The 114,388-nt window shown below is 64.9% G+C and carries 98 protein-coding genes and 1 tRNA gene (2 of these 99 running past the window's edge); 47 read left to right on the plus strand and 52 right to left on the minus strand.

Features of this window, described 5'->3' with window-relative positions; genetic code table 11:
• The 3 genes from HU735_RS04745 to HU735_RS04755 all read left to right on the plus strand — a co-directional run.
• Positions 1-94, plus strand: the final stretch of a protein-coding gene (locus HU735_RS04745) for a hypothetical protein (protein WP_028688440.1). It extends 137 nt beyond the left edge of the window; the window shows 94 of its 231 coding nt (coding positions 138-231); the start codon falls outside the window, past its left edge; it ends in the stop codon at positions 92-94.
• Positions 91-393: a cell division protein ZapA gene (locus HU735_RS04750; RefSeq protein ID WP_028688439.1), complete on the plus strand. Its 303-nt coding sequence runs from the start codon at positions 91-93 to the stop codon at positions 391-393. Before HU735_RS04745 ends, HU735_RS04750 begins: the two co-directional genes overlap by 4 nt.
• 135 nt (positions 394-528) lie before the next feature.
• Positions 529-2,466, plus strand: a complete 1,938-nt coding sequence (locus HU735_RS04755) for a methyl-accepting chemotaxis protein (protein WP_186712617.1) — start codon at positions 529-531, stop codon at positions 2,464-2,466.
• Positions 2,467-2,544: 78 nt separating this feature from the next.
• Here HU735_RS04755 and HU735_RS04760 read toward each other — a convergent pair whose 3' ends face one another.
• On the minus strand, positions 2,545-3,585 hold the full coding sequence (locus HU735_RS04760; RefSeq protein WP_186712618.1) for a low specificity L-threonine aldolase: 1,041 nt from the start codon (positions 3,583-3,585) through the stop codon (positions 2,545-2,547).
• 296 nt (positions 3,586-3,881) lie between these two features.
• Between HU735_RS04760 and HU735_RS04765 the strand changes: the two genes are divergently transcribed.
• From HU735_RS04765 to fdhA, 7 genes are all read left to right on the plus strand, one after another.
• Positions 3,882-5,135: a serine hydroxymethyltransferase gene (locus HU735_RS04765; RefSeq protein WP_186712619.1), complete on the plus strand. Its 1,254-nt coding sequence runs from the start codon at positions 3,882-3,884 to the stop codon at positions 5,133-5,135.
• 15 nt (positions 5,136-5,150) lie between these two features.
• The gene (locus tag HU735_RS04770; protein WP_110735299.1) at positions 5,151-6,401 is read left to right on the plus strand and encodes a sarcosine oxidase subunit beta family protein; all 1,251 of its coding nucleotides are present in this window, start codon (positions 5,151-5,153) and stop codon (positions 6,399-6,401) included.
• A 16-nt stretch (positions 6,402-6,417) separates the two neighbouring features.
• Positions 6,418-6,753 carry a sarcosine oxidase subunit delta gene (locus HU735_RS04775; RefSeq protein ID WP_028688435.1) on the plus strand — a complete coding sequence of 112 codons (336 nt, stop codon included), beginning with the start codon at positions 6,418-6,420 and terminating at the stop codon, positions 6,751-6,753.
• Entirely contained in the window at positions 6,750-9,767 is a 3,018-nt protein-coding gene (locus HU735_RS04780; protein WP_186712620.1) for a sarcosine oxidase subunit alpha, read from the plus strand. The genes HU735_RS04775 and HU735_RS04780 overlap by 4 nt, the downstream gene beginning before the upstream one ends.
• Before the next feature lie 135 nt (positions 9,768-9,902).
• The gene (soxG, locus tag HU735_RS04785; RefSeq protein WP_186712621.1) at positions 9,903-10,535 is read left to right on the plus strand and encodes a sarcosine oxidase subunit gamma family protein; all 633 of its coding nucleotides are present in this window, start codon (positions 9,903-9,905) and stop codon (positions 10,533-10,535) included.
• A gap of 12 nt (positions 10,536-10,547) precedes the next feature.
• Positions 10,548-11,405, plus strand: a complete 858-nt coding sequence (gene purU, locus HU735_RS04790; RefSeq protein WP_186712622.1) for a formyltetrahydrofolate deformylase — start codon at positions 10,548-10,550, stop codon at positions 11,403-11,405.
• Between the two features lie 240 nt (positions 11,406-11,645).
• On the plus strand, positions 11,646-12,845 hold the full coding sequence (fdhA, locus tag HU735_RS04795) for a formaldehyde dehydrogenase, glutathione-independent (RefSeq protein ID WP_186712623.1): 1,200 nt from the start codon (positions 11,646-11,648) through the stop codon (positions 12,843-12,845).
• A 47-nt stretch (positions 12,846-12,892) separates the two neighbouring features.
• Here the strand turns inward: fdhA and HU735_RS04800 are convergent, their stop codons facing one another.
• Positions 12,893-13,735 carry an RHS repeat-associated core domain-containing protein gene (locus HU735_RS04800; RefSeq protein ID WP_186712624.1) on the minus strand — a complete coding sequence of 281 codons (843 nt, stop codon included), beginning with the start codon at positions 13,733-13,735 and terminating at the stop codon, positions 12,893-12,895.
• Between the two features lie 401 nt (positions 13,736-14,136).
• Between HU735_RS04800 and HU735_RS04805 the strand changes: the two genes are divergently transcribed.
• Positions 14,137-14,415, plus strand: a complete 279-nt coding sequence (locus HU735_RS04805; RefSeq protein WP_062572570.1) for a hypothetical protein — start codon at positions 14,137-14,139, stop codon at positions 14,413-14,415.
• A gap of 174 nt (positions 14,416-14,589) precedes the next feature.
• A complete protein-coding gene (locus tag HU735_RS04810) occupies positions 14,590-15,162 on the plus strand; it encodes a DUF2780 domain-containing protein (RefSeq protein WP_186712625.1) in 573 nt (190 codons plus the stop codon).
• A gap of 152 nt (positions 15,163-15,314) precedes the next feature.
• Here HU735_RS04810 and HU735_RS04815 read toward each other — a convergent pair whose 3' ends face one another.
• A complete protein-coding gene (locus tag HU735_RS04815) occupies positions 15,315-16,202 on the minus strand; it encodes an acyltransferase (RefSeq protein ID WP_186712626.1) in 888 nt (295 codons plus the stop codon).
• A 183-nt stretch (positions 16,203-16,385) separates the two neighbouring features.
• Between HU735_RS04815 and HU735_RS04820 the strand changes: the two genes are divergently transcribed.
• From HU735_RS04820 to creD, 4 genes are all read left to right on the plus strand, one after another.
• Positions 16,386-16,886, plus strand: coding sequence for a RimK/LysX family protein (locus HU735_RS04820; protein ID WP_186712627.1), 501 nt, complete (start codon positions 16,386-16,388; stop codon positions 16,884-16,886).
• Between the two features lie 103 nt (positions 16,887-16,989).
• On the plus strand, positions 16,990-17,670 hold the full coding sequence (gene creB / locus HU735_RS04825; protein WP_186712628.1) for a two-component system response regulator CreB: 681 nt from the start codon (positions 16,990-16,992) through the stop codon (positions 17,668-17,670).
• Positions 17,670-19,103 carry a two-component system sensor histidine kinase CreC gene (gene creC, locus HU735_RS04830; RefSeq protein WP_186712629.1) on the plus strand — a complete coding sequence of 478 codons (1,434 nt, stop codon included), beginning with the start codon at positions 17,670-17,672 and terminating at the stop codon, positions 19,101-19,103. Before creB ends, creC begins: the two co-directional genes overlap by 1 nt.
• A gap of 206 nt (positions 19,104-19,309) precedes the next feature.
• Positions 19,310-20,638: a cell envelope integrity protein CreD gene (gene creD, locus HU735_RS04835; protein WP_186712630.1), complete on the plus strand. Its 1,329-nt coding sequence runs from the start codon at positions 19,310-19,312 to the stop codon at positions 20,636-20,638.
• Between the two features lie 190 nt (positions 20,639-20,828).
• On the opposite strand, the gene HU735_RS04840 is transcribed toward creD, so the two are convergent.
• From HU735_RS04840 to aceE, 5 genes are all read right to left on the minus strand, one after another.
• Positions 20,829-21,443: a glutathione S-transferase gene (locus tag HU735_RS04840; RefSeq protein WP_186712631.1), complete on the minus strand. Its 615-nt coding sequence runs from the start codon at positions 21,441-21,443 to the stop codon at positions 20,829-20,831.
• A 3-nt stretch (positions 21,444-21,446) separates the two neighbouring features.
• Positions 21,447-22,115: a peptide-methionine (S)-S-oxide reductase MsrA gene (msrA, locus tag HU735_RS04845; protein ID WP_050703454.1), complete on the minus strand. Its 669-nt coding sequence runs from the start codon at positions 22,113-22,115 to the stop codon at positions 21,447-21,449.
• A gap of 118 nt (positions 22,116-22,233) precedes the next feature.
• Positions 22,234-24,927 (minus strand): GGDEF and EAL domain-containing protein, encoded by a 2,694-nt coding sequence (locus HU735_RS04850; protein WP_186712632.1) that lies wholly within the window; start codon positions 24,925-24,927, stop codon positions 22,234-22,236.
• A 314-nt stretch (positions 24,928-25,241) separates the two neighbouring features.
• Positions 25,242-26,879 carry a dihydrolipoyllysine-residue acetyltransferase gene (gene aceF, locus HU735_RS04855; protein ID WP_186712633.1) on the minus strand — a complete coding sequence of 546 codons (1,638 nt, stop codon included), beginning with the start codon at positions 26,877-26,879 and terminating at the stop codon, positions 25,242-25,244.
• Between the two features lie 13 nt (positions 26,880-26,892).
• Positions 26,893-29,538 (minus strand): pyruvate dehydrogenase (acetyl-transferring), homodimeric type, encoded by a 2,646-nt coding sequence (aceE, locus tag HU735_RS04860; protein ID WP_186712634.1) that lies wholly within the window; start codon positions 29,536-29,538, stop codon positions 26,893-26,895.
• 383 nt (positions 29,539-29,921) lie between these two features.
• On the opposite strand from aceE, the gene glnE reads away from it, so the two are divergent.
• From glnE to HU735_RS04900, 8 genes are all read left to right on the plus strand, one after another.
• Positions 29,922-32,855, plus strand: a complete 2,934-nt coding sequence (glnE, locus tag HU735_RS04865; RefSeq protein ID WP_186712635.1) for a bifunctional [glutamate--ammonia ligase]-adenylyl-L-tyrosine phosphorylase/[glutamate--ammonia-ligase] adenylyltransferase — start codon at positions 29,922-29,924, stop codon at positions 32,853-32,855.
• 225 nt (positions 32,856-33,080) lie between these two features.
• On the plus strand, positions 33,081-34,130 hold the full coding sequence (waaF, locus tag HU735_RS04870; protein WP_186712636.1) for a lipopolysaccharide heptosyltransferase II: 1,050 nt from the start codon (positions 33,081-33,083) through the stop codon (positions 34,128-34,130).
• Positions 34,131-35,189 carry a lipopolysaccharide heptosyltransferase I gene (gene waaC / locus HU735_RS04875; protein WP_186712637.1) on the plus strand — a complete coding sequence of 353 codons (1,059 nt, stop codon included), beginning with the start codon at positions 34,131-34,133 and terminating at the stop codon, positions 35,187-35,189. It begins immediately after the preceding gene.
• Positions 35,189-36,313, plus strand: coding sequence for a glycosyltransferase family 4 protein (locus HU735_RS04880; RefSeq protein ID WP_050703460.1), 1,125 nt, complete (start codon positions 35,189-35,191; stop codon positions 36,311-36,313). Before waaC ends, HU735_RS04880 begins: the two co-directional genes overlap by 1 nt.
• Positions 36,310-37,116 (plus strand): lipopolysaccharide core heptose(I) kinase RfaP, encoded by an 807-nt coding sequence (rfaP, locus tag HU735_RS04885; RefSeq protein WP_186712638.1) that lies wholly within the window; start codon positions 36,310-36,312, stop codon positions 37,114-37,116. Before HU735_RS04880 ends, rfaP begins: the two co-directional genes overlap by 4 nt.
• Entirely contained in the window at positions 37,116-37,850 is a 735-nt protein-coding gene (locus HU735_RS04890) for a lipopolysaccharide kinase InaA family protein (RefSeq protein WP_186712639.1), read from the plus strand. Before rfaP ends, HU735_RS04890 begins: the two co-directional genes overlap by 1 nt.
• Entirely contained in the window at positions 37,847-38,599 is a 753-nt protein-coding gene (locus HU735_RS04895; protein ID WP_186712640.1) for a lipopolysaccharide kinase InaA family protein, read from the plus strand. The genes HU735_RS04890 and HU735_RS04895 overlap by 4 nt, the downstream gene beginning before the upstream one ends.
• Positions 38,599-40,041: a lipopolysaccharide kinase InaA family protein gene (locus HU735_RS04900; protein WP_186712641.1), complete on the plus strand. Its 1,443-nt coding sequence runs from the start codon at positions 38,599-38,601 to the stop codon at positions 40,039-40,041. The genes HU735_RS04895 and HU735_RS04900 overlap by 1 nt, the downstream gene beginning before the upstream one ends.
• A 132-nt stretch (positions 40,042-40,173) precedes the next feature.
• Here HU735_RS04900 and HU735_RS04905 read toward each other — a convergent pair whose 3' ends face one another.
• The 7 genes from HU735_RS04905 to HU735_RS04935 all read right to left on the minus strand — a co-directional run bounded on the left by HU735_RS04905 (position 40,174) and on the right by HU735_RS04935 (position 48,498).
• Positions 40,174-40,350, minus strand: coding sequence for a hypothetical protein (locus HU735_RS04905; RefSeq protein ID WP_186712642.1), 177 nt, complete (start codon positions 40,348-40,350; stop codon positions 40,174-40,176).
• Complete coding sequence (locus HU735_RS04910) at positions 40,347-41,459, minus strand: PepSY-associated TM helix domain-containing protein (RefSeq protein WP_186712643.1); 1,113 nt, start codon at positions 41,457-41,459, stop codon at positions 40,347-40,349. Before HU735_RS04910 ends, HU735_RS04905 begins: the two co-directional genes overlap by 4 nt.
• A 101-nt stretch (positions 41,460-41,560) precedes the next feature.
• The gene (locus HU735_RS04915) at positions 41,561-43,993 is read right to left on the minus strand and encodes a TonB-dependent siderophore receptor (protein WP_186712644.1); all 2,433 of its coding nucleotides are present in this window, start codon (positions 43,991-43,993) and stop codon (positions 41,561-41,563) included.
• 169 nt (positions 43,994-44,162) lie between these two features.
• Positions 44,163-45,107 (minus strand): FecR family protein, encoded by a 945-nt coding sequence (locus HU735_RS04920; RefSeq protein ID WP_186712645.1) that lies wholly within the window; start codon positions 45,105-45,107, stop codon positions 44,163-44,165.
• The gene (locus tag HU735_RS04925) at positions 45,104-45,622 is read right to left on the minus strand and encodes an RNA polymerase sigma factor (RefSeq protein WP_186712646.1); all 519 of its coding nucleotides are present in this window, start codon (positions 45,620-45,622) and stop codon (positions 45,104-45,106) included. Before HU735_RS04925 ends, HU735_RS04920 begins: the two co-directional genes overlap by 4 nt.
• 231 nt (positions 45,623-45,853) lie before the next feature.
• Positions 45,854-46,564, minus strand: coding sequence for an exonuclease domain-containing protein (locus tag HU735_RS04930; protein WP_186712647.1), 711 nt, complete (start codon positions 46,562-46,564; stop codon positions 45,854-45,856).
• Positions 46,561-48,498 carry a DUF294 nucleotidyltransferase-like domain-containing protein gene (locus HU735_RS04935; RefSeq protein ID WP_186712648.1) on the minus strand — a complete coding sequence of 646 codons (1,938 nt, stop codon included), beginning with the start codon at positions 48,496-48,498 and terminating at the stop codon, positions 46,561-46,563. The genes HU735_RS04930 and HU735_RS04935 overlap by 4 nt, the downstream gene beginning before the upstream one ends.
• A 225-nt stretch (positions 48,499-48,723) precedes the next feature.
• On the opposite strand from HU735_RS04935, the gene HU735_RS04940 reads away from it, so the two are divergent.
• On the plus strand, positions 48,724-49,173 hold the full coding sequence (locus tag HU735_RS04940) for a response regulator (protein ID WP_050703471.1): 450 nt from the start codon (positions 48,724-48,726) through the stop codon (positions 49,171-49,173).
• Between the two features lie 84 nt (positions 49,174-49,257).
• Here HU735_RS04940 and HU735_RS04945 read toward each other — a convergent pair whose 3' ends face one another.
• On the minus strand, positions 49,258-51,435 hold the full coding sequence (locus tag HU735_RS04945) for a malate synthase G (protein ID WP_186712649.1): 2,178 nt from the start codon (positions 51,433-51,435) through the stop codon (positions 49,258-49,260).
• A 460-nt stretch (positions 51,436-51,895) separates the two neighbouring features.
• On the opposite strand from HU735_RS04945, the gene HU735_RS04950 reads away from it, so the two are divergent.
• On the plus strand, positions 51,896-52,414 hold the full coding sequence (locus tag HU735_RS04950; protein ID WP_050703473.1) for an ACT domain-containing protein: 519 nt from the start codon (positions 51,896-51,898) through the stop codon (positions 52,412-52,414).
• A 248-nt stretch (positions 52,415-52,662) separates the two neighbouring features.
• On the opposite strand, the gene rarD is transcribed toward HU735_RS04950, so the two are convergent.
• The 4 genes from rarD to HU735_RS04970 all read right to left on the minus strand — a co-directional run bounded on the left by rarD (position 52,663) and on the right by HU735_RS04970 (position 56,239).
• Positions 52,663-53,550 carry an EamA family transporter RarD gene (rarD, locus tag HU735_RS04955; protein WP_186712650.1) on the minus strand — a complete coding sequence of 296 codons (888 nt, stop codon included), beginning with the start codon at positions 53,548-53,550 and terminating at the stop codon, positions 52,663-52,665.
• A 64-nt stretch (positions 53,551-53,614) separates the two neighbouring features.
• Positions 53,615-54,589 carry a serine/threonine protein kinase gene (locus HU735_RS04960; protein WP_186712651.1) on the minus strand — a complete coding sequence of 325 codons (975 nt, stop codon included), beginning with the start codon at positions 54,587-54,589 and terminating at the stop codon, positions 53,615-53,617.
• 90 nt (positions 54,590-54,679) lie between these two features.
• Positions 54,680-55,444, minus strand: a complete 765-nt coding sequence (locus HU735_RS04965; protein ID WP_186712652.1) for a TOBE domain-containing protein — start codon at positions 55,442-55,444, stop codon at positions 54,680-54,682.
• 57 nt (positions 55,445-55,501) lie between these two features.
• On the minus strand, positions 55,502-56,239 hold the full coding sequence (locus tag HU735_RS04970; RefSeq protein WP_186712653.1) for a ComF family protein: 738 nt from the start codon (positions 56,237-56,239) through the stop codon (positions 55,502-55,504).
• A gap of 90 nt (positions 56,240-56,329) precedes the next feature.
• Here HU735_RS04970 and bioB point away from each other — a divergent pair, with 90 nt between their 5' ends.
• The 9 genes from bioB (at position 56,330) to HU735_RS05015 (ending at position 66,693) form a co-directional block, all read left to right on the plus strand.
• Positions 56,330-57,388, plus strand: coding sequence for a biotin synthase BioB (gene bioB, locus HU735_RS04975; RefSeq protein WP_050703478.1), 1,059 nt, complete (start codon positions 56,330-56,332; stop codon positions 57,386-57,388).
• Between the two features lie 2 nt (positions 57,389-57,390).
• Positions 57,391-58,563: an 8-amino-7-oxononanoate synthase gene (gene bioF, locus HU735_RS04980; RefSeq protein WP_186712654.1), complete on the plus strand. Its 1,173-nt coding sequence runs from the start codon at positions 57,391-57,393 to the stop codon at positions 58,561-58,563.
• Complete coding sequence (locus HU735_RS04985; protein WP_186712655.1) at positions 58,556-59,287, plus strand: alpha/beta fold hydrolase; 732 nt, start codon at positions 58,556-58,558, stop codon at positions 59,285-59,287. Before bioF ends, HU735_RS04985 begins: the two co-directional genes overlap by 8 nt.
• Entirely contained in the window at positions 59,280-60,104 is an 825-nt protein-coding gene (bioC, locus tag HU735_RS04990; protein WP_186712656.1) for a malonyl-ACP O-methyltransferase BioC, read from the plus strand. Before HU735_RS04985 ends, bioC begins: the two co-directional genes overlap by 8 nt.
• A 1-nt stretch (position 60,105) precedes the next feature.
• Positions 60,106-60,786 carry a dethiobiotin synthase gene (bioD, locus tag HU735_RS04995; RefSeq protein WP_186712657.1) on the plus strand — a complete coding sequence of 227 codons (681 nt, stop codon included), beginning with the start codon at positions 60,106-60,108 and terminating at the stop codon, positions 60,784-60,786.
• Between the two features lie 109 nt (positions 60,787-60,895).
• Entirely contained in the window at positions 60,896-61,192 is a 297-nt protein-coding gene (locus tag HU735_RS05000) for a hypothetical protein (RefSeq protein ID WP_050703481.1), read from the plus strand.
• Positions 61,193-61,442: 250 nt separating this feature from the next.
• Positions 61,443-63,248, plus strand: a complete 1,806-nt coding sequence (locus tag HU735_RS05005; RefSeq protein ID WP_186712658.1) for a phenylacyl-CoA dehydrogenase — start codon at positions 61,443-61,445, stop codon at positions 63,246-63,248.
• Positions 63,249-63,495: 247 nt separating this feature from the next.
• On the plus strand, positions 63,496-64,779 hold the full coding sequence (locus tag HU735_RS05010; protein ID WP_186712659.1) for a GGDEF domain-containing protein: 1,284 nt from the start codon (positions 63,496-63,498) through the stop codon (positions 64,777-64,779).
• Positions 64,780-64,914: 135 nt separating this feature from the next.
• Positions 64,915-66,693, plus strand: a complete 1,779-nt coding sequence (locus tag HU735_RS05015; RefSeq protein ID WP_186712660.1) for an acyl-CoA dehydrogenase C-terminal domain-containing protein — start codon at positions 64,915-64,917, stop codon at positions 66,691-66,693.
• Between the two features lie 385 nt (positions 66,694-67,078).
• On the opposite strand, the gene HU735_RS05020 is transcribed toward HU735_RS05015, so the two are convergent.
• Entirely contained in the window at positions 67,079-68,002 is a 924-nt protein-coding gene (locus HU735_RS05020; protein ID WP_186712661.1) for a LysR family transcriptional regulator, read from the minus strand.
• Between the two features lie 208 nt (positions 68,003-68,210).
• Here HU735_RS05020 and HU735_RS05025 point away from each other — a divergent pair, with 208 nt between their 5' ends.
• Both HU735_RS05025 and HU735_RS05030 read left to right on the plus strand, forming a co-directional pair.
• Entirely contained in the window at positions 68,211-69,488 is a 1,278-nt protein-coding gene (locus HU735_RS05025; RefSeq protein WP_186712662.1) for an aminotransferase class III-fold pyridoxal phosphate-dependent enzyme, read from the plus strand.
• A gap of 157 nt (positions 69,489-69,645) precedes the next feature.
• Positions 69,646-69,804, plus strand: coding sequence for a YqaE/Pmp3 family membrane protein (locus HU735_RS05030; RefSeq protein ID WP_009681539.1), 159 nt, complete (start codon positions 69,646-69,648; stop codon positions 69,802-69,804).
• Positions 69,805-69,945: 141 nt separating this feature from the next.
• Here HU735_RS05030 and HU735_RS05035 read toward each other — a convergent pair whose 3' ends face one another.
• The 9 genes from HU735_RS05035 to HU735_RS05075 all read right to left on the minus strand — a co-directional run bounded on the left by HU735_RS05035 (position 69,946) and on the right by HU735_RS05075 (position 79,990).
• Positions 69,946-71,757, minus strand: a complete 1,812-nt coding sequence (locus tag HU735_RS05035) for a S9 family peptidase (protein ID WP_186712663.1) — start codon at positions 71,755-71,757, stop codon at positions 69,946-69,948.
• On the minus strand, positions 71,738-72,886 hold the full coding sequence (gene pqqE, locus HU735_RS05040) for a pyrroloquinoline quinone biosynthesis protein PqqE (RefSeq protein ID WP_186712664.1): 1,149 nt from the start codon (positions 72,884-72,886) through the stop codon (positions 71,738-71,740). The genes HU735_RS05035 and pqqE overlap by 20 nt, the downstream gene beginning before the upstream one ends.
• Positions 72,858-73,133, minus strand: coding sequence for a pyrroloquinoline quinone biosynthesis peptide chaperone PqqD (gene pqqD / locus HU735_RS05045; protein WP_186712665.1), 276 nt, complete (start codon positions 73,131-73,133; stop codon positions 72,858-72,860). Before pqqD ends, pqqE begins: the two co-directional genes overlap by 29 nt.
• Positions 73,130-73,867 (minus strand): pyrroloquinoline-quinone synthase PqqC, encoded by a 738-nt coding sequence (gene pqqC, locus HU735_RS05050; RefSeq protein ID WP_186712709.1) that lies wholly within the window; start codon positions 73,865-73,867, stop codon positions 73,130-73,132. The genes pqqD and pqqC overlap by 4 nt, the downstream gene beginning before the upstream one ends.
• A gap of 27 nt (positions 73,868-73,894) precedes the next feature.
• Positions 73,895-74,806 carry a pyrroloquinoline quinone biosynthesis protein PqqB gene (gene pqqB / locus HU735_RS05055; RefSeq protein WP_186712666.1) on the minus strand — a complete coding sequence of 304 codons (912 nt, stop codon included), beginning with the start codon at positions 74,804-74,806 and terminating at the stop codon, positions 73,895-73,897.
• A gap of 91 nt (positions 74,807-74,897) precedes the next feature.
• Entirely contained in the window at positions 74,898-74,969 is a 72-nt protein-coding gene (pqqA, locus tag HU735_RS05060; RefSeq protein ID WP_003243383.1) for a pyrroloquinoline quinone precursor peptide PqqA, read from the minus strand.
• A 171-nt stretch (positions 74,970-75,140) separates the two neighbouring features.
• Positions 75,141-77,456: a pyrroloquinoline quinone biosynthesis protein PqqF gene (gene pqqF / locus HU735_RS05065; RefSeq protein ID WP_186712667.1), complete on the minus strand. Its 2,316-nt coding sequence runs from the start codon at positions 77,454-77,456 to the stop codon at positions 75,141-75,143.
• Positions 77,457-77,508: 52 nt separating this feature from the next.
• On the minus strand, positions 77,509-78,291 hold the full coding sequence (locus tag HU735_RS05070) for a carbon-nitrogen hydrolase family protein (protein WP_186712668.1): 783 nt from the start codon (positions 78,289-78,291) through the stop codon (positions 77,509-77,511).
• Positions 78,292-78,307: 16 nt separating this feature from the next.
• The gene (locus HU735_RS05075) at positions 78,308-79,990 is read right to left on the minus strand and encodes an NAD(P)/FAD-dependent oxidoreductase (RefSeq protein WP_186712669.1); all 1,683 of its coding nucleotides are present in this window, start codon (positions 79,988-79,990) and stop codon (positions 78,308-78,310) included.
• Positions 79,991-80,594: 604 nt separating this feature from the next.
• Here HU735_RS05075 and HU735_RS05080 point away from each other — a divergent pair.
• Positions 80,595-80,885 (plus strand): hypothetical protein, encoded by a 291-nt coding sequence (locus HU735_RS05080; RefSeq protein WP_186712670.1) that lies wholly within the window; start codon positions 80,595-80,597, stop codon positions 80,883-80,885.
• 16 nt (positions 80,886-80,901) lie between these two features.
• On the opposite strand, the gene HU735_RS05085 is transcribed toward HU735_RS05080, so the two are convergent.
• Positions 80,902-81,363 carry an Lrp/AsnC family transcriptional regulator gene (locus tag HU735_RS05085; protein ID WP_088852407.1) on the minus strand — a complete coding sequence of 154 codons (462 nt, stop codon included), beginning with the start codon at positions 81,361-81,363 and terminating at the stop codon, positions 80,902-80,904.
• 156 nt (positions 81,364-81,519) lie between these two features.
• Here HU735_RS05085 and HU735_RS05090 point away from each other — a divergent pair, with 156 nt between their 5' ends.
• Positions 81,520-82,215, plus strand: a complete 696-nt coding sequence (locus HU735_RS05090) for a CatB-related O-acetyltransferase (RefSeq protein ID WP_186712671.1) — start codon at positions 81,520-81,522, stop codon at positions 82,213-82,215.
• Between the two features lie 54 nt (positions 82,216-82,269).
• Here the strand turns inward: HU735_RS05090 and HU735_RS05095 are convergent, their stop codons facing one another.
• From HU735_RS05095 to HU735_RS05105, 3 genes are all read right to left on the minus strand, one after another.
• The gene (locus HU735_RS05095) at positions 82,270-82,641 is read right to left on the minus strand and encodes a hypothetical protein (RefSeq protein ID WP_046857393.1); all 372 of its coding nucleotides are present in this window, start codon (positions 82,639-82,641) and stop codon (positions 82,270-82,272) included.
• Positions 82,642-82,771: 130 nt separating this feature from the next.
• Complete coding sequence (locus HU735_RS05100) at positions 82,772-83,098, minus strand: helix-turn-helix transcriptional regulator (RefSeq protein WP_186712672.1); 327 nt, start codon at positions 83,096-83,098, stop codon at positions 82,772-82,774.
• Positions 83,082-83,336 carry a type II toxin-antitoxin system RelE/ParE family toxin gene (locus HU735_RS05105; protein ID WP_186712673.1) on the minus strand — a complete coding sequence of 85 codons (255 nt, stop codon included), beginning with the start codon at positions 83,334-83,336 and terminating at the stop codon, positions 83,082-83,084. Before HU735_RS05105 ends, HU735_RS05100 begins: the two co-directional genes overlap by 17 nt.
• Before the next feature lie 525 nt (positions 83,337-83,861).
• On the opposite strand from HU735_RS05105, the gene HU735_RS05110 reads away from it, so the two are divergent.
• Positions 83,862-84,998, plus strand: a complete 1,137-nt coding sequence (locus tag HU735_RS05110) for an RNA ligase RtcB family protein (RefSeq protein ID WP_062575415.1) — start codon at positions 83,862-83,864, stop codon at positions 84,996-84,998.
• The gene (gene prfH, locus HU735_RS05115; RefSeq protein ID WP_186712674.1) at positions 84,998-85,618 is read left to right on the plus strand and encodes a peptide chain release factor H; all 621 of its coding nucleotides are present in this window, start codon (positions 84,998-85,000) and stop codon (positions 85,616-85,618) included. The genes HU735_RS05110 and prfH overlap by 1 nt, the downstream gene beginning before the upstream one ends.
• Before the next feature lie 80 nt (positions 85,619-85,698).
• On the opposite strand, the gene HU735_RS05120 is transcribed toward prfH, so the two are convergent.
• From HU735_RS05120 to rpsU, 5 genes are all read right to left on the minus strand, one after another.
• A tRNA-Ile gene (locus HU735_RS05120) sits at positions 85,699-85,775 on the minus strand.
• Between the two features lie 17 nt (positions 85,776-85,792).
• Entirely contained in the window at positions 85,793-89,536 is a 3,744-nt protein-coding gene (locus HU735_RS05125) for an EAL domain-containing protein (protein WP_186712675.1), read from the minus strand.
• 120 nt (positions 89,537-89,656) lie between these two features.
• Complete coding sequence (gene rpoD / locus HU735_RS05130; protein ID WP_186712676.1) at positions 89,657-91,507, minus strand: RNA polymerase sigma factor RpoD; 1,851 nt, start codon at positions 91,505-91,507, stop codon at positions 89,657-89,659.
• Between the two features lie 67 nt (positions 91,508-91,574).
• Positions 91,575-93,563: a DNA primase gene (gene dnaG, locus HU735_RS05135; protein ID WP_186712677.1), complete on the minus strand. Its 1,989-nt coding sequence runs from the start codon at positions 93,561-93,563 to the stop codon at positions 91,575-91,577.
• A 281-nt stretch (positions 93,564-93,844) separates the two neighbouring features.
• The gene (rpsU, locus tag HU735_RS05140; RefSeq protein ID WP_003255575.1) at positions 93,845-94,060 is read right to left on the minus strand and encodes a 30S ribosomal protein S21; all 216 of its coding nucleotides are present in this window, start codon (positions 94,058-94,060) and stop codon (positions 93,845-93,847) included.
• Between the two features lie 205 nt (positions 94,061-94,265).
• On the opposite strand from rpsU, the gene tsaD reads away from it, so the two are divergent.
• Positions 94,266-95,291: a tRNA (adenosine(37)-N6)-threonylcarbamoyltransferase complex transferase subunit TsaD gene (gene tsaD, locus HU735_RS05145; RefSeq protein ID WP_186712678.1), complete on the plus strand. Its 1,026-nt coding sequence runs from the start codon at positions 94,266-94,268 to the stop codon at positions 95,289-95,291.
• 24 nt (positions 95,292-95,315) lie between these two features.
• On the opposite strand, the gene plsY is transcribed toward tsaD, so the two are convergent.
• Complete coding sequence (gene plsY / locus HU735_RS05150; RefSeq protein WP_050703505.1) at positions 95,316-95,885, minus strand: glycerol-3-phosphate 1-O-acyltransferase PlsY; 570 nt, start codon at positions 95,883-95,885, stop codon at positions 95,316-95,318.
• 74 nt (positions 95,886-95,959) lie between these two features.
• Here plsY and folB point away from each other — a divergent pair, with 74 nt between their 5' ends.
• Entirely contained in the window at positions 95,960-96,316 is a 357-nt protein-coding gene (gene folB, locus HU735_RS05155) for a dihydroneopterin aldolase (RefSeq protein ID WP_050703506.1), read from the plus strand.
• On the plus strand, positions 96,307-96,816 hold the full coding sequence (folK, locus tag HU735_RS05160) for a 2-amino-4-hydroxy-6-hydroxymethyldihydropteridine diphosphokinase (RefSeq protein WP_186712679.1): 510 nt from the start codon (positions 96,307-96,309) through the stop codon (positions 96,814-96,816). The genes folB and folK overlap by 10 nt, the downstream gene beginning before the upstream one ends.
• A 109-nt stretch (positions 96,817-96,925) precedes the next feature.
• Here the strand turns inward: folK and HU735_RS05165 are convergent, their stop codons facing one another.
• The 11 genes from HU735_RS05165 to HU735_RS05215 all read right to left on the minus strand — a co-directional run bounded on the left by HU735_RS05165 (position 96,926) and on the right by HU735_RS05215 (position 110,832).
• The gene (locus tag HU735_RS05165) at positions 96,926-98,023 is read right to left on the minus strand and encodes a multifunctional CCA tRNA nucleotidyl transferase/2'3'-cyclic phosphodiesterase/2'nucleotidase/phosphatase (protein WP_186712680.1); all 1,098 of its coding nucleotides are present in this window, start codon (positions 98,021-98,023) and stop codon (positions 96,926-96,928) included.
• Between the two features lie 57 nt (positions 98,024-98,080).
• Positions 98,081-99,649, minus strand: a complete 1,569-nt coding sequence (locus HU735_RS05170; RefSeq protein ID WP_186712681.1) for a SpoVR family protein — start codon at positions 99,647-99,649, stop codon at positions 98,081-98,083.
• Positions 99,646-100,917 carry a YeaH/YhbH family protein gene (locus HU735_RS05175; RefSeq protein ID WP_050703510.1) on the minus strand — a complete coding sequence of 424 codons (1,272 nt, stop codon included), beginning with the start codon at positions 100,915-100,917 and terminating at the stop codon, positions 99,646-99,648. The genes HU735_RS05170 and HU735_RS05175 overlap by 4 nt, the downstream gene beginning before the upstream one ends.
• 119 nt (positions 100,918-101,036) lie before the next feature.
• The gene (locus HU735_RS05180; RefSeq protein WP_050703511.1) at positions 101,037-102,959 is read right to left on the minus strand and encodes a PrkA family serine protein kinase; all 1,923 of its coding nucleotides are present in this window, start codon (positions 102,957-102,959) and stop codon (positions 101,037-101,039) included.
• A 282-nt stretch (positions 102,960-103,241) separates the two neighbouring features.
• Entirely contained in the window at positions 103,242-103,571 is a 330-nt protein-coding gene (glpE, locus tag HU735_RS05185) for a thiosulfate sulfurtransferase GlpE (protein ID WP_186712682.1), read from the minus strand.
• A 13-nt stretch (positions 103,572-103,584) separates the two neighbouring features.
• Positions 103,585-104,442, minus strand: a complete 858-nt coding sequence (locus HU735_RS05190) for a symmetrical bis(5'-nucleosyl)-tetraphosphatase (RefSeq protein ID WP_186712683.1) — start codon at positions 104,440-104,442, stop codon at positions 103,585-103,587.
• On the minus strand, positions 104,442-104,822 hold the full coding sequence (apaG, locus tag HU735_RS05195; RefSeq protein ID WP_186712684.1) for a Co2+/Mg2+ efflux protein ApaG: 381 nt from the start codon (positions 104,820-104,822) through the stop codon (positions 104,442-104,444). Before apaG ends, HU735_RS05190 begins: the two co-directional genes overlap by 1 nt.
• A gap of 116 nt (positions 104,823-104,938) precedes the next feature.
• The gene (gene rsmA / locus HU735_RS05200; protein ID WP_186712685.1) at positions 104,939-105,739 is read right to left on the minus strand and encodes a 16S rRNA (adenine(1518)-N(6)/adenine(1519)-N(6))-dimethyltransferase RsmA; all 801 of its coding nucleotides are present in this window, start codon (positions 105,737-105,739) and stop codon (positions 104,939-104,941) included.
• Positions 105,736-106,725 (minus strand): 4-hydroxythreonine-4-phosphate dehydrogenase PdxA, encoded by a 990-nt coding sequence (gene pdxA / locus HU735_RS05205; protein ID WP_186712686.1) that lies wholly within the window; start codon positions 106,723-106,725, stop codon positions 105,736-105,738. Before pdxA ends, rsmA begins: the two co-directional genes overlap by 4 nt.
• Complete coding sequence (locus HU735_RS05210) at positions 106,722-108,041, minus strand: peptidylprolyl isomerase (protein WP_186712687.1); 1,320 nt, start codon at positions 108,039-108,041, stop codon at positions 106,722-106,724. Before HU735_RS05210 ends, pdxA begins: the two co-directional genes overlap by 4 nt.
• Complete coding sequence (locus HU735_RS05215; RefSeq protein ID WP_186712688.1) at positions 108,022-110,832, minus strand: LPS-assembly protein LptD; 2,811 nt, start codon at positions 110,830-110,832, stop codon at positions 108,022-108,024. Before HU735_RS05215 ends, HU735_RS05210 begins: the two co-directional genes overlap by 20 nt.
• Before the next feature lie 132 nt (positions 110,833-110,964).
• Here HU735_RS05215 and HU735_RS05220 point away from each other — a divergent pair, with 132 nt between their 5' ends.
• The 3 genes from HU735_RS05220 to HU735_RS05230 are packed head-to-tail and all read left to right on the plus strand — an operon-like array spanning position 110,965 to position 113,418.
• Positions 110,965-111,984, plus strand: a complete 1,020-nt coding sequence (locus HU735_RS05220) for a phosphotransferase (protein WP_186712689.1) — start codon at positions 110,965-110,967, stop codon at positions 111,982-111,984.
• Positions 111,981-112,652 (plus strand): N-acetylmuramate alpha-1-phosphate uridylyltransferase MurU, encoded by a 672-nt coding sequence (murU, locus tag HU735_RS05225; protein WP_186712690.1) that lies wholly within the window; start codon positions 111,981-111,983, stop codon positions 112,650-112,652. The genes HU735_RS05220 and murU overlap by 4 nt, the downstream gene beginning before the upstream one ends.
• A 1-nt stretch (position 112,653) precedes the next feature.
• A complete protein-coding gene (locus HU735_RS05230; protein WP_186712710.1) occupies positions 112,654-113,418 on the plus strand; it encodes a TerB family tellurite resistance protein in 765 nt (254 codons plus the stop codon).
• A gap of 63 nt (positions 113,419-113,481) precedes the next feature.
• Here the strand turns inward: HU735_RS05230 and HU735_RS05235 are convergent, their stop codons facing one another.
• Positions 113,482-114,388 carry the 3' portion of an alpha/beta hydrolase family protein gene (locus tag HU735_RS05235; protein WP_186712691.1) on the minus strand. Its footprint extends 92 nt past the window's final position, so 907 of the gene's 999 nt are visible here — the last part of the coding sequence; its start codon lies off the right edge, out of view — the gene reads right to left on this strand; its stop codon occupies positions 113,482-113,484.

Raw genomic sequence — 114,388 nt, forward strand, 5'->3', positions numbered from 1 at the left:
GTCGCTGATGGAGCAGGAAGAGAAGCACGGCGCCACCGCCGCCCGCATCCAGGCCCTGGTCGAGCGCGCCAGCGCAGGTGTCGTGAACGCATGAGACTGCAAGCGCAGCCGGTCAATGTCGTGTCGATCCTGGGCAACGACTATTCGCTCAAGGCGCCCGAAGGCCAGGAAGAAACCCTCTCCCAGGCCGTGCGCATGCTCAACGTCGCGCTGGCCGAAACCAAGCGCAACTACCCGACCCTGATCGGTGACAAGCTGCTGGTGCTGGCCGCCCTGAACCTGTGCTCCAAGCAGATCGAACTGCAGCGCGAACACGACCGCACCCTCGAGCGCACCCAGGCGCAGATCGACGCCACGGTCGATGCCATCAGCAAGGCTGTCTCCGACGTCTGACTGACGCCATCGCGCGGCGATTGGGAGCAGGCTTGCCCCGCGACGAGGGCGACCGTTGTGTCGCGGATCACTGGAACAACTGGATACTTAAGTGTATACACTTCCCGAAAAACAATAATTATCGGGGAGTGGAACATGCGCATCTGGCGGCGGAGTATCCAGTGGCAACTGATCGCAAGCATGGGCGCCGCCCTGTTGGCGAGCATCCTGGTGGTGGTGGCGATCTACACGATGGCGCTCAACCGCCTGACCGAGCGCTACCTGGTGGACACGGCGTTGCCGGCCAGCGTCGAGGCCATTCGCAACGATATCGAGCGCATGCTCGGCCAGCCGCTGGTGGCGGCGGCGGACATTGCCGGCAACACCCTCCTGCGTGACTGGCTGGCCGCCGGTGAATCTCCAGCCGAGCTGCCCCGCTTCATCGAATACCTGGACGCGGCCAAGCAGCGTAACCACGCCTTCACCACCCTGTTCGCCTCGACCGTTACCGGCCACTACTACAACGAGAAGGGCCTGGACCGCACCCTCAGCCGCGCCAATCCCAAGGACAAGTGGTTCTACGGCTACATCGACAGCGGTGCCGAGCGCCTGATCAACATCGATATCGACGGCTCCACCGGCGAGCTGGCGCTGTTCATCGACTACCGGGTCGAGAAGGACGGCCAGCTGGTCGGCGTGGCCGGCATGGGCCTGCGCATGACCGAGCTGTCGAAGCTGATCCACGACTTCAGTTTCGGCGAGCACGGCAAAGTGTTCCTGGTGCGCAATGACGGCCTGATCCAAGTCCACCCCGACCAGCAGTTCAGTGGTAAGCGCCAACTTGCCGAGCAGTTGGACGTCGAGGCGGCCAAGACCGTGCTAGTGGGCGGTGAAGGCCTGCGCAGCAGCCGTTTCCAGCGTGATGGCGAGGACTACCTGGCCCTAGGCCTGCCCCTGCGAGACCTGAACTGGACCCTGGTGGCTGAGGTGCCGGAGGCTGAGATCTACGCCCAGGCCCGCCAGGCCATCTGGCAGACCTGCCTGATCGGCGGCGGTGTGGCGCTGCTGTCGTTATTGCTGGTGGTGCTGTTGGCGCGTGGGCTGGTACGCCCCATTCGCCAGGTCACCGCCGCATTGGTGCAGATCGGCGGGGGGGCGGGGGATCTCAGTCATCGCCTGGACGATTCGCGCCAGGACGAACTGGGCGACCTGGCCCGTGGCTTCAACCGTTTCCTCGACAGCCAGCGCGGCCTGATCGGCGAAGTGCTGCGCACCACCGAGCGCCTGCACCTGTCGGTGGAGCAGGTGACCCAGGTGGTGGACAACACCGCCGAGCGCTCGGGCCGTCAGCAGGAGATGACCGAGATGGTCGCCACCGCCGTGCACGAGATGGGCCTGACCGTGCAGGACATCGCCCAGAACGCGGGCACCGCCGCCCATGCCTCGCAGTCGGCGCGCGACGAGGCGCTGCAGGCGCGGGAGGTGGTGCGCCGCTCCATCCACAACATCGAAGGCATGTCCGGGGAGATCGGTCGCGCCGCCGAGGCGGTGACGCAGCTGGCCGACGAGGTTGCCTCGATCGATGAAGTGCTGGCGGTGATCCGCAGTATTTCCGAGCAGACCAACCTGCTGGCGCTCAACGCCGCCATCGAAGCGGCGCGGGCCGGCGAGATGGGCCGGGGCTTCGCCGTGGTGGCCGATGAGGTACGGACCCTGGCGCGGCGGACCCAGGTGTCCACCGACGAGGTGCAGCAGATGATCCACCGTCTCAAGCAGGGTGCGGGCACCGCCGTGGCGTCGATGCAGGCGGGGCAGCAGGCGACCGGTAACGGGGTCGAGTCGAGCCAGCGTACAGGGGCTTCGCTGGGGGCGATCACCGATCAGGTCGAGCGCATCAGCGGCATGAACGAGCAGGTGGCCACGGCGACCGAGGAGCAATCGGCGGTGACCGAGGAGATCAACCGGACGGTGCAGGGGATTTCCGATCTGGCGCGGCAGACAGCCAGCGAAGTGCAGGGGTGTCGCGACGAATGCCAGGCGTTGCGTGGGCTGGCCGATGACCTGGCGCGGCAGATGGGTGGGTTCCGCCTCTAGCTGATCGCGGGGCAAGCCCGCTCCCACAAGAGGCTTGGAATGCTCGTGGGAGCGGGCTTGCCCCGCGATGACGATATATCAGGCAGCAAAGATGGCGCGGATATCCGCCGCCAGCTCACGCACCCGGGCTTCCTGGGTATCCCACGAACACATGAACCGCGCCCCACCGCTGCCAATGAAGGTGTAGAAACGCCACCCCTTGTTGCGCAGTACTTCCAGCGCATGCTCCGGCATCTGCAGGAACACCCCGTTGGCCTCCACCGGGAACATCCGCTCGACTTCCGGCAGATCGCTCACCAGCGACGCCAGCAATTGCGCGCAGTGGTTGGCATGCTTGCCGTGGCGCATCCACGCACCGTCTTCGAGCAGACCAACCCAAGGCGCCGACAGGAAACGCATCTTCGACGCCAATTGCCCGGCCTGCTTGCAGCGGTAGTCGAAGTCCTCGGCCAGGTCGCGGTTGAAGAACAGGATCGCCTCACCGACCGCCATGCCGTTCTTGGTGCCGCCAAAGCACAGCACATCAACCCCGGCCTTCCAGGTCAGCTCGGCCGGCGAGCAGCCGAGGAACGCGCAGGCATTGGTGAACCGTGCGCCATCCATGTGCAGGTTCAGGCCCAGATCCTTGCAGGTGGCGCTGATCGCCTTGAGCTCGTCGGGGCGATACACCGTGCCCACCTCGGTGGCCTGGGTGATGGTCACCACGCGCGGCTTGGGGTAGTGGATGTCCTGGCGCTTGAGCGCCACTTCGCGGATCGACTCAGGCGTCAGCTTGCCGTTGACGCTGGCGGCGGTCAGCAGCTTGGAGCCGTTGGAGAAGAACTCCGGCGCGCCGCATTCGTCGGTCTCGACGTGGGCGGTCTCGGAGCAGATCACGCTGTGGTAGCTCTGGCACAGCGAGGCCAGGGCCAAGGAGTTGGCGGCGGTGCCGTTGAAGGCGAAGAACACCTCGCAGTCGGTCTCGAACAGCTTGCGGAAGTATTCCGAGGCGCGTTCGGTCCACTGGTCGTCGCCGTAGGCGCGCTCGTGGCCCTGGTTGGCCTTTTCCATCGCGGCCCAGGCTTCGGGGCAGATGCCGGAGTAGTTGTCGCTGGCGAATTGTTGGTTGTTGTCTGTCATGACGTCTGTCCTTTTGTACGACGCAGGAACGCACTCTAAACCATCGTTTTGGCGGTTGCCTATACAGGCTGTTTGAACTGGATGCGGTCTCGTGGGAGCGGGCTTGCCCCGGGATGAGGCCATCGCGGGTCAAGCCCGCTCCCACGCTACCTTCCACTGCGACCTGAGCAATGTCGTAAACGCGCCATTGCAAGGCGCGCGCAGGCATCTGTGCCCCGGTGCCCGGTCATACCATCGCTGCAAAGGGTGGGAAAACCCTCACCAGACAAGAAACGATCGCTGCCGGGAGATACACGATGTTCAGCAAGCAAGACCAGATCCAGGGTTATGACGACGCACTGCTGGCGGCGATGAATGCCGAGGAGCAGCGCCAGGAAGATCACATCGAGCTGATCGCCTCGGAGAACTACACCAGCAAGCGCGTGATGCAGGCCCAGGGCAGCGGCCTGACCAACAAGTACGCCGAAGGCTACCCGGGCAAGCGCTACTACGGCGGCTGCGAGCATGTGGACAAGGTCGAGGCGCTGGCCATCGAGCGCGCCAAGCAGCTGTTCGGCGCCGACTACGCCAACGTCCAGCCGCACTCCGGCTCCTCGGCCAACGGCGCCGTGTACCTCGCCCTGCTGCAGGCTGGCGATACCATCCTGGGCATGAGCCTGGCCCACGGCGGCCACCTGACCCACGGCGCCAAGGTGTCGTCCTCGGGCAAGCTGTACAACGCCGTGCAGTACGGCATCGACACCAACACCGGCCTGATCGACTACGACGAAGTCGAGCGCCTGGCTGTCGAGCACAAGCCGAAGATGATCGTCGCCGGCTTCTCGGCCTACTCGAAGACCCTCGATTTTCCACGTTTCCGCCAGATCGCCGACAAAGTCGGCGCGCTGCTGTTCGTCGACATGGCCCACGTCGCCGGCCTGGTCGCCGCCGGCCTGTACCCGAACCCGATCCCCTTTGCCGACGTGGTCACCACCACCACCCACAAGACCCTGCGCGGTCCGCGTGGCGGCCTGATCCTGGCCAAGAGCAACGAAGAGATCGAGAAGAAGCTCAACGCCGCCGTGTTCCCCGGCGCCCAGGGCGGCCCGCTGATGCACGTGATCGCCGCCAAGGCGGTGTGCTTCAAGGAAGCGTTGGAGCCTGGCTTCAAGGCCTACCAGAAGCAAGTCATCGAAAACGCCCAGGCCATGGCCCAGGTGTTCGTCGACCGCGGCTACGACGTGGTCTCCGGCGGCACCGACAACCACCTGTTCCTGGTCAGCCTGATCCGCCAGGGCCTGACCGGCAAGGACGCCGACGCCGCCCTCGGTCGCGCCCATATCACCGTCAACAAGAACGCCGTGCCCAACGACCCGCAGTCGCCGTTCGTCACCTCGGGCCTGCGCATCGGCACCCCGGCCGTCACAACCCGCGGCTTCAAGGTCGCCCAGTGCGTGGCGCTGGCCGGCTGGATCTGCGATGTGCTGGACAACCTGGGCGACGCCGATGTCGAGGCCGATGTGGCCAAGAACGTCGCCGCGCTGTGCGCCGACTTCCCGGTCTACCGCTGAGTGGAGCAGAACACCATGCAACGTTACTCGGGCTTCGGCCTCTTCAAGCACTCCCTCAGCCACCACGAGAACTGGCAGCGCATGTGGCGCACGCCGACGCCGAAGAAGGTCTACGACGTGGTTATCGTCGGCGGTGGCGGCCATGGCCTGGCCACGGCCTACTATCTGGCCAAGGAGCACGGCATCACCAACGTGGCGGTGGTCGAGAAGGGCTACCTGGGCGGCGGCAACACCGCCCGCAACACCACCATCGTGCGTTCCAACTACCTGTGGGACGAGTCGGCGCATCTGTATGAACACGCCATGAAACTGTGGGAGGGGCTGTCCCAGGACATCAACTACAACGTGATGTTCTCCCAGCGCGGCGTCTACAACCTGTGCCATACCCTGCAGGACATCCGCGACTCCGAGCGCCGGGTCAACGCCAACCGCCTCAACGGCGTCGACGGCGAGCTGATCCGCACCGAGCAGGTCGCGGCCGAGATCCCGTACCTGGACTGCTCGAAGAACACCCGCTACCCGATCCTCGGCGCCACCGTGCAGCGCCGTGGCGGCGTGGCCCGTCACGACGCCGTGGCCTGGGGCTTTGCCCGTGCCGCCGACGCCCTGGGCGTGGACCTGATCCAGCAGACCGAGGTGATTGGCTTCCGTAAAGAGAATGGCGCCGTGATCGGCGTTGAAACCAACAAGGGCTTCATCGGCGCCAAGCGCGTCGGCGTGGTCACCGCCGGCAACTCCGGCCACATGGCCAAGTTGGCGGGCTTCCGCCTGCCGCTGGAATCGCACCCGTTGCAGGCACTGGTATCGGAGCCGATCAAACCGATCATCGACAGCGTGATCATGTCCAACGCGGTGCATGGCTACATCAGCCAGTCCGACAAGGGCGACCTGGTGATCGGTGCCGGTATCGACGGTTGGGTCGGCTACGGCCAGCGCGGCTCCTACCCGGTCATCGAGCACACCCTGCAGGCGATCGTCGAGATGTTCCCGATCCTCTCCCGCGTGCGCATGAACCGCCAGTGGGGCGGCATCGTCGACACCACGCCGGATGCCTGCCCGATCATTTCCAAGACCCCGGTGAAGAACATGTTCTTCAACTGCGGCTGGGGCACCGGCGGCTTCAAGGCCACCCCGGGCTCGGGCAACGTGTTCGCCGCGAGCCTGGCCAAGGGCGAGATGCACCCGCTGGCCGCGCCTTTCTCCATCGACCGTTTCTACAACGGCGCGCTGATCGACGAACACGGCGCCGCTGCCGTCGCCCACTGACCCGGAGACAACCGTCATGTTGCAAATCTTCTGTCCCCACTGCGGCGAGCTGCGCTCCGAGGAAGAATTCCACGCATCAGGCCAGGCGCACATCGCCCGCCCGCTGGACCCGAACGCCTGCTCCGACGAGGAGTGGGGCACCTACATGTTCTTCCGTGACAACCCGCGCGGCATCCACCATGAGCTGTGGGACCACGTCGCCGGCTGTCGCCAGTACTTCAACGTCACCCGCGACACCGTGACCTACGAGATCCTGGAAACCTACAAGATCGGCGAGAAGCCTCAGGTCACCGCCGCCTCGAAACAGAGCACCGCGCCAGCGACCGCCAAGGGCCAAGGGGAAAAAGTATGAGCCAGACCTATCGCCTCGCCAGCGGCGGCCGTATCGACCGCAGCAAGGTGCTGAACTTCAGCTTCAACGGCAAGACCTACCAGGGCTATGCCGGTGACACCCTGGCCGCCGCGCTGCTGGCCAACGGCGTCGACATCGTCGGGCGCAGCTTCAAGTACTCGCGTCCCCGCGGGATCATCGCCGCCGGCACCGAAGAGCCGAACGCGATCCTGCAGATCGGTTCCAGCGAAGCCACCCAGATCCCCAACGTGCGCGCCACCCAGCAGGCCCTGTATGCAGGCCTGGTGGCCACCAGCACCAACGGCTGGCCGAACGTCAACAACGACATGATGGGCATCATCGGCAAGGTCGGCGGCAACATGATGCCGCCCGGGTTCTACTACAAGACCTTCATGTACCCCAAGTCGTTCTGGATGACCTACGAGAAGTACATCCGCAAGGCGGCGGGCCTCGGCCGTGCGCCGCTGCAGAACGACCCGGACAGCTACGACTACATGAACCAGCACTGCGACGTGCTGATCGTCGGCGCCGGCCCTGCCGGCCTGGCCGCCGCGCTGGCTGCTGCCCGTAGCGGTGCTCGGGTGATCCTGGCCGATGAGCAGGAAGAGTTCGGCGGCACCTTGCTCGACAGCCGCGAAACCCTCGATGGCAAACCGGCCGCCGATTGGGTCAACGCCGTCGTCGCCGAGCTGGAGTCGTTGCCGGAAGTCACCTTGCTGCCACGCAGCACCGTCAACGGCTATCACGACCACAACTTCCTGACCATCCACGAGCGCCTCACCGACCACCTCGGCGACCGTGCGCCCATCGGCCAGGTACGCCAACGCGTGCACCGTGTACGGGCCAATCGTGTGGTGCTGGCTGCCGGCGCCCACGAGCGTCCGCTGGTGTATGGCAACAACGACCTGCCGGGCAACATGTTGGCTGGCGCGGTCTCGACTTATGTGCGCCGTTACGGCGTGGCTCCGGGCCGCAAGCTGGTGCTGTCGACCAACAATGACCACGCCTACCGTTGCGCGCTGGACTGGCACGATGCCGGCCTGCAAGTGGTCGCCATCGCTGATGCCCGCCACAACCCGCGTGGCTCGCTGGTCGAAGAGGCCCGCGCCAAAGGTATCCGTATTCTCACCTCCAGCGCCGTGATCGAGGCCAAGGGCAGCAAACAGGTCACCGGCGCCCGCGTGGCCGCCATTGATGTGCAGGCGCACAAGGTCACCAGCCCTGGCGAAACCCTCGAGTGCGACCTGATCGCCACCTCCGGCGGCTACAGCCCGGTGGTCCATCTGGCCTCGCACCTGGGCGGTCGCCCGCTCTGGCGTGAAGATATCCTCGGCTTCGTGCCGGGCGATGCGCCGCAGAAGCGCGTGTGCGTCGGTGGCGTGAATGGCGTCTACGCCCTGGGCGATGTGATCGCCGACGGCTTTGAAGGCGGCGTACGTGCCGCCACCGAGGCCGGCTTCAAGGCCAGCGCCGGCACCTTGCCGAAAACCCTGGCACGCAAGGAAGAGGCCACCGTGGCGCTGTTCCAGGTGCCCCACGACAAGGGCACCGCCCGTGCGCCGAAGCAGTTCGTCGACCAGCAGAACGACGTCACCGCCGCCGCCATCGAGCTGGCCACCCGCGAAGGCTTCGAGTCGGTCGAACACGTCAAGCGCTACACCGCCCTGGGCTTCGGCACCGACCAGGGCAAGCTGGGCAACATCAACGGCCTGGCCATCGCCGCCCGTTCGCTCGGAATAGGCATCCCGGAAATGGGCACCACCATGTTCCGCCCCAACTACACGCCGGTGACCTTCGGCGCGGTGGCTGGCCGCCACTGCGGCCACCTGTTCGAGCCGGTGCGCTTCACCGCCCTGCATGCCTGGCACATCAAGAACGGCGCCGAGTTCGAGGACGTCGGCCAGTGGAAGCGCCCGTGGTACTTCCCCAAGCCCGGCGAAGATATCCACACCGCCGTGGCCCGCGAGTGCAAGGCCGTGCGTGACAGCGTCGGCCTGCTGGACGCCTCGACCCTGGGCAAGATCGATATCCAGGGCGCGGACGCCCGCGAGTTCCTCAACCGCATCTACACCAATGCCTGGACCAAGCTCGACGTGGGCAAGGCCCGCTACGGCCTGATGTGCAAGGAAGACGGCATGGTCTTCGACGACGGCGTGACCGCCTGCGTCGGCGACAACCACTTCATCATGACCACCACCACCGGCGGCGCCGCCCGCGTGCTGCAGTGGCTGGAGCTGTACCACCAGACCGAATGGCCGGAGATGAAGGTGTACTTCACCTCGGTCACCGACCACTGGGCGACCATGACCCTGTCCGGCCCCAACAGCCGCAAGCTGCTGGCCGAGGTCAGCGACATCGACCTGGACAAGGAAGGCTTCCCGTTCATGAGCTGGAAGGAAGGCCTGGTCGGCGGCGTGCCGGCGCGGGTGTTCCGTATCTCGTTCACCGGCGAGCTGTCGTACGAGATCAACGTCCAGGCCAACTACGCCATGGGCGTGCTGGAGCAGATCGTCGAGGCGGGCAAGAAGTACAACCTGACCCCGTACGGCACCGAGACCATGCACGTACTGCGCGCCGAGAAGGGCTTCATCATCGTCGGCCAGGACACCGACGGCTCGATGACCCCGGACGACCTCAACATGAGCTGGTGCGTGGGCCGCAACAAGCCGTTCTCGTGGATCGGCCTGCGTGGCATGAACCGCGAGGACACCGTGCGCGAGAACCGCAAGCAGCTGGTGGGCCTCAAGCCTGTGGACCCGAACGTGTGGCTGCCGGAAGGCGCCCAGCTGGTGTTCGATCCGAAACAGCCGATCCCGATGGACATGGTCGGCCACGTCACCTCCAGCTACGCGGCCAACTCCCTGGGCTATTCGTTCGCCATGGGTGTGGTCAAGGGCGGTCTCAAGCGCCTGGGCGAGCGGGTGTATTCGCCCCAGGCCGACGGCAGCGTGATCGAGGCCGAGATCGTGTCTTCGGTGTTCTTCGATCCGAAGGGCGAGCGGCAGAACGTTTGATATCAGGATGACGCGATCTTTGTGGGAGCGGGCTGGCCCCGCGATGCGATGGTGGCCTTGATGCCGCTATCGCGGGGCAAGCCCGCTCCCACGAGGTCAGTGGTTCCTCGCACAAGAATTCAAGGCAGGTAAGAAATGAGCGCTATCAACGTCTTCCAGCAAAACCCCGGCGCCGACGCCAAGGCCCAGTCGCCGCTACACCACGCCGACCTGGCCAGCCTGGTCGGCAAGGGCCGCAAGAACGCAGGCGTAACCCTGCGCGAGAAGAAACTCCTCGGCCACCTCACTATCCGTGGCAATGGCCATGATCAGGCCTTCGCCGGCGGCGTGCACAAGGCCCTGGGCCTGGAGTTGCCGGTGGCCCTCACCGTGGTCGCCAACAACGAGATGTCGCTGCAATGGGTGGGCCCGGACGAGTGGCTGCTGATCGTCCCCGGCGGCCAGGAGTTCGCCGTCGAGCAGAAGCTGCGCGATGCCCTCGACGGCCAGCACATCCAGGTGGTCAACGTCAGCGGCGGGCAGACCCTGCTTGAACTGCGCGGCCCTAACGTGCGCGACGTGCTGATGAAATCCACCAGCTATGATGTACACCCGAACAACTTCCCGGTGGGCAAGGCCGTCGGCACCGTGTTCGCCAAGTCGCAGCTGGTGATCCGCCGCACCGCCGAGGACACCTGGGAGCTGGTGATCCGCCGCAGCTTCTCCGACTACTGGTGGCTGTGGCTGCAGGACGCGTCGGCCGAATACGGCCTGGCCATCGAAGCGTAAGGAGCATTACCCATGAGTCGGGCACCGGACACCTGGATTCTCACTGCCGACTGCCCGAGCATGCTCGGCACGGTCGATGTGGTGACGCGTCATCTCTACGAGCAGCGCTGCTACGTCACCGAGCACCATTCCTTCGATGACCGGCTGTCGGGGCGGTTCTTCATTCGCGTGGAGTTCCGCGTCCCGGATGGCTTCGACGAGGATGCCTTCCGTGCGGGGCTGGCCGAGCGCAGCGAGGCGTTCGGCATGGCCTTCGAGCTGGTCGCGCCGAATCACCGCCCCAAGGTGGTGATCATGGTGTCCAAGGCCGATCATTGCCTGAACGATCTGCTGTACCGCCAGCGCATCGGCCAGCTGGCTATGGACGTGGTCGCGGTGGTGTCCAACCATCCTGACCTCGAGCCCTTGGCGCACTGGCACAAGATTCCCTACTACCACTTCGCCCTCGACCCTAACGACAAGCCGGCGCAGGAGCGCAAGGTGCTGCAGGTGATCGAGGAAAGCGGCGCCGAACTGGTCATTCTTGCCCGTTACATGCAGGTGCTGTCGCCGGAGCTGTGCCGGCGGCTGGATGGCTGGGCGATCAACATCCACCACTCGCTGCTGCCCGGGTTCAAGGGCGCCAAGCCGTATCACCAGGCCTACAACAAGGGCGTGAAGATGGTTGGCGCCACGGCGCACTACATCAACAACGACCTGGACGAAGGGCCGATCATCGCCCAGGGCGTGGAGGTGGTGGACCATGCGCACTATCCCGAGGATTTGATCGCCAAGGGGCGCGATATCGAGTGCCTGACTCTGGCGCGGGCTGTCGGTTATCACATCGAAAGAAGGGTGTTTTTGAACGCCAATCGTACTGTTGTTCTCTGAGCCGATGCCATCGCGGGGCAAGCCCGCTCCCACGTATACAGCGTGGGAGCGGGCTTGCCCCGCGATGCTTCTTTACGACAGATAGTGCGCCGCAAACAGGCATCCCCCTGTCGCATCCAGTCACCGCCCCACCGCCCATCCAGCCCACAATCCCCTTCATTCCAGTAACACAGGCCGCCCACGGAAAGGCGGCGCTTTCCACCACCGCTGCATAAATACAAATCAAGCGAGGTAAGAAGCATGTCTGGTAACCGTGGAGTGGTGTATCTCGGCGCGGGCAAGGTCGAGGTGCAGAAGATCGACTACCCCAAGATGCAGGACCCGCGCGGCAAGAAGATCGAGCACGGCGTCATCCTCAAGGTGGTCTCCACCAACATCTGCGGCTCCGACCAGCACATGGTCCGCGGCCGTACCACCGCACAGGTCGGCCTGGTCCTGGGTCACGAAATCACCGGTGAAATCGTCGAAATGGGCCGTGACGTCGAACGCCTGAAAATCGGCGATCTGGTGTCGGTACCCTTCAACGTCGCCTGCGGCCGCTGCCGCTCGTGCAAAGAGATGCACACCGGCGTCTGCCTCACCGTCAACCCGGCCCGTGCCGGTGGCGCCTACGGCTATGTCGACATGGGTGACTGGACCGGCGGCCAGGCCGAGTATGTGCTGGTGCCCTACGCAGACTTCAACCTGCTGAAACTGCCCGACCGCGACAAGGCCATGGAGAAGATCCGCGACCTGACCTGTCTGTCCGACATCCTCCCCACTGGTTACCATGGCGCCGTCACCGCCGGCGTTGGCCCGGGCAGCACCGTCTACGTCGCGGGTGCCGGCCCGGTCGGCCTGGCTGCCGCCGCGTCCGCCCGCCTGCTGGGTGCTGCTTGTGTGATCGTCGGCGACCTCAACCCGGCCCGGCTGGCTCACGCCAAGTCGCAAGGTTTCGAAGTGGTCGACCTGTCCAAGGACACCCCGCTGCACGAGCAGATCATCGATATCCTCGGCGAGCCGGAAGTGGACTGCGCCGTCGATGCCGTCGGCTTCGAGGCCCGTGGCCATGGCCATGAAGGCGCCAAGCACGAGGCCCCGGCCACCGTGCTCAACTCGCTGATGCAGGTGACCCGCGTGGCCGGCAAGATCGGTATTCCGGGCCTGTATGTGACCGAAGACCCAGGCGCGGTGGATGCCGCCGCCAAGATCGGTGCCCTGAGCATCCGCTTCGGCCTGGGCTGGGCCAAGTCCCACAGCTTCCACACCGGGCAGACCCCGACCATGAAGTACAACCGCCAACTGATGCAGGCGATCATGTGGGACCGCATTAATATCGCTGAGGTGGTGGGGGTGCAGGTGATTAGTTTGGACCAAGCACCGGAGGGGTATGGGGAGTTTGATGCTGGGGTGCCGAAGAAGTTTGTGATTGATCCGCATAAAATGTTTAGTATTGCATGATCAAGCAAAACCAAGCCCTCGGTTTAAGAGGGCTTGGCTTTAGCTATTTAGTCATACTCTTTCCATTTGTTTGATCGGTTCTCACCCAAAAGATTTCCTAGTTTAGATCTCTCAGTTTCTCTTGTTTCTTTGACTGTCTGAACGGGAAGGGAGTTGGGTGTGACGCTTGTTTTTATACTGCTTAGTACTAGGTTGAAGGTTGCTTTAAGTGTTTTGTCAACTGCCGCATCCAGCTGGCTGTTTTCGTCATTAGAATATTTTTCAATTTTATTTTTAGTTGTTATTGTCTCTGAGTCAAGCATTGTAAAAACGCCCCACTGTTCGCGCATGCGGCTTGGTGAAATACCACCGTTCGTATTTATACTGGAGATGTGGTAGTTCGTGTTTTGGTTGTAAGGCTCATTGGTAAGTCCGATGGAAAGACTATCGTTTTGTTTTGAAGTCAGATCTTCTAGCTTATTTTTGTAGTGGTTGTACCGTTTGTTTTTGTAAGATTCTTTATATGATTTGATCCGGAGTATTCTGCGTGCTATGAAGTTTTCTCCAATATGTCCAGTGTCGTCCTTCATGTTGATTGGGTTGTTAAAGCAATAGCAGTAGCTGTTAAGGCCGCCTTCGTCGAATGGGCTTAGATTGTCGGGTGAATGAAAGCGCATTAAAGTAGGGCTGAAAGGGCGATGATATCCGGTACCAAGTAAGTACATGTCGGCGTGATAGCGAATATAGCCGTTGAAACCTGATGCAGGAGAAGCGTTAGCGAAGGGATAGTACCCATATGGTGTATAGACAATAGCATTGCTTTTGGAGGCGGTTTGGTGGCGCTGGATGGAACCTAAAGTATCTGTTGTCAGTAACATATTAATTTGAGTAGGTGTGCGTGCCTGTGACATGGGGACTCCATTTTTTAGCTTGTTTCTACCTTACTCTGAGGGGCGGATTAAGAGTCCGCAACTGATAGAAATGCTAGGTCTCTGGAGTGTTCCTACGTATTTGTAGGTCATTTCCTGCTTACCTCATGAAATCACGAGAAATATCCTTCGTGTTCAGTCGATATGTGTCTGATTGTTCGGGGAAGCCTTGCCCACTAGGCTCTTCTCGTCGCTGTCGGTTCAGCGATCGGGTGTGGAAACCCGGATATGCATTCTGGAACGTGTCGTCATGGCAGCTGTGCGCGGGAGGCTTTGTGCCTACCGGGTTTTCCTGAATGCATCCGGGTTTCCACCCCGTGTACAGCTGCCACCCTTTTGTGTGGAAACGAATGGTGCAGCATCACTGCATTCAGGTGACTGCCATGAAAAAGATCGTCCCCGACCCACCCCACCAATTCGCCTTACCCCCCGACAAATCCCTCGCCCGCGCCATCCACGACGGTGTCGTGCCCATGGAGTACGTGCTGGCCAACGTCTCCCACTACCTGATGTTCGCCTTCAGCGACAGCCACCGGGCCCTGGACCGCATCGAGGACGAGGAGACGCGGCAATTGCTCAAGCTTGGGCTGCGGGCCATGCAGATCGCCTGGGGGCAGGCGGATGCGCTGGCCAGTGCGGTGGAAAACAGAGCTGGCCAGTAAATGTCCATCGCGGGGCAAGCCCGCTCCCACGAATGACCCAGCGCCGCGTGGGAGCGGGCTTGCCCCGCGATATGGCCCTTGCAATGAACACCGATGGCCGGCCCGGAACAAACCCCCTGCACTCCAGTCCAACCCCTCGTTTCCCGGCCATTCCGGCCGACGAGGTCCCTCCCGATGAAAGCATTCACCCTGGCAACCCTGATGACCCTGGCCGCAAGCCCGGTGTTCGCCTTCAACCTCAGCGACGCGGCCAATGCCGTCTCGGCCATGCAGAACCAGAATCAACAGGGCCAGGTGCAGGCGCCGGCCGGCCAGGCCAACCTGCTCAACACCTTGGGCAGCGAGTTGAAGATCACCCCCGAACAGGCCATCGGCGGCGCCGGGGCAATGCTGGGGCTGGCGCGCAACAACCTCAGCGGTGACGACTATGGGCAACTGACCAAGGCTGTGCCGGGGCTGGACCTGCTGTCCGGCACCAATGCGCTGGGTGGTTTGAGCGGGTTGGGGCAGTTGCTCGGCAATGACAAGAACAGCTCTGCACTGAGCAATGCGCTGGGCGGCGAGGTCCAGAACCGCAACGACCTGGATACTGCCTTCAAGGCGCTGGGCATGGATACCGGGATGATCGGGCAGTTCGCGCCGTTGATCCTGCAGTACCTGGGGCAGCAGGGGATTGCCGGGTCGTTGTTGCAGAATCTGGGGAGTTTGTGGAATAGCCCTGCGCCGTTGAGCCAGCCATCGGTCTGAGCGCCAGACGCGGGCAGGGTAGGAGCGGCCTTGTGCCGCGAAAGGGCTGCGTAGCAGCCCCGGGATTGATGCATCAACGCTGAAACCCTGCGGCCCTTTCGCGGCACAAGGCCGCTCCTACAAGGGACCGCGAAATGCTGTAGGCGCGGGCTTCAGCGCATCTCGGCGCGCAACTGCTCGATCCGCTGGTCCTTCTCCAGCCACAGCTGGTTCACCCAGGCCTGCACGGTCTGGCGGAAGGCCGGGTCGTTCTCGTAGTCGCCCTCGCTCAGCGCCGGGTCCAGTTCGCGCACGCGGATGTCGATGATCACCCGGCTAATGCTGCCATTGAGCAGGTCCCAGAACCCCGGCGCCTTGTCGCCCGGATAGACGATGGTCACATCGAGCAGCGCATCCAGCTGCTCGCCCAGCGCCGCCAGGACGAAGGCCACGCCGCCGGCCTTGGGCTTGAGCAGGTGGCGGTAGGGCGACTGCTGCTGTTGGCGCTTGGCCTCGGTGAAACGGGTGCCTTCGAGGTAGTTGACCACGGTCACCGGCTGGCGCTTGAACAGCTCGCAGGCGGCCTTGGTGATCTCCAGGTCCTTGCCCTTGAGTTCGGGGTGCTTGTCGAGGAAGGCCTTGCTGTAGCGCTTCATGAACGGGTAATCCAGGCCCCACCAGGCCAGGCCCAGCAGCGGTACCCAGATCAGCTCCTTCTTGAGGAAGAACTTGAAGAACGGCACGCGGCGGTTGAGGCTCTCGATCAGCGCCGGGATATCGACCCAGGTCTGGTGGTTGCTCACGCACAGGTACGAGGTGTCTTGGCGCAGGGTGTCGACACCACGGATATCCCACTGGGTGGGGATGCACAGGGCAAAGATGGCCTTGTCGACTTCCGACCAGGTCTCGGCGATCCACATCACCGCGGCCGACGCGTAGTCGCGGCCACGGCCGGGCAGTACCAGCTTGAGCAGGGCGAAGACCAGCAACGGGCCGATCATCACCAGGGTGTTGAGCAGCAGCAGGGTAAGGGTGAGGGTGCCGGTCAGCAGGCGACGCATAAGGAGACTCTTGTTGGTGTGAGGTAAACGGTGGCTAATGATAAGCAGGGCAGTGGCCTACGCCAAACGTCGTACGTCCATTAACTGGGACAAATGTTTCACATTGTGTTGTTTACCCTGTTGCAACGAACCTATCCTGCCTGCGCAGTCTAAGCACTGACCCCTCTCAAGGAAGCCTGCCCCGTGAAACCCCTGCTTGCCCTGCTGTCCCTTCTGGCGCTGCCGGTGATGGCCGCCGAGCCCACCCTGTACGGTCGCTACGAGAACATCGCCCTGCCGGAGATCGGTGAAACCCTCAAGGCCAAGATGGACACCGGTGCCTACACCGCGTCGCTGTCGGCCAAGGATATCGAGCTGTTCACCCGCGATGGCGAGGACTGGGTGCGTTTTCGCCTGGCCACCAGGGATGCCGACGGCAAGGTCTACGAACACAAGCTGGCGCGCATCAGCAAGATCAAGAACCGAGCCGACGAGGAAGAAGAAGGCGAAGCCCCCGAGCTGTCACGCCGCCCGGTGGTCGACCTGGAGCTGTGCCTGGGCGACGTGAAGCGTACCGTGGAGGTCAACCTGGTCGACCGCAGCAGCTTCAACTACCCGCTGCTGGTGGGCGCCAAGGCCCTGCGCGAGTTCAAGGCGGCGGTGAACCCGGCGAAGAAGTTCACGGCGGGCAAGCCGGACTGCTGATTTCGCATTGGGGGCGCTTCGCGCCCCTTTCGCGGCACAAGGATTGCGCTGGCTGGCGGACTTGCTTCACAGTCCAGCCTTTGCCCCAGCAAGGCCGGACGCCATGCCCCACATCCTCATCGTCGAAGACGAATCCGCCATCGCCGACACCCTGGTCTACGCGCTGCAGGCCGACGGCCACAGCACCGAGTGGGTGACCCTCGGCAGCGCCGCCGTCGAGCAGCAGCGCCTGCGTCCGGCCGACCTGGTGATCCTTGACATCGGCCTGCCCGACATCAGTGGCTTCGAGACCTGCCGCCAGCTGCGCCGCTTCAGCGAGGTGCCGGTGATGTTCCTCAGCGCCCGCGACGCCGAGATCGACCGGGTGCTGGGCCTGGAGATCGGCGCCGACGACTACGTGGTCAAGCCCTTCAGCCCCCGTGAGGTGGCGGCGCGGGTACGGGCCATCCTCAAGCGCATGGCGCCCAGGTCGGACGCGACCAGCGAAAGCACGCCATTCCAGCTCGACACCCTGGCCATGCGCATCAGCTACCGTGGCCAGGCGCTGACGCTGACCCGCCACGAGTTCCGCCTGCTGCAGAGCCTGCTCGAGCAACCGCGCCGGGTATTCAGCCGCGAACAGCTGCTCGACGGCTTGGGCGTGGCCTCGGACGTCGGCTACGAGCGCACCATCGACAGCCATATCAAGAGCCTGCGCGCCAAGCTGCGCCAGGTCGCCCCCGACGCCGAGGCGATCCAGACCCACCGCGGCCTGGGCTACAGCTACAGCCCGGAACACGCCTGATGCGCTTGGGGATTCGCATTTTCCTGGTGTACTTCCTGTTCGTCGGCCTGGCGGGCTACTTCCTGCTCAACACGGTGCGCGAGCAGATCCGCCCGGTGGTGCGGCAGTCATCGGAAGAAACCCTGGTGGACACCGCCAACCTGCTAGCCGAGATCCTGCACGACGATGTGAAGAACGGTACCCTGACCCAGAGCCGCCTGTCGCAGGTGCTCGCCTCCTATGGCGAGCGGCGCCCCAGCGCGCAGATCTGGGGGCTGGCGAAGAACCAGGTCAGCCACCGCATTTACGTGACCGACGCCAAGGGCATCGTCCTGCTCGACTCCAGCGGCCAGGACCTGGGCAAGGACTACTCGCGCTGGAACGATGTCTACCTGACCCTGCGCGGCCAGTACGGCGCCCGCTCGACCCGCAGCGACCCGGACGACGAAAGCACCTCGGTCATGCATGTGGCAGCGCCGATCCTCGACCAGGGCCAGATCATCGGTGTGGTCACGGTGGCCAAGCCCAACAGCTCGTTGCAGCCCTACATCGACCGCTCCGAGCGGCGCCTGCTCACCCTTGGGTTGGGGTTGATCGTGCTGGGGCTGCTGGTCGGCGCGGCATTGTCGTGGTGGCTGACCCGCTCGCTGCGCCGGCTCACCCACTACGCCCAGGCAGTCAGCGAGGGCGAGCGCGCCGCGCTGCCGCACTACAAGGGCGGCGAGCTGTTGCAACTGGCCACGGCGGTGGAGCGCATGCGCACCCAGCTGGAGGGCAAGGCCTATGTCGAGCGCTATGTGCATACGCTCACCCATGAGCTCAAGAGCCCGTTGGCGGCGATCCGCGGCGCCTCGGAGCTGCTGCAGGGCGACATGCCGCAAGAGCAGCGGGCGCGCTTCGCCGGCAATATCGAGCGTGAGAGCGAGCGCCTGCAGCAGATGATCGAGCGGCTGCTCAACCTCGCGCGGGTCGAACAGATGCAGGCACTGGAAGATGAACAGCAGGTGGCGGTGGCGGCGCTGATCGACGAGCTGCTGCTGGCTCATGGCGCGCGGATCGACGGCGCCGGGTTGCAGGTGCGCCAGCGCATTCCGCCGGGCGTCAGGTTGCTGTGCGATCCGTTCCTGATGCGCCAGGCGTTGGCCAACCTGCTGGACAACGCGCTGGATTTCACCCCCGAGCGAGGCGCGCTGGCCTTCGAGCTGGAGCGTGATGGCGAGCGGGTGGCGCTGAGCCTGTTCAACCAGGGGCAGGCAATTCCCGAGTACGCCCTGGGGCGGGTCAGCGAACGGTTCTATTCGTTGCCGAGGCCCGGGACCGGACGCAAGAGCACCGGGCTGGGGCTGAACTTCGTGGCTGAGGTGATGCAACTGCATGGTGGGGCGCTGGCGGTGGACAACGTCGAGGGTGGGGTGCGGGTGAGGTTATGGCTGCCTGCGCGTCGACTCAGCTGAGAGGCAGGTACCCTGTGGGAGCGGGCTTGCCCCGCGATAAGGCCAGCCCAGGCAACATCACTGCCTGATCGGGCCTTATCGCGGGGCAAGCCCGCTCCCACGGTGTGTGGCCATCCAAGCAATCTCCACACAATCTCCACATTCCCTCCCCAAGGGCTCCACGCGGCGGGCAGACACTGCCCACATCGCAAACGGAGCCCAACCCCATGAACAAGACCCTAGGTTTCAAGCTTGGCCTGATCGCCGTGCTGATCCTGCTGTTGCTGATTCCCCTGCTGATGATCGGCGGCCTGATCGACGAGCGCCAGCAACTACGCAATAACGTGCTGGGCGAGATCGCCGCGAGCTCCAGCTTCGACCAGCTGGTCAGCGGTCCGGTGCTGGTGGTGCCCTATCGCAAGTTCGACCGGCGCTGGATCGACAAGGACGGCACGAGCGTCCAGGAGACCACCACGATGCACGGCAACCTCTACTTCCTGCCGGAAACCTTCGCGATGGATGTGGGCGTCGATACCGAGCTGCGCGCCCGCGGCATCTACCAGGCGCGGTTGTTCCATGCCAAAAGCCAGATCAGCGGTCGCTTCAAGCTGCCCGAGCGCTGGGGTATCGAGAAGGACTACGACGACTACCGCTTTGACAAGCCGTTCCTGATGGTCGGCATCAGCGATATTCGCGGCATCGAGAACAGTCTGGAGCTTACCCTGGATGACCAGCGCCTGCCGTTCGAGGCCGGCAGCGGCGTCGACTGGTTGCCTGGCGGCGTGCATGTGGCCCTGCCGCAATTGAGCGAGCAGAAGGCCCGCGAGTTCGACTACGCCTTCGACCTGGCCCTGCTGGGCACCGGCCAGCTGGCGGTACTGCCGGTCGGCCGCAGCACCACGGTGGACATGCGCGCCAACTGGCCTCACCCGAGCTTCGTCGGCAGCTACCTGCCCAGCCGCCGTGCCATCGATGAAAAGGGCTTCAGCGCCCACTGGCAGACCTCGTTCTTCGCCACCAACCTGGAAGAATCCATGCGCCTTTGCGCGACCGTCGGCAAGTGTGGCGACTTCAACGAGCGTGCTTTTGGCGTCAGCTTCGTCGACCCGGTGGACCAGTATCTCAAGAGCGAACGGGCGATCAAGTATGCGCTGCTGTTCATCGCCCTGACCTTTGCCGGCTTCTTCCTGTTCGAGGTACTGAAGAACCTCAGCGTGCACCCGGTGCAGTACATCCTGGTGGGCGTGGCCCTGGCGTTCTTCTACTTGCTGTTGCTGTCGCTGTCCGAGCACTTGGGGTTTGGCCTGGCCTATGGGCTGTCGGCGTCAGGGTGCGTGCTGCTGATTGGCTTTTACCTGGTTCATGTGCTGCGCAGCCTGGGGCGTGGGATTGGCTTTGCGGCGGGGCTGGCGGCGTTGTACGCGATGCTCTACGGGCTGCTCAGCGCCGAGGACTATGCGCTGCTGATGGGCTCGCTGCTGTGCTTTGGCCTGCTGGGCGTGTTCATGGTGCTGACCCGGCGGCTGGACTGGTCGCGGGTGGGGAAGGGGGTATGAGGGAGGATAGAGAGATCGGGCGGTGGTTGGCCGTGAGGATTGGTCTGTTGTTTCCTGTGGTACCGCGGTGAACTCCGGGGCTGCTGTGCAGCCCTTTCGCGACGCAAGGCCGCTCCTACAGACGATCGCGTAATCCTGTAGGAGCGGCCTTGTGCCGCGAAACGAGGGCGCAGCCCTCGCCGGCGGCGTCTCAGGCTACCGGAGCGGTAGCCACCATCGACGGCCGCTGGCTCACCTCGGCATACCACGCCGCCAGCCCCGGATACTGCCCACGCCAATCGAACTCAGGCTGGCGCAGGTCCAGATACCCCAACGCACAGGCCACCCCGATCGCGGCGATATCGAACCCCGAGGCGATCTCAGCCAGGTGCTCGCGCTCCAGGCTCGCGAGGCTGCGGCGGATCTTATCGCCTTGTGCCTGCACCCAACCGTCCCACTGTTTGTCCGCCGGGCGCAGGAAGGTCTCGTAGCGGGTGGCCACCGCCGCGTCCATGATCGCGTCGGCCTGGGAGGCCAGGGTCAAACGCCGCCAGCGTACCGAGCCCTCGCGGGGGATCAGCGGCAGGCCGACGTGCTGGCTGTCGAGGTACTCGCAGATCACCCGGCTGTCGTGCAGCACGCTGCCGTCGTCCAGGCGCAGGGCCGGGATCTTGCCGATCGGGTTGCCCTGGTTGAGCTGCGCGTCGCCGTTCACCGGGCTGATGTTCACCCCCTGCACGGTGACGCGGCCCAGCTGGCCGGTCTCGTGCAGCACGATCATCACCTTGCGCACGAACGGCGACAGCGGCGAATGGAACAGGATCATGGCTCAGTTGCCCTGCAGGCTGGGTGGCAGGCACACGCCGGTACCGCCGATGCCGCAGTAGCCTTGCGGGTTCTTGGCCAGGTACTGCTGGTGGTAGGCCTCGGCGAAGTACACGGTCGGCGCCTGGGCGATCTCGGTGGTGATCTCGCCGAAGCCGGCCTTGCCCAGCTCGGCCTGGAAGGCGGCCTTGCTCGCGTTGGCTTCATCCAGCTGCTGCGGCGAGGTGCAGTAGATCGCCGAGCGGTACTGGGTACCGACATCGTTGCCCTGGCGCATGCCCTGGGTCGGGTTGTGCAGCTCCCAGAACATCGCCAGCAGCTCGCGGTAGCTGACCCGGTTCTTGTCGAACACCACCAGCACCACTTCGGTGTGGCCGGTCAGGCCCGAGCAGACTTCCTCGTAGGTGGGGTTGGGGGTGAAGCCGCCGGCGTAGCCGACCACGGTGCTGACCACGCCTTCGCGCTGCCAGAAACGGCGCTCGGCGCCCCAGAAGCAGCCCAGGCCGAAGATGGCGAAGTCGATGTCGCCTTCGAAGAACGGGCCGAGCAGCGGCGTGCCTTCGAACACGTAGTGGAACTCGGGCAGGGTCATCGGGGTTTCGCGGCCAGGCAGGGCCTGTTCCGCGGTGGGCAGGACGTTTTTGTTCACCAGGATTTCCGAACGCAGGGTCATGGCCGTTCCTCTGTGTTTTTCAGTGGGATAGGTGTTGGACCCATCGCGGGGCAAGTCGCATCGGCGCACCGCGATGGGGACCGAATGGCTTCTATAGTGCCCGAGCTTTACGCCGCTGTCAGTCCACCGGACCACGGGGATAGCGGCGCAGTTTCTCGTTCAGCTCGCGCCCCGGAATCGGCCGGTCGAACAGGTAGCCCTGGCCGACGTCGCAGCGGTGCCGGCGCAGGAACGCCAGCTGCTCGGGGGTCTCGATGCCTTCGGCGACCACCTTGAGCTTGAGGTTGTGGGCCATGGCCACCACCGCCGAGGTGATCTCCATGTCGTCCTGGTTGTCGGGGATCTCGTTGATGAAACTGCGGTCGATCTTGATGATGTCGATCGGGAACTTCTTCAGGTAGCTCAGCGACGAGTAGCCGGTGCCGAAGTCGTCCATGGCCAGGGTCAGGCCCAGGGCCTTGAGCTCGTCGAGCTGGCGGTGGGTGTCCTCGGTGGCTTCCAGCAGCAGGCCTTCGGTCAGTTCCAGTTCCAGCAGGTGCGGCGGCAGGGCTTCCTCCTTGAGGATGCTGCCGATCGAGCTGACCAGCTCGGGGTCGGAGAACTGCTTGGGCGACAGGTTGATGGCCACGTGCAGGTTGCCGAAGCCGGCTTCGCGCAGCTGCTGGCTCATGCGGCAGGACTGGCGCACCACCCACTTGCCGATGGGGATGATCAGGCCGGTTTCCTCGGCCACGCTGATGAACTGGTCGGGGCGGATCATGCCGCGCTCGGGGTGGTTCCAGCGCAGCAGCGCCTCCAGGCCGAGCAGGCGGCCGCTGCGCAGGCACAGCTTGGGCTGGTAGAACACTTCCAGTTCATTCTGGGTCAGGGCGCGGCGCAGGTTGTTCTCGACGAACAGCTTGTAGCTGGCCTCGGCGTTGAGCACTTCGGTGAACACCTGGACCTGGTGCTTGCCGTTGGCCTTGGCCTTGTGCAGGGCCAGGCCCGCGTTCTTCATCAGGGTGGCCGGGTCGCTGCCGTGCAGCGGCGCGCAGGCCAGGCCCACGGAGGCGGTGACGTTGATCAGCTGGTTGTCGACGAACATCGGTTTGTCGAGGGTGCGCAGCAGCTGGTGGGCGACGCCCTGGCCATCTTCCAGGCTGGTGTCGTCCAGCAGCACGGCGAACTCGTTGCTGGCGAAGCGCGCCAGGCTGCCGCCGTTGGCCAGGCTGTTGCGCAGGCGCCGGGCCAGGCTGATCAGCAGCTTGTCGCCGGTCTGGTGGCCGAGGCTGTCGTTGATCCGCTTGAAGTTGTCGATGTCCACCAGCAGCAGGCAGATGGGGCTGGCGCTGTCGCGGGCGAAGCGCTCGTCGAGGTTGCGGATGAACGCCGGGCGGTTGCCCAGGTTGGTCAGGTTGTCGGTGTAGGCCAGGCGCTCGATGCGCTGCTGGGCCAGCTTGGTCTGGGTGACATCCTCGTAGATGCCGATGTAGTGGGTCAGCTCGCGGTTGTCGCCGTATACCTTGGAGATCGACAGCTGGCCCCAGTACGGCTCGAGGTTCTTGCGCCGGCTCTTGAACTCGCCCTGCCAGCTGTTGCCCATGGCCAGGCTCGACGGCGAGTCGAACAGCAGCTCGCTCAGGTTTTCCAGCGCCGGCAGTTCGGCCAGGTGATGGCCCTGGACCTCCTCGGTGCTGTACTGGGTGATCGCGGTGAAGCTGGGGTTGACGTATTCCACCACGCCGTCGCGGTTGACCAGCAGGAAGGCGCTGGCGCTCTGTTCCACGGCGCGCTGGAACAGGTGCAGGGCGCTGGCGGCGGTGCGTCGGTTGTGGTTGTTGATGACCTGGGCGAACTGGTCGGCCAGCTCACCGGCGAAGGCGATCTCGTCCGATTGCCAGGCCCGTGGCTGGCCGGTCTGCTCCAGGCACAGCACGCCGACCACCTGGCCGTCGATGCGGATACTGGCATCGAGCATGGCGTTGTCGTCGGTGCTGTACAGCGATTCGGCCATCTCGCGGGTGCGCGGGTCGTGGCTGGCGTTGTGGGCGTCGATGGCGCGGCTGGCGTGCAGGGCTTCCAGGTAGTCCGGGAAGCGGCTGGCGTCGATCGCCTCGGGCATGCGGTGCTGTTGGTCACGGCTGTACCAGGCGCTGATCGGCTCCAGGCGCTGATCGTTCAGGTACCAGATGCTGGCGCAGTCGACCTTGTAGATCTCGCAGGCGCTGCGGGTGATCAGCTCGGCGGCTTCGAGCAGCGAGTTGCCGATGCTGTAGCGCTGGCGGGCCAGGCGCAGGATCAGGTCCTGCTGGGCGCGCACCCTGTCCAGGTGCTCGAGCTGCTCCTGCTGGGCGCGCTGGTTCAGTTGCAGGGCCAGTTGCAGGCGGCTGTTGCGCGACTCCAGGTCGTTGGCGTCGAGGTCCGGGGTATCCTGGCGGTGGTCGTCGAACACCGTCAGGTAGCCGCGCAGCAATTGACGGTTGTGCTGCTTGTAGCTTTCCCCGACCTCCAGCAGGCGCAGTGGCGCCGGGCAGGCGTGCAGGGTGTAGCGCACCCGGTAGTAGCCGCGCTGGGCCAGCTGCAGCTGGATCTCGTCGTGCAGCTTGTAGCGTGCTTCCGGCTCCATGAGGCTGGCGTAGGGCGAGCCGATCAGGGCGCAGAGCTCGGCGGCGGGCAGGCCGAACTGGCGGTCGCAGGCCGGGTCGAGGTAAAGCATGGCCCAGCTGGCTTCGTTCAGCCGCTCGAAACGCAGCATGCCGAGCCGCGAGGGCACGGGAAGCTGCGTCACGACCTCGGCCGCCACACGGCTGGCGGCATCGGGTTGGCTTTTCATCGAAGACTCGCTTGAACTGGGGCGCGGCCTGGAGCACGGCGCATCGGGCAAGGTTGCATCATGTCCCGTGGGCTGGCAAGCGGCCATGGGGGATGCTGTGAACAGGTTGTCGGCTGCTCTTGCAGAATCTGTAGGACCGGCGGGCGGCAGACGATCGCATCCCCCTGTAGGAGCGGCCTTGCGCCGCGAAAAGAGGGCAAAGCCGTCCCAGCAATCCCGGGCAAAAAAAAGCCCCGCCAATTGGCGGGGTTGAGGTACGAGCGTGGCAGCTCGAAAACGGTGCTGCCCCTCGAGTGAGGGGCAGCGTGCAGCTATTACAGCAGCATGGTGCGGATATCGCCCAGCACGTCGCCCAGGCGCTTGGTGAAGCGCGCGGCGGCGGCGCCGTTGATCACACGGTGATCGTAGGACAGCGACAGCGGCAGCATCAGCTTCGGCTGGAAGGCCTTGCCGTCCCAGACCGGCTGCATGGTGGCCTTGGACACACCGAGGATCGCCACCTCAGGCGCGTTGACGATCGGCGTGAAGCCGGTGCCGCCAATGTGGCCGAGGCTGGAGATGGTGAAGCAGGCGCCCTGCATCTCGTCGGCCGAAAGCTTCTTGGTGCGGGCTTTCTCGGCCAGTGCAGCGGCTTCGGCAGCCAGTTGCAGCAGGCTCTTCTGGTCGACGTTCTTGATCACCGGGACCAGCAGGCCGTCCGGGGTGTCCACGGCGAAGCCGATGTGCACGTACTTCTTGCGGATGATCGCCTTGCCGCTTGGCGCCAGCGAGCTGTTGAAGTCCGGCAGTTCCTTGAGCAGGAAGGCGCAGGCCTTGAGCAGCAGCGGCAGCACGGTCAGCTTGACGCCAGCCTTCTCGGCCACGGCCTTCTGCGCGACGCGGAAGGCTTCCAGCTCGGTGATGTCGGCGGAGTCGAACTGGGTCACGTGCGGCACGTTCAGCCAGCTGCGGTGCAGGTTGGCGGCACCGACCTGCATCAGGCGGGTCAGGGCCACTTCTTCCACTTCGCCGAACTTGCTGAAGTCCACGGCAGGGATCGGCGGGATGCCGGCACCACCGGTAGCACCGGCGGCTGGAGCTTCCTTGGCCTTCTGCATCATGGCCTTGACGTAGACCTGCACGTCTTCCTTGAGGATACGGCCGTGCGGACCGGTGGCGGCAACAGCGCCCAGGTCGACGCCGAATTCACGGGCCAGCTGACGAACGGCCGGGCCTGCATGAACCTTGGCGTTGCTGCCGGCGGCCGGTGCGGTGGCGACCGGCGCTGGAGCAGGCGCAGCAGCCGGCGCGGCGGCGGCAGGTGCAGCGGCTGGGGCAGCAGCGGCAGCCGGAGCAGCAGCGGCCGGAGCCGGCGCTGCAGCAGGGGCGGCGCCTGCGGCCTTGATCTTGAAGATCAGGTCGCCGGTGCCCACTTCGTCTTCCAGCTTGCACAGCACGGCTTCGATCACACCGGCGCTAGGCGACGGGATCTCCATGGAGGCCTTGTCGGACTCCAGGGTGATCAGCGACTGGTCGGCTTCGACGGTGTCGCCGACCTTGACCAGCACTTCGATGATCTTGGCCTTGCCCGACGAGCCGATGTCCGGCACGTGGATGTCCTGCACGCTGGCGGCAGCCGGGGCTGCGGCCGGAGCGGGAGCAGGGGCGGCTTCGGCGGCAGGCGCGGGAGCCGCAGCCTGGGCAGGCGCGGCGGCCGGAGCCTCAGGCGCCGCAGCGGCGCCCTCGACTTCCAGGACCAGCAGCTCGTCGCCTTCTTTCAGGCGGTCGCCCAGCTTGACCTTCAGTTCCTTGACCACACCGGCCTTCGGCGCGGGGATCTCCATGGAGGCCTTGTCGGACTCCAGGGTCAGCAGGCTCTGGTCAGCCTCGATACGGTCACCGACCTTGACGAACAGCTCGATGATTTCACCTTCACCGCTGCCGATGTCAGGTACGCGAATGAGTTCGCTCACTTAAAAATACTCCTCAGCAGTCCAGTGGGTTGCGCTTGTCCGGATCGATACCGAACTTGACGATGGCGTCAGCCACAACCTTGGGTTCGATCTCGCCACGGTCAGCCAGGGCTTCCAGGGCAGCCAGCACCACGAAGTGGCGGTCGACTTCGAAGAAGTGACGCAGCTTCTTGCGGCTGTCGCTGCGACCGTAACCGTCGGTACCCAGGACCTTGAACTCTTTGCTCGGCACCCACTGGCGAATCTGCTCGGCGAACAGCTTCATGTAGTCGGTGGAGGCGATGACCGGGCCCTTGCGACCGGCCAGGCACTCTTCGACGTAGGTCTTCTGAGGCTTCTGGCCAGGCTTGAGGCGGTTGGCGCGTTCCACGGCCAGGCCGTCGCGACGCAGTTCGTTGAAGCTGGTGACGCTCCACACGTCGGCACCGACGTTGAACTCTTCACGCAGGATCTTCGCGGCCTCGCGGACTTCGCGCAGGATGGTGCCGGAGCCCATCAGCTGTACGTGGTGCGCGGCTTCGCGGGTGTCTTCTTCCAGCAGGTACATGCCCTTGATGATGCCGTCCTCGACACCGGCCGGCATGGCTGGCTGCTGGTACGACTCGTTCATCACGGTAATGTAGTAGAAGATGTCCTGTTGCTCTTCGGTCATCTTCTTCATGCCGTCCTGGATGATCACCGCCAGCTCGTAGCCGTAGGTCGGATCGTAGGTGCGGCAGTTCGGGATGGTGCCCGCCATCATGTGGCTGTGACCGTCTTCGTGCTGCAGGCCTTCACCGTTGAGGGTGGTACGGCCGGCGGTACCGCCGATCAGGAAGCCACGGGTGCGGCTGTCGCCAGCGGCCCAGGCCAGGTCGCCAATACGCTGGAAGCCGAACATCGAATAGAAGATGTAGAACGGCAGCATCGGCTGGTTGTGGCAGCTGTACGAGGTACCGGCAGCGATGAACGACGACATGGCGCCGGCTTCGTTGATGCCTTCCTCGAGGATCTGGCCCTTCTTGTCTTCGCGGTAGAACATCACCTGGTCTTTATCGACTGGCTCGTAGAGCTGGCCGACCGACGAGTAGATGCCCAGCTGGCGGAACATGCCTTCCATACCGAAGGTACGGGCTTCGTCCGGGATGATCGGGACGATGCGCTGGCCGATGTCCTTGTCCTTGACCAGCTGCGCCAGAATACGCACGAAGGCCATGGTGGTGGAGATTTCGCGGTCGCCCGAGCCGTCCAGGATCGCTTTCAGCGTTTCCAGTGGCGGGGTCGGCACGCTGAAGCTCTTGGCGCGGCGCTGTGGCACGAAACCGCCCAGGGCGGCGCGGCGCTCGGCCAGGTACTTGGCTTCGGCGGAGCCTTCTTCGGGCTTGAAGAACGGCAGGTTCTCCAGATCCGCATCCTTGACCGGGATGTCGAAGCGGTCACGGAAGTGACGCAGGCTGTCGACGTCGACCTTCTTGGTGTTGTGCGCGGTGTTCTTGGCTTCGCCGGCACCGGTACCGTAACCCTTGATGGTCTTGGCCAGGATGACGGTCGGCTGCTCTTTGTGGTTCACAGCCTGGTGGTAGGCCGCGTAGACCTTGTACGGGTCGTGGCCGCCACGGTTGAGCTTCCAGATCTCGTCGTCGGACAGGTCTTCGACCATGGCCTTGAGCTCTGGGGTGTTGAAGAAGTTTTCGCGAACGTACGCGCCGTCTTTGGCTTTGTAGTTCTGGTACTCGCCGTCGATGACCTCGTCCATGCGGCGCTGCAGGGCACCGTTGGTGTCCTTGGCCAGCAGTGGGTCCCAGAAGCGGCCCCAGACGACCTTGTTGACGTTCCAGCCACCGCCGCGGAACACGCCTTCGAGTTCCTGGATGATCTTGCCGTTGCCGCGAACCGGGCCGTCGAGGCGCTGCAGGTTGCAGTTGATGACGAAGATCAGGTTGTCCAGCTTCTCGCGGCCAGCCAGGGCGATCGCGCCCAGGGATTCCGGCTCGTCGCACTCGCCGTCGCCCATGAAGCACCAGACCTTCTGCTTGCCGGCCGGGATGAAGCCGCGCGCTTCCAGGTACTTCATGAAGCGAGCCTGGTAGATCGCCTGGATCGGGCCCAGACCCATCGATACGGTCGGGAACTGCCAGAAGTCAGGCATCAGCCAGGGGTGCGGGTACGAAGACAGGCCCTTGCCGTCCACTTCCTGACGGAAGTTGTTCATCTGCTCTTCGTTGATGCGGCCTTCCATGAAGGCGCGGGCGTAGACGCCTGGCGAAGCGTGGCCCTGGAAGAAGATCAGGTCGCCGCCGTGTTCGTCGGTCGGGGCCTGGAAGAAGTAGTTGAAGCCGATGTCGTACAGGGTGGCGCTGGAGGCGAAGCTGGAGATGTGTCCGCCCAGGTCCGAGTCTTTCAGGTTGGTGCGCATGACCATGGCCAGGGCGTTCCAACGCACCATCGAGCGGATGCGGCGTTCCATGAACAGGTCGCCAGGCATGCGTGCTTCGTGGGTGACAGGGATGGTGTTGCGGTACGGCGTGGTGATGGCATACGGCAGCTGCGAGCCACTACGGGTGGCCAGCTCGCCCATACGGGTCATCAGGTAATGAGCGCGGTCTTCGCCTTCTTTGTCGAGGACCGACTCCAGGGCATCCAGCCATTCCTGGGTTTCGATTGGATCGAGGTCTTGCATGGCTTGCTCCAGGGCGGAAAGGCCACCAGAATCGATGGCCTGAGTTTGCGACTGGCCTTATGGGCAGACGTCGTGAATTCTTGGATTACCGGACAGTCATCCGGCGCGGTGTAGTTTTACTACAAATGCTTTCTCATTTCATGCTTTGGCAGGTCATGAGTAGTAGTAAAACTACACAAATGCGACGTTTGGTCGCATCCCGGGTTGTGGGGAAAAACGTTCATGTTGGTTGGTGGTGTGTCGCTAGCAGGTGAATCTTGATGGGTTTTGCCAAATTTTTGATTATTTCAGCTATTTCCAACTTTTGTACGACAGTCCAACCGTGGTCCAACCCCCGTTTGACCTCTGCAACCGCTCTCTTTCACGCCGATCAAGGATAGACCATGCGCCTGCCTTTGCCGCTCGATCTGCCTGCCGCCCTCCAACCGCTGGTCGCTCGCAACCAGCAATTCCTGCGCGATGCCCTGGCAGGTCATCCTGACCTGGATCTGGACAGCCTGAGTGCCGAGCACCGAAACCAGTTCGACCAGGTCGCCGCCGCCAGCGACTTCGTCCTGGCCCAGGCCCAGCGTGAGCCGGCGATGCTGTTCGAGCTGCTGACCAGCGGCGTGATGGACCAGGCGTTCGCGCCTGGCCAGCTGCGCGCGCAGATCAACGCCGTGGCCCAGGCTGCCCAGAATGAGGACGAGCTGGCGCGCAATCTGCGCCGCGAGCGCAACCGCCAGCAGTTGCGCATCATCTGGCGCGACATTACCCGCCAGGCTTCGTTGCCCGAAACCTGCCGCGACCTGTCCGACCTGGCCGACGCCAGCATCGACGAAGCCTATCAATGGCTGTACCCGCGCCACTGCCAGCAGTTCGGCACGCCCATCGGCAACCGCAGCGGCCAGCCCCAGCACCTGGTGGTGCTGGGCATGGGCAAGCTGGGCGCGGTGGAACTGAACCTGTCGTCCGACATCGACCTGATCTTCGCCTTCCCCGAGGGCGGCGAAACCGAAGGGGTCAAGCGCTCGCTGGATAACCAGGAGTTCTTCACCCGCCTGGGCCAGCGCCTGATCAAGGCGCTCGACCCGGTCACCGTCGACGGCTTCGTGTTCCGCGTCGACATGCGCCTGCGCCCCTATGGCTCGGCCGGCGCACTGGTGCTCAGCTTCAATGCCCTGGAGCAGTACTACCAGGACCAGGGGCGCGACTGGGAGCGCTACGCCATGATCAAGGCGCGGGTGGTCGCTGGCGACCAGGTGGCCGGCGCGCAGTTGCAGGAGATGCTGCGGCCGTTCGTCTACCGGCGCTACCTGGACTTCTCCGCCATCGAGGCGCTGCGCACCATGAAGCAGCTGATCCAGCAGGAAGTGCGGCGCAAGGGCATGGCCGACAACATCAAGCTCGGTGCCGGCGGCATTCGCGAGGTGGAGTTCATCGCCCAGGCGTTCCAGCTGATCCACGGCGGGCGTGACCTGAGCCTGCAGCAGCGGCCGTTGCTCAAGGTGCTGACCACCCTGGAAGGGCAGGGCTACCTGCCGCCGGCCGTGGTCGCCGAGCTGCGCGACGGCTATGAATTCCTGCGCTACACCGAGCACGCGATCCAGGCCATCGCCGATCGCCAGACCCAGATGCTGCCGGACGATCCGACCGATCGTGAGCGCATCGCCTACATGCTCGGCTTCGCCGACTGGGACAGCTTCCACGGGCAATTGGTGCACTGGCGTGGGCGCATCGACTGGCACTTTCGTCAGGTCATCGCCGACCCGGATGAAGATGAAGCCGAGGGCGAGCTGGTGGTCGGCGGCGAGTGGTCACCCCTGTGGGAGCAAGCCCAGGATGAAGACGCCGCCTCCCGCCAGTTGGACGAAGCCGGCTTCCGGCAGCCGGCCGAGGCCCTGCGCCGCCTGGCCGCGCTGCGCGCCAGCCCGACCCTGCGCTCGATGCAGCGCATCGGTCGCGAGCGCCTGGACGCCTTCATTCCGCGGCTGCTGGCCCAGGCGGTCGAGCACGACAACCCCGACCTGGTGCTGGAGCGGGTGCTGCCATTGGTCGAGGCCGTGGCGCGGCGCTCGGCCTACCTGGTGCTGCTCACCGAGAACCCCGGCGCCCTGCGCCGCCTGCTGACCTTGTGCGCCGCCAGCCCATGGATCGCCGAGCAGATGGCCCGCTACCCGCTGCTGCTCGACGAACTGCTCAACGAGGGCCGGTTGTTCAGCCCGCCGCTGGCGCCGGAGCTGGCCGCCGAGCTGCGCGAGCGCCTGACGCGCATCCCCGAGGACGACCTGGAACAGCAGATGGAGGCCCTGCGCCACTTCAAGCTGGCCCACAACCTGCGCGTGGCCGCCTCGGAGATCAGCGGCAACCTGCCCTTGATGAAGGTCAGCGACTACCTGACCTGGCTGGCCGAGGCGATTCTCGACCAGGTGCTGGCCCTGGCCTGGCGCCAGACCGTGGCGCGCCATGGCCAGCCTAAGCGCAGCGACGGCAGCCTGTGCGACCCGGGCTTCATCATCGTCGGCTACGGCAAGGTCGGCGGCCTGGAGCTGGGTCACGGTTCGGACCTGGACCTGGTGTTCATCCACGATGGCGACCCGAATGCCGAAACCGACGGCGCCAAACCCATCGACAGCGCGCAGTTCTACACCCGCCTGGGCCAGCGCATCATCCACCTGCTGACCACCCAGACCAACTCCGGCCAGCTTTACGACGTGGACATGCGCCTGCGCCCCTCCGGCGCCTCGGGGCTGCTGGTCAGCTCGCTGGGCGCCTTCGAGCGCTACCAGCAGAACGAGGCCTGGACCTGGGAGCACCAGGCCCTGGTGCGGGCCCGCGTATTGGTGGGTTGCAAGCAGGTGGCGACGGCGTTCGAAGCGGTGCGGGCGCAGGTTCTCGGCCAGCCCCGCGACCTCGACAAGCTGCGCGTCGAAGTCAGCGAAATGCGCGCCAAGATGCGCGACAACCTGGGCACCAAGGCCACTGCCGCCGGCACTGCGGGCAACGCTTTCGAGGCCGGCCAGCCGTTCGATATCAAGCAGGATGCCGGCGGTATCGTGGATATCGAATTTATGGTGCAATACGCCGCTTTGGCCTGGTCCCACGACCATCCGGCCATACTGCGCTGGACCGATAACATCCGCATCCTCGAAGAGCTGGAACAGGCCGGGCTGATGCCCGCCGCCGACGCCGTGCTGCTGCGCGAGGTGTACAAGGCGTTCCGCTCGGCGTCGCACCGCCAGGCCTTGCAGAAGCAGGCCGGGGTGATCGATGCGGCGCAGTTTGTCGATGAGCGTCGTGAGGTAAGGCGGATCTGGAGTGAACTGGGTCTGACTTGAAATTGTTGGGGCCGCTGTGCGGCTCTTTCGCGGCACAAGGCCGCTCCTACAAGGGATTGCGTTCCCTGTAGGAGCGGCCTTGTGTCGCGAAAGGGCTGCAAAGCAGCCCCAAAGGTTCATGCCTCACCACCGGTGGTACACTGTCCGCCACATAGCCTGAATATAAAGAGGGGAGGCCAGGTTGTAGCGCAGCCTGCAGCCTCCCCGAATGTTTCTGGATAAAGCATGAGAATACTGATCATTGGCCCCAGCTGGGTCGGCGACATGGTGATGGCGCAGACCCTGTTCCAGTGCCTCAAACAGCAGCACCCCGACTGCGTGATCGACGTCCTGGCCCCCGAGTGGAGCCGGCCGATCCTCGAGCGCATGCCCGAGGTGCGCCAGGCCTTGAGCTTCCCGCTCGGCCACGGCGCGCTGGAGCTGGCCACGCGCCGGCGCATCGGCAAGTCGCTGGCCGGCCAGTACGACCAGGCGATCCTGCTGCCCAACTCGCTCAAGTCGGCGCTGGTGCCGTATTTCGCCGGTATCCCCAAGCGTACCGGCTGGCGCGGCGAGATGCGCTACCTGCTGCTCAACGACGTGCGCAAGCTGGACAAGGCCCGCTATCCGCTGATGATCGAGCGCTTCATGGCTCTTGCCTACGCAGCGGATGCCGAGCTGCCCAAGCCTTACCCGCGCCCGAGCCTGCAGATCGAAGCCGCCAGCCGCGAAGCGGCTCTGGCCAAGTTCGGCCTGGCGCTGGACCGTCCGGTGCTGGCGCTGTGCCCGGGCGCCGAGTTCGGCGAGGCCAAGCGCTGGCCGGCCGAGCACTACGCCGAGGTGGCCGACGCGATGATCCGCCAGGGCTGGCAGGTGTGGCTGTTCGGCTCGAAGAACGACCACCCGGTGGGCGAGCAGATCCGCGACCGGCTGATCCCCGGGCTGCGCGAGGAATCCTGCAACCTGGCGGGTGAAACCTCGCTGGCCGAGGCCATCGACCTGATGTCCTGCGCCGATGCGGTGGTGTCCAACGACTCCGGCCTGATGCACGTGGCCGCCGCTCTCAACCGCCCGCTGGTGGCGGTGTACGGCTCGACCTCGCCGGGCTTCACCCCGCCGCTGGCCGACCAGGTGGAAGTGGTGCGCACCGGTATCGAGTGCAGCCCCTGCTTCGAGCGCACCTGCCGCTTCGGCCACTACAACTGCCTACGCCTGCTGGAACCGGCCAAGGTCATTGCCGCGCTGCAGGGCCTGGGCGGGCCGAACCTGATCGATACCGTGGCCGAGGTCGACTGAGTGCGGGTACTGATCATCAAGACATCGTCGCTGGGCGATGTCATCCACACCCTGCCGGCGCTCACCGACGCCGCCCACGCCATCCCTGGTATCCGTTTCGACTGGGTGGTGGAAGAAGGTTTTGCCGAGATTCCCAGCTGGCATCCGGCGGTCGACCGGGTGATCCCGGTGGCGATCCGCCGCTGGCGCAAGAACATCTGGCAGACGCTCAAGAGCGGTGAGTGGAAAGCCTTCAAGCAACGCCTGTGCGAGCACAAGTACGACCTGGTGATCGACGCCCAGGGCCTGGTCAAGTCGGCTTGGCTGACGCGCTACGTGAAAGCGCCGGTGGCCGGCCTGGACCGTTACTCGGCCCGCGAGGGCTGGGCCAGCCGCTTCTACGACCGGCGCCTGTCGGTCGCCGTCGGCCAGCACGCCGTGGAGCGCGTGCGCCAGCTGTTCGCCCTGGCCCTGGCCTACGACCTGCCGGAGGGGCTGGGCGACTACGGCCTGGACCTCAACCGCCTGCAACTGCCGCCTGCCGCGCCCTACGTGGTGTTCCTGCACGGTACCACCTGGGCCACCAAGCACTGGCCGGAGGCCTACTGGCGCGAGCTGGCCGAGCGCATGGGCCGACGCAAGCTGCAGGTGATGTTGCCTTGGGGCAACCCGGCGGAGAAGGCCCGTGCCGAGCGCATCGCCCTGGGCTTGAACAACTGCCAGGTGCTCCCCAAGTTGAACCTGGCCGGCGTCGCCCGCGTGCTCGCGGCGGCCAAGGCCTGCGTGGCGGTGGACACCGGCCTCGGCCACCTGGCCGCTGCCCTGGATGTGCCGACCATCTCGCTGTTCGGCCCGACCAACCCTGGTCTGACTGGCGCCTACGGACGCGCCCAGATCCACCAGGCGAGCGACTTCCCCTGCGCCCCGTGCCTGCAGAAGAAGTGCACCTACAAACCGAGCGCCGAGGACCTGCGCCGGTTCGATCTCAAACGCGAGTGGCCGCTGTGCTTCACTCGCCTGAATCCCGAGCATGTGGCGGGCCGCTTGAGCGCGCTGCTGCTGGCTGAGGATGTTCGTTGATGCAACTGGCTTTTGTGCTCTACAAGTATTTCCCCTTTGGCGGGCTGCAGCGCGATTTCATGCGCATCGCCCTCGAGTGCCAGAAACGGGGTCACCAGATCCGCGTGTACACGCTGATCTGGGAAGGTGATATTCCGCCGGGCTTCGAGGTGCTGGTGGCGCCGGTCAAGGCGCTGTTCAACCACCGCCGCAACGAGAAGCTCAGCGCCTGGATGGAAGCCGACCTGGCCAAGCGTCCGGTCGATCGCCTGATCGGCTTCAACAAGATGCCCGGCCTGGACGTCTACTACGCCGCCGACGGCTGTTTCGAGGACAAGGCCCAGACCCTGCGCGGCGGCCTGTACCGCCGCTGGGGTCGCTACCGCCATTTCGCCGAATACGAGCGGGCGGTGTTCGCCAGGGACGCGCGCACCGAGATCCTGATGATCTCCGAGGTGCAGCAGCCGCTGTTCATCAAGCACTACGGCACGCCTGAGGCGCGCTTTCACCTGCTGCCGCCGGGCATTTCCCAGGACCGCCGCCGCCCGGCCGACGCCGCGGCCATCCGCGCTGATTTCCGTCAGGAGTTCGGCGTGGCCGACGACGAACTGCTGCTGGTGCAGATCGGCTCGGGCTTCAAGACCAAGGGCGTGGACCGCAGCCTCAAGGCCCTGGCGGCGTTGCCGTCGGCCCTGCGCAAGCGTACCAGGCTGATGGTCATCGGCCAGGACGACCCCAAGCTGTTCCAGGTGCAGAGCACGGCGCTTGGCCTGGGCGAGCAGGTGCAGTTCCTCAAGGGGCGCAGCGACATTCCGCGTTTCCTGCTCGGTGCCGACCTGCTGATCCACCCGGCCTACAACGAGAACACCGGCACCGTGCTGCTCGAGGCGCTGGTCGCCGGGTTGCCGGTGCTGGTGTCGAAGGTCTGCGGCTATGCCCACTACATCGCCGAGGCCGACAGCGGCCTGGTGCTGGACGAGCCGTTCGAGCAGGAGCAGTTGAACCGCTACCTGCAACGCATGCTCGAAGACGCCGGGGCCCGTGCGGCCTGGTCGGACAACGGTGTGGCCTTCGCCGAGACCGCCGACCTGTACAGCATGCCGCAGCATGCCGCCGACGTGATCCTCGGTCAGGAGACCGCATGAAGCTGATATTGGCCGAACCGTTCAAGCGCCTGTGGGCCGGGCGCGACCCCTTCGAGGCCGTCGAGGCCCTGCAGGGCGAGGTGTACCGCGAGCTGGAAGGCCGCCGCACCCTGCGCACCGAGGTCGATGGCGCGGGCTTCTTCGTCAAGATCCACCGCGGCATCGGCTGGGGCGAGATCTTCAAGAACCTGTTCAGCGCCAAGCTGCCGGTGCTCGGCGCCGGCCAGGAATGGCGGGCCATCCAGCGCCTGCATGAAGCCGGTGTGCCGACCATGACCGCGGTGGCCTACGGCGAGCGTGGCGGCAACCCGGCCACCCAGCACTCGTTCATCGTTACCAAGGAACTGGCGCCCACCGTCAGCCTGGAAGACTTCAGCATCGACTGGGTCAAGCAGCCGCCAGCGCCGCGCCTGAAGCGCGCGCTGATCGCCGAAGTGGCGAAGATGACCGGTGGCATGCATCGCGCCGGAGTCAACCACCGCGACTGCTACATCTGCCACTTCCTGCTGCACACCGACCGCCCGGTGACGCCGGAAGACTTCAAACTGTCGGTGATCGACCTGCACCGCGCCCAGACCCGGGCGAAGATCACCCGTCGCTGGCGCGACAAGGACCTGGCCGCCCTGTACTTCTCGGCGCTGGACATCGGCCTGACCCGCCGCGACAAGCTGCGCTTCCTGCGCGGCTACTTCCAGCGTCCGTTGCGCCAGGTGCTCAAGGACGAAGCCGCGCTGCTCGCCTGGCTGGAGCGCAAGGCGCAGAAACTCTACGACCGCAAGCAACGTTACGGGGACGCACTCTGATGGCGAGCTGGAACCTGGCGCCCGAGTATGCGCACCTGGCGGCCGATTTCGGCAGTATCGACGCGGTGTTCGCCATTCAGGGCGAGCGCCTGACCCGCGACCCGCTGAGCGAGGTCATCCGCATCGAGCGCGATGGCGTCAACTACTACGTCAAACGCTACACCGGCGCCGGCAAGCACATGCGCCGCTACCTGGGCCGGCCGCGGGTCAAGGCCGAGTGGCAGAACCTCAAGCAGTTCGCCAAGTGGGGCATCCCCACCGCCGATGTGGTCGCCTGGGGGCTCGAGCGCCAGGGCCTGGCCTTCGGCCGCGGGGCGATGATCACCCGCGAGTTGCCGCGTACCGAAGACCTCTCGGCGCTGGCCGAACGCAATGATCCGCGCCTGCGCGACAGCGCCTGGGTCGATCACGTCAGCCGCCAGCTGGCACGCCACACCCGGGTAATGCACGATCACCATTTCGCCCACAACGACCTTAAGTGGCGCAACCTGCTGGTCGACGACCAGGGCACGCTATTCTTCATCGATTGCCCGACCGGCGACTTCTGGCGCGGCTTCATGCTGCGCCACAGGCTGATCAAGGACCTGGCGTGCCTGGACAAGGTGGCCAAGTACCACCTGTCGGCGACCCAGCGCCTGCGCTTCTACCTGCAGTACCGCGGACACGCGCGTCTGAACGCCCGTGACAAGAAGCGCATTCGCCAGGTGCTGGGCTTTTTCGAGGGAAGGGAATGACCGATTACCTGGCCAGTGCCGACCAGGCGCTGCTGCAACGCCACGGGCTGAGCGACTTCGAGGCGCTGTGGACCCTGCAGTTGGACGCCGTGGACGAACCCAATACCGGCCGTGGCGGCTGGAGCAGCGTGTTCCGCCTGGAGCTCGAGGGCAAGGGGTTCTACCTCAAGCGCCAGAGCGACTACTTCACCCGCAGCCTGCAGCGGCCCTTCGGCGAGCCGACCTTCGCCCGCGAGTTTCGCAACATCAGCCGCTACCAGAAGCTCGACATCCCCGCCCTGCAGGCGGTGTTCTATGGCGAGCGCAAGCAAGGTGGCGAGCACAGGGCGATCCTCATGACCCGGGCGCTGGACGAGTGGACCGACCTCGAGCAACTGCTCGGCCGCTGGCCGCAGATTGATGCGCCGCAGCGCCAGGCGATCCTCCAGGCCTGTGGACGGCTGGCCCGTACCCTGCACGGCGCCGGGCAGATGCACGGCTGCTTCTACCCCAAGCACATCTTCCTGCGCGAGCGCCGCGAGGGCTGGCAGGCCCAGCTGATCGACCTGGAAAAGACCCGTCCGCTGCTGTTCGGCATGCGTGACCGGGTGAAGGACCTGGAACCGCTGCTGCGCCGCGCCCGGGCCTGGGACGAAGCGGACGTGCGCGTGCTGCTGGCGGCTTACCTGGAGCAGCCGGCGGACAGCGCCCTGGTATCCACCTGGCTGCAACGCCTGACCCAACGCCGTCGCCACAAAGAGGCCCGCTGATGCGCCTGTCCGAACTGAAGGAGGCCGGGCGCAGCCCGAGCCTGCCGCTGACCGTCACCCTCGCCGACGCCGCGGGCAGCGCCGACCTGCAGCTGCTCAGCCTGTTGCGCGTGCTGCCGGGCCAGCGTTATGTCGGCGCGGGTATCTGGCGTGGCACCAAGGTGCTGGCCAAGTTGCTGGTCGGTGGCAATGCCGCCCGGCACTTCCAGCGTGAGCGCGATGGCGCCCTGCTGATGGCCGAGCAAGGCCTGACCACTCCACGCCTGCTGGCCGATGGCCTGAAGGAAGGCGAGGGCGGCTGGCTGTTGTTCGAATACCTCGACCATGCCGAAAGCCTGGGCGATGCCTGGGCCCGGGTGGAGCAGCTGCCGATGCTGGCCGACGAGCAGCACCTGGTGCTGGGCGAGGCCCTCACCGCCGTGGCGCAGATGCACGCCAAGGGCCTGTGGCAGGAAGACCTGCACCTGGACAACCTGCTGCGCCAGGATGGCCAGCTGTACCTGATCGACGGTGCCGGCATCAAGGCCGAGAGCCCTGGTCAGCAGCTGTCGCGCCAGCGCGTGCTGGAAAACCTCGGGGTGTTCTTCGCCCAGTTGCCCAAGCGCCTGGAACCGTTCATCGAGGAGGCGCTGGTGCACTACGTGCTGGCCAACGCCGAGCACGCGCTGCCGCTGGAAGCGCTGCACAAGCAGGTGGACAAGGTGCGCGCCTGGCGCCTGAAGGACTACCTGGACAAGGCCGGTCGCGAATGCACGTTGTTCAGCGTCGAGCGGAGCCTGTCCGGGCTGCGGGCCATCCGCCGCAACGAGGTCGAAGCGATGCGCCCGGTGCTGGAGCAGGCCGATGCGCTGATCGACCAGGGGCACCTGTACAAGACCGGTGGCGCGGCCAGCGTGGCGCGTATCGAGGTGGCCGGGCGCAAGTTGGTGCTCAAGCGCTACAACATCAAGAACACCGCCCACTGGTTCAAGCGCTTCTGGCGCCCGAGCCGGGCCTGGCATTCGTGGATCGAGGGCCACCGCCTGGAGTTTCTCGACATCGCCACGCCTCGGCCCCTGGCGGTGCTGGAGCAGCGGGTGATGGGGCTGCGCAGCACGGCCTACCTGGTGACCGAGTACGCCGACGGGCCAGACCTGATCGAGTGCTTCGCGCCCTACGTGGAGAGCGGCGAGGCGCCCGACGAGCAGGTTGAGGCCTTGGTGCGGGTGATGCAGCAGCTGATCCGCGAGCGTATCAGTCATGGCGACTTCAAGGGCCACAACCTGTTCTGGCAGGACGGCCAGTGGTCGCTGATCGACCTCGACGCCATGTGCCAGCATGCCACCCAGCTCAGCTTCGCCCCGGCCTTCGCCCGAGACCGGGCGCGGCTGCTGCGCAACTGGCCAAGCGGCAGTGCGTTGCACCAGCGATTGGACCAGGTGTTGCCTCGGTTGGCAGATTGAATGACCAACTAACTGCGCGGTAGCCCAACCTTTCAGGCTGTGCTGACGCGCAGGGAACAGAGATCTGATCATCACCTGCGTGGGAGCGGGCTAGTTAAATCTGCTAGTTACGTTTTTTTCCATGAGGGCGGCCTACCGCCGCCAGAACCCACTCAGGCCCAGCCCTGCTGATAGGCCCAACCCTACCCAGGCCAGCACATCCCATATCCCATCCCCGAGCAGTGCGGCAAACAGCCCGGCCGCACTGAGCACGGCGATCAACGCCGGCCAGGCGAAGATCCTGCGGGTGCTTTGCGACTTGTGGCTCATGCCCGCCCCTCCCGTGGTTTGCGTTGCTTGCCCCACCACAGGTACAGGCCGCTGCCCAGCACGATGATGGTCAGCACATCGAGCACGGCCCAGAGGATCTGCATCGGCCGGCCGCCGTAGTCGCCGAAGTGCAGGGGTTGCGACAGGCCCATGGCGTCCATGTACCACGGGCGCTCGCCAACGGCGGTCACCTCCAGGGTGCGCGCGTCGATCAGGATCGGCGTGAACAGGTGCGAGGTCAGGTTCGTGGCGCCATTCATGAACACCGCGTAGTGGTGCTCGCTGGAGAAGCGCGTGCCGGGGAAGGCGATGAAGTCCGGGCGCATGCCGGGCGCGGCCTGTTCGGCGATCTTCAGCAACTGCGTGGCCGGGGCGCGCTCGGTGAGCGGCGGGGCGTCACGGTAGGGCGCGACCATCGCCGCCAGGCTGTCGTTGCGCCAGGCGGCGATCACCAGGTCGGACAGGGCGCTGATCACCCCGGTGACGCCGACCACCAGGGCCCAGGTCAGGGTGACCACGCCGATCAGGTTGTGCAGGTCCAGCCAGCGCAAGCGCCGCGACTTGTCGTGGCGGACCGTGGCGAAGTCCAGGCGGCGCATGAACGGCGCGTAGAGCACGGTGCCGGAGACGATGGCGACAATGAACAGCACCCCCATGAACGCCAACAGCAGCTTGCCGGGCAACCCGGCGAACATGTCCACGTGCAGGCGCAGCATCAGCATCATGAAGCCGCCGTTGGCCGCCGGCATGGCCACGGCCTCGCCGGTGCGCGCATCGAGCATGAAGGTGTGCGAGTCGTCGGGGTGGGTGCCGGCGGTGGCGGCCATGATCGCCACCACGCCGTTGGGCTCGTCGTCTTCATAGCCGAAGTACTGCATCACCTCGCCGGGGCGGTGCTGTTCGGCCTTGAGCACCAGCTGCTGCAGGTCCAGGTGCGGGGTGTCGGCGGGCATCTCGCGCAGCTGCGGCGCGTCGCCGAGCAGGTGCTCCAGCTCGTGGTGGAAGATCAGCGGCAGGCCGGTGAGGGCCAGCAGCAACAGGAACAGCGTGCAGACGAGGCTGCTCCAGGTGTGGATCGCTGACCAGCGGCGGATGGTTTGGCTTTTCATCACGGCTCCTTACGCCATCGCGGGGCAAGTCGCGTCGGCGCACCGCCGCTCCCACGCCGTTCTGTCTCGGCGTGGGAGCGGGCTTGCCCCGCGATGGGTGTTTACCACTTGTAGGTGGCGCTGGCGACGACGCTGCGCTGGTCGCCGTAGTAGCAGTAGTAGCCGTCGCAGGTCGAGAGGTAGTCCTTGTTCAGCAGGTTGCTGGCGTTGATCGCCACCGAGGCGCCCTTGAGGCTGTTGTCCAGGCGGCCCAGGTCGTAGTGCACGGCGGCGTCGAACACAGTGTAGGCCTTGCTCTTGCCGAGCCAGGTATTGGCTTCGTCACCGTAGCGGTTGCCGGTGTAACGTGCGCCCAGGCCAATGCCGAAGCCGTCAAGCACACCGGTATGCCAGGTGTAGTCGGTCCACAGGGAGGCCTGCTGGTTGGGCATCTGTTGCAGGCGGTTGCCTTTGTACGGCCCTTTCTGGACTTCGGACTTGGCCAGGGTATAGGCGGCGATCACCTTCAGGTTGTCGGTGACGTCGGAGACAGCCTCAAGCTCCAGGCCATGGACTTTCACTTCACCGGTCTGGCTGGTGACCGGCGTGCCACCGATGTTGTTGGTGACCTGGACGTTCTTCTGGGTCAGGTCGTACACCGCGGCAGAGAGCAGGGTGTTGGAGCCCGGTGGCTGGTACTTGATGCCCAGCTCCCATTGCTCGCCTTCGGTCGGCTTGAACGTCTTTTCCGGGTCCGCGTCCGCGCTGCTGGCCGGCTGGAAGGATTCTGCATAGGACAGGTAGGGCACCAGGCCGGAGTCGAAGACGTAGCTGATCGCCGCGTTGCCACTGAACTTGCTGTCGCGCTGGGTGTTGGTGGCATCACCCTTGTTGAAGAACTTGGTGCCGGTGTGGACCCAGTCCTGTCGCCCGCCCAGGGTCAGGCGCCAGTTGTCGAGTGCCATCTGGTCCTGGATATAGAGGCCGGTCTGCACCGTCTTCTGGTTGTAATCGTAATAGGCCGAGGAGCGCGCGGGGCGGGTAATCGGCAGGCCATAAGCCGGGTTTCTGACGTCGATCGGCGGCACATCGAAGCCATAGATCGCCAGGTAGTCGTGATTGGTGCGCTGGTGATCCAGGCCAATCAACACGGTATGGCTGACGGCACCGGTGGCGAAGTCGGCCTGGAAGTTGTTGTCGACCGCGAACTGGCCGATATTTTCCTCGGTGTTGGTGGACATGCGGTTGGCAATGCCGTCATCGGTGACCGGGAGGTAGTCTTTGTTGTAGCTGCTGACCGTAATGGTCTGGAACGACAGCTCCGACTTGGTGTAACGCAGGTTCTGGCGGAACTGCCAGACATCGTTGAAACGATGTTCAAAGGCATAACCCAGCGCGTAATAGGTGCGGTCGTAGTAGTCGTAATCCGGGTCACCCAGGTTCTTGTGGCGGGAGACCTTGCCGAACGGCATGTCGATCTTGGTGCCTTGGATCGGATAGAACTGGCTGGTGGCACCGGTGTCGTCGCGGGTGAACTGGCTGAGGAAGGTCAGCGAGGTATCTTCGTCGATGTTCCAGGTCAGGCTCGGGGCGATGTTGTAGCGCTTGTTATCGATATGGTCGATCTGCGTGCCGCTGTCGCGAACCACGCCGCTGACGCCATAGAGGAACTGGCCCTGCTCATCGAGCTTGCCGGTGCTGGCGAAGTTGATCTGGCGGTGGTTGTCGCTGCCGTACTGCAGCTGGATCTCGTGGCTGCTCTCGGCCTGGGGGCGGCGGCTGACCATGTCCAGCAGACCGCCGGGCGGGGTCTGGCCATACACCGACGAGGCTGGGCCACGTAGCAGCGCAAGGCGGTCGAGGTTCCAGGTTTCGGCTTTCGGGTTGGCATACACGCCGCGGGGCAGGGGCAGGCCGTCGAGGAACTGGGTTGGCTCGAAGCCGCGCACGCGCATCCAGTCATAGCGGGTGTCGCTGCCGAAACTGGCCGAGACGATGCCCGGCATGTACTTCACCGCGTCGTCCAGGCTTTGCACGCCGCGGTCGCTCATCTGCTGGCGGGTGGCGACGGAAATGGAGCGTGGGACCTCGACCAGCGCGGTGTCGGTCTTGGTGCCGGCGGCGGTGCGCTTGGCGGTGTAGCCTTCGACCGGGCCCCAGGCACTTTCGTAGCTGCTGTTGGCATTGATGTTGGTTTCCGGCAGCGCCAGGGTGCCTTCGCTCACCGCCACCAGACTGTAGCTGCCGGCGCTGCTCTGCTGCAGCTGCAGGCCGGTGCCGCGCAGGGCGGCCTGCAGGGCGCCGACCGCATCGTACTGACCACTGACCGGCGTCGAGTTGCGCCCGCTGACCAGTGCCGGATCCAGCGCCAGGGCGATCCCGGCCTGGCTGGCGATCTGGTTCAGGGTGCTGGCCAGCGGCGCGCTGGGCAGGTTGTAGGCACGCGGGGCCGCCTGTTCGGCGGCGAACAGGGTGGTGCTGACCAACGGGGCGGCCAGGCCGATGGCCAGGGCCATCAGGCTGGGGCGAAGCAAAGCATCAACGGCACGGGACATGCAGCGGCTCCTCGACGAAATAGTGCTGACTGCTTCCTTGCCGAGCGAGATTGGGAAAGTGACAGGGGTCTTTTGAAAAAAAATCTGACGGGGTTGGCACGAGCGGCGGTCAGCGCTGAATCGCCTTGGCTTCTTCGCGGGTAAACCCGCGAAAGGCGGCACGCGACGCCTATCTGGCGGAGACTGTCACCCACCACGGCGTATGCCGCTCGATCTTCACCGGCAGCGCCGGCTGCAGCGAGGCCAGGGCCAGGTCGGTGTCGGTCAGCGGGAAGCTGCCGCTCACGCGCAGGTCGGCGACCTCGTCGCTTACCCCGAGATGGCCGCTGCGGTACTGCCCTAGCGCGGCCACTAGATCGGCCAGGCGCACGTTGTCCACCACCAGCATGCCGCGGGTCCAGGCATCGCTGCCGACGGCCACGGAGCCGACCCGGCCCAGGCCGTCGGCGCTCATCAGCACCTGCTGACCTTCGCGCAGCACCTGCTCGTCGCCACTGTTCTGCGGCTTGGCGGCCACCGAGGCTTGCAGCACCTCCAGGCGCGTGCCGGCTTCCTCGCGCTTGACCAGGAAGCGCGTGCCCAGCGGGCGCAGGCGGCCATCCTCGGTGCGCACCAGCAGCGGACGGCTGTCCTTGTGGCCGGTCTCAACCGAGATCTCGCCACGATGCAGCACGATCAGCCGCTGCTCGCCGCGGAAGTCGATATCCACCGCGCTCTGGCTGTTCAGGCTCAGCAAGGTGCCGTCTTCCAGGCGCAGGGTGCGTAGTTCGCCGGTGCCGGTGCGCTGGTCGGCCAGCCAGTAGGTCGGCGACAGGGTCGGCGCTGCGGCCCAGGCGAGCAGCCCGCCGAGCAGCAGCATGCCGGCCAGGCCGCCAAGGCGATAGCGCAGCCCGGCGCGTGATTGCAGCAGGGTGTGGCGCACCGGGCCGGCGGCGGCGTTGACGCGCTGGTCGAGCATGCCCAGTTGCAGCCAGGCGCGGGCGTGCTCTTCGTGGGCGGCGTGCCAGCGCATGAATTCGTTGCGTTCGTCCGGGGTACCGCTACCTTCGTCCAGGCACAGCTTCCAGGCAATGGCCGCCTCCAGCACCTGGCTGGAGACCGGGGCGTGGTTCATGTCGGCTCTCCGTAAAGGGCGACATAGCACTGGCGCAGGCCCTGGGCGAGGTACTGGCGCACGCGTGACACCGACACTCCGAGGCGCTCGGCGATTTCGGCGTGGCCCAGGCCGTCCAGGCGGTTGTACAGGAAGGCCGCGCGGGCCTTGCTCGAAAGCTTGCCCAGCAGGCGGTCGATGGCCTTGAGGTCCTCGAGGATCAGGTGCTGCTGCTCGGGCGACGGGTGTTCGGCCTCGGGCAGCAGGGCCAGTTCCGCGAGGTAGGCCTGCTCGAGGGCGGCGCGGCGGAAGTGGTCGAACAACAGGCCCTTGGCCACGGCGACCAGGAACGCGCGGGGTTCGCGGGGGGCGTCCAGGCGCTCGCGGCCGAGCAGGCGCACGAAGGTGTCCTGGCTCAGGTCTTCGGCGCGCTGACGGCAGGCGGTGCTGCGCTGCAACCAGGCCAGCAGCCAGGTGCGATGGTCGCGATACAGCGCTCCGACCAGCTCGGCATGTGGACTGTGCGCAGGCGTCAAGAAGCGATCCCCGGGGAAGAATGCGTTAACTAACGATAATTATTCGCGATTGTGGCAGAGGCGGGGGTGGTGGCGCAATTGACGCTTATCGGATTGCCAGCATGGCAGGGATGATTTCGAGGGCCTCATCGCGGGGCAAGCCCGCTCCCACAAGGATCGCGCGTGAGCATGACCAGGTGCGTTCGGCGTGGGAGCGGCGATGCGGCGACCCGACTTGCCCCGCGATAAAGGTCAAAGGCCGTGATGGTGCGCCTTGCGCCGCCGCCACTGGCGCACTCGCTGCTCCAGCTGCAACGGGCTGTCCAGTTGCTGGCGCCGGGCCTGGCTGAACAGGATCAACGCCAGCTCCGCAGTCACCTGGGCATCGGCGCTGGCATGGTGGCGGGCCTGGACTTCGAGGCCGAAGCGGGCGATCCAGTCGTCCAGCCCGGCTTCGCGCAACACGGTGTCGGGGTTGAGCATCGGCGCCAGTTCCGCGACGTCGAGGAACGGATGCTGCAGGCGCAGGCCCAGGCTGTCCTTCAGCGCCCGGGCCAGCATGCGCTGGTCGAACGGGGCGTGGAACGCCAGCACCGGGCTGTCGCCGATGAAGTCCATCAGGTCGAGCAGCGCCTCGGCCGGGTCGCTGCCGGCGGCCAGGGCGCTGGGGCCCAGGCCATGGATCAGCACGCTGGCGTTGGTCTTCTGCGTGGGCCGGTGCAGGGTGCGTTCGAACGGGCGACCCAGGGCGATGGCGCCGTCCTCGATGGCCACCGCGCCGATCGACAGCACCTGGTCGCGATTGGGGTTCAGGCCGCTGGTTTCCAGGTCCAGCACCACCCAGCGCTGTTCACGCAACGAGCACACGCCCAGTGGCGCCGGCCCTGGCAGCATGGCCAGACGCCGACGCAGCGGGGCGTCGAGTTCGGGGGCGGCGGGGCGCCACCAGGCGAACAGGTTCACAGCTGGTACCGCAGCGCCAGGCTGCTTTGCAGACGCTGGGCCTGGCGCAGGGACTCGCGCAGGATGCGCCGGTCCAGGTGGTTGAGGCTGTCCGGGTCGAGCCGGTTGGAGTAGGGCTGGTTCTCGCGGGTCTGGCGCTGGTGTTGCTGCATGCGGGTCTGCTGGATGAAGTGATAGGCCTCTTCATAGGCGGCGCCGTCGAGCGGGTCGATGATGCCCTTGGCGATCAGCTGGCGCAGGCGCTCCAAGGTGTTGCAGGCGCTGATGCCATGGGCCAGGGCCAGCAGCCTGGCGCCATCGACGAACGGGGTCAGGCCCTGCACCTTGAGGTCGAGAGTGGCGGCCTTGTCGTCCCCCTGGCGGGTCAGCACGAACTCGCGCAGGCGCCCGACCGGTGGCCGTTGGCGCAGGGCGTTGTCGGCCAGCATGCGCTGGAAGATACGGTTGTCGGCGACCTGCTCCAGCAGGCCCTGGCGCAGCTGTTCGCAGCCTTGCTCGTCGCCCCAGACCACGCGCAGGTCGAAGTAGATGCTCGAACCCAGCAGGTTCTCGGGGCTTGCCTCGCGCACGAAGCCGGCAAAGCGTCGTGCCCATTCGCTGCGCGACAGGCACAGCTCGGGGTTGCCGGCCATCACATTGCCCTTGCACAGGGTGAAGCCGCACTGGGCCAGGTTGTGGTTGACCTGTTGGGCCAGCGGCAGCAGCCGGGCACGGATGGCCTCGGCCTCGGCGGCGTCGCGGGCCTCGAAGAGGATGCCGTTGTCCTGGTCGGTGTGCAGCGTCTGCTCGCGACGGCCTTCGCTGCCGAAGCACAGCCAGCTGAATGGCACGCCCGGGTCGCCGCGTTCGGCGATGGCCAGCTCGATCACCCGGCACACGGTATGGTCATTGAGCAGGGTGATGATCTGGGTGATCTGGGTCGAGGACGCGCCGTGGGCGAGCATGCGCTCGACCAGCTGGCCGATCTCGCCGCGCAGCGACACCAGGCTGTCCAGGCGTGGCGCATGGCGGATGGTGCGGGCCAGGTGCACCAGGTCGACGCGCTGCAGGGAGAACAGGTCGCGTTCGGAGATCACCCCGCACAGGCGCTGGTTGTCCACCAGGCAGACGTGGGCGATGTGCCGCTCGGTCATGGCCATGGCGGCATCGAAGGCGCTAGCCTGGGGGCTGAGGTGGAACGGCCGGGCGGTCATGTAGCGTTCGATCGGCGCGGTCAGCTCGGCACTGGCGTCGGCCACCACCTGGCGCAGGTCACGCAGGGTGAAGATGCCGAGGGGATGGCGTTGGCCATCGACGATGATGATGCTGCCGACCTGCTGCTCGTGCATCAGTCCCACCGCCTCGCGCAGCGGCGTGTCCGGCGCGCACACCACCGGATGGCGCAGCGCCAGTTCGCCCAGCGGGGTGTTCAGCGAGTACTGGGTGCCCAGGGTTTCCACGGCGCGCTGGCGCACCTGCTGGTTGACCTGGTCGAGCAGGCTGCTGACCCCGCGCAGGGCGAAGTCGCGGAACACCTCGGACATGGAGAACACGCGGATGAACGCGGCCTTGTCCAGTTGCAGGCAGAAGGTGTCCTCGCCGGCCAGGTGCTCGGTGCGGGTGGCCCGCTCGCCGAGCAATGCCGCCAGCGGGAAGCATTCGCCGCTGGCGATCTCGAAAGTGGTCTCGGTGCCCGGCTTGGTGACATGGTGGCGCTCGCCGACCACGCGGCCCTGCTTGACGATGTAGAAGTGCTCGACCGGGCCGTCGGCAGGCTTGATGATGCTTTCGCCGGCCGCGTGGAAACGCAGCTGGCACTGCTCCACCAGGTAGGCCAGGTGGTTGTGTTCCATCTGGTTGAACGGCGGGAAACGCTGCAGGAACTGCAGGGTACCCTGGATGTTTTGCAGCACTGCTGTTCTGCCCGCCTGGCTGTAGGCGTCCTTTTTGCTCATGGAACCGACCGCGATAAGTATGTCTGCATATGTAGCGCAGACCTTGTTGTTCTAGGGCTCCATGGTCGGACGACGGCTCTGCGGTGCCCATTGGACGTAAGTCTATAAGGCGCGACGGACGTTTCGCTGCTTGTCCCGGGTGTCAAATAGCCGACGAAAGGCAGTTTGCATGCGGGGGCTTTGCGGTCTGAACTTGAATAACGGGGTTTTTTTGACGAGACGACCATGGCAGAGCATGACGACATCCTGAGCGACGCCGAGCGAGAGGCGTTGGCCGTGGTGAGTGCACCCGTCGCGCCCAAACCCGTGGTACTGGTGGTGGACGACAACCCGGTGAACAGCGAAGCGCTAAGCCTGTACCTGAAGAGCCGGGGCATCGCCTGCATGACGGCCGACGGTGCGCAGGAGGCGATGTTGAAGCTGCACTATGAGCCGCGTATCGCCCTGATGATCACCGACCTGCGCATGGAGCCCAAGGATGGCCTGGAACTGATCCGCCAGGTTCGTGAGTCGGAGCGGGCGGCGCTGTCGATCATCGTGGTGTCGGGCGACACCGATGTGAAAGAGGCGGTGGACGTGATGCACCTGGGGGTTGTGGATTTCCTGCTCAAGCCGGTGGACCTGGGGAAGCTTCTGGAGCTGGTGCGACGTGAGTTGAGAATGGATCAGGGCTGAAAACGATCGCGGGGCAAGCCCGCTCCCACGCCGGTTGGCATCTGGCGTGGGAGCGGGCTTGCCCCGCGATGCGTTGCTGGCGGCTTACAGCCCGTTGCGGGCCTTGAACTCGCGACGACGACGGTGCAGCACCGGCTCGGTGTAGCCGTTCGGCTGCTTGGCGCCTTCGACTACCAGCTCCACGGCGGCCTGGAACGCGATGTTGTCATCGAAGTTCGGCGCCATCGGGCGGTACAGGGCGTCACCGGCGTTCTGCTTGTCGACCACCGCGGCCATGCGCTTGAGGCTTTCCAGCACCTGCTCCTGGGTGACCACGCCATGGCGCAGCCAGTTGGCCAGCAACTGGGCCGAGATGCGCAGGGTGGCGCGGTCTTCCATCAGGCCGACATCGTTGATGTCCGGCACCTTCGAGCAACCCACGCCCTGGTCGATCCAACGCACCACGTAGCCGAGAATGCCCTGGGCATTGTTGTCCAGCTCGTTGCGGATCTCGTCGGCCGACCAGTTGGTGTCGGCGGCCAGCGGGATGGTCAGGATGTCATCGACCGAGGCCGGAGTGCGCGAAGCCAGCTCGCGCTGACGCGCCTGCACATCGACCTTGTGGTAGTGCAGGGCATGCAGGGTGGCGGCGGTCGGTGACGGTACCCAGGCGGTGTTGGCGCCGGCCAGCGGGTGGGCGATCTTCTGCTCGAGCATGGCGGCCATCAGGTCGGGCATGGCCCACATGCCCTTGCCGATCTGCGCGCGGCCCTGCAGGCCGGTGGCAAGGCCCACGTCGACGTTGTTGTTCTCGTAGGCGCCGATCCATTTCTCGTTCTTCATGGCGCCCTTGCGCACCACGGCGCCGGCTTCCATGGAGGTGTGGATCTCGTCACCGGTGCGGTCGAGGAAGCCGGTGTTGATGAATACCACGCGCTCGGCGGCCGCCTTGATGCAGGACTTGAGGTTGACCGTGGTGCGGCGCTCCTCGTCCATGATGCCGACCTTGACGGTGTTGCGCTTCATACCCAGCAGGTCTTCGACGCGGCTGAAGATCTCGGCGGCGAAGGCCACTTCCTCCGGGCCGTGCATCTTTGGCTTGACGATGTACACACTGCCGCTGCGGGTGTTCTTGCGGCTGGTGTTGCCGTTGAGGTTGTGCAGGGCGATCAGGTTGGTGAACAGGCCGTCCTGGATGCCCTCGGGGATCTCGTTGCCCTGGGCGTCGAGGATCGCCGGGTTGGTCATCAGGTGACCGACGTTGCGCACGAACAGCAGCGAGCGACCGTGCAGGGTGACGCTGCCACCGTTGGGCGCGGCGTACTCGCGGTCCGGGTTCATGGTGCGGGTGAAGGTCTTGCCGCCCTTGCTGACGCTCTCGGCCAGGTCGCCTTTCATCAGGCCCAGCCAGTTGCGGTAGACGATCACCTTGTCGTCGGCGTCGACGGCGGCGACCGAGTCTTCGCAGTCCATGATGGTGGTCAGCGCCGATTCCATCAGGATGTCCTTCACGCCCGCAGCGTCGGTGCTGCCGACCGGGGTGCTGGCATCGACCTGGATCTCGAAGTGCAGGCCGTTGTGCTTGAGCAGCACGGCGGTCGGCGCCTTGGCGTCGCCATGGAAGCCGATCAGCTGGGCGTCGTCGCGCAGGCCGCTGTTGCTGCCGCCCTTGAGGGCGACAACGAGCTTGCCGCCTTCGATGCGGTAGCCGGTGGAGTCGACGTGGGAGCCGGCGGCCAGTGGCGCGGCTTCGTCGAGGAAGGCGCGGGCGAAGGCGATGACCTTGTCGCCGCGCAGCTTGTTGTAACCCTGGCCTTTCTCGGCGCCGCCCTCATCGCTGATGACATCGGTGCCGTAGAGGGCGTCGTACAGCGAACCCCAGCGAGCGTTGGCGGCGTTCAGGGCGAAGCGGGCGTTCATCACCGGCACCACCAGCTGCGGGCCGGCCATGACGGCGATTTCTTCATCGACGTTCTGGGTGGTGGCCTGGAAGTCCTCGGCCTGCGGCAGCAGGTAGCCGATTTCCCCGAGGAACGCCTTGTACGCCGCGGCGTCGTGGGCCTGGCCCTTGCGTGCCTGGTGCCAGGCGTCGATCTTCGCTTGCAGCTCGTCGCGCTTGGCGAGCAGGGCTTTGTTCTTGGGAGCGAGGTCGTTGATGATCTTCTCGGCACCGGCCCAGAACTGCTCGGCGTTGATGCCGGTCCCCGGAATGGCTTCGTTGTTGACGAAGTCGAACAGGACCTTGGCGACCTGAAGGCCACCGACTTGAACGTATCCAGTCATTGCTTGCCTCACCTCTGCTCAGCTATTTCGCTTTCGCTCTTCTGTATTAAGCCTGTAGCGCTTCTCTAAACACGGCACCAGTGCATGCCCGCGTGCTCCGGGGGCGGCTGGGTGCGGCTCGCCAGACGGGCCGGCGGGCTGTTGGCGTATTTTCACAGGCGCCTTGGCAGACATCGAAACGACGTTTTGTAGTCCGCGTCGACGCATACTACATGAAGCAGCAGGCAGGTGAACATCAGACTAAAAGCGTCGCTCTGCGACCGGTTGGTCGCATGGGGTCACGCTGGGAGACGACATGTTCGCAAAAAACAGGTGGATTGTTCCAGATAAATCTTGAAACAGTACACGATTGATTGCCGTGACTGTCCTGCGGCAGGTTGCCGCGCCTTGCCTATACTGATTCGATCCCCGTATTCCGGTCGCCTGGGGCGGCCTTCGCAGACGAATGAAGGAGTGGCCCGTGGACCATCTCGTACTCACCGTGATCGCCCCGGACAAGGCCGGGCAGGTCGAGCGTATCGCCCAGTGCATCGCCGATCACAATGGCAACTGGCTGGAAAGCCGCATGTCGCGCATGGCCGGGCAGTTCGCCGGGATCCTGCGAGTGGCGGTGCCGGCGGAGAACTACGCCGAGCTGGTCGAGTCGCTGCAGAAACTGGGAGACCACGGCATCCGTGTGCTCATTGCCGAAAGCGGGATCGAGCCGTCCTGCACCTGGAAACCGATCGCCATGGAGCTGGTGGGCAACGACCGGCCGGGTATCGTCCGTGATATCACCCGTTTGCTGGCCGAGCAAGGGGTGAACGTCGAGCGCCTGAGTACCGAGGTGCGGCCGGCGCCGATGAGCAGCGAGCCGTTGTTCCATGCCGATGCGTTGCTGGCGTTGCCGTTGACCTTGTCGCTGGACGATCTGCAGGCGCGACTGGAGAGCCTGGCGGATGATCTGATGGTGGAGTTGCGGCTGCGGCCGGAAGAGTGATTCGAGACCGCCGGGGCGCGAAGCGGCCCTCAGGTGGTTATCCCGATTTTACGGGGAAGCCCCTGTGGATAAGCTGGGGGCGCTACGCTGGAGGCCAGTAACAGCAAGGCCTGGCGAGATTTGAGCAAAAAACGTCCACTATTCAGTAGCTTGTGCACAAACGTCGGGGACGAGGGTGTGGATAACCTTTGGAGCGCTTGCTGCAGGCCACGTCCCCCGTGGCTTGCAGCAATATGATCATTTTTTGATCAGGTGCGCTTGCGCAAACTCAGCCAGGCATCGACGCTGTAGACAGCCAGCCCCGCCCAGATGAAGGCGAACGCCACCAAGGTGCTCGACGACAGGTGTTCGTCGAACAGCAACACTGCCTGCAGCAGCACCAGTGTCGGTGCCAGGTACTGCAGGAAGCCCAGCGTGGTATAGGGCAGGTGGCGTGCAGCGGCGTTGAAGCACACCAGCGGCACCAGGGTCACCGGGCCGGCGGCGATCAGCCACAGCGCTTCGCTGCTGATGAAGAACTCAGGGCTGGCGCTGCTGGCGGCCGGGTGCAGCAGCAACCAGCCGATGGCCAGCGGCACCAGCATCCAGGTCTCGACCACCAGTCCCGGCAGCGCCGCCACTGGTGCCTGCTTGCGGATCAAGCCATAGAAGCCGAACGACAGCGCCAGCGCCAGCGACACCCAGGGCAGGCTGCCGACCTGCCACACCTGCTGCGCTACGCCCAGGGCCGCGAGGGCCACCGCCAGCCATTGCAGGCGGCGCAGGCGCTCGCCGAGCAGCAGCATGCCCAGCAGCACGTTGATCAGCGGGTTGATGTAGTAGCCCAGGCTGGCCTCGAGCATGCGCCCGTTGTTCACAGCCCACACGTAGGTCAGCCAGTTGCCGGCGATCAGCGCGCCGCTGAGCGCGAGGATCGCCAGGCGCTGCGGGTTGTCGCGCAGTTCGCGCCACCAGCCGGGGTGTTTCCACACCAGCAGCAGGAGCGAGCCGAACAGCGCCGACCAGAGCACGCGGTGGACGATGATCTCCACCGCCGGAACGCTCTGGATCGCTTTGAAGTACAGGGGGAACAGGCCCCAGATGATGTAGGCGCCGAGGCCCAGGAGGTACCCGCGGCGCGGGTTGGCGGCGTGCATGCAGAATCCTTGCTTAGGTAGCTAAATAAAGCGACGCCTATTGTAGACAGAGCGCGGCGTTGACCTAGAACAATTTCAACGGTTGTTCATCGAGCGCGGCGATCTGCTCGCGCAGGGCGAGGATCTGGTCGCCCCAGTAGCGCGGCTGGCCGAACCAGGGGAAGCTCGGCGGGAACGCCGGATCGTCCCAGCGCCGTGCCAGCCAGGCGCTGTAGTGCAACTGGCGCAGGGCGCGCAGCGGCTCGATCAGGGCCAGCTCACGCGGGTCGAAGTCGTGGAACTCGTTGTAGCCGTCGATCAGTTCGGCCAGTTGGCCGAGCCGCTCTTCGCGGCTGCCGGCGAGCATCATCCACAGGTCCTGGACCGCCGGGCCCATGCGGCAGTCGTCGAGGTCGACCACGTGGTAGATGTCGTCGCGGTGCATCAGGTTGCCGGGGTGCAGGTCGCCATGCAGGCGGATCGTCTGGTACGAGGTGCGGGCGTAGATATCCTCGACCCGCTTGAGCAGGTCGCGGGCTACCGATTCATAGGCCGGCAGCAGCTCGCGGGGCACGAAGTCGCCGTCGAGCAGGGTCTTGAGCGAGGCATGGCCAAAGTTGTCCACAGCCAGGGCTTCGCGGTGCTCGAAGGGTTTGCTTGCGCCTACCGCGTGCAGGCGCCCGAGCAGTTGCCCGAGGCGATAGAGCTGGTCGAGGTTGCCCGGCTCCGGGGCATGGCCGCCCCGGCGGGGGAACAGGGTGAAGCGAAAACCCTGGTGCTCGAACAGGGAGCGATCTTCGTGCAGCAGTGGCGCCACCACGGGCACTTCGCACTCGGCCAGCTCGCGGGTGAAGGCATGTTCCTCGAGGATCGCCGCGTCGCTCCAGCGCCCAGGGCGATAGAACTTGGCGATCAGCGGCTGGGCGTCCTCGATGCCCACCTGGTAGACGCGGTTCTCGTAGCTGTTGAGCGCCAGCACCCGGGCGTCGCTGAGAAAGCCGAGGCTTTCCACGGCGTCCAGCACGAGGTCGGGGGTGAGGGTGTCGAAGGGGTGGGACATGAAAGGCTCCGGTCGCTGGGACTGCGGCCTGCATGTTACCCCAAACCCTGGGCCAAGCCGGCCTTTGCTGGAGCAGGCTTCTCGGCCAGACTAGACCGGCACTCCCAGCAATACGAACGACGGATGAAACTGCACCCGCAGGGCACTCCCCGGCTGGACCTGCTGCAGCTCCAGCCAGGCCGCCTCGGCGATGGCGCACAAGGTCTGGCCATTGCCCAGCGCCAGGCGCACTTCGCCCGGCCCACCCTCTTCGATCAGCACTTCCTCGACCTTGGCCTTCAGGCAGTTGCTCCCAGGCTCCGGCGTCTCATCCGCGTCCAGCAACCGTACCCAGCCGGCCTTGAGCAGCGCCACCACCGTCCCCCCCAGCGCCAGCTCCAGGCGCTCGGTACTGCCCCGGGTGATCAGGGCTTCGATCTCCAGCCCGCCGCCCAGGTCCAGGCTGATGCGATCATGCCGGCCTTCGCGGCGCAGCCCGCTGATCCGTCCCTGCAACTGGTTGCGCGCACTGGTGCGCAGCATCAGGCGGCCGAGCAGGTCGAGGTCGCTGCTGTCCTCGGCGGATTCGAGAATTTCCGCCTGCAGTGCCTGCAGGCGCTGGTACAGGCGCAGCACCCGCTCGCCTTCGGCGGACAGCCTAGCGCCACCGCCGCCGCGGCCGCCGGTGCTGCGTTCAACCAGGGGCTGCGCCGCCAGGTTGTTGAGTTCGTCGATGGCGTCCCAGGCGGCTTTGTAGCTGATGCCCGCGGCCTTGGCGGCGCGGGTGATCGAGCCCTGTTCGGCGACATGCTGCAACAGGGCGATGCGCTGTGGACGGCGGACGATGTGCTGGGTGAGCAAGGCAGGCAGGGACATGGGCGGGCATCGGGTGTGGTGTAGGTCCCGCGACGTTGCCGCCGTCACCGGGGCAAGTCAAGCCTGGCCCGGCCTGGGCGTGCGCGCCAGGCAGTAGATGTCGACCCGCCGGGCGCCGGCCTGGCGCAGCAACCGGGCGATGGCCTGGGCGGTCGCCCCGGTGGTCAGCACGTCATCGACCAGTGCCAGGTGCAGGCCGTCGAGCTCGCTGCCGGGGGCAAGGGCGAAGGCCTGGCGCAGGTTGCGTTGCCGGGCCCGGGCGCCGAGGGCCTGCTGCGCCGGGGTATCGCGCACACGCTGGAGCAGGCGCTCGTCACAGGGCAGGCGCAGTTGCCTGGCGAGCCAGCGGGCGAGCATCGCCGCCTGGTTGAAGCCGCGCTGGCGCAGTCGACGCCTGGCCAGCGGCACGGGCAACAGGCGGTCGGGGCGTGGCAGGCCTTCGTCGTAGTGGTGCATCAGGCTGTGGCCGAGCAACTGCGCCAATAATCGCCCCAGCGGCCACTGGCTGTTGTGCTTGAAACGGCTGACCAGGGTGTCGATGGGAAACCCGTAATGCCAGGGCGCGATCACTCGGCTGAATGCCGGGGCTCGGCGGCTGCAACCACCGCAGAGAAGGCCGTCCATGGCCAGGGGCAGCGCGCAACGGCGGCACTGCTCGTCCAGCCATGGCAGTGCCTGTTCGCAGGCGCTGCACAACGGATAGGGCTGCTCGGCAGGCTCGTCGCAGAGCAAACAGCTCTGATCGTTATTTGTACAGATGTAAACCAGCATGTTCTTGATTGGTTGACAGTGCATGAGGCCTTCCGTAACTATGCGAGCTATCCGTGATGCGCTGGTGGGTTTTCCTGTCCCGGCGTCAGTCAGACCATAGATAAGGAAACGCCGATGAGCGCCAGCGCAATTGCAACCACACGTCACGACTGGTCCCTGGCCGAGGTCAAGGCCCTGTTCCAGCAGCCGTTCAACGACCTGTTGTTCCAGGCCCAGACCATGCACCGCGCGCACTTCGACCCCAATCGCGTGCAGGTTTCCACGCTGCTGTCGATCAAGACCGGCGCCTGTCCGGAAGATTGCAAATATTGTCCGCAGTCTGGCCACTACAACACCGGGCTGGAAAAACAGAAACTGATGGAAGTGCAGAAGGTGCTGGAGGAGGCCGCCCGGGCCAAGGCCATCGGCTCTACCCGCTTCTGCATGGGCGCGGCGTGGAAGCACCCGTCGGCCAAGGACATGCCCTACGTGCTGGAGATGGTCAAAGGGGTCAAGGCCATGGGCCTGGAAACCTGCATGACCCTCGGCAAGCTCGACCAGGAGCAGACCCAGGCCCTGGCCCAGGCTGGCCTGGACTACTACAACCACAACCTCGACACCTCGCCGGAGTTCTACGGCAGCATCATCACCACCCGCACCTACAGCGAGCGCCTGCAGACCCTGGCCTACGTGCGCGATGCCGGCATGAAGATCTGCTCCGGCGGCATCCTCGGCATGGGCGAGTCGCTGGACGACCGCGCAGGCCTGCTGATCCAGCTGGCCAACCTGCCCGAGCACCCGGAGTCGGTGCCGATCAACATGCTGGTCAAGGTCGCCGGCACGCCGCTGGCCGATGAAGAGGACGTCGATCCGTTCGATTTCATCCGCATGCTGGCCGTGGCCCGGATCCTCATGCCCAAGTCCCATGTGCGCCTGTCGGCCGGTCGCGAGCAGATGAACGAGCAGATGCAGGCCCTGGCGTTCATGGCCGGCGCCAACTCGATCTTCTACGGCGAGAAACTGCTGACCACCGGCAACCCGCAGGCCGACAAGGACATGCAGCTGTTCGCCCGCCTCGGTATCCAGCCGGAAGCCCGTGAGGAGCACGCCGACGAAGTGCACCAGGCCGCCATCGAGCAGGCGCTGGTCGAGCAGCGCAGCAGCGAGTTGTTCTACGACGCAGCCTCGGCCTGAGCATGGCCTTCGATCTCGCCGCGCGGCTGGCCGAACGGCGTGCCGCCGACCTGTATCGCCAGCGACCGCTGCTTGAAAGCCCGCAGGGGCCGCAGGTGGTGGTCGATGGCCAGCATTTGCTGGCCTTCTGCAGCAACGACTACCTGGGCCTGGCCAATCACCCCGAGGTGATCAAGGCCTGGCGCGACGGCGCCGAGCGCTGGGGTGTCGGCGGCGGGGCCTCGCACCTGGTGATTGGCCACAGCACCCCGCACCATGAGGTGGAAGAGGCACTGGCCGAGCTGACGGGGCGCCCGCGCGCGCTGCTGTTCTCCACCGGTTACATGGCCAACCTCGGCGTGATCACCGCGCTGGTCGGGCAGGGCGACACGGTGCTGCAGGACCGCCTCAACCACGCCTCCCTGCTCGACGGCGGGCTGCTCAGCGGTGCTCGCTTCAGCCGCTACCTGCACAACGATCCGGCCAGCCTGGCCAGCCGTCTGGACAAGGCCAGCGGCAACACCCTGGTGGTCACCGACGGCGTGTTCAGCATGGACGGCGACTGCGCCGACCTGCCGGCCCTGGCCAAGGAGGCCCGCGCACGCGGTGCCTGGCTGATGGTCGATGACGCTCATGGCCTGGGAACCTTGGGCGCCAACGGCGGTGGCCTGGTGGAGCATTGCGGCCTGGGTGTCGAGGACGTGCCGGTGCTGATCGGCACACTGGGCAAGGCCTGCGGTACCTCCGGCGCCTTCGTCGCCGGCAGCGAGGAGCTGATCGAGGCGCTGGTGCAGTTCGCCCGGCCCTACATCTACACCACCAGCCAGCCACCGGCGCTGGCCTGCGCCACGCTCAAGGCCCTGGACTTGCTGCGCCGCGAACACTGGCGGCGCGAGCACCTGGCCGCGCTGATCCGGCAGTTCCGCACGGGCGCCGAGCAGATCGGCCTGACCCTGATGGACAGCCACACCGCGATCCAGCCGATCCTGATCGGCGATGCGGGGCGGGCGCTGGCATTGTCCCGCCTGCTGCGCGAGCGCGGGTTGCTGGTCACGGCGATTCGCCCACCCACCGTGCCCGCCGGCAGCGCCCGCCTGCGGGTGACCCTGAGCGCCGCCCACAGTGAGGCGCAGGTGCAGCTATTGTTGAATGCATTGGCCGAGTGTTATCCACAGCTGGAGTCCGCCGATGCGTAACCGACTGATCCTCCTGCCCGGCTGGGGCCTGGGCACCGCTTCACTGGAGCCGCTGGCCGCCAGCCTGCGCGCCCAGGATCCACGCCTGCAGGTCGAGTTGATGCCGCTGCCGGAACTGGCCCACAGCGATGTCCAGGCCTGGGTCGACCATCTGGACCGCAAGCTGCCGACCGACGTGTGGCTGGGCGGCTGGTCGCTCGGCGGCATGCTCGCCAGCGCCCTGGCGCACAAGCGCGGCGACCACTGCTGCGGCTTGCTCACCCTGGCCAGCAACCCCAGCTTCGTGGCCCGGCCGGACTGGCCGCACGGCATGCCCGCCGACACCTTCGGCACCTTCCTCGACGGCTGCCGCAGCCACACCCATGTCACCCTCAAGCGCTTCCGCACCCTGTGCAGCGAGGGCGCGCAGCAACCGCGCACCTTGCTGCGGCAGCTGGGGGTGGGCGTGCCCGACACCGATCCGCTGTACCTGGCCACCGGACTGGAAGTACTGGCCAGACTCGATACCCGCACCGCCCTGGAGCAATACGGCGGCCCGCAGCTGCACCTGTTCGCCGGCAGTGACGCGCTGGTGCCGGTGGAAGCAGCCAAGGCCCTGAGCGACCTGCTGCCCGACGTGGAAGTCGGCCTGGTCGAAGACAGTTCCCACGCCTTCCTGCTGGAATATCCCCAGGAGCTGGCGGCGGGCATCAAGAGTTTCCTGCATGAGAGTGGCGATGACTGACCTTTCCCAGCCCACCCTGCCCGGCACCTTGCCGGACAAGCGCCAGGTGGCGGCTTCGTTTTCCCGCGCCGCGGCCAGCTACGACAGCGTCGCGGCCTTGCAGCGCGCGGTAGGCATGGCGCTGCTGGAAAAGCTGCCCAGCGACCTTGTGCCTGCGCGCTGGCTGGACATGGGCAGCGGTACCGGCCACTTCAGCCGGGTGCTGACCGAGCGTTTCGCGCAATCGAGTGGTGTGGCAGTGGATATCGCCGAAGGCATGTTGCGCCATGCCCGCGATCAGGGTGGCGCCCGGCACCATGTGGCGGGTGACGCCGAGCGCCTGCCGTTGCGTGATGGTTGCGTCGACCTGTTGTTCAGCAGCCTGGCGGTGCAGTGGTGTGGCCAGTTCGCCAGCGTACTGGGCGAGGCGCGGCGGGTGCTGCGCCCCGGCGGTGTGCTGGCCTTCAGCAGCCTGTGCGTCGGCACCCTGGATGAATTGCGCGCCAGCTGGCAGGCCGTGGATGGCATGGTCCACGTCAATCGCTTCCGGCGTTTCGAGGATTACCAGCGCCTGTGCGGTGACAGCGGGCTGGAGCTGATCGACCTGGAGCGGCGCCCCCACGTGTTGCATTATCCCGATGTGCGCAGCCTGACCCATGAACTCAAGGCGCTGGGTGCGCACAACCTCAACCCGGGGCGTCCGTCGGGGCTCACCGGGCGGGCGCGGATGCATGGCCTGTTGCAGGCCTACGAACAGTACCGCCAGGCGCAAGGCCTGCCAGCCACATACCAGGTGGTCTACGGCGTCCTGCGCAAGCCGTTGGACGGGGAGCAGTGACATGAGCCAGGCCTATTTCATTGCCGGCACCGACACCGATGTCGGCAAGACCACCATCGCCGCGGGTTTGCTGCATGCGGCGCGGCAACTGGGGTTGAGCACCCTGGCGGCCAAGCCGGTGGCGTCCGGGTGCGTGGTGACGGCCAAGGGGTTGCGCAACAGCGATGCCTTGGCGCTGATCGACGAAAGCTCGGTCAAGCTGTCCTATGAAGCGGTCAATCCCTTCGCCTTCGAGCCGGCCATCGCCCCGCATGTGGCGGCCCGCGAGGCCGGGGTGGCGCTGAGCGTGCCGGCGCTGCGCGATGCCATGCAGCAGGTGCTGGCGCAGCACGCCGACTTCACCTTGATCGAAGGCGCCGGTGGCTGGCGCGTGCCGCTGTCCGACCATGCCAACCTGTCGGACTTGGCCATCGCCTTGAAGCTGCCGGTGATCCTGGTGGTGGGGGTGCGCCTGGGGTGCATCAACCACGCCCTGCTCAGTGCCGAGGCTATCGCCCGGGACGGCCTGCAACTGGCGGGATGGGTGGCGAACATCGTCGATCCGCGGACATCGCGTCTGGAAGAAAACCTGTCCAGCCTGGCCGAGCGCCTGCCCGCGCCCTGCCTGGGGCGGGTGCCCTGGTTGAAGCAGGCTGGCGCGGAGGCGGTGGCTGCGCATTTGCAACTGGACCTGCTGGATTAGGCCTTTGCCTATTAGCTGGCACTAGGCTATTAGGGATTTAAACGGGCCTTTTTCCTGCTGTGCTGCTTTAATAAGGCCTGTTCCTCATCCAGCGTCATGGAGTCCTGACATGGAAATCAATGCGAGCTCCGCCTTCTACGCGGGCCTGGGTGCCATCCAGAACGGCCAGAACCGTGTCGACCAGGCCGCCCAGCAGATCGCCAGCGGCGCTGTCGAGCGTGGCACCAGCGGGCAGTCCACCGAATACCAGGCCGAGCGCCTGCGCGGTGTTGACCGCAGCCAGCAACTGGACCTGGCCACCAGCACCGTGCAACTGGCCCTGGGCAAGCACGAAGTCGAACTCGGTGCCAAAGTCGCCAAGGCTTCCGATGAAATGCTCGGTCGGTTCATCGACACCTACGTCTGACCCGCTGCATCACATTCGCTTACATCGCGGGGCAAGCCCGCTTCCATTCGTGGGAGCGGGCTTGCCCCGCGATGCGTTTGAGGGTGCTTGGCGTAAATGTCATATTCGGCGGCATAAATGCCATTGTTTGTCCACCTTGACAGCGAGGCCACCTAAACGTAAGTTTCAAACAACTGTTTGACCGAAAGCCGCCAAGAGCTGGTCGGTATCCGCGGTCTCCCCACCGAACTCATCACAGAGGTTCATCGCAATGCCTGATTACAAAGCCCCCTTGCGTGATATCCGCTTCGTCCGCGACGAGCTGCTCGGCTATGAGGCGCACTATCAGAGCCTGCCGGGCTGCCAGGACGCCACGCCCGACATGGTCGACGCGATCCTGGAAGAAGGCGCGAAGTTCTGTGAAGAGGTGCTGGCCCCGCTGAACCGCGTCGGCGACCTGGAAGGCTGCACCTGGAGCGAGTCGGGCGTGAAGACCCCGACCGGTTTCAAGGAAGCCTACCAGCAGTTCGTCGAAGGCGGCTGGCCGAGCCTGGCCCACGATGTCGACCACGGCGGCCAGGGCCTGCCCGAGTCGCTGGGCCTGGCCCTGAGCGAAATGGTCGGTGAGTCGAACTGGTCGTGGGGCATGTACCCGGGCCTGTCCCATGGCGCGATGAACACCATCTCCGCCCACGGCACCCCCGAGCAGCAGCACACCTACCTGACCAAGCTGGTGTCCGGCGAGTGGACCGGCACCATGTGCCTGACCGAGCCGCACTGCGGCACCGACCTGGGCATGCTGCGCACCAAGGCCGAACCTCAGGCCGACGGCAGCTACAAGGTTTCCGGCACCAAGATCTTCATCTCGGCCGGTGAGCACGACATGGCCGACAACATCGTCCACATCGTCCTGGCCCGCCTGCCCGACGCTCCGGCCGGCACCAAGGGCATCTCGTTGTTCATCGTGCCGAAGTTCCTGCCCAACGCCGAAGGCGGTGCGGGCGAGCGCAACGGCGTGAGCTGCGGCTCCCTCGAGCACAAGATGGGCATCCACGGCAACGCCACCTGCGTGATGAACTTCGACGCTGCCACCGGCTACCTGATCGGCCCGGCCAACAAGGGTCTGAACTGCATGTTCACCTTCATGAACACCGCTCGCCTGGGTACCGCGCTGCAAGGCCTGGCCCACGCCGAGGTGGCGTTCCAGGGTGGCCTGAAGTACGCCCGTGATCGCCTGCAGATGCGCTCGCTGACCGGCCCGAAAGCGCCGGACAAGGCCGCTGACCCGATCATCGTCCACCCGGACGTGCGTCGCATGCTGCTGACCATGAAGGCCTTTGCCGAAGGCAACCGCGCGATGGTGTACTTCACCGCCAAGCAGGTGGACATCGTCAAGTACAGCCAGGACGAGGAAGAGCGCAAGAAGGCCGACGCCCTGCTGGCCTTCCTGACCCCGATCGCCAAGGCGTTCATGACCGAAGTCGGCTTCGAGGCCGCCAACCACGGCGTGCAGATCTACGGCGGCCACGGCTTCATCGCCGAGTGGGGCATGGAGCAGAACGTACGCGACAGCCGTATCTCCATGCTGTACGAAGGTACCACCGGCATCCAGGCTCTTGATCTGCTCGGCCGTAAAGTGCTGATGACCCAAGGCGAGGCGCTCAAGGGCTTCACCAAGATCGTTCACAAGTTCTGCCAGGGTCAGGAAGGCAACGCCGCCACCAAGGAGTTCGTCGAGCCACTGGCGGCGATCAACAAGGAGTGGGGCGAGCTGACCATGAAGATCGGCATGGCCGCGATGAAAGACCGCGAGGAAGTGGGCGCCGCTTCGGTGGACTACCTGATGTACTCGGGCTACGCGTGCCTGGCCTACTTCTGGGCCGACATCGCCCGCCTGGCCGCCGAGAAACTGGCAGCCGGCACCAGCGAAGAGGCGTTCTACACCGCCAAGCTGCAGACTGCGCGCTTCTACTTCCAGCGCATCCTGCCGCGTACCCGCAGCCACGTCGCGGCGATCCTGTCCGGCGCCGACAACCTGATGGCGATGAAGGAAGAAGACTTCGGTCTGTCCATCTAAGCCGGTTGGTTGTACGAAAAACCGCCTGCCCTTACCGGCAGGCGGTTTTTTTTCGCCCGGACTTTCACGCCTGCCGCTCCTACAGGGATCGCGTGAAATCAGGAATGTCGCATCCAGTAACGAGAAAGTCTCAAGCTTGGCCCCTGATCTGCCGTTAAAGCGGGCATCTGTATTCATCTATTCATGTGCACTGCCGATGAAGTAGGGGCACAATGCCATTATTGATCTGCCGGGTCGGAGATTACCCTTGTTTCGTCTATCCGCTGTACGCGCGAGCCACTTCCTGCCTTCGCTGATTCTGTTGCTGGCAGGGCTTGCGGCAGCCTATGTGAGGGACCTCAGCGTCTTCTTCACATCGCTGTTCAACGTTCTACCCACCTTGGTGCTGCTGCTGGGTGGCGCCTACTGCGCCGTGTACCGCCGCCAGCGTGAGCTGTTCCTGATGGTCACGGTGTACATCGCCTATTTCCTGCTCGATACCCAGACCGATTTCTACCGCGACAACGGCCGGGTCCGCGAGGATGCGGCGGTGATCTTCCACCTGGTGTGCCTGCTGCTGCCGGCGCTGTTCGGCCTGTACGGGGCGTGGCAGGAACGCACCCACCTGGCCCAGGACCTGCTGGCGCGCTTCGCCGTGCTGTTCGCCGTGAGCAGCGTGGCGGTAGCGCTGGAGCAGAGTTTTCCCGAGGCGCTGCTGGGCTGGCTGGCCGAGATCCGCTGGCCCGCGCTGCATGGCCAGTGGATGAGCCTGATCCAGCTGGCCTACCCCCTGTTCCTGGCGGTGTTCATCCTGCTGGTGGTGCAGTACCTGCGTGAGCCAAGGCCCTTGCATGCCGCGCAGATCATCGGCCTGATCGGCATCTTCTGGATGTTGCCCAAGACCTTCATCCTGCCCTTCACCCTGAACATCATGTGCAGCCAGGTGATGCTGATGATCGCCGCCGCGGTGTCCCACGAGGCCTACCAGATGGCCTTCCGCGACGAGCTGACCGGCCTGCCCGGGCGGCGCGCCCTGAACGAGCGCATGCAGCGCCTGGGGCGCAACTATGTGATCGCCATGACCGACGTCGACCACTTCAAGAAATTCAACGACACCCACGGCCACGACGTCGGTGACCAGGTATTGCGCCTGGTCGCCAGCCGCCTGTCCAAGGTGACCGGCGGCGGGCGCGCCTACCGTTACGGCGGCGAGGAGTTCGCCCTGGTGTTCGCCGGCAAGACTGCCGAAGAGTGCCTGCCGCACCTGGAGTCGGTGCGCGAGATGATTGCCAACTACGCCATCCAGCTACGTGACCAGAACAGCCGTCCGCAGGATGATTCCACCGGGCGCCAGCGTCGTGGCGGAGGGGCCAATACCACGGTGTCGGTGACCATCAGCATCGGCGTCGCCGAGCGCCAGGTCGAGCACCGCAATCCTGACGAAGTGCTCAAGTCCGCCGACCAGGCGCTGTACAGCGCCAAGGGCGCGGGGCGCAACTGTGTCATGACCTTCGGTCAGCAATCGCGGCGCGGGGCCGTGCGCATGGCGTGAATTATCATGTGACTATATAAGACTATTCGGTCGCATGATGACCCTATGTCTCGTAAAAGTTGTTCGGTTACACTGCGGTCATCCCAGTGCCGCGGCCCCGACGGGCCGCCCCGACCCCGATAGCGAGAGGTTGTCATGGCTGAATATAAAGCGCCCCTGCGCGATATGCGCTTCGTCCTCAATGAAGTCTTCGACGTGGCCACGCTCTGGTCGCAACAGCCCGGCCTGGCCGAGGCGGTCGATGTGGACACGGCCATGGCCGTGCTGGAGGAGGCCGGCAAGGTTACCGGCAAGACCATCGCGCCGCTGAGCCGCGCCGCCGACGAAGAGGGTTGCCACTGGGACAACGGTTCGGTGCGCACCCCGGCGGGCTTCATCGAGGCCTACCAGACTTACGCCGAAGGGGGCTGGGTCGGCGTTGGTGGCGATCCGCTCTTCGGTGGCATGGGCATGCCCAAGGTCGTCTCGGCCCAGGTCGAGGAGATGGTCAACGCTTCGAGCCTGGCCTTCGGCCTGTACCCGATGCTGACCGCCGGCGCCTGCCTGTCGATCAACGCCCACGCCAGTGAAGCGCTCAAGGAAAAGTACCTGCCGAACATGTACGCCGGTGTCTGGGCCGGTTCCATGTGCCTTACCGAGCCTCACGCCGGTACCGACCTGGGCATCATCCGCACCAAGGCCGACCCCCAGGCCGACGGCAGCTACAAGGTCAGCGGCACCAAGATCTTCATCACCGGTGGCGAGCACGATCTCACCGAGAACATCATCCACCTGGTGCTGGCCAAGTTGCCGGATGCCCCGGCAGGTCCGAAAGGCATCTCGCTGTTCCTGGTGCCCAAGTTCCTGGTCAACGAAGATGGCAGCCTCGGCGCACGCAACCCGGCCACTTGCGGCTCGATCGAGCACAAGATGGGCATCCAGGGCTCGGCCACCTGCGTGATGAACTTCGACGAAGCGGTCGGCTACATCGTTGGTGAGCCGAACAAGGGCCTGGCGGCGATGTTCACCATGATGAACTACGAGCGCCTGGGTGTCGGTATCCAGGGCCTGGCTTCGGCCGAGCGCTCCTACCAGAACGCCGTGGAGTACGCCCGCGACCGTCTGCAGAGCCGTGCACCGACCGGCCCGCAGGCCAAGGACAAGGTGGCCGACCCGATCATCGTCCACCCGGACGTGCGCCGCATGCTGCTGACCATGAAGGCGCTGACCGAAGGCGGTCGCGCGTTCTCCACCTATGTGGCGATGCAGCTCGACAGCGCCAAGTACAGCGAAGACGTCGCGGTCCGCAAGCGCAGCGAGGAGCTGGTGGCGCTGCTGACTCCGGTGGCCAAGGCCTTCCTCACCGACCTGGGCCTGGAGTGCACCGTGCACGGCCAGCAAGTCTTCGGCGGCCATGGCTACATCCGCGAATGGGGCCAGGAGCAGCTGGTGCGTGATGTGCGCATCACCCAGATCTACGAAGGCACCAACGGTATCCAGGCGCTGGACCTGGTAGGTCGCAAGGTGGTGGCCAGCGGCGGCGCCTACTACACGCTGTTCGCCGACGAGATCCGCCAGTTCATCGCCACCGCCGGCGGCGAGCTGGGTGAGTTCACCAAGCCGCTGGCGGCATCCCTTGAGCAGCTCGACGAGCTGACCGCCTGGGTGCTGGACCAGGCCAAGGGCAACCCCAACGAAATCGGCGCGGCCTCGGTCGAGTACCTGCACGCGTTCGGCTACGTCGCCTACGCCTACATGTGGGCACTGATGGCGCGTGCGGCCAAGGCCGGTGAAGGGGATGCCGACTTCTACGGTGCCAAGCTAGGCACGGCGCGGTTCTACTTCGCACGCCTGCTGCCACGGGTTCACTCGCTGGTGGCATCGGTGAAGGCGGGGAGCGAGTCGCTGTACCTGCTGGACGCCGCGCAGTTCTGACCTTTGCGGGGCTGCGTTGCAGCCCGTCGCGGCCCGAGGCCGCTCCTACAGGGGGATGCAATCCGTCTGTAGGGGCGGCCTTTTGTTTTGTCAGGGCGGCGTGTTTGCGAATGGGCTGCTTTTGTAAGCTTTGGCTTACACGACGTGGTGACGTTTCGCCTCTTTCCTAAGATTGGATCCACGGTTACTCTTTCTTACATGGACGTAGCGCAGGACGCGCAATGGACAGAGCAGGACGCCTTACACGGAAGTAGCGCAGGAAGCGCGAAAAGATAGAACAGGGACACGAAGGATTTCCTGCCAGGATGGCGGGATGATAGGGATGTCGAAGGGAAACAGTCTGGAAAACCCCGCTTAGGCGGGGTTTTCTTTGTGCGCGTATTTTTCAGCCGAGCACGTCCAGTGGCGAGACACCCAGCTGACGCGGGTCGGCTTCTTCTTCCAGCAAGGTCCGCAGCAGCTCCACCGACGCCTGCTGGCGCTGGGCATCGCGGAACACCAGGCCGACCTTGAGTGGCACTCGCGGCTCGCTCAGGGGCTTCCATAGCAGTTCCTGGTCGTCCTGCGCGGCATCCTTGGCCCGGCCCGGCAGGATGGTTGCCAGCGCCGTGTGCGCCAGGCTGTCGAGGATCCCCGCCATGTTGTTCATCTCGGCCTGCACCTGCGGCCTGCGGCCCTGGCTGGCCAGCTGCGCCTTCCAGATCTGGCGGATCTGGAACTCCTCGCCGAGCATCAGCATCGGCAGCTCCGCCGCCTGGCGTATCGAGACCTTCTTGAAGTCTTTCAGCGGGTGGGTCCTGGGGATCACCAGCTGCAGTTCGTCCTCGTACAGCAGCAGGCCGTGCAACCCGGGCTGGCGCGGTGGCAGGTAGCTGATGCCGATATCCAGGCCACCATTGAGCAGGCGCCGCTCGATCTCCGACCCCGACAGTTCATAGATCTGCACCACCAGATGCGGCTGGGCCTTGCGCACCCGCTCCAGCAACTGCGGCACCAGGCTCGGCCGCACGGTCTGCAGCACGCCGATGGCCAGGGTGCGCAGCGATTGGCCCTTGAAGTTGCCCATGGCCTCGTGGGCCCGTTGCAGGCCGTCGAGCAGGGGCACGGCATGGTTGTACAGCGTGTGAGCGGCCAGCGTGGGCAGCAGGCGCTTGTTGCTGCGCTCGAACAGGCTCAGGTCGAGGCTGTGTTCCAGTTGGCGGATCTGCTGCGACAGGGCCGGCTGTGACAGCGACAGACGCTCGGCGGCACGGCCCACATGGCCCTCTTCGTAGACCGCGACGAAGTAACGCAGTTGGCGAAAATCCATAAGTAATACTTATCGAAAAAGCTGGAAAAACGAAATGGCCGGGAATCGGCCGGAAGCCTAGTCTATCGCCGTATTCCAACGGGTTACAGCGGTCATAAAGGCGATTGTTACCCCGGATGAAAAACACTTTTGATAGGCAAGGCAAAATATCCGATTCCGGCGCCAGACCGGAACCTTGACCGCCCACCCGTGATTGGCCGGAGCCCCGATGAACCTGTTCAACCTGCGCCGCTCGGCGCCAGCCGTCGCCGAGCCCAAGCGTGCTCCGGTGATCGAGCCGGCCGGCGCGCAGCTCTCCCGCGAGCGGCTGATGTCCAGCACCGAGCGTGCACCGCAGGTGTTCGTGCGTGGCCAGGGTTCCTGGCTGTGGGACAGCGAGGGGCACGCCTACCTGGACTTCACCCAGGGTTGCGCGGTCAACAGCCTGGGCCACAGCCCGAGCGTGCTGGTCAAGGCGCTGGGCAACCAGGCCCAGGCGCTGATCAACCCCGGTGCGGGCTATCACAGCCGCGGCCTGCTGAGCCTGGTCGAGCTATTGTGCCAGCGCACCGGCAGCGACCAGGCCTACCTGCTCAACAGCGGTGCCGAAGCCTGTGAGGGCGCGATCAAGCTGGCGCGCAAGTGGGGCCAGCTGCACCGCAACGGCGCCTATCACATCATCACCGCCAGCCAGGGTTGCCATGGCCGCACCCTGGGGGCCTTGTCGGCTTCCGATCCGCTGCCGTGCAACCGCTGCGAGCCCGGCTTGCCGGGCTTCAGCAAGGTGCCGTTCAACGATCTGGCGGCGCTGCACGCGGCGGTCGACTCGCGCACCGTGGCGATCATGCTCGAGCCGATCCAGGGCGAAGCCGGCGTGATCCCGGCCACCCGTGATTACCTCCAGGGTGTCGAGCGCCTGTGCCGTGAGCTGGGGATTCTGCTGATCCTCGATGAAGTACAGACCGGTGTAGGACGCTGTGGCGCCTTATTGGCAGAAGAATCCTACGGCGTGCGGGCCGACATCATCACCCTCGGCAAGGGCCTGGGCGGTGGCGTGCCGCTGGCGGCGTTGCTGGCCCGTGGCCGCGCCTGCTGCGCCGAGCCGGGCGAGCTGGAGGGCAGCCACCATGGCAACGCGCTGATGAGCGCCGCCGGGCTGGCCGTGTTGCAGACCGTGCTGGAGGCGGGTTTCTTCGAGCAGGTGCTGGACAGTGGCCGGCACCTGCGCGATGGCCTGAGTCGCCTGGCGGGTCGCTACGGCCAGGGCGAGGTGCGTGGCCAGGGGCTGCTGTGGGGGCTGCAACTGCGTGAAGACAGCGCGGCGCAACTGGTCGAGGCCGCGCTGCAGGAGGGCTTGCTGCTCAATGCGCCGCAGGCCGACGTGGTGCGGTTCTCGCCGGCGCTGACGGTGAGCAAGGGCAATATCGACGAGATGCTCCTGCGCCTGGCCCGGGCGTTCGCCCGCCTGCATGCCCAACAGCACAACCGCCGCGAAGTGCCGGCCTGACCGGCTGCTCCGGCGAACAGAATTTCAACGAACCGTCTGGCGTTCCTGCGCATCGCCCCTGGCCTGAAAGACATGGCCCGGGGCGTTTTTTTTGCCTGGTGGAACCTCTGCGAGGCACGGCTAGTCTGTGTTGATACACCCTCAAGGAGCGCAGCACATGGACTTCATCCGCATCATCATCGCCATCATCCTGCCGCCGCTGGGCGTATTCCTCCAGGTGGGGTTCGGCGGGGCGTTCTGGCTGAATATCCTGCTGACCTTGCTGGGTTATATCCCCGGGATCGTGCATGCGGTGTACATCATCGCCAAGCGCTGAGATCAAAGACCGCTCTGCAAGCATGATCAGCGTGGGAGCGGGCTGGCCCCGCGAACACCGGCGAAGCCGCTGCCAGGCACCGCCTCGCGGGGCAAGCCCGCTCCCACGCCGTTCCGGTTGAAGCCTGGAACGACGTTTGCCCTACCGGCCAAGCAACCGGCAGTAGAACTTCCACTCTTCCTCTAGCGCATGCGCCAGGTTCGCCGCCTGGCGAAAGCCATGCCGCTCGCCTGCGTAGAAATACCCCTCAGCCTCGATACCATTGGCCTCGAGCGCTTCAAGCATGCTGCGGGTCTGCTCCGGCACCACCACCGCATCCAGCTCACCCTGGAAGAAGATCACCGGCACCTTGATCCGCCCGGCGTGCAACAGCGGCGTACGCTGGCGATAACGCTCGGCATCGCGCCGGGGGTCGCCGATCAGCCAGTCCAGGTAGTCGCCTTCGAACTTGTGGGTAGCCCGGCCCAGCGCCTCGGGGTCGCTGACACCGTAGAGGCTGGCGCCGCCGCGGAAGACGTCGCGAAAGGCCAGGGCGCAAAGGGTGGTGTAGCCGCCGGCGCTGCCGCCACGAATGAAGGCCTGGTCAGGGTCGATCAGGCCCAGGCCGGCAAGATGGGCGACCGCCGCGCAGGCATCTTCCACATCACTCGCTCCCCAGTTCAGGTGCAGTGCCTGGCGGTAGGCGCGACCATAGCCGCTGCTGCCCCGGTAGTTGAGGTCGGCGACGGCAAAGCCGCGCTGGGTCCAGTACTGGATGCGCGGGTCGAGCACCGGGTAGCAGGCCGAAGTCGGGCCACCGTGAATGAACACCACCAGTGGCGATGGCCCACCTGTGCCTTGCATGGCGGGGTAGAAGAACCCGTGGGCGGTGCCTTCGCCACTGGCGTAACGAATCGGCTGTGGGAGGCTGATGTCCTCGGCGGGCAACACCTCGGCGCCACCTGCCAGCACCTGGACTTCGTGGCTGCGCCGGTCGATGGCGATCACGGCCGCTGGGCTGATCGGTGAAGCGGCTACGGCATAGAGCTGTCCGTCCTCCAACGCCAGGCTACGAAAACGCGTGTACGCACTGGCATAACGCTCCACCTCGCCATCGGCGCGGCGCAGCCCCAGTTGCCCGAAGCCGTCCTCGAACCAGCTGGCCAGGTAGCTGGCGGGGCCAAGGGCCAGCCAGGTGCTGGCGCCCAGTTGCCAGGGGGCGGCGGCATGGTCGGCGGGCGCGGCGGGCAGGTGTTGCCAGTGGCCGTCGAGTTCGCCCCAGGGCTGCCAGAAACCGTCGCGGTCGGACAGGCAATACAAGCGGCCTTGCTCATCGAAGCGTGGCTGTTGCAGCGATTCGTCCTGCCCGGCGATGCAGCATGCCGGGCCCCAGGCGCCAGAAGGTTCGCGTTCCCGGCACATCAGGCGGGTGACGGTCCAGGGTTGGGCCGGGCGGTCCCATTCGATCCAGGCCAGTCGGCAGCCGTCTGGACTCAGCGTGGGGGAGGCGTAGAAGTCGGCTCCTTCGGCCAGGATTTGCCGATGCTCCGTCGAGAGGCTCACCAGGCGATGCACGACCTGTTCGCCATGCTGCTCTTCGACGGCCAGCACCTGGCCGGCCTGCCATTGCACATCACCATAGCGGCAGTCGTCGGCGTGGGTAAGCGGGCGTGGTGGGCTGCCATCCAGGGCCTGCAGGTAGACCTGCTGGTCCTTTTCGTTGACGAACACCAGCCCGTTGTCGCCCAGGCAGAAGCTGCCGCCACCGTACTCATAGACCCGGCTACGCACACTGAACCCGTCCGGGGTCAGGCAGCGGGCCTGCTGATCGCGCCAGTGCCAGACCCGGCAGGCGCCATCGGCGGGGCGGAACTCGTTCCAGAACACACCTTGCGCGCCGACCTTGAGCTCGGCGAAATCGGTGCCGGCGGCCACCGCCTGGGCGGCGCTGAACTCAGCCACGGGCGATGACATGGGAATTGCGCTCGTTGCGGAAGGTCATCTGTTCGATCTCCAGCGTTGCGTGTTCGGCCTCCTCGCGGGCGTTGAGGATGATGCCATGGTCCGGCGACTTGCCGCACACCGGGTCCGCCTTGCTGGCGTCGCCGGTGAGCATGAAGGCCTGGCAACGGCAGCCGCCGAAGTCCTTTTCCTTCTCGTCGCACGAGCGGCACGGCTCGGGCATCCAGTCATAGCCGCGGAAGCGGTTGAAGCCGAATGAGTCGTACCAGATATGCCGCAGGTCGTGGTCACGTACATTGGGGAACTGCACCGGCAGTTGGCGCGCGCCATGGCAGGGCAACGCGGTGCCATCCGGCGTGATGGTCAGGAACAGGCTGCCCCAGCCGTTCATGCAGGCCTTGGGGCGCTCTTCGTAATAATCCGGGGTGACGAAGATCAGCTTGCACGGCTTGCCTTCGGCCTTGAGCTTGTCCCGGTACTCGTTGGTGATGCGCTCGGCCCGCTCCAGCTGGGCGCGGGTCGGCAGCAGGCCCAGGCGGTTGAGGTGCGCCCAGCCGTAGAACTGGCAGGTGGCGAGTTCGACGAAGTCGGCCTCCAGGGCCAGGCACAGCTCGATGATGCGGTCGATCTTGTCGATATTGTGCCGGTGGGTGACGAAGTTGAGCACCATCGGGTAGCCATGGGCTTTCACCGCCCGGGCCATCTCCAGCTTTTGCGCGAAGGCTTTCTTCGAGCCTGCCAGCAGGTTGTTCACCTGCTCGTCGCTGGCCTGGAAGCTGATCTGGATATGGTCCAGCCCGGCCTGCTTGAACGCGGCGATCTTCTGCTCGGTCAGGCCGATGCCGGAGGTGATCAGGTTGGTGTAGTAGCCCAGGCGACGGGCTTCGCCGATCAGCTCGGCGAGGTCCTGGCGCACCAGCGGCTCGCCGCCGGAGAAGCCGATCTGCGCCGCGCCCATCTCGCGGGCCTCGGCCATCACCTTGAACCACTGCTCGGTGCTCAGCTCCTTGCCCTGCTCGGCGAAGTCCAGCGGGTTGGAGCAGTACGGGCACTGCAGCGGGCAGCGGTAGGTGAGTTCGGCCAGCAGCCACAGCGGCAGGCCTACTGGTACCTCAGGCGAGGGTGATCCAGTGTTCGGCACGGGCCACCTCCATGAATTGCTCGATGTCGTCGGCGACTTCGGGCACACCGGGGAATTGCCGCTCGAGTTCGGCGATGATCGCCGCGACATCGCGCTGGCCATCGATGAGCCCGCCGATCAGCCCAGCGCTGTCGTTGAGCTTGATCATCCCCTCGGGGTACAGCAGCACATGGCCCTTCTGCGCCGGCTCGTACTGGAAACGGTAGCCGGGGCGCCAGGCGGGCACCTGTTGACGGTTGAAGCTCATAAGGCGATCCCCTTGTGCCAGACCCGCTCGCGGGTGACGCTGTGGTAGGGCGGGCGGTTCAGTTCATAGGCCATGCTCATGGCGTCGAGCATGCTCCACAGGATATCCAGCTTGAACTGCAGGATCTGCAGCATGCGCTCCTGGCCCTCGCGGGTGGTGTAGTGCGCCAGGGTGATCGCCAGGCCGTGTTCCACATCGCGCCGGGCTTGGCCCAGGCGGGTGCGGAAGTATTCGTAGCCGGCTGGGTCGATCCACGGATAGTGCTGCGGCCAGCTGTCCAGGCGCGACTGGTGGATCTGCGGGGCGAACAGTTCGGTCAGCGAGCTGCTGGCAGCTTCTTGCCAGCTGGCGCGGCGGGCGAAGTTGACGTAGGCGTCGACCGCGAAGCGCACGCCGGGCAGCACCAGCTCCTGGCTGCGCAGCTGGTCGGGGTCCAGGCCCACGGCCTGGCCGAGGCGCAACCAGGCCTCGATGCCGCCGTCCTCGCCGGGCGCACCATCGTGGTCGAGCAGGCGCTGGATCCACTCGCGGCGCACTTCGCGGTCCGGGCAGTTGGCCAGGATCGCCGCATCCTTCATCGGGATGTTGACCTGGTAGTAAAAGCGGTTGGCCACCCAGCCCTGGATCTGCTCGCGGCTGGCGCGGCCTTCATACATCGCCACATGGTAGGGGTGATGGATGTGGTAGTAGGCGCCCTTGGCGCGCAGGGCCTGCTCGAATTCGGCGGGGGACATCGGCGTTGCGTCGCTCACAGGGCCTCCTTACAACTCGATGCTCATGCCATCGAAGGCGACTTCCACGCCCCGGCGCTGCACTTCGGCGCGTTCCGGCGAGTCTTCGTCGAGGATCGGGTTGGTGTTGTTGATGTGGATAAGCACCTTGCGCTGGCGCGGGAAGCCGTCCAGCACCTCGAGCATGCCGCCTGCGCCGTTCTGCGCCAGATGACCCATCTCGCGGCCGGTGCGGGTGCCGACGCCGCGGCGCTGCATTTCATCATCCTCCCACAGGGTGCCGTCGACCAGCAGGCAGTCGGCGCCGTGCATCATCTCCAGCAGCTTGGCGTCGACCTGGCCCAGGCCCGGTGCGTAGAACAGCTTGCCGCCGGTACGGGTGTCCTCCACCAGCAGCCCGAGGTTGTCGCCCGGGTGCGGGTCGAAACGGTGCGGGGAATAGGGCGGCGCGGCACTTCGCAGCGGGAAGGGGGTGAAGCGCAGGTTCGGGCAGGCATCGATGACGAAGCTGCCTTCGAGCTCGATGCGGTTCCACACCAGGCCGCCGTTCCAGTGGCTGAGCATGTTGAACAGCGGGAAGCCGGTAGTCAGGTCCTGGTGAACCATGTCGGTGCACCACACCTGGTGTGGGCAGCCCTCGCGCAGGCTGAGCAGGCCGGTGGTGTGGTCGATCTGGCTGTCGAGCAGGACGATGGCGTCGATACCGGTGTCGCGCAGGGCGCGGGCCGGCTGCATCGGCGCGAACGCCTGGAGCTGGGCGCGGATGTCCGGTGAGGCATTGCACAGGATCCAGTGCTCGCCGTCGTCGGACAGGGCGATGGACGACTGGGTGCGCGCCGTGGCGCGCAGGGTACCGTCACGGTAGCCCTTGCAGTTGACGCAGTTGCAGTTCCACTGGGGGAACCCGCCACCGGCGGCGGAACCGAGGATCTGGATGTACATGGTTACTCTCTAGCCGCAAAGGTTGGCCCGAAAGCCGTATCGGAAAAACGCAAACGCCCCGGCGGGCCGGGGCGTCGAACCGCGCAGCCGCTTAACGGTTGGCGAAGTACATGGTCACTTCGAAGCCGATACGCAGGTCAGTGTATGCAGGTTTGGTCCACATGGGCTTGCTCCTTCCGGATGGGGTTTGGGGTGGTCGGCTCACTATTGGGTACTCCCCGGAGAGAGAGGTTCCATTGGCCGAGATTGCGCTATCTTACAAGAAAAATTTGTACCGAAAGGTTAATTCTTCGAAAAGCGCCATTGCATTTACGGTAACAATCCCGCCATTTTTTTATAGCCATTCGGCGTCCGGGGCACTGGCGTTGGCCAAGCATAGCCAACCGTGCCTTGCATCGAGCAACTGCTGGAGCAACGCATCCAACTGGCCTTGTTCGACATTGAGGATAGACCCTCGCATGCGCGACAGGTCGGCATTGTGTGTCGCGATATGTGCCTGCCAGGCCCATTGCGTGACATCGGCGTTGGTCATCGCTGTCTCGTCGAACTGATCGGCCAGCTGCGCTCGCGCCGCTGGGGCCAGCGCGACGCCCTGGCGCAGGAGGTCCAGCAGATGGCCCAGGATCTGTGCGTGGCTGGCGTGCGGCGATTGCACGCCGAACAGCAGCCCGGCGTAGCCTTCGATCTGACGAAAGGCGCTGAATACCGCGTAACCCAGCTGCAGCTCGACGCGCAGGCGCTGATAGACCGGACCTTGTAACACGTGCGCGAGCAGTCGACCGGCTGCCTGCAGATCAGCCGGCAGCGGGCAGAACAGCAACAGCGCGGGCTCGCTGCCCAAGGTCGGTAATTGCCGCCAGTGGCGTCCGAGGATCGGGCGCGCTGGCGAGGGGGCGATCGGTTGTCCCATGAGGCCTTGCAGTGCCGTGCCCAAGGCGCCCTGTTGGGCGGGGGCGAACCCTTGTGCCAATCCCTGCCAGCGTGCCTGCTGCCAGAGTGCGTCGAGCTGCGACTGGTCCAGGGTGCAGGCTGGCTGCGGTTGCTTTTCACCCGTCAGTAAGGCGTCCGGCAGTGCCTTCAGCAGGGCACGGATCGGAATCAGCGGCGGTTCGGCTGCCGCTGGCGAGTGCCAATGCTCCCAGGCTGGCGCGCGCAGCAAGGTCAGGGCTTCCTGCGTGGCATTGATCACGGCCAGCGGGTGCCCCGCGAGGCGCAACTGCCAGTAATCGCCAATGGCCTCGAAGCCCAGTCGCAACGCTGCCTGATCGGCACGCTCGCGCAGGGGTTGCAGACTGTGTTGCAGAACGACCTGCATGCGCTGACGCAGCGGCGAAGGAATGTGCCAACGCAGGTCGAGGCTCGCAAACTGGCGAGAGGGCGGCAGGCAGTCACCGAGACCAAGTCCTGCTGGCAACGGCGTGTTGATCATGGGAAGTTCGGTTGCCAGCAGCGCTTCATCGGGGGGCAATTGCCAGTCTCCGGCATCCGAGGAAGGCAGGTCCCACAGCAGTGCAGCGAAGGCTTCCAGGCCTTGTGTCCCGAGCCCTGCGAAAGGCCGGTCGGCACTGTCGCGCTGGGCCAGTTCCAGTGCGCTGGCAGCCTGTTCATGGCGTTGCTGCAGGTGGGTGAAACGGTCGTTCAGCAGCTTGTGGTCCTGTTGTCGCAGAAAACCCAGCCAGCCGTGCAGCAACTCCCGGGTCTTGTCCAGGCAGGCCTGGTCCGACAGCTGCAGCTGGACATGCCAGAGCAACTGCCCGGCATGGGCGTGGAGTTGTTGCGCCTTGCAGCCCTGCAGCCAGCCGCGCTGGCGCAAGGCATTCAGCCAACCACCGGGCCGGCTGTCGGTGAGCTGGTCCAGCAGCAGTTCGAGCGCTTGCTCCGCGCCGTCCGGCAGTCCGTCATGGGCGAACAGCAGGTCGTGGCGGTTGCCCCAGGCGTCTGGTTGGTGCAATGGCGCGCCGAGCAAGGCGGGTGGCTGTACCCGGGCGACGCGTGCGCCGTTTGCGAACAGGCCACCGAACTGCCTGCCCAGGTGCGCCAGTTCATCCAGCGACTGCGGGCCAGCCAGGCTCAGGGTGAGTTGCCCGCCTTGGTAGAAGTCATGGTGGAACTGCCTCAGCCCTTGCTGGAAAGCCTGGCTTTCCAGCGGCAGGCTGTGCCGGTTGCCGGCGTGAAAGCCGCTCAGCGGATGGCGTGCCGACACCGACTGCAACAGGGCGAACTGGCGCTGGGTCTCGGGGTTGCGCGACCAGGCGATGAACTCGGCATGGATCACCTCGCGCTCGCGGCGCTGGCGTTCGATGGCGAAGTCCGGCTCGGCGAGCATCTGGCACAGACGCTCCAGTCCACCGGCCAACGCTACGGGGGGCACGTCGAAGAAGAAGTCGGTGGTGCGTTCGCGGGTACTGGCGTTGACCTGGCCGCCCAGGCCCTGGACGTAGCGCATCAGGCCGTCGTCCAGCGGAAAACGCCTGTTGCCGAGGAAGAACAGATGTTCGAGAAAGTGCGCCAGGCCCGGCCAGCGCGCGGGTGCGTCGTGGCTGCCGGCATGCACCCGCAACGCTGCCGCCGCACGCTTGAGGCGTGGGGCGTGGCGCAGGGTCAGGTGCAGGCCGTTGGCGAGGGTGAGGTGGCGAATGGCGTCGGACATGACGCCATGCTAGCGCGCAATGCCGAGGTTGTCTGGTCTGGTCTTTTCGCTGTCAATGCAGATCCCGACGCAGGTCCGCCAGGTAGGGAAACGCCTCCCGCCCTTTCAATACCCGCTCGCGTTGCAGGTCCGCCAGCAACAGCCCCTCTTCGTCCCCGGCCATCACCAGCACATCGCCATCCGGCCCGACGATGCTGCTCTGCCCGCAATACCGGATCTCGCCCTCGCTGCCGCAGTAGTTGGCGTACACCAGATAACACTGGTTCTCCTGCGCCCGCGAGCGCACGGTCACCTGGCAGACGAAATCGTAGGGCGCCATGTTCGCCGTCGGCACCAGGATCAGCTCGGCACCGTTCAGCGCCAGGCGCCGGGCGTTCTCCGGGAACTCGATGTCGTAGCAGATCAGCAGCCCGACCTTCCAGCCGTCCAGCTCGACCACCGGGAAGTGATCGGCGCCCGGGCTGAACATCGAGCGGTCCAGCTCGCCGAACAGGTGGGTCTTGCGGTAGTTGCACAGGCTGCGGCCATGGGCGTCGATCAGTTGCACGCTGTTGTGGATCGACCCGTCGTCGGCCCGCTCCGGATAGCCATAGACGATGGCGATCCGGTGCGCCTGGGCGATCTCGACGACGCTCATGGCCGAGGGGCCGTCCTCGGCCTCGGCCAGGCGTTCCACCTGGTCCAGGCCGATGTTGTAGCCACTGAGGAACATCTCCGGGCACACCAGCAACTGCGCGCCTTGAGCGGCGGCCTGCTGGGCCTGGTGCTGCAGGCGCTCGAGATTGCCGGGCACGTCCAACGGCTTGGGCGTGCCCTGGAACAGGGCGATGCGCATGGCGCTACTCCTTCGCTCAGTCGGCCAGGGCGATCGGGCCGATCTCGTGGAACACATCGCCCGGGCCGGGGTTGTCCGGGTGGGTCTGGCCCCCGAAGTGGTTCATGATACCCCACACCGCATTGAGCGAAGTCTGCACCGCGCCTTCCACCCAGGCCGGGGTCCACGACACGTCGTCACCGGCGATGAAGATGCCGCGCTGTTCGGCGGGCATGTCCTGCTGCATGAAGTGCGCGTACATGCGCTGGTTGTAGCGGTAGTGGCCCGGCAGCGCGCCCTTGAAGGCGCCGAGGAAGTGCGGGTCGGCTTCCCACGAGATGGTGATCGGGTCGCCGATGATATGCCCGGCGATATCGGTCTTGGGGTAGATCTTCTTCAGCGCGTCGAGGGCCAGTTGCACGCGTTTTTCGGTCGGGTGCGGCAGCATCTTCAGGGCGTCGCTCATCCAGGCGTAGGACAGGCAGATCACCCCCGGCTTGTCGTCGCCGTTGTCGAACAGGTAGGTGCCGCGGGTCAGGCGATCGGTGAGGGTCATGCTCATCAGGTCGCGACCGGTTTCCGGGTCCTTGTCCTTCCAGAACGGCCGGTCGACCATGACGAAGGTCTTCGACGACTGCATGTAGCGGGTGCGGTCCAGGGCCATCCACATCTTCTGCGAGAACAGCGACTCCTCGCAGTCGATCTGGGTGGTCAGCAGCCAGCTCTGGCAGGTGGTGAGCACTGCCGCGTAGTGGCGCACGTCACCGTAGTTGTCAGTGACCGCCAGGCGACCATCGCTGGCCCGGGCGATGCGCTTGACCCCGGTACGCGGCGCGCCGCCGTGCAGGCCGCTGAGGCTGGTGCCGGCCGGCCAGTGGGCGCAATGTTCCGGCACATGGCGCCAGATGCCCTGCGGCACCTGCTCGACGCCGCCGACCACCAGGTGCTGGTGATCGTCGCAGTTGGTCATCACCACGCGGAAGATTTCCAGCATCGAGTTGGGGAAGTCCGAGTCCCAGCCGCCGGTGCCGAAGCCGACCTGGCCAAACACTTCGCGGTGCTGGAAGCTCAGCTTGGCGAACGAGCGCGAGGTGGCGACGAAATCATAGAAGGTGCGGTCGTCCCACAGCGGTACCAGCTTGTTCCACAGGTCCTTGAGGCGCGGCACGTCGCGGTCGCGAATGGCCTGCTGGATATCGCCGAACTGCGCGCCGCTCTCCAGAGCGTCGGCCCAGGCGTCGGCCACTTCGTGGAACAGCTGCGGCAGGTCGGCGGACTTCTCGGCGTAGTAGGTCTGGCCTTCCAGGTCGATGACCGTGCTGCCCGAAGCCGGGGTCAGCGGGTTGGGGAAGGGCTTGGTCTCCAGGCCCAGCTTGTCGACGTAGTGGTAGAACGCCGTGGACGACACCGGGAAGCGCATGCCGCCCAGTTCGGCGACGATGCCGTCGGTGCCGTTGAATGCCTGCGAGCGCAGCCGGCCACCCAGCTTGGAGGCCTCGTACACCACGGGCTTGAGCCCCAGCTTCATCAGTTCGTAGGCCGCCACCAGCCCGGCGATGCCGCCACCGACGATCGCCACCTCTTCGCCATGGCGCTCCTTGGGAATGCTGCCCAGACCGGCCGGGTGCTCCAGCCAGTCGTCGAAGGCGAAGGGGAAGTCGGGGCCGAAGATGGTGATGGGTTTCTTGCCGTCGGCGGGGTGGCGGTTTTTCTTGTTCATGTAATGACCTTGCCAGGGGCTGCGCAGGGGGCGGAGCCTGAGTATAGAGAATGCCTGGTGGCCATTTTATGAAGTGGGGTGTTCGTAATTAAGGTGCAGATTGGCGTCGTTATGTGCTTTGTTTCGTCTTAATGGGTTAGTGATTTTAAATAGTGACGATTTCTTGCTGGAAGGTGTTCGGCGTTGGCCTTGTGGTGTTCTTGAGAACGAGCGCCGCCCGCGCGGCGCTCGATTTCATAGGCGCTGTAATACTCTCGGCGGACACCTGGAGGCCTTCACGCCATCAACTCGCGGGGGTGAGTCCATTTCCTACAGACGGATAATTTTTCGAGACCTATCCTACAAGTCCTGTCGCTCCGGTCTGGCTGTGCGGGTAAGTCTTCGCGGTTAACTTCAGCCGGTCACCGCCTATTCGGTGATCGGGCGTGAGAACCCGGCGATCAAATTGGAGGCATGCTGTCATGGCAGCTGTGCGCGGGCAGGTTCTGCCTGGCCGGAATGTAGCCTCCAACTTCGCCGGTTCTCACCCCGCGCATGGCTGCCACCCATTCCCGTGAGAAGGTTGCGTGGTGGCCTCCTTGAGCCGGTAATGGAGGCAATACCAATGAAAAAGATCGTCCCCGACCCACCTCTCGCCCTGAACCCAACCACCGAGCAGTCCTCCTGCTCCTGCCAGTCCAGTCATCCCCCCATCTTCACCGTGCGCCCCGGCGTCGATGCCGCCGACGCCCTGGTCCACGCCAGCATGCTGGCCCGGGCCATCCAGGAAATCGCCGACGACTACGCCCAGCACCATGCCCCCGAAGCGGGGCGGGCGATGATCTGGTCGATCCTGCATTCGGCGGAAACGGTACGCGCGCTGCTGGAAGGGCTGCTCGACGCGATGGAGGCCTGAGGGCCGGGGGCCGCGGTCAGCCCGGCTGGCCGCGGTCCACCTTGCTGCTGAGGATGATCGATGTGGTGGTCTTCTCCACCCCGTCGAGGCTACCGATCAGGTCGAGCAACTGGTCCAGTTGCTCCGGCGAGTCGCTGAGCAGCCAGGCCACGTAGTCGAACTCGCCACTGACCGCGCACAGTTGCTGGACCTGCCCCATGGCGCTGAGGTGGCGCACGATGTCCTTGCCCGAACGCGGCTGCGCCTTGATCCCCACGTACGCCTGCAGGCCGCCGCCGATCAGGCGCTGCCCCAGGCGCACGCCATAGCCGGTGATCACCTTGTTGCGCTCCAGGCGCTCGAGCCGCGAGTTCACCGTGGTGCGGGCGATGCCCAGCTGGCGGGCGAGGGTGGCGACACTTTCGCGGGCATTGATCTGCAGCAGCGCGATCAACTGGCGATCGATGGCGTCAAGGGCGATGGAGGAGGTGGCCGGCATGGTAGGTCTCTTTTGTCGAGCTGCTAGCCTATGCAAGCGTGACCGCTTCGCGCAAGGCGCACAGAGGCGTCCGGGGCTGGCATTGCGCCGACAAGACGGTACGATGGCAGGCCGCTGCCATCGGGCAGCCTGGACCATGGCAGGAGTGATTGACCCATGAAGTTCAAGGACTGGTACTGGCGGCGATGGATTCGCCAACACGGTTGCAAGGTGAGCACAGGCATTTCCAAGTTCGGCAAGCGGGCGAAGCTGGCGCTCGAGGCCGAAGTGCGCATTGGCGATGTGGCGGTCAGCGCCGCCACCCTCGACGTCTCGATCGGGGCTCATACCTATATCCGCAGCGGCGGTTCGCTGCAGGTGGTCGAATCGATCGGGCGTTACTGCTCCATTGGCAGTGCGGTGGTCATCGGCCAGGAAAAATACGCTCACCCCACCGACTGGCTGAGTTCCCACCCTTTCCAGTTCACCGGCACCCAGTGGCAATACGAACCGCCGAGCACACCGGCGCGTATCGGTCACGACGTGTGGATCGGCGAGGGCGCGATGATCATGGAAGGTGTCGAGGTGGGCACGGGCGCGATCATCGCCACCCGCGCCCTGGTCACCCGGGACGTACCGCCCTACGCGGTGGTGGCGGGCTTTCCGGCGAAGATCGTGCGCTATCGATACCCAGAGGCGATGATCGAGCGCCTACTGGCATCGCGCTGGTGGGAGCGCGATACCCGGCAGTTGCTGGAGCTGCCGCTGCATGACCCTGCCGCCTGTCTTGATCGGATCAGCGGGCTCGGTGAGGCAAGTTACGCGAGGATCGAGATTTCGCGGCGTGGCTGCAAGGTGCTGACGTCGGCTTGAATTGCCGGGAATCTGTCACGACCGGGGCTGCTGCGCAGCCCTGATCGGATTTGATCAACGTGACGCACTGGTCTGCGCCGTGGCGCAAGGCGACTTCAGGCCAGCAGTCATGCTCTCGACGTTGTCGAGCATCTGGTTGCCTTTGTTGACCTTCTGCGCGTTCTCCGCAAGCTGCATGCGTTGGTCATAGGTGGCCGAGGTGCCATTCATGCTGTTCTTGGTTTCGAGCACGGAGTTGGCGATGCTGAGCAGGCTGCGGCCGGTGGAGATCAGGTTGTCGGTCGCACTGGGCGTGCACGGGGCGTTGCCGCCGGCCATCTGGCTGGGCTGCTGGCCCTGGTTGTAGGAGCCCGGTGCCACGCAACCTGCGAGCGTGGCCAGCATCGGTACAACGAGCAGGGCCCCAAGCGTTCCTTGGATGTTCATGTGACGTTCCCTCGATCACTGGGCTCCGACCCGGTGCCGAAGCGATGGAGGGATTCTAGAAACGCGGCAGTGATGGCGAAATAGAACGAGTGTGCTAAAGGCACTTTGCCGCTGGTCAGAGCGACCCGAGCTATAAATCCAGGGACTGCAACGGAATACCCAGCGCCGCGGCGATCTTCTCGCGGGTAGCCTTGCGTGGCCGTTCGGCCGATTCCTGCTGGGCATAGGCCGACTGGGAAATACCCAGGCGCTCTGCCACTTGAGCCTGGGTGAGATCCAGGTGCTTGCGCCACGCGCCAATGGGGGTCAAACCGTCTTTGACCATGTAGCCCACGACTGCATTGGGTACCAGGTCATCCTTCGGGCGGCTGGCGATGTAGTCGGCGTAAGGGAGCACGACGAAGGCTGGCCGGCCATCCGCCCCGTTGATGATCTGTACGTTAGTAGGTGTGCTCATCGCGCTTCTTGACCTCTTCGATGTTTACGATCTTCACGCCGCCGTCCCAGTCGAAAAGGATGCGGTAGTTTCCGACCCGCAGCCTGTAGCCATACTGATGATTGACCAGTGTCTTGACGTTCTGGACGTTCGGCATGTGGGCCAGTGCCTGGGTGGCATCGTAGATCTTCGGCTGATCGGCCTTGTTGACCTTCCTGAGCTGTTTGACTGCCTTGCGTGACCAGCTGATCGTGCTCATGCCCATTCCACCTTGCTCCCAAGGTTGAATTATAAGTTATTTATAAGTGTTGTCGAGGTGGGGAGGCGGTTCCGGTTGGCATGAAGGGCTCGCTGGGGCGGGGTAGGGCTGACAAAAACACGAAAGCCGCGCAGTTCGGGGCTTTGAAGGTGGTGGGCCCACACGGACTCGAACCGTGGGTGGTTACTGGTGTTTAGCGTAATTTGGCGAAATGGGTGGAAGCTGGGCACTGTACTGCCAGTGTATTGTTTTTTGTACCGCGGAGCGGTCAGGTTTTTCGGCCATGACGTTGTTCTCCTGGTAAAAGTGTGATCAAGGTTGTTGCAAGGTGGCAATTACACACCTAAGATGCCCGCCTTCTCTCACCCGACAGCAAAGGAGGTACATCATGCAACAGTCGATCACCCTTTGCAGGTCGCGCCTGGCTTGAACGCATTCGCCGCTACTCGTTAGCGGTACCGCAACGCCCGGCCTCTGGCCTGCCAATCCGAACATCTTTTTGTTTCAACCCATCAGGATTGGACTATGGGCACTTGCATTCGCAATTTGTCCGACGGCGCCGTATTGGTCGCCGCGGACGACACCTGGATCGAAGGAAAAGCGATCCAACAACTCGAAACCACCGCTCGCCTAGGGGGCATGCATCGGGTGGCCGGCATGCCGGACCTGCATCCGGGGCGTGGCTATCCGGTCGGCGCGGCATTCTTTTCCGTGGGGCGTTTGTACCCGGCGCTGGTCGGCAATGACATCGGCTGTGGCATGGCGCTGTGGCGCACGGACATCCCGACCGCCAAGCTGCATCTGGACAAGCTGGAGAAACGCCTTGGCAACCTCGACCTGCCGCTCGACGAGACGTGGCAGGAGGCCGTCGCCAGCTTCGGTTTGCCTGCCACGGGGCACGAGCGTTCTCTAGGCACCATTGGTGGTGGTAACCACTTCGCCGAGCTGCAGCAGCTCGATGAAAGCTACGACGATGCGGCCCTGGCAGCCTTGGGCATCGAGCGCAAACACCTGCTGTTGCTGGTGCACAGCGGCTCGCGTGGTTTGGGCGAGGCGATCTTGCGTGAGCAGGTCGACCTGTTCGGTCATCACGGACTGGAGGCGGGCAGCGAGGCCAGCACTCATTACCTGGGCCGGCACGACGGCGCGCTGCGTTTTGCCGAAGCCAACCGTCAGTTGATTGCCCGGCGCATGCTCGACCGCTTGCGTGCCGATGGTGATGTACTGCTCGACATCAACCACAACCTGGTGTCGCCAGCGCAGGTCGACGGGCTCGATGGTTGGCTGCATCGCAAAGGCGCCACACCGTCGGATCAGGGGGCGGTGGTGATCCCTGGTTCGCGCGGCGACTACAGCTACTTGGTACAGCCGATCGCCGACGAGCGCAGCCTGTTGTCCCTGGCCCATGGCGCCGGACGCAAATGGATGCGCAGCGAGTGCAAGGACCGCCTCGCCTCGCGCTACAGCGTCGAGCAACTGAGTCGTACGGCACTAGGCAGCCGCGTGATCTGCGCCGACCGGGCGCTGATCTACGAGGAAGCGCCGGAGGCCTACAAGGCTATCGACTCGGTGGTGGGGGCCTTGCGTGAAGCGGGGTTGGTTCGCGTGCTGGCACGACTGAAACCGGTGCTCACCTACAAGACGCGCGGAGGGTGCTGCTGATGATCCTACTGCAACTCTCGGCGGCTCAGGGGCCGGAAGAATGTGCCCTGGCAGTGGCCAAGGCATTGCTCAGGCTGCAGGCCGAAGCGGATGCCCAGGCCGTGGCGGTACAGATACTCGAAGAAGAGCCGGGGCCGCGGCGCGGTACCTTGCGCTCGGTGTTGCTGGCACTGGATGGCGAGCAGGCCGAGCGCCTGGCGGATCACTGGACGGGCTCGCTGCAATGGACGTGCAGCAGTCCGTACCGGCCGGGGCATGCGCGCAAGAACTGGTTCTTTGGGGGCGCACGGTTTGCGCCACCGGCACCGGAATTGGCGAGCGAGATCCACTTCGAGACCTTGCGTTCGTCCGGGCCGGGTGGTCAGCATGTCAACACCACCGACTCGGCAGTGCGCGCCACGCACCTGGCCAGCGGCGTCAGCGTCAAGGTACAGAGCGAGCGTAGCCAGCACGCCAACAAACGCTTGGCGCTGCTGCTCATCGGTCAACGCCTGGCGCAGCAGGCAGAGCAGGTCGACAGCGAACTGCGCGCGGAGCGGCGGTTGTTCCATCACCGCATCGAGCGTGGCAATCCACGTCGGGTGTTTCGTGGCGAGCGCTTCGAGCCGGCTGACGAGTAGATTGTGTGCGAGACCATAGGACTGTATCTGAGGTGGTCCCGCCAAAAACACGAAAGCCGCGCAGTGCGCGGCTTTCAGTTTGGTGGGCCCACACGGACTCGAACCGTGGACCAAAGGATTATGAGTCCTCTGCTCTAACCGACTGAGCTATAGGCCCTCAGCAGGTGCGCAGGATTATAACGAGGGTTTCGATAGCGTGCCATCCGAAAGATCCGTTTGTGCTATGCGAAGAAAGGTCGCCGCGAACTCGTTCGGTGGCAGTGGCAGGCTGACGATGTAGCCTTGGATCTGCTCGCAGCCTTCGGCGGCCAGGAAGCGTTGCTGCGCCTGGTTTTCCACGCCTTCGGCAATGATCGTCAGCTGCATGCTGCGGCCCAGGGCGATGATGGCGCGGGCGATGGCGGCGTCGTGGGGATCGTCCGGCAGGCCGCGGATGAACGACTGGTCGATCTTGAGGATGTCCAGCGGCAGGCGCTTGAGGTAGCTGAGCGAGGAGTAGCCGGTGCCGAAGTCGTCGATGGCCAACTGCACGCCCAGCAGCTTGAGCTGATGCAGCACGCTCAGCGCTTCCTCGGCCTGGCTCATGATGAAGTTCTCGGTGATCTCCAGCTGCAGGTCGCCGGCCTTGAGCTGATAGCTGCGCAGCAGCTGTTCGATACGCCGGGCCAGGCTGGGCTGGCGCAACTGGGCACCGGCCAGGTTGATCGAGAGCGGGCCAAAGGCATGGTAGGCCTTCTTCCAGGCGTGCATCTGCCGGCAGGCCTGCTCCAGCACCCAGTCGCCGAGCTGCAGGATGGTGCCGTTCTCCTCGGCCAGGTGGATGAACTGCTCGGGCGGCACTTCGCCGAAAGTGGGATGGGTCCAGCGGACCAGCGCCTCTGCGCCGACCAGGCTCTGGGTCTTGAGGCTGAACTTGGGCTGATAGCACAGGCTCAGCTCGTTGCGCTCGATGGCGCGGCGCAGCTCGTGTTCCAGGGCAATGCGTTCGCTGGCCTGGGTGGTGAGCTCGCGGGTGTAGGCCTCGACGCGGTTGCGACCCTTGGCCTTGGAACGGTACATCGCGGCGTCGGCGTTGCGGATCAGGCTGGCGACATCGGTACCGTCCTGCGGGTACAAGCTGATACCGATGCTGGCGCTGGTGAAGAACTCGTGCTCGCCGGCCTGGAACGGCGCGTGGAAGCCGGCCAGCAGCTTGTTGGCGATGGCGCTGGCATCACTGGGCTTGTGCAGGCCGGGCAGGAGGATGATGAACTCGTCGCCACCCAGGCGGGCCACGGTGTCCACGTCGCGCACCTGCTCCTTGAGGCGCTGGGCGATGCCCTTGAGCAGCAGGTCGCCCACCGGGTGGCCGAGGCTGTCGTTGATGTGCTTGAAGCGGTCGAGGTCGAGGAACAGCACCGCGCCCTGGCGGTTGGATATCTGGGCGCAGTTCAGCGCGGCCTGCAGGCGGCTTTCGAACAGGGCGCGGTTGGGCAGGCCGGTGAGCGGGTCGTGGTGGGCCTGGTAGTCGAGCTTGGCCTGGGCGTGCTTGAGGCTGGAGATGTCGGCGAACACGGCGACGAAGTGAGTGATCTCGCGCTCGTGGTTGCGCACGGCGCTGATGGTCAGCCAGCCGGGGTACAGTTCGCCGTTCTTGCGTTTGTTGAAGATCTCGCCCTGCCAGTGGCCCTCGGCGGTCAGCTGGTGCCACATGGCGGCGTAGAAGGCACTGTCGTGCTGGCCGGAGGCGAGCAGGCGTGGGGTCTGGCCGAGGGCTTCGATCTCGCTGTAGCCGGTGATCTCGCTGAAGGCGCGGTTGACCGCGCTGATACGCTGGTCGGTGTCGGTGATCAGCACGCCTTCGGCGGTGTTCTCGAACACCGTGGCGGCCAGCTGCAGCTTTTCCTGCATCAGGTGGCGCTCGGTGATGTCGCGGGCGATGGTCAGCATGCAGTCGACGCCGCCGATCGGCAGTGGCCGGGCGGACAGCTCGCAGAGACGGATCTGCCCGTCGCTGCGGCGGATATGGCAGCTGAAGTCGCGTACGAAACCGTCGCGCTGCAGTTGGTCGACCAGGCGCTGGCGCTCGTTGAGGTCGACCCAGATGCCCAGGTCCAGCGAGGTCTGGTCGACCGTGGTGCTGATGTCGTAGCCGGTCAGGCGGCAGAAACCTTCGTTGACCTCCAGCAGCAGGCCGTCGCTCTGGCGCGACAGCAGCAGCCCGTCGGGGGAGGCGTGGAAAGCCTTGGCGAACTTCTCCTCGGAGGTCTGCAACTGCTGCTGGGTTTCCTTGAGCTGGCTGATGTCGCGGATCGCCACCACCAGTGCCGGCATGTTGTCGAGTTCGAAGGTTTCGGCCGAGGTCAGGCCAGTGAACAGTTCGCCGTTGCTGCGCCGGAAGGTCATTTCCAGGTTGCGGATACCGCCCCGGTGCAGGCGTTCGAGCAATGCCGGGCCGGTACCGGCCACGCCCCACAGGCCGAGCTCGGTGGCGGTGCGGCCGATCACCTGGGTGGGATTCAGGCCGATCAGCTCCTCGAAGGCTTCGTTGACCTCCAGCAGGCAGCCATCGCTGTGCCGGGCAATGACCAGGATGTCCGGGCATTGCTGGAACACCGAGGCGAACTTCTGCTCCGACAGGCGCAGGGCATCCTCGGTGTGCTTGGTTTCACTGATGTCGATCATCAGCCCACGCATCAGCGGCTTGTGGCCGTGCTCGATCATGCTGACGATGTTGCGCACCCACAGGGTATGGCCGTCGGCGCGGATCACCCGGTAGTCGAGGCTGTGGTCGCGCCCGGCCGCTGTCTCGCTGTCGCAGTAGGCCTGCGCCCAGAGGGCGTCCTCCGGGTGCAGGATGCTGCGCCAGAAGCCGGGCTTGAGCCATTCCCCCGTGGGGTAGCCGAGCAGGTCCTCGGCGTGGGGCGAGACATAGCTGTAGCTGAAGTCGTTGGCGTCGGCTTCCCAGGCCACCGCCGACAGGCTCTCGATCAGGCCGCGATAGTGGTACTCGCTGCTGCGCAGTTCCTGCTCCAGGGCGATGCGCCGAGAAATCTCCGAGCTCAGGCGGCGGTTGATGCGGATCACCACCGCCAGGATGGCCATCAGCACCAGCACCGCCGGCAGGCCGTAGAGCAGGACATCGTGCCAGAAGGTCCGCTGGTCGACGACGTTGCCCACCCAGCGTTGCTGGATTCGGCTGACTTCGCTGCTGCTCATGTCGGCCATCACCTTGTCGAGGATGCCGACCAGCACCTTCTGCTGGCGGGGCACGGCCATGGCCAGTTGATAGCGGTAGGGCGTTTCGCCGCTGACGTACAGGCCGTCCAGCTTGAGTTGGCGCAGGCTCCAGATGCTCGAGGCGAGGTCGCCGACCACCGCGTCCACCTCGTCGGTGGCCAGGGCCTGCAGGGTCGAGCTGACGTTGGGCATGGCCACCAGGTTGAGGTCGGGGTGGTGGGTACGCAGCAGTTCGTGGGGCGCGTAGTTTTCCACTACGGCGATCTTCAGGCCGTAGAGGTCCTTGAGGTTGCGTGGTTGCGCGCCGCCGGAGTGGGCGAGGATGACGATCGGGAAGTCCAGGTAGGGGCGGGTGAAGGCCAGGTAGTTCTGGCGCTCCGGGGTGGACATGATCCCGGGAAGCAGGTCGAGACGGTTGCTGCGTGCCTGTGCGAGCACTTCGGTCCAGCTGCTGGGCTCGATCGGCTTGAGGGTGATCCCCAGGCGTTCCTGGATCAGGGCGATGTAATCGGCGGCCAATCCCTGGTAGCGACCTTCCTGGTCGCGAAATTCGAACGGCGGCCATGAAGCATCGACGCCCAGGCGCAGCTGCGGGTGGGCGCTGAGCCAGGCTTGTTCCTCGTCGGTCAGGGTCAGGGCGCCGGCCGTTGTGTTCCAGGCGAGCAGGAGCAGCAACAGGAAGGCCGGCATCATGGGCATAGCGGCCTCTCGATCAGGGGGACTGATTCGAGTGTAGACGGGCATCTCGCCCGCTGGGTAGACAGTGGCAACGACCTTCTGTCACATAAGAAAAACCCCGGCCTGGGCCGGGGTTCGTCTTTACTCGTCGAGGAAGGAGCGCAGATGCTCGCTTCGCGTCGGGTGGCGCAGCTTGCGCAGCGCCTTGGCTTCGATCTGACGGATCCGCTCGCGGGTCACGTCGAACTGCTTGCCTACCTCTTCGAGGGTGTGGTCGGTGTTCATGTCGATGCCGAAACGCATGCGCAGCACCTTGGCTTCGCGCGCGGTCAGGCCCGAGAGCACGTCACGGGTCGCTTCCTTGAGGCTTTCGACTGTGGCCACGTCGATCGGGGACTGCATGGTCGAGTCCTCGATGAAGTCGCCCAGGTGCGAATCTTCGTCGTCACCGATCGGGGTCTCCATGGAGATCGGCTCTTTGGCGATCTTCAACACCTTGCGGATCTTGTCCTCAGGCATCTCCATGCGCTCGCCCAGCTCTTCCGGGGTCGGTTCGCGACCCATTTCCTGCAGCATCTGCCGGGAAATGCGGTTGAGCTTGTTGATCGTCTCGATCATGTGCACCGGGATACGGATGGTGCGCGCCTGGTCGGCGATCGAGCGGGTGATCGCCTGGCGGATCCACCAGGTGGCGTAGGTCGAGAACTTGTAGCCGCGACGGTATTCGAACTTGTCCACCGCCTTCATCAGGCCGATGTTGCCTTCCTGGATCAGGTCGAGGAACTGCAGGCCGCGGTTGGTGTACTTCTTGGCGATCGAGATCACCAGACGCAGGTTCGCCTCGACCATTTCCTTCTTGGCGCGGCGAGCCTTGGCTTCGCCGATGGACATGCGGCGGTTGATGTCCTTGATCTCGGCGACGGTCAGGCCGGTCTCGGTCTCGAGGTCGATCAACTTCTGCTGGCAGGCAACGATGGCGGCGTCCTTTTCACCCAGGGCGGCGGCCCACTTGGTGTTGCGCTTGGCCAGGTCACCGGACCAGGTCTGGTCGGTCTCGTTACTCGGGAACAGGCGCAGGAAGTCGGCGCGCGGCATGCGGGCGTCACGCACGCATAGCTGCATGATGGCGCGTTCTTGCTGGCGCAGGCGGTCAAGGGCGCCGCGTACACGCTCGACCAGTACGTCGAACTGTTTCGGTACCAGCTTGATCGGCATGAACAGGTCAGCCAAGGCCTGCATGGCGCCAATGCTTTCGGCGTGAGCGCGGCCGTGCTTCTTCAGCACCTTGAGGGTGATGACCAGCTGATCGTTGACGGCGCCGAAACGCTGGGCGGCGACGACCGGGTCCGGACCGCTTTCGGCCTCTTCCTCGTCATCGCTGCTTTCGGCGTTTTCGTCGTCTTCGTCTTCCTCTTCCTTCGCGGCAGCGGCCTTGGCACCTGGAATCGGTACTTCTTCGGTCGGCGCGGCGATGTTGTCGTCAGGGTCGATATAACCGCTGAGGACGTCGGACAGGCGGCCGCCTTCGGCGGTGACGCGATCGTATTCGCTGATGATGTAGTCGACGGTGCCCGGGAAGTGAGCGATGGCGCCCATGACTTCACGGATGCCTTCCTCGATACGCTTGGCGATTTCGATCTCGCCTTCGCGGGTCAGCAGCTCGACGGTACCCATTTCGCGCATGTACATGCGCACCGGGTCGGTCGTGCGGCCGATATCGGTCTCTACTGCCGCCAACGCTGCGGCGGCTTCTTCGGCTGCGGCTTCGTCGGTGTCGGCTTCCGCCAACAACAGGGCATCCGCATCCGGAGCACTCTCGAATACGTTGATCCCCATGTCGTTGATCATGCGGATGATGTCTTCCACCTGTTCCGGATCTGAAATATCCTCAGGCAGGTGGTCGTTGACCTCCGCGTAAGTCAGGTAGCCCTGCTCACGACCGCGGGTGATCAACTCTTTGATACGAGATTGCTGTTGCGCTTTTCCGGACATAACACCCTATCCACTGAAGGTCTTGGCGGGCAAAAAACAAGCCGAGGATTATACCCGAACCTGGACCTCACGCGCCAGATGAGGTCGGGTTTTGTGCGGGAACATTGCGGCTCAGCAGGGCGAGCAGCTGAGATTTCTCCTCTGTGCTCAGTTCACTTAGACGCGCTTTCCTGAGCAGATGTTCCAGGCTGCGCTCGCGTTGGCGAGCGGACAAACTAGTTATAGTGTCGAAAAACTGTTGTTCAAGGTTGTCGGCATCGATCAGCCATTCCTTTTCCGCCAGGGCGCGCAGCAGGCGGCCCTGTTCGGTGCCGTGCCAGCGTGCGATCAACTGCATAGAGCTTAGCTTAGGATTCTTCTGCGCGGCCTCGATCAGCGCCACCAGCAGTTGGCTGTACAGTTGTTCTTCGTCGGCGAAGTGGCTGGCGTCCTCGACCTTGCCGGCCAGCAGCGGGTGATGCAGCAGGGTGCGCAGGGCCGACAGCGTCGGCGGTTCGACCGGCGCCGGCACCCGTGGCGGGGCTTCACCGCGCTGGCCGTCGCGCTGCCAGGGCTTGCCGCCTTTCTTGTCCCATGGCTTGCCGTCCCACTGCTTCTTGCCGCCGCCCTTGTTCGGTGTCCAGGGGCGTTGCTCCTGCTGCTGCGGGGCATACTCGGGCTGGTAGTGCATGTCGCCGTGGTCCGGCGTGTAGCTGGCCATGGCGTCGTAGTCGTAACCGGGGTCGTAGTCCGGCACGCTGGGTGTCGGCGCGCTCTGCGCCAACTGCTCCATCTGCTGCGGGTCGAGCCCGGTGATGTCCTTCAGGCGGTTGCGCATCAGCTGGCGCAGGTTGGCGCCCGGGACTTTTTCGATCAGCGGCGCGGCCAGGGTGACCATGTGCGCCTTGCCTTCCAGCGAGCGCGGGTCGGCCTCGTTGCTCAACTGCTCGAAGAAGTAGTCGGCCAAAGGCTGGGCGTGCTGGTTGATGCGGGCCTGGAAGGCGTCGGTGCCTTCGGCGCGCACCAGGCTGTCCGGGTCTTCACCCTCGGGGAGGAACAGGAAGCGCGCACGGCGGCCGTCCTGCAGGCTCGACAGGGTCGCCTCCAGGGCACGCCAGGCGGCCTTGCGCCCGGCCTGGTCGCCGTCGAAGCAGAACAGCACGCTGGGCACCACGCGGAACAGGCGCTTGAGGTGCTCTTCGCTGGTGGACGTACCGAGGGTGGCCACCGCGTTGCGCAGGCCCTGCTGGGCCAGGGCGATGACGTCCATGTAGCCCTCGACCACGATGATCTCGTCGAGGTTGCGGTTGTGCTTGCGCGCCTCGTACAGGCCGTACAGCTCCTGGCCCTTGTGGAAGACCGGGGTTTCCGGGGAGTTCAGGTACTTGGGCTTGTCGTCGCCCAGTACCCGGCCGCCGAAGGCGATGACCCGGCCACGGCTATCGCGGATCGGGAACATCACCCGGTCGCGGAAGCGGTCGTAGCGCTTGCCGCTCTCGGCGTTCTCGATCAAGAGGCCTGCGTCGATCATCACTTTCTGCTGCAGCGAGTCGGCGCCCAGGTGCTTGAGCAGGTTGTCCCAACCCGGCGGGGCGAAGCCCAGGCCGAAGTCGCGGGCGATCTCGCCGGACAGGCCGCGACCCTTGAGGTAGTCCACCGCCGCCTTGCGGGTGGCGTGGCCGCGCAGGGCCTGGCGATAGAACTCGCTGGCCGCTTCCAGCAGTGGATACAGCGGTGAATCGGTTGGCTGGCGCGGCTTCTGTCCACGGCGGCCTTCTTCCCGGGGTACTTCCATGCCGGCCGCGCGGGCCAGTTCCTCGACCGCCTGGGGGAAGTCCAGGTTGTCGTGGTCCATGATGAAGCCAAGCGCGTTGCCGCCGGCGCCGCAGCCAAAGCAATAGTAGAATTGCTTGTCGGGGCTGACGGTGAAGGAGGGGCTCTTTTCCTTGTGGAACGGGCAGCAGGCGGAGAGATTCTTGCCGGTCTTCTTCAGCTGGACGCGCGAACTCACCACGTCGACGATGTCGGTGCGGTTGAGAAGGTCATCGATGAAGCTCTGGGGAATCAGCCCGGCCATGGCAGTCTCGTCATCTGGCAGCTGGCAAGTCTAAACGCTTGTGCGCGGGTTTGGCGTGGGGTATCTCGCAGGAAGAGGAGTGTGCTCGTCACCAGCCCATGAAGGGCTCGTCAGAAAGGACGTGCACGCCTGGTCGGGGACCAGTTCTGACGCGTTGATGCGGGTTGCCCATGGCTTTTGCCGGGGCGCCCAAGGCGCATGGCCAAGGGTTTGAAGCGACCGCTGCCATCAGCCCGGCACGAGGCCGGGCATGGCAGAAGCTTTGCGTAGAACGGCTGTACTTAGTACAGACGAACGGCGCGGCGCTGTTCGCGCTGAACCTTCTTGGCGTGACGCTTTACAGCGGCAGCGGCTTTGCGCTTGCGCTCGGCGGTCGGCTTCTCGTAAAACTCGCGGCTACGAACTTCAGCCAGTACACCGGCTTTTTCGCAGGAGCGCTTGAAACGACGCAGAGCTACGTCGAAGGGTTCGTTCTCTTTAACTTTGACGGCTGGCATCCAGGGCTACCTTAATTCATTACCGGGGTAGACGTGCTCCTGGCAAAACATAAGGTGTGCTGGAGAACGTCGGTTTTCAAGGGTTGCGGATGTTAACCCTTAGCTGGCCGGAATGCAAAGCCTCTGATCGAAAACCGCTGGTCGGCACCGGACACGGGGACTATCATGCGCGCCTTCGAATTCAGCCTCGACAAGGCACGGACCCATGCTAGTACTGGGATTGGAAACATCCTGCGACGAAACTGGCGTCGCATTATACGACAGTGAGCGCGGCCTGCTGGCCGACGCGCTGTTCAGCCAGATCGACCTGCACCGCGTCTATGGCGGCGTGGTGCCCGAGCTCGCCTCGCGCGATCACGTCAAGCGCATGCTGCCGCTGATCCGCCAGGTGCTGCAGGAAGCCGACTGCGTCGCCACCGAGATCGACGCGATCGCCTACACCGCGGGTCCTGGCCTGGTGGGTGCACTGCTGGTAGGGGCTTCCTGCGCCCAGGCGCTGGCGTTCGCCTGGGATATTCCGGCGATCGGCGTGCACCATATGGAAGGCCACCTGCTGGCGCCGATGCTCGAGGAGCAGCCGCCGGAATTTCCGTTCGTCGCTTTGTTGGTGTCCGGTGGGCACACCCAGCTGGTGCGCGTCGATGGCATCGGCCAGTACGAGCTGCTGGGCGAGAGCCTGGACGACGCCGCTGGCGAAGCCTTCGACAAGACCGCCAAGCTGATCGGCCTCAATTATCCGGGCGGCCCCGAGATCGCCCGCCTGGCCGAGCAAGGCACGTCCGGGCGCTTCGTGTTCCCGCGGCCGATGTGCGATCGGCCGGGCCTGCAGTTCAGTTTCAGCGGCCTCAAGACCTTCGCCCTGAACACCTGGCAGCAATGCCGCGACGCCGGGGACGACAACGAGCAAACCCGTTGCGACGTGTCGCTGGCGTTCCAGCAGGCGGTGGTGGAGACTCTGACCATCAAGTGCAAGCGCGCGCTCAAGCAGACCGGTCTCAAGCGCCTGGTCATCGCCGGTGGCGTGAGCGCCAACAAGGCCCTGCGTGTTTCGCTGGAAGAGATGCTGGCCAGCCTCAAGGGCAATGTCTACTACGCCCGTCCGCGGTTCTGCACCGACAACGGCGCGATGATCGCCTACGCCGGTTGCCAGCGCCTGTTGGCCGGGCAGCAGCAGGACCTGGCCATCAGCGTGCAGGCGCGCTGGCCGATGGAGCAGTTGCCGGCGGTGTGAGAGCGCCGGGCTTATGCGCACGCCTCAGAAATGGCGTTCGCGCCCGGCGAACAGGTCACGCAGGTTGTTGCGGTGGCGCCAGACGATCAGGATCGTCAACACCGTCATCGGCAGTAGCGCTTCGGGTTCGCGCCAGGCCAGCAGCGGCAGCGTTAACGGCGTGGCGATCAGCGCCGCCAGCGAGCTGGTGCGGGTGAGGTAGAAGGTCAGCAGCCAGGCGCCGATGGCCAGCAGCGCGGCGGGAAAGTACAGCGCCATGAGCATGCCGGCGGCAGTGGCCACGCCCTTGCCGCCCTGGAAACGGAAGTACACCGGGAACAGGTGGCCGAGCACCGCGCAGATGCCGACCCAGGCCTGTTCCTGCTGGTCGAGCCCGGCCAGGCGGGCCAGCAGTACTGGCAACATGCCCTTGCACAGGTCGCCCAGCAGCGTCAGGATCGCCAGTTTGCGGCCGGCCAGGCGTAGCATGTTGGTCGCGCCGGCATTGCCCGAGCCGCTGGAACGCGGGTCGGGGCTGCCGCTGAGGCGGCTCAGGACGATGGCGAAGGACAGAGAGCCGAGCAGGTAGGCAAGCAGCGCCAGTGACCAAAACATGCTAACTATTCCGGGCGAGGACGCCCTGATTCTAACGGCGCCCGTCGCCCTTGTCGTGCTGTGGAGAGAAGTGCTTGGACAGAGTGTTCATCGAAGGCCTGGAAGTCGATACCGTCATCGGTGCCTATGACTGGGAGCGGGATATTCGCCAGTGCCTGCGCCTGGACCTGAGTTTCGCCTGGGACAACCGCCCGGCGGCGGCCGGTGACGACCTGTCGCTGGCGCTGGACTACGCCAGTGTCTCGGCGCGGGTCCAGGCCTTCGCCGAGCAGGCGCGGTTCGAGCTGGTGGAGACTTTCGCCGAGCGTCTGGTGGCGGTGCTGATGGACGAATTCAACATCCCCTGGGTGCGGCTGAAACTGACCAAGCCGGGTGCGGTGCCTGCGGCCCGTGGCGGTGTAGGCGTGGAGATCGAGCGCGGATGTCTCTGAGTACCGTCTATCTCGGGCTGGGCAGCAACATCGACCGCGAGCGGCACTTGTGCGCGGGGCTCGATGCGTTGGCTGGCATGCTCAGTGACATGCACTGCTCCGCAGTGTTCGAGAGCCAGGCCGTGGGAATCAAGAGCGGCCCGTTCTACAACCTGGTGGTGCGCGGACGCACCGACCTGCCACTGCTGGAACTCGACCGCCGGCTCAAGTTCATCGAGGCCGAAAACGGCCGCTACGCCCCGGATCGCAAGGGGCTGCCGCTGGATATCGATGTACTGATGTTCGATGACCTGTGTGGCACGTTCAATGGTCTGGTGTTGCCGCGGGCGGAGATCTTGAAGAACGCCTTCGTGCTCTGGCCGTTGTCGTTGCTGGCGCCGGAGCTGGTGCATCCGGGCGTGGGCAAGTCCGTGGGGCAGCTGTGGCAGGAGGCGAACATCGAGCAGGTGCTGGCGCCGGTGCCTTTCGAATGGCGGGGCTTGCAGCTGACCCTGATGTAAGCCGGTACCGCCTTCTTCGCGGGTAAACCCGCTCCCACAGGTATCGCGCCGCTGTTGAACGCGGTGAAAACCTGTGGGAGCGGGTTTACCCGCGAATGGCGGCGGCAGATCAAGCTGATTTGTATGCTTCGAGCGCCTTCAGCCGTTTGTCTTTTAGTGCGTCTCCCAAGGCCTTTCCGGTCAGTCCTTTCTCTATCAGTGACTTCACTTCCACAGCCCGCGCTGCTTCAGCAGCTCCCCGCAGGTAAATGCCCTGAGGGTAATCCGAGTCTGGTGCAGCCATCTCGCACGCGGCGATGAACTCCTCGAAACGTTGCGGTCGTCGATACACATCGAACTTCTGCAGCAGCTCCAGCAGGCTTGTTGGTTCCAGTGCCTGGGCGTTATCGGCCTCTTCGGCGAACTCCCCTACCAGCACCGCCAGTTCCTGGCATTCGCGTGGGACCTTGAAGCGCTGGTTGAGTGCCTTGATCGCTGTTGGCTCCAATCCACGCAGCAGGCACGCCCAGCGCACCGGCAGTGATTGCTGGTGCCTGGCCGCCTGGTGCAGCGCAGCCAGTGTATCGGCGCCGTGCTCCAGCTCTGGCATCAGCTCGTTCAGCGCGCCGCAACTGCGCAGCACCTCGATGAACACCTGGGGCTCGCTTTCCATCAAAGCCCGCTCGATCTCCTTCCAGCTGCGTTCGGCAGTAAGCGCCTGCAGTTCACCCGACTCGGCGATCTGGCGCATGAGGGCCAGGGTTTCATCGGCAACCTCGAAACCCAGAGGTGCATAGCGCGCCGCAAAGCGGGCAACACGTAGCACTCGCAACGGATCTTCGGCGAACGCCGGGGAAACATGGCGCAGGATCCGTTGTTCGAGATCGACCTTGCCGTGATAGGGATCGTGCAGCGCGCCGTGTTCGTCCTCGGCCATGGCATTGATGGTCAGGTCGCGACGCACCAGGTCTTCTTCGAGGGTGACTTCGGGGCTGGCATGAAAGGTGAAACCGCCATAACCACGACCGCTCTTGCGCTCGGTACGGGCCAGGGCATATTCCTCACCGGTCTTTGGGTGCAGGAACACCGGGAAATCGGCCCCGACCGGGCGGAATCCCTGGGCCTGCATCTGTTCGACGGTGGCGCCAACCACCAGCCAGTCGACGTCGCTGACCGGGCGGCCAAGCAGGCGGTCGCGCACGGCGCCGCCAACCTTGTAGATCTGCATGTGAAACCTCCATTTCTGCCGACAGGATACCTTGTCGGCAGCCATGGAGGTTGCTGGCTACAGGTGGTGCACCACGGCCAGGTCCATGCGCCCGTAGTCGCCGGCCTCGCTGTGCTCGCTGCGCGGTGGCATGTGGTGGGTCTTCATCACCTGGTCGCCCTGCACGGTCTCCAGGTGGATATCGAAGCCCCACAGGCGGTGCAGGTGCTTGAGCACTTCCTCGGTGGAGTCGCCCAGGGGTTTGCGGTTGTGCTGCTGGTGACGCAGGGTCAGCGAGCGGTCGCCGCGCCGGTCGATGCTCCAGATCTGCACGTTGGGCTCGCGGTTGCCCAGGTTGTACTGCGCGGCCAACTGCTCGCGGATGGTGCGGTAGCCGTCCTCGTCATGGATCGCCGGTACCAGCAGGTCGTCGCGTTGGTCGTCGTCGAGGATGCTGAACAGCTTGAGGTCGCGCATCACCTTGGGTGACAGGTACTGCAGGATGAAGCTTTCATCCTTGAAGCTGCTCATGGCGAACTTGATCGTCGACAGCCAGTCGCTGCCGGCGATATCCGGGAACCAGCGGCGATCCTCCTCGGTAGGGTGTTCGCACATGCGGCGGATGTCGGTGTACATGGCAAAGCCCAGGGCATAGGGGTTGATGCCGCTGTAATACGGGCTGTCGAAGCCTGGCTGGAACACCACGCTGGTGTGCGACTGCAGGAACTCCATCATGAAACCTTCGGTGATCAGCCCCTCGTCGTACAGGTCGTTCATCAGGGTGTAGTGCCAGAAGGTCGCCCAGCCTTCGTTCATCACCTGGGTTTGGCGCTGCGGGTAGAAATACTGGGCGATCTTGCGCACGATGCGCACCACTTCGCGCTGCCAGGGCTCCAGCAACGGGGCGTGCTTCTCGATGAAGTAGAGGATGTTCTCCTGGGGTTCGGCCGGAAAGCGCGCGTCGTCTCGTTCGCCGCCCTTTTCGGCGCCCTTGGGGATGGTGCGCCAGAGGTCGTTGATCTGCCGCTGCAGGTGCTCCTCGCGCTCCTTCTGCCGACGGCGTTCTTCCTCGGCGGAGATGGGGTAGGGGCGCTTGTAGCGGTCCACGCCGTAGTTCATCAGGGCGTGGCAGGAGTCGATCAGGTCCTCGACGGCATCGATGCCGTGGCGCTCCTCGCATTGGGCGATGTACTGCTTGGCAAACACCAGGTAGTCGATGATCGAGCTGGCGTCGGTCCAGGTGCGGAACAGGTAGTTGCCCTTGAAGAAACTGTTGTGGCCATAACAGGCGTGGGCGATCACCAGTGCCTGCATGCACATGGTGTTCTCTTCCATCAGGTAGGCGATACACGGATCGGAGTTGATCACGATCTCGTAGGCCAGGCCCATCTGGCCACGGCTATAGGACTTCTCGGTACTGAGGAACTGCTTGCCGTAGGACCAGTGGTGATAGCCCAGCGGCATGCCCACCGAGGCGTAGGCGTCCATCATCTGCTCGGCGGTGATCACTTCGATCTGGTTGGGGTAGGTGTCCAGGGCGTAGCGGGCGGCCAGGCGACTGATCTCGCGGTCGTAGGTCTGGATCAGCTCGAACGTCCATTCGGAGCCGGTGGAAATGGGCTGGCGTCTCTGCTCTCTGGCGGTCATGTGGCTAACCTGCGCTGGAAGAGTTCACGGAAGACCGGGTAGATGTCGCCGGCCGATACCAACTGCTGCTGGGCGAAGGTGTCGGGGAACGCCTCGCCGATGCGCTCGTACTCGTACCACAGCGCCTGGTGTTCGCGTGGGGTGATCTCGACGTAAGTGTAGTACTGCACGTGCTGCATGATCTGGTTGGCGAGGATGTCGCGGCAGATCGGCGAGTCGTCGTTCCAGTTGTCGCCGTCCGAGGCCTGTGCGGCGTAGATGTTCCAGTCGCTGGCCGGGTAGCGCTCGGCCATGATCTCCTGCATCAGCTTGAGCGCGCTGGAGACGATGGTGCCGCCGGTTTCGCGGGAGTAGAAGAACTCTTCCTCGTCCACTTCGCGGGCGCTGGTGTGGTGGCGGATGAATACCACCTCGATGCGGTCGTAGTTGCGCTTGAGGAACAGGTACAGCAGGATGAAGAAGCGCTTGGCGATGTCCTTGGTGGCCTGGGTCATGGAGCCGGACACGTCCATCAGGCAGAACATCACCGCCTTGGAGCTGGGGTTGGGCTGCTTGACCAGCAGGTTGTACTTCAGGTCGAAGGTGTCGAGGAACGGCAGGCGGTTGATGCGCGCCTTGAGGCGTTCGATCTCGGTCTCGGTGTCCTGGATGTCGGTGAAGTTGTCCGGTTCCTCGACCTTGAGCCGGTCCAGCTCCTTTTGCGCCTCGCGCAGCAGGGCGCGGCTGCTGCCGGTCAGGGCGATGCGCCGGGCGTGGGCCGAGCGCAGGGTGCGGACGATGTTGATGCGCGATGGGTTGCCCTCGTTGGCAATGCCTGCACGCACGGTCTTGAAGGTGTCGGCCCCGGTCAGGTGACGCTTGACTAGGTTGGGCAGCTCCAGGTCCTCGAACATGAACTCGAGGAATTCTTCCTGGGTGATCTGGAACACGAAGTCGTCCATGCCCTCGCCGGAGTTGCCGGCCTTGCCGCGGCCACCGCCGCCACCGCCACCTTGTGGCCGGGCGATGTGTTCGCCGGCGGTGAATTCCTTGTTGCCGGGGTGGACGATGGTCTGCTTGCCGCCGCGACCGTGGTGCAGCACGGGTTCGTCGATGTCGCGACCCGGGATGCTGATCTGTTCGCCATGCTCCATGTCCATGATGGAACGGCGGCTCACGGCCTCTTCGACGGCCTTCTTGATGTGTTCACGGTAACGCCGCAGGAAGCGCTGGCGGTTGACCGTGCTCTTGTTCTTGCCGTTCAGGCGTCGGTCGATTACGTAGCTCATGGTCCCTCCGGTAGCTGGGAACAGCTGCACGCTTCAAGCTACGAGCTGCACGTAAAAGCAGCCGCCGCCGTCCGGGCCGGCAAGGCCAGCCTCGGACGCGCGGCGTGTAGCGTGTCGCCTTATTGCGATTTCCTGACCCGCAGGTACCATTCCGACAGCAGTCGAACCTGCTTGTCGGTGTAGCCACGCTCCACCATCCGGGTGACGAAGTCGTTGTGCTTCTGTTGATCCTCCTTGCTGGCCTTGGCGTTGAAGCTGATGACCGGCAGCAGGTCCTCGGTGTTGGAGAACATCTTCTTCTCGATCACCACCCGCAGCTTCTCGTAGCTGAGCCAGCTGGGGTTCTTGCCATTGTTGTTGGCCCGGGCGCGCAGCACGAAGTTGACGATTTCGTTGCGGAAGTCCTTCGGATTGCTGATGCCGGCCGGCTTCTCGATCTTCTCCAGCTCCTCGTTGAGGGCGATACGGTTGAGGATCTCGCCGGTTTCCGGGTCGCGGTATTCCTGGTCCTGGATCCAGAAGTCGGCGTACAGCACATAGCGGTCGAAAATGTTCTGGCCGTATTCGCTGTAGGACTCCAGGTAAGCGGTCTGGATCTCCTTGCCGATGAACTCGATGTAGCGCGGCGCCAGGTATTCCTTCAGGTAGCGCAGGTAGCGCTCGCGCACCTCGGCCGGGAACTGTTCCTGCTCGATCTGCTGCTCCAGCACATACAGCAGGTGCACCGGGTTGGCCGCCACCTCGTGAGGGTCGAAGTTGAACACCTTGGAGAGGATCTTGAAGGCGAAGCGGGTCGACAGGCCGTTCATGCCCTCGTCGACGCCCGCGGCGTCGCGGTACTCCTGGATCGACTTGGCTTTCGGGTCGGTGTCCTTGAGGTTCTCGCCGTCGTACACGCGCATCTTCGAGTAGATGTTGGAGTTCTCGGGCTCTTTCAGGCGCGAGAGCACGGTGAACTGAGCCAGCATCTTCAGTGTGTCAGGCGCGCAATGGGCCTTGGCCAGGGAGCTGTTGATCAGCAGCTTGTCGTAGATCTTGATCTCGTCGCTGACGCGCAGGCAGTACGGCACCTTGACGATGTAGATCCGGTCGATGAAGGCCTCGTTGTTCTTGTTGTTGCGGAAGGTATGCCACTCCGATTCGTTGGAGTGGGCCAGCAGGATCCCGGAGTAGGGGATCGCGCCCAGCCCCTCAGTGCTGTTGTAGTTGCCTTCCTGGGTCGCGGTGAGCAACGGGTGCAGGACCTTGATCGGCGCCTTGAACATCTCGACGAATTCCATCAGGCCCTGGTTGGCCCGGCACAGCGCGCCCGAATAGCTGTAGGCGTCGGCGTCGTTCTGCGGGAATTCCTCGAGCTTGCGGATATCCACCTTGCCCACCAGGGCCGAGATGTCCTGATTGTTCTCGTCGCCCGGCTCGGTCTTGGCGATGGCGATCTGGTTGAGGATGGACGGGTAGAGCTTGACCACCCTGAACTTGCTGATGTCGCCACCGAACTCCTGCAGGCGCTTGGTGGCCCAGGGTGACATGATGGTGTTGAGGTAGCGGCGCGAGATGCCGTATTCCTCTTCGAGGATCTGGCCGTCCTCGGCGGCGTTGAACAGGCCCAGGGGCGATTCGAACACCGGCGAGCCCTTGATGGCGTAGAACGGCACCTTTTCCATCAGCTGCTTGAGCTTCTCGGCCAGCGACGATTTACCGCCGCCCACCGGGCCCAGCAGGTAGAGGATCTGTTTCTTCTCTTCCAGGCCTTGGGCGGCGTGGCGGAAGTAGGAGACGATCTGGTCGATGCACTCTTCCATGCCATGGAAGTCGGCAAAGGCCGGATAGCGGCGGATCACCTTGTTGGAGAAGATCCGCGACAGCCTGGAGTTGCTTGAGGTGTCGATCAGCTCTGGTTCGCCGATGGCCAGCAACAGCCGCTCGGCCGCCGAGGCATAGGCGCTGCGATCCTCTTTGCACAGCTCGAGGTACTCCTGCAGCGAAAGTTCTTCCTGGCGGGTGGACTCGAAACGTTGTTGGAAGTGGCTAAAAATGCTCATGACGTCACCTCGCTCGATACGTGGAGACGACGCCGGATCAGTCAGCTGATGCTGGCATGCAACCGGGCTCGCCGATTGCTGTATACCCCCCAGAACACCTTGGAACGCTACCGATGACCCGCACGCCGGTGTACCGGCTCTCCCCTTTTTTGGATGGCCTGGGCTTAAGGATAGTTGGTTATACGCAAGGTCAAGGGCGGGGAGCCGAGAAGACGCCTGCGACCGTTCGTCAGGTCGGGCGCAAGCCCGCGCCAAGCGCGGGCTGGAGGAAAAATGAAAAAATTATTCGGCGCTGCCCTGGGCGGTTTCCGCCGGGTAGGTGTTGCGCCACAGCTCGAAGCCACCGTCGATGCTGTAGACGTTGGAGAAGCCCTGGCCGACCAGGTAGGCGGCGGCGCTCTGGCTGGAATTGCCGTGGTAGCAGACAACCAGTGTAGGTGCGTCCAGGTCGGCGTTGCGGATGAAATCGGCGACCGAGTGATTATCCAGATGAGTGGCGCCGGCAATATGCCCGGCGGCATAGGCTTGCGGGTCGCGAATGTCGACCACGACTGCACCTTCCGCACGCAGGGCGAGGGCTTGCTCGGGGGTAATGCGCTTGAATTCGCTCATGGGTGCGGTTCCTTCAGGGGTGTCCGTTGAGTGGGGCCGGCGGGCGCGGGGTGCCCTCGCGGGTGCAGTCGCAGCGGTGGAACTCACCACTGTCGACATTGTACAGGGTCATCGCGCCACCCCAGACGCAGCCGGTGTCCAGGGCGATCACGCCGGGCACGTCGACTCGGCCTTCGAGGGCGGCCCAGTGGCCGAAGATGATCTTCACGTGACGCGAGCGGCGGTCCGGGTGATCGAACCACGGCTTGTAACCCTTGGGGGCGCTGTCGGCGCCTTCCTTGGTCTTGAGGTCGAGCTTGCCGGCGGCGGTGCAGAAGCGCATGCGGGTGAAGTAGTTGGTGATCACCCGCAGGCGCTCGACGCCGGCCAGGTCCTTGCTCCACTTGTTCGGCTCGTTGCCGTACATGCCGTCCAGGTACAGCTTCAGGCGGCCGTCGTCGCGCAGTACTTCCTCGACCTCTGCAGCGAGCTCCAGCGCCTTGCCCAGGGTCCATTGAGGTGGAATGCCAGCATGGACCATGGCGATGCCGCGGGCCTCGTCGTAGTGCAGCAGCTTCTGCTGGCGCAGCCAGTCGAACAGCTGGTCGGCGTCCGGGGCCTCGATGATTTCGCGCAGGGTGTCGCTTTTCTTCAGGCGCTCGACGTTGTGCCACGCCGCCAGCAGGTGCAGGTCGTGATTGCCCAGCACGCAGACCAGCGCATGGCGGATCGAATACAGATAGCGCAGGGTCTCGAGGGACTCGGGGCCGCGGTTTACCAGGTCACCCACCAGCCACAGGCGGTCGACGGCCGGGTTGAAGCGTACGCGTTCGAGCAGGCACTTGAGCGGTTGCAGGCAACCTTGCAGGTCGCCGACCGCATAGGTGGCCATCAGTGCAGGGCCCCGGGCACGGCCAGGCGGAACGGGGCGATCGTGGCGTCGAAGCGCTTGCCGTCCTCGGCGAACATCTGGTAGCTGCCCTGCATGGTGCCGACGCGGGTGCTGATGACCGCGCCGCTGCTGTAGGTGTGGCTCTGGCCGGGCTCGATCAGCGGTTGCTGGCCGATCACGCCGGCGCCGCGCACTTCCTCGACCTCGCCGTCACCGTTGGTGATCAGCCAGTGGCGGGACATCAGCTTGGCCGTGACCGTGCCATTGTTCTGCACGGTAATGGTGTAGGCGAAGGCGAAACGGCTGCTTTCGGGGTCGGATTGGTCTTTGAGGTAGCGGGTCACGACGCTGACGTCGATCTGATAGCGGGGGTCGGACATGCAAGGGCCTTGGGCGAACTGACGCAATAACGCAGTCTAGGCCATTGGCGGGGGTGGAGGCCAGTTATCCCTGATGGCGGGGCAAGCCCGCTCCCACGGAGGGAGCGGGCACTTGGTCAGGCCTGCTGTTCGGCCAGTTTGTCGGCCAGGCGCACGAAGGCGGCCAGGTCCAGCTGCTCGGGGCGCAGGCTGCCATCGACACCAGCAGCCTCGATGGCCGCGCTGTCGAGCAGCCCCTTCATGGTATTGCGCAGGGTCTTGCGGCGCTGGTTGAACGCTTCGCGTACCACCTGCTCCAGCAGTCGCGCATCCTTGGCCGGGTGTGGCAGCACTGCGTGCGGCACCAGGCGGACAATGGCCGAATCCACTTTCGGCGGCGGGTTGAAGGCGCCAGGGCCAACGTTGAACAGGTGCTCGACCCGGCAGTGGTACTGCACCATGATCGACAGGCGCCCCCAGTCACCGCCACCCGGGCCGGCCGCCATGCGCTCGACCACTTCCTTTTGCAGCATGAAGTGCATGTCGCGGATCAGCCCGGCATGGCTGAGCAGATGGAAAATCAGCGGGGTGGAGATGTTGTAGGGCAGGTTGCCGACCACCTTGAGGCTGCGCTCAGGCACGCCCAACTGGTTGAAGTCGAACTTCAGGGCATCGCCCTGGTGCAGGCGGAAGTTGCCGCGCCCGGCGAACTTGTGCTGCAGGATCGGCACCAGGTCCTTGTCCAGCTCCACCACGTCCAGCTGTGCGCCGCTGCCCAGCAGGCCCTCGGTCAGGGCGCCCTGGCCCGGGCCGATTTCCAGCAGGTGTTCGCCGGCCTTGGCGTTGATCGCCCGCAGGATGCGATCGATGATTCCGGCGTCGTGCAGGAAGTTCTGGCCGAAGCGCTTGCGCGCCCGGTGTTGGTAGTGCTCGGTCATGGTCGGTTCTCGGCCATCTGGTAGGCGGTTTCCAATGCGACGCGCAGGCTGCCGGTGTCGATCCGGCCGGTGCCGGCCAAATCCAGGGCGGTGCCGTGGTCGACCGAGGTACGGATGATCGGCAGGCCCAGCGTCACGTTGACCGCGGCGCCGAAGCCCTTGTACTTGAGTACGGGCAGGCCTTGGTCGTGGTACATCGCCAGCACCGCGTCGCAGTGCTCCAGATATTTGGGGGTAAACAGGGTATCGGCCGGCAGCGGACCGCGCAGGTCCATGCCTTCGGCGCGCAGGCGCTGCAGCGCCGGCTCGATGATGTCGATTTCTTCGCGGCCCAGGTGGCCGCCTTCTCCGGCATGCGGGTTGAGTCCGCAGACCAGGATGCGTGGGTTGGCGATGCCGAACTTGTCGCGCATGTCCGCATGCAAGATGCGGGTGACGCGCTCCAGGCGTTCGCCAGTGATGGCGTCGGCGATATCGCGCAGGGGCAGGTGGGTGGTCACCAGGGCCACGCGCAACCCTCGGGTGGCCAGCATCATCACCACTTGCGCGGTGTGGGTGAGGTCGGCGAGGAACTCGGTGTGCCCGGAGAAGGCGATCCCGCTCTCGTTGATCACACCCTTGTGCACGGGGGCGGTGATCATCCCGGCGAACTGCCCGTCGAGGCAGCCCTGGCCGGCCCGGGTCAGCGTCTCCAGCACGAACGCGGCGTTGGCCTTGTCCAGCTGTCCGGCCACCACCGGGTTGGCCAGTGGTGTGTCCCAGACGTACAGGCTGCCGGCGGGGGCTGGCAGGCTGGGGAAACTGTCGGGGGTGACGGGCAGCAGGCTGACGGCCAGCCCCAGCTGCGCGGCCCGCTCGGCGAGCAGGTCACGGCTGGTGATGGCGATCAGGGGGTGGGGCTGGGCCTCGGCGGCGAGCTGCAGGCACAGGTCGGGACCTATGCCGGCCGGCTCGCCGGGCGTGACGGCGAAGCGCTGGGGCTTCACTGGGCGGCCTGGTCGGCGCCAGGCAGCTTGATTTCAACGTAGGCTTCGTCGCGGATCTGGCGCAGCCAGTTCTGCAGCTCTTCGTCGTACTTGCGGTTGCGCAGGACGTTCATGGCCTGCTGCTCGCGCGCCTGCTCGGTGCTGTCGGTGGCGCGGCGGCCCAGGACTTCCAGCACATGCCAGCCGTACTGGGTCTTGAACGGCTTGGTCACCACGCCTTGCTGGGCGTTGGCCATCTGCTCGCGGAACTCCGGCACCAGGCTGTTCGGGTCGACCCAGTTGAGGTCGCCACCGTTGAGCGCGGAGCCCGGGTCTTCCGAGAAGCTCTTCGCCAGTTCGGCGAAGTCTTCACCGTTCTGGATCCGGTCGTACAGACGCTCGGCCAGTTGCTCGGTGGCGGCTTCGCTGCGGATCTCGCTCGGCTTGATCAGGATGTGGCGCACATGCACTTCGTCGCGCAGGATGCTCTCGCTGCCGCCACGCTTCTCCTCGAGCTTGAGGATGATGAAGCCGTTGGGGATGCGGATCGGCTGGGTGATATCGCCAATGGCCATGCTGCTGAGCATCTTGGCGAAGTCGGGTGGCAACTGGCCGGCCTTGCGCCAGCCCATCTCGCCGCCTTCCAGGGCGTTCTCGCTGGCGGAGCGTTCAATGGCCATCTGGCCGAAGTCCTTGCCCTGCCGGAGTTGCTGGTAGACATCGCCGACCTGGCGGGCGGCGGCCTGGATGGCGTCCGAGTTGGCGCCTTCCGGGGTCGGGATGAGGATGTTGGCCAGGCGGTACTCTTCCGACATCTGCATCTTGCCCAGGTCCGAGTTGAGGAAGTTCTTCACTTCCTGCTCGGACACCTGGATACGCTCGGCCACACGGCGTTGACGCACGCGGCTGATGACCATCTCGCGCTTGATCTGCTCGCGGGCATCGTCGTACGACAGGCCGTCGTGGGCCAGGGCGGCGCGGAACTGCTCCAGCGACATGCCATTGCGCTGGGCAATGGTGCCGACGGCCTGGTTCAGTTCTTCGTCGGTGATGCGGATACCCGAGCGCTCGCCGATCTGCAGTTGCAGGTTCTCGACGATCAGGCGCTCCAGTACCTGCTGCTGCAGGGCGGCGGCAGGCGGCACACCACCGCCACGCTTGGCGATGGTCTGCTGCACTTCGCGCACGCGCTGGTCCAGCTGGCTCTGCATGACCACGTCATTGTCGACGGTGGCCACGATGCGGTCGATGGGTTGCACCGCGGCATGCACCGCGCCACTCAGCATTGCGGCGCCCAGCATCAGCGGGCGCAGACGATCAATAAGCTTGCTCTTCACGTGTACGGTAACCTTGAATGCCTTGGTCCAGGAACGTTTCGACCTTGTTGCCGACTACACCACCGAGCCCTTTGAGCACGATCTGCAGGAAGATGCCATGGTCGCCCTTTTCGTTGCTCGGGACGGCCTGGCTGAAGTCGTCGTAGTCCATCCAGTAACGGTTGATCAGGCGCAGCTTCCAGCAGCAGTTGTCATACTCGAAGCCGCCCATCGCTTCCAGTGTGCGGTTGCGGTTGTAGTCGTGCTGCCAGCGGGCGATGACGCTCCACTGCGGGACAATCGGCCAGATGACCGAGAAGTCGTGCTGCTGGATCTTGTAGTAGTCCTCGATATAGCCCGGAGTGCCCGGTGTGCCATAGTCGCCGCCGCCGACTTTCCAGGTGCCGCTCTGCGAGTCATAGGTGATCAGGTCGTTTCGATAGCGATAACCGAGGTTGACGACTTTGTTAGGGTTGTCTTCAGGCTGGTAGTGGAACATCGCGCTGCCCGAGCGAGTGCTGCGGCTGTCCGGATCCCAGTTGAAGTCGGAGTTGAAGCGCCAGTCGCGGTTGAAGGCGTATTCGTATTCAAGCGCATAGGGCGAGACGTCTGCCTGCGTGTCCTTGCGGGTGCGGTAATCGATACCCGGCAACTGGGCCTTGCGGTCCTTGAAGTAGTACGCCTGGCCAATGCTGAAGCGCTGGCGCTGGAAGCCATTGTCTTCGATCCAGCGGTTGGTCACGCCCAGCGACAGCTTGTTCTCGTCGCCAATGCGGTCGACGCTGCTGAAACGATTGTCGCGGAACAGCGAACCGTAGTTGAACGTGTTTTCGTAGGTATCGAACAGCGGGATGTCCATCTGGTCCTTATAGGGGACATAGAGATAGAACAAGCGAGGTTCGAGTGTCTGGCGGTAATGCGTACCGAACAATTGGGTGTCGCGATCAAAGTACAGGCCACTGTCGACACTGAAGATCGGGATATCGCGGTTCTGGTTGCTCTTGTAGTCGCCGTAGAGCGCAGTCCGGTCCGGGAAGTCGATCAGGTCTTGCTTGCCCTTGCCATCCAGGTCGAGGTCGTAATGGGTATAGACGTACTTCAGCTTCGGAGTGATATAGCCGTAACTGGCCTGCATAGGCAGGCTGATCGCCGGAGCGACATTCAAACGGGTGCCGTTGGCGCGTGCAATACTGAAAACGTTCTCATCCAAGCGGCGACCAGCTGCACCCGCGGTCGAGTCCGGAAGTCCATCCTTGTCGGTGACGAAGTCATTCTTCAGATCACGCTCGAATCGAACCGCCTCGGTTTCATAGCTCAGGTCGAAACCACCCGGGTGATAAGGCAGCATCCCATTGAAGGTGATCTGCGGCAGACGGTCATACGGCGTGATCTGCGAGATGGTGGCCAGCTCGTAGGCATGTACGTTCAGGCGTGCGGTGTAGCTGTCCCCGCGATACGTGAGCGCACCTTGCTTGTCGAGGACGTCGCGGCTCTGGACACCGATCTGGTCCGACTCCAGGTCCTGGAAGTAGAACGGATCGCTGATGTCGGTGTAGTCCACCTCGGTCATCAGGCGTTCGTCCAGCCCGCCCTTGTGCTGCCAGTTGACCATCCAGCGTTCTTTCTTGTAGTCCGTCTGCAGCTTGCGGTCGTCGTCCTGATCGCTCAGGTAGGCGCCGCCGAACTGACCTTCGCTGGACTTGGTCAGGTAGCGGAACTCGCCTTCCATCAGCATGCCGCGCTTGGCCATGTAGCGCGGGTACAACGTGGCGTCGTAGTTCGGCGCCAGGTTGAAGTAGTACGGCGTGACCAGCATGAAGCCGGTGTCGCTGCTGGAACTGAACGACGGCGGCAGGAAGCCGGACTGGCGACGGTCGTCGATCGGGAAGTAGATGTACGGTGTGTAGAACACCGGGAAATCCTTGACCCGCAGCGTCACGTTGGTCGCGGTGCCGAAACCGGTGGCCGGGTTCAGGGTGATGTTGTTGCCCTTGAGCTGCCATGCGTTGCTGCCCGGCTCACAGGTGGTATAGGTACCGTCCTTGAGGCGGATGATGGCGTTCTCGGCGCGTTTGGCGTACAGCGCGTTGCCGCGGATGTGCGACTTGTGCATCACGTATTCGGCGTTGTCGACCCGGGCTTCGCCGGTGTCGAGCTGGATCTGCGCCTCGTCGCCGACCACCAGCGAGCCGTTGTCGCGGATCTTGACGTTGCCCTTGAGCTCGCCCCGGTTCTCGGCCTGGTACAGGTTGGCCTCGTCGGCTTCGGCCTGCATGCTGCCCTGGCGCATGACCACGTCACCGGCGAGGGTGGCGATCTGCTGCTCCTGCTGGTACTTGGAGACCTTGGCGTTGATATAGGTGGGCGACTCGTCCTTGGGCGTGGAGTCGTTCATGCCTGGGCGGGTCGGCTCGATGTAGGCGCCGCCGCAGTACGGGCCGGTCTCGGCCAGTTGCGCAGCGGTGAGCTTCTCGCGCGGGACCCAGTCCAGGTGGCTGTAGTCTTCGCTGCGCGATTTCAGGCCGCGGCCCTTGGCCTCGGTGACCAGCATCGGCTTCTCGGCCTCGGTCGCGGCGGCCTCGCCAGGCGCTTCGGCGCCCGAGCTGGCAGCGGCAGCGCCCGGATGTACCGGGCGCGGAGGCAGGTTGGCGGAGGTCTTGGGCTTGCAGTCCCAGCCACCGGCGGCGGACACTTGGCAGTCGAACTGCTCGGCCGCCACCACGTACGACGTGGCCAGGGGTTGCAGGGCCAGCAGACCGCCAGTCACCAACAACGGAAACTTCCTACGAAACGCGGGGGATTTCAATGCCATCTTATTAGTCCGGGCTTCCTGCGTGCCATCTGCCCGCGTGTGGGGGCCGCACGCCTCTCGATGGTCTGAAAAAGATGCTGGATAATAAAGCATGACCCGCTTGACGGCTAGGGCCGTCGGAGAACCCTCGTAATGCCCGATCACGATGTACGCCTGCAACAACTGACCGCCTGGCTCGCCGGGCAACTGGAGAGCCTGTTCCGTAGCAACGCCTGGGGCGAAGTGCCCACCGGCAGCCTGACCGCCGCCAGCAGCGATGCGAGTTTCCGCCGTTATTTCCGCTGGGAGTGCGCCGGCCACAGCTTCGTGATCATGGATGCGCCGCCGCCGCAGGAAAATTGCCGTCCGTTCGTCGATATCGATCACCTGCTGGCCACGGCGGGCGTGAACGTGCCGGTCATTCATGCCCAGGACCTGGAGCGTGGTTTCCTGCTGCTGGGCGATCTGGGTCGCCAGACATACCTGGACATCATTGATTCGGACAACGCCGACGCACTGTTCGCCGATGCCATCGATGCGCTGCTGGCGTTCCAGCGCCTGCCGATGGACGCGCCGCTGCCCAGCTACGACGTTGCCCTTTTGCGCCGCGAGGTGGAGCTGTTCCCCGAGTGGTACGTAGGCCGCGAGCTTGGCCTGACCTTCACCGAAGCGCAGCAGGCCACCTGGCAACGGGTCAGCCAGGTGCTGATCGACAGCGCCCTGGCCCAGCCCAAGGTGCTGGTGCACCGCGACTACATGCCGCGCAACCTGATGCAGAGCACGCCAAATCCGGGCGTGCTGGACTTCCAGGATGCCGTCTACGGCCCGGTAACCTACGATATCACCTGCCTGTTCAAGGACGCCTTCCTCAGCTGGCCGCAGCCGCGCGTAGAAGGCTGGCTGCGTGGTTATTGGGAAAAGGCCCGAGTCGCCGGTATCCCGGTTCAGCCTGATTTCGAGGCGTTCCACCGTGCCAGCGATCTGATGGGTGTGCAGCGTCACCTCAAGGTCATCGGTATCTTTGCCCGCATCTGCCACCGTGACGGCAAGCCGCGCTACCTCGCCGACGTGCCGCGCTTCTTCGCCTATATAGATGAAGTGATCGCCCGCCGTCCCGAACTGGCCGAGCTGGGGCAACTGATTGCCGAGCTCAAGGGCGAGGCGCGTTCATGAAGGCGATGATCCTGGCGGCAGGCAAGGGCGAGCGCATGCGCCCGCTGACCCTGCATACGCCCAAGCCGCTGGTGCGCGCAGCCGGCAAGCCGCTGATCGAATACCATCTGGAGGCGCTGGCCCGCGCCGGTATCCGCGAAGTGGTCATCAATCACGCCTGGCTCGGCCAGCAGATCGAGGACCACCTGGGCGATGGCAGCCGCTTCGGCCTGCGCATCCGCTACTCGCCGGAGGGCGAGCCACTGGAAACCGGTGGCGGGATCTTCAAGGCGTTGCCGCTGCTGGGGGATGCGCCGTTCCTGCTGGTCAACGGTGACGTCTGGACCGACTACGACTTCACTGGCCTGAATGCTCCGCTGCAAGGGCTGGCGCACCTGGTGCTGGTGGATAATCCCGGTCATCACGGCCGTGGCGACTTCCGCCTCGCGGATGGCCAGGTGAGCGATGGTGACGACGCCCCGGGAACGCTGACCTTCAGCGGTATCTCGGTGCTGGACCCGGCGCTGTTCGAAGGCTGCCAGCCCGGCGCGTTCAAGTTGGCGCCCCTGCTGCGCAAGGCCATGGCCGAAGGACGGGTGAGCGGTGAGCACTATCGTGGTCACTGGATCGATGTCGGCACCCTCGAGCGCCTGGCCGATGTCGAGCGCCTGATCGGCGAGCGTGCCTGACATGTGGTGGCCGAGCACAGTGATTGGTGCCGGTGCCGGTTTCGCCGTGGCCAGCATTCCGGGGGCATTGCTGGGGGCGTTGCTGGGACAGGCCATGGATCGGCGCCTGCGACTGCAGGGGTGGGAGGATGTGCGCGAGCGCCTGGGTGGGCGCCCGGCGCTGCGTGACGAGGAACTGCTGTTTGTCCTGCTCGGACGCCTGGCCAAGAGTGACGGCCGGGTGGTCGAGGGGCATATCCAGCAGGCGCGTCAGGAAATGTCGCGGCTGGACCTGGCGGAGCCTGCGCGGATGCGGGCGATTGCCGCGTTCAATCGCGGCAAGTCGGGCAAGGGCCGGCTGGGTCACTACCTGCGCCGGATCAAGCTGCAGCCTCACGCTGCCGAGGGTACCCTGCGTGCCTGTTGGCGCATGGTCTGGGCCGACGGCAAGGCAGGGCGCCAGGAGCGCGACCTGTTGTTGGGCTGGGGGCAGCAGTTGGGGCTCAGTCGCAACCAGGTACAGGCCATGTCGTTGGAGTATGAGCCGCGCAAGTCTGCGATCGAAGGCGGTGCGATGACCTATGCGGCGGCGTTGAGGCTGCTGGGAGTGGAGCCGGATACCGAAGCGGACAAGATCAAGCAGGCCTACCGGCGGTTGCTCAGTCGACATCACCCGGACAAGCTGGTGGGCAGTGGCGCCAGTGAGGCCAAGGTGCGCGAGGCGACCGAGCATACCCGCGAGTTGCATCAGGCCTATGCCATGATTCGCAAGCGACGCGGGCTTTAGGTTTGCCATCGCCGGGCAAGCCCGCTCCCGCGTTGCTGGAGTTGGCTTGTCCCTCGATGCACCTCACTCTTCCTTGGGCTTCAGCCAGCCGCGTACCCGGCGCAGCAATTGCTCCTGCTCGGCGGCCTTGTTACCGGGCACGACCATCAGCGACAGCTGCCGGTACTGGCTGTTTTTCTCTCGCTTGCTGGCTTGCAGACGCTGTTGCGCGGCCAGTCGATCCTGGGTGCGGGTTGTGTAGTACAGATCCGCCGTTGGTACTTTCAGGGTCGGTGTCAGGCTCAGCAGGTCGTGCTCCACCCGCGCCGGTGTCTGTGCGGCGGCCATCACCAGCTTCTGTACCTGGGGCGGCTGCTTCTCGCTGAGGTAGCGCGCGGCCCAGTACGCGCCACTGCCGTTGCCCAGCAGCACGATGCTGCGTGCTTTCTGCTGCTGGGCGTAGGCCACGGCGGCATCGAGGCGGGCGAAGATGCGTTCGGCATCCTCCTCACTGGTGTGCTCGTCGGCTTCGACCGCGTCGGTGCTGTCGGCCGCGTCCGCCTCGGGCGCGGTGGCCTGGGCCACGTTGGCGTTGGCATCGGCTGGCGTGTCCTTGGCCGGGGCCGATTCGCCATCTTCCTTTTTCGGTTCGACCACCGGCTTGGCTTCGACCCGGGCCTGCGGGCGCTCTGCCAGCAGGTCGGGCAGGCTCAGGCTCAGGGTGCTCCAGCCGACATCGGGGAAGCCACGGCGCAGCGGGCCGACGGTGGTTGGCCAGTCGGCACTTTCGCCGGCACCGGGAACGATGATCACCGCGCCTTGCGGATCGCTGTCGTTGGCCGGCTTCCACAGCGCCAGGAAGTTCTCGCCATTGGCCTGCAAGGTCTGTTGCTCGGCCTTGGGCACCTGGCGCTCGAGGGCCAGGGCATCGTCCTGGCTGCGTTCGAGCAGCGGTGCACGGGGAACAGGGGTGGCCGCTTCTGTGGCGGCC

It is taken from the genome of Pseudomonas sp. BW16M2, from assembly GCF_014268865.1.
Taxonomy (GTDB): Bacteria; Pseudomonadota; Gammaproteobacteria; order Pseudomonadales; family Pseudomonadaceae; genus Aquipseudomonas; species Aquipseudomonas peradeniyensis.

Bases quoted from the DNA above. Each gene is read 5' to 3' on its own strand.
- HU735_RS04750 (WP_028688439.1), top strand. From the start codon at position 91: ATGAGACTGCAAGCGCAGCCGGTCAATGTCGTGTCGATCCTGGGCAAC.
- HU735_RS04755 (WP_186712617.1), top strand. From the start codon at position 529: ATGCGCATCTGGCGGCGGAGTATCCAGTGGCAACTGATCGCAAGCATG.
- HU735_RS04760 (WP_186712618.1), bottom strand. From the start codon at position 3,585: ATGACAGACAACAACCAACAATTCGCCAGCGACAACTACTCCGGCATC.
- HU735_RS04765 (WP_186712619.1), top strand. From the start codon at position 3,882: ATGTTCAGCAAGCAAGACCAGATCCAGGGTTATGACGACGCACTGCTG.
- HU735_RS04770 (WP_110735299.1), top strand. From the start codon at position 5,151: ATGCAACGTTACTCGGGCTTCGGCCTCTTCAAGCACTCCCTCAGCCAC.
- HU735_RS04775 (WP_028688435.1), top strand. From the start codon at position 6,418: ATGTTGCAAATCTTCTGTCCCCACTGCGGCGAGCTGCGCTCCGAGGAA.
- HU735_RS04780 (WP_186712620.1), top strand. From the start codon at position 6,750: ATGAGCCAGACCTATCGCCTCGCCAGCGGCGGCCGTATCGACCGCAGC.
- soxG (WP_186712621.1), top strand. From the start codon at position 9,903: ATGAGCGCTATCAACGTCTTCCAGCAAAACCCCGGCGCCGACGCCAAG.
- purU (WP_186712622.1), top strand. From the start codon at position 10,548: ATGAGTCGGGCACCGGACACCTGGATTCTCACTGCCGACTGCCCGAGC.
- fdhA (WP_186712623.1), top strand. From the start codon at position 11,646: ATGTCTGGTAACCGTGGAGTGGTGTATCTCGGCGCGGGCAAGGTCGAG.
- HU735_RS04800 (WP_186712624.1), bottom strand. From the start codon at position 13,735: ATGTCACAGGCACGCACACCTACTCAAATTAATATGTTACTGACAACA.
- HU735_RS04805 (WP_062572570.1), top strand. From the start codon at position 14,137: ATGAAAAAGATCGTCCCCGACCCACCCCACCAATTCGCCTTACCCCCC.
- HU735_RS04810 (WP_186712625.1), top strand. From the start codon at position 14,590: ATGAAAGCATTCACCCTGGCAACCCTGATGACCCTGGCCGCAAGCCCG.
- HU735_RS04815 (WP_186712626.1), bottom strand. From the start codon at position 16,202: ATGCGTCGCCTGCTGACCGGCACCCTCACCCTTACCCTGCTGCTGCTC.
- creB (WP_186712628.1), top strand. From the start codon at position 16,990: ATGCCCCACATCCTCATCGTCGAAGACGAATCCGCCATCGCCGACACC.
- creC (WP_186712629.1), top strand. From the start codon at position 17,670: ATGCGCTTGGGGATTCGCATTTTCCTGGTGTACTTCCTGTTCGTCGGC.
- creD (WP_186712630.1), top strand. From the start codon at position 19,310: ATGAACAAGACCCTAGGTTTCAAGCTTGGCCTGATCGCCGTGCTGATC.
- HU735_RS04840 (WP_186712631.1), bottom strand. From the start codon at position 21,443: ATGATCCTGTTCCATTCGCCGCTGTCGCCGTTCGTGCGCAAGGTGATG.
- msrA (WP_050703454.1), bottom strand. From the start codon at position 22,115: ATGACCCTGCGTTCGGAAATCCTGGTGAACAAAAACGTCCTGCCCACC.
- HU735_RS04850 (WP_186712632.1), bottom strand. From the start codon at position 24,927: ATGAAAAGCCAACCCGATGCCGCCAGCCGTGTGGCGGCCGAGGTCGTG.
- aceE (WP_186712634.1), bottom strand. From the start codon at position 29,538: ATGCAAGACCTCGATCCAATCGAAACCCAGGAATGGCTGGATGCCCTG.
- glnE (WP_186712635.1), top strand. From the start codon at position 29,922: ATGCGCCTGCCTTTGCCGCTCGATCTGCCTGCCGCCCTCCAACCGCTG.
- waaF (WP_186712636.1), top strand. From the start codon at position 33,081: ATGAGAATACTGATCATTGGCCCCAGCTGGGTCGGCGACATGGTGATG.
- HU735_RS04880 (WP_050703460.1), top strand. From the start codon at position 35,189: ATGCAACTGGCTTTTGTGCTCTACAAGTATTTCCCCTTTGGCGGGCTG.
- rfaP (WP_186712638.1), top strand. From the start codon at position 36,310: ATGAAGCTGATATTGGCCGAACCGTTCAAGCGCCTGTGGGCCGGGCGC.
- HU735_RS04890 (WP_186712639.1), top strand. From the start codon at position 37,116: ATGGCGAGCTGGAACCTGGCGCCCGAGTATGCGCACCTGGCGGCCGAT.
- HU735_RS04895 (WP_186712640.1), top strand. From the start codon at position 37,847: ATGACCGATTACCTGGCCAGTGCCGACCAGGCGCTGCTGCAACGCCAC.
- HU735_RS04900 (WP_186712641.1), top strand. From the start codon at position 38,599: ATGCGCCTGTCCGAACTGAAGGAGGCCGGGCGCAGCCCGAGCCTGCCG.
- HU735_RS04905 (WP_186712642.1), bottom strand. From the start codon at position 40,350: ATGAGCCACAAGTCGCAAAGCACCCGCAGGATCTTCGCCTGGCCGGCG.
- HU735_RS04910 (WP_186712643.1), bottom strand. From the start codon at position 41,459: ATGAAAAGCCAAACCATCCGCCGCTGGTCAGCGATCCACACCTGGAGC.
- HU735_RS04915 (WP_186712644.1), bottom strand. From the start codon at position 43,993: ATGTCCCGTGCCGTTGATGCTTTGCTTCGCCCCAGCCTGATGGCCCTG.
- HU735_RS04920 (WP_186712645.1), bottom strand. From the start codon at position 45,107: ATGAACCACGCCCCGGTCTCCAGCCAGGTGCTGGAGGCGGCCATTGCC.
- HU735_RS04935 (WP_186712648.1), bottom strand. From the start codon at position 48,498: ATGAGCAAAAAGGACGCCTACAGCCAGGCGGGCAGAACAGCAGTGCTG.
- HU735_RS04940 (WP_050703471.1), top strand. From the start codon at position 48,724: ATGGCAGAGCATGACGACATCCTGAGCGACGCCGAGCGAGAGGCGTTG.
- HU735_RS04945 (WP_186712649.1), bottom strand. From the start codon at position 51,435: ATGACTGGATACGTTCAAGTCGGTGGCCTTCAGGTCGCCAAGGTCCTG.
- rarD (WP_186712650.1), bottom strand. From the start codon at position 53,550: ATGCACGCCGCCAACCCGCGCCGCGGGTACCTCCTGGGCCTCGGCGCC.
- HU735_RS04960 (WP_186712651.1), bottom strand. From the start codon at position 54,589: ATGTCCCACCCCTTCGACACCCTCACCCCCGACCTCGTGCTGGACGCC.
- HU735_RS04965 (WP_186712652.1), bottom strand. From the start codon at position 55,444: ATGTCCCTGCCTGCCTTGCTCACCCAGCACATCGTCCGCCGTCCACAG.
- HU735_RS04970 (WP_186712653.1), bottom strand. From the start codon at position 56,239: ATGCACTGTCAACCAATCAAGAACATGCTGGTTTACATCTGTACAAAT.
- bioB (WP_050703478.1), top strand. From the start codon at position 56,330: ATGAGCGCCAGCGCAATTGCAACCACACGTCACGACTGGTCCCTGGCC.
- bioF (WP_186712654.1), top strand. From the start codon at position 57,391: ATGGCCTTCGATCTCGCCGCGCGGCTGGCCGAACGGCGTGCCGCCGAC.
- HU735_RS04985 (WP_186712655.1), top strand. From the start codon at position 58,556: ATGCGTAACCGACTGATCCTCCTGCCCGGCTGGGGCCTGGGCACCGCT.
- bioC (WP_186712656.1), top strand. From the start codon at position 59,280: ATGACTGACCTTTCCCAGCCCACCCTGCCCGGCACCTTGCCGGACAAG.
- bioD (WP_186712657.1), top strand. From the start codon at position 60,106: ATGAGCCAGGCCTATTTCATTGCCGGCACCGACACCGATGTCGGCAAG.
- HU735_RS05000 (WP_050703481.1), top strand. From the start codon at position 60,896: ATGGAAATCAATGCGAGCTCCGCCTTCTACGCGGGCCTGGGTGCCATC.
- HU735_RS05005 (WP_186712658.1), top strand. From the start codon at position 61,443: ATGCCTGATTACAAAGCCCCCTTGCGTGATATCCGCTTCGTCCGCGAC.
- HU735_RS05015 (WP_186712660.1), top strand. From the start codon at position 64,915: ATGGCTGAATATAAAGCGCCCCTGCGCGATATGCGCTTCGTCCTCAAT.
- HU735_RS05020 (WP_186712661.1), bottom strand. From the start codon at position 68,002: ATGGATTTTCGCCAACTGCGTTACTTCGTCGCGGTCTACGAAGAGGGC.
- HU735_RS05025 (WP_186712662.1), top strand. From the start codon at position 68,211: ATGAACCTGTTCAACCTGCGCCGCTCGGCGCCAGCCGTCGCCGAGCCC.
- HU735_RS05030 (WP_009681539.1), top strand. From the start codon at position 69,646: ATGGACTTCATCCGCATCATCATCGCCATCATCCTGCCGCCGCTGGGC.
- HU735_RS05035 (WP_186712663.1), bottom strand. From the start codon at position 71,757: ATGTCATCGCCCGTGGCTGAGTTCAGCGCCGCCCAGGCGGTGGCCGCC.
- pqqD (WP_186712665.1), bottom strand. From the start codon at position 73,133: ATGAGCTTCAACCGTCAACAGGTGCCCGCCTGGCGCCCCGGCTACCGT.
- pqqC (WP_186712709.1), bottom strand. From the start codon at position 73,867: ATGTCCCCCGCCGAATTCGAGCAGGCCCTGCGCGCCAAGGGCGCCTAC.
- pqqB (WP_186712666.1), bottom strand. From the start codon at position 74,806: ATGTACATCCAGATCCTCGGTTCCGCCGCCGGTGGCGGGTTCCCCCAG.
- pqqF (WP_186712667.1), bottom strand. From the start codon at position 77,456: ATGTCCGACGCCATTCGCCACCTCACCCTCGCCAACGGCCTGCACCTG.
- HU735_RS05070 (WP_186712668.1), bottom strand. From the start codon at position 78,291: ATGCGCATCGCCCTGTTCCAGGGCACGCCCAAGCCGTTGGACGTGCCC.
- HU735_RS05075 (WP_186712669.1), bottom strand. From the start codon at position 79,990: ATGAACAAGAAAAACCGCCACCCCGCCGACGGCAAGAAACCCATCACC.
- HU735_RS05080 (WP_186712670.1), top strand. From the start codon at position 80,595: ATGAAAAAGATCGTCCCCGACCCACCTCTCGCCCTGAACCCAACCACC.
- HU735_RS05085 (WP_088852407.1), bottom strand. From the start codon at position 81,363: ATGCCGGCCACCTCCTCCATCGCCCTTGACGCCATCGATCGCCAGTTG.
- HU735_RS05090 (WP_186712671.1), top strand. From the start codon at position 81,520: ATGAAGTTCAAGGACTGGTACTGGCGGCGATGGATTCGCCAACACGGT.
- HU735_RS05095 (WP_046857393.1), bottom strand. From the start codon at position 82,641: ATGAACATCCAAGGAACGCTTGGGGCCCTGCTCGTTGTACCGATGCTG.
- HU735_RS05100 (WP_186712672.1), bottom strand. From the start codon at position 83,098: ATGAGCACACCTACTAACGTACAGATCATCAACGGGGCGGATGGCCGG.
- HU735_RS05105 (WP_186712673.1), bottom strand. From the start codon at position 83,336: ATGAGCACGATCAGCTGGTCACGCAAGGCAGTCAAACAGCTCAGGAAG.
- HU735_RS05110 (WP_062575415.1), top strand. From the start codon at position 83,862: ATGGGCACTTGCATTCGCAATTTGTCCGACGGCGCCGTATTGGTCGCC.
- prfH (WP_186712674.1), top strand. From the start codon at position 84,998: ATGATCCTACTGCAACTCTCGGCGGCTCAGGGGCCGGAAGAATGTGCC.
- HU735_RS05125 (WP_186712675.1), bottom strand. From the start codon at position 89,536: ATGCCCATGATGCCGGCCTTCCTGTTGCTGCTCCTGCTCGCCTGGAAC.
- rpoD (WP_186712676.1), bottom strand. From the start codon at position 91,507: ATGTCCGGAAAAGCGCAACAGCAATCTCGTATCAAAGAGTTGATCACC.
- dnaG (WP_186712677.1), bottom strand. From the start codon at position 93,563: ATGGCCGGGCTGATTCCCCAGAGCTTCATCGATGACCTTCTCAACCGC.
- rpsU (WP_003255575.1), bottom strand. From the start codon at position 94,060: ATGCCAGCCGTCAAAGTTAAAGAGAACGAACCCTTCGACGTAGCTCTG.
- tsaD (WP_186712678.1), top strand. From the start codon at position 94,266: ATGCTAGTACTGGGATTGGAAACATCCTGCGACGAAACTGGCGTCGCA.
- plsY (WP_050703505.1), bottom strand. From the start codon at position 95,885: ATGTTTTGGTCACTGGCGCTGCTTGCCTACCTGCTCGGCTCTCTGTCC.
- folK (WP_186712679.1), top strand. From the start codon at position 96,307: ATGTCTCTGAGTACCGTCTATCTCGGGCTGGGCAGCAACATCGACCGC.
- HU735_RS05165 (WP_186712680.1), bottom strand. From the start codon at position 98,023: ATGCAGATCTACAAGGTTGGCGGCGCCGTGCGCGACCGCCTGCTTGGC.
- HU735_RS05170 (WP_186712681.1), bottom strand. From the start codon at position 99,649: ATGACCGCCAGAGAGCAGAGACGCCAGCCCATTTCCACCGGCTCCGAA.
- HU735_RS05175 (WP_050703510.1), bottom strand. From the start codon at position 100,917: ATGAGCTACGTAATCGACCGACGCCTGAACGGCAAGAACAAGAGCACG.
- HU735_RS05180 (WP_050703511.1), bottom strand. From the start codon at position 102,959: ATGAGCATTTTTAGCCACTTCCAACAACGTTTCGAGTCCACCCGCCAG.
- glpE (WP_186712682.1), bottom strand. From the start codon at position 103,571: ATGAGCGAATTCAAGCGCATTACCCCCGAGCAAGCCCTCGCCCTGCGT.
- HU735_RS05190 (WP_186712683.1), bottom strand. From the start codon at position 104,442: ATGGCCACCTATGCGGTCGGCGACCTGCAAGGTTGCCTGCAACCGCTC.
- apaG (WP_186712684.1), bottom strand. From the start codon at position 104,822: ATGTCCGACCCCCGCTATCAGATCGACGTCAGCGTCGTGACCCGCTAC.
- rsmA (WP_186712685.1), bottom strand. From the start codon at position 105,739: ATGACCGAGCACTACCAACACCGGGCGCGCAAGCGCTTCGGCCAGAAC.
- HU735_RS05215 (WP_186712688.1), bottom strand. From the start codon at position 110,832: ATGGCATTGAAATCCCCCGCGTTTCGTAGGAAGTTTCCGTTGTTGGTG.
- HU735_RS05220 (WP_186712689.1), top strand. From the start codon at position 110,965: ATGCCCGATCACGATGTACGCCTGCAACAACTGACCGCCTGGCTCGCC.
- murU (WP_186712690.1), top strand. From the start codon at position 111,981: ATGAAGGCGATGATCCTGGCGGCAGGCAAGGGCGAGCGCATGCGCCCG.
- HU735_RS05230 (WP_186712710.1), top strand. From the start codon at position 112,654: ATGTGGTGGCCGAGCACAGTGATTGGTGCCGGTGCCGGTTTCGCCGTG.